This window comes from Paenibacillus sp. sgz302115 (genome assembly GCF_056120445.1).
In genome coordinates this window covers 1-115,343 of sequence record NZ_JBVYOK010000012.1, presented here as the reverse complement: position 1 = coordinate 115,343, position 115,343 = coordinate 1, and the positions used below count along the sequence as shown (strand labels likewise).

The following is a 115,343-nucleotide window of genomic DNA, read 5'->3' as shown; positions in this document are numbered from 1 at the left end:
GGTCTGATTTCCAGCACAATGGATTTGAAAAAGGGCAAGCCCTTTCTCTCACTGGGTCTTGCACTGATCATGTTCCTGTTTGTCGGCAATATGCTCGGACTTCCGTTCGGTATTGTCACAGATTATCATGATGCTCAGCATGCCAAGATCTTCGGCAAGGAAATCGTTTCTGTAACACAGGAGTTGGACAAACTCCATGCCGCTGCTGAAGCTGGGACTTCTTCCGGTTCTCACGAAGAGATTGAGGTAGGCGTAGCCTGGTGGAAATCGCCAACTGCCGATCCTGCTGTAGCAATGGGTCTTGCGCTGATGATTTTCTTGATGTCGCACATTCTGGGTATTACCCGCAATACCAAAAATTACTTCAAACACTATTTCCAGCCTTACCCGTTTTTCCTTCCCATCAATCTAATTGAGCAGGTATCCAAGCTGCTGACACACGGCATGCGTCTTTTCGGTAATATCTTTGCCGGCGAGGTTCTGATATCGGTTATCCTCAAGCTGGGGGCACTCGGCATAGGCGGGTGGATTGCTTCCATACTGGGTCTGATTGTATGGCAAGGCTTCAGTTTGTTTATCGGAACAATCCAGGCTTTCATCTTCGTAATGCTGACCATGGTATACTTCTCGCAAATGCTGGAAACCCATGACGAGCATTAAGCGTAACAACTGTAAGAATTTAAGATTCATGCCAAGGCGGGAGCAAAACTTCAAGTCTGGCTCATTAATACACACTAAAACATATCTTTGAGGAGGATTTACACAATGGGAGTTATGGCTTATTTGGCAGCTGCAATTGCAGTAGGTTTGGGAGCGCTGGGTGCCGGTATCGGTAACGGTCTGATCGTCAGCAAAACAGTAGAAGGTATCGCCCGTCAACCGGAAGCGAAATCCACACTGCAAACTACAATGTTTATCGGGGTCGCACTGGTAGAAGCCCTTCCGATCATCGGTGTAGTACTTGCGTTCATGTTCTACATTGGAGCTTAAGAATTACACATGTTTGGCGGGGAAGGCCACAGCCCTCCGCGCCTTCTTTTTAGGAACGACCCAAGACATGAACGTGCATCGGAAAGGAGTGTCTAGAATTGTCTTTTCAATGGGAATCTCTCGTACTGGCTATCATTGCCTTCGGGATTTTATACTTCTTGCTGAATAAGTACGCTTTCGGGCCGTTGTTCTCCGTTATGGAGAAACGCCGTGAGCTTGTGCTGCAGCAAATGGATGAAGCGGCGAAGACCAGAGAGCAGGCTGTTTCGTATGTTGAAGAACAGAAGCAAGCTCTGCAGCAGGCGCGCCAGGAGGCACAGCAAATTATCCAGCAATCGCAGGCAACCAGCAGCAATCAGGTTGACCGTATTCTGGAACAGGCCAAGGCTGAAGCTGCACGTCTTAAGGATGAGGCTGTCCGCGATATCGATAACGAAAAGAACAAAGCTGTGGAAGCATTGCGCAGCGAGCTCGGAACTGCATCGGTTCGTATTGCATCCAAGCTGCTTGAAAAAGAAGTTAAAGCCGATGGCGAACAGGAACAGCTTGTTGATCAGTACCTCAAAGAGGTAGGAGGCCGATCATGAGCCGCGATACGGTAGTTGCCAAACGCTACGCCAACGCCTTGTATAGTGCAGCGGTGGATAAGGGCATTACGCTTGAAGTGGAAGAACAGCTAAAGACAGTAGTCGAAGTGCTTCATAATGACCAAGAGGTGAAACGGTTTATTCTTGCACCGCGGATCTCGCAGTCCGACAAGCTGAAGGTGCTGCGTACGGCGCTTCAAGATAAGGTCTCTCCAACGGTGATGAACACGGTAGAGCTGCTGGTTGAGCGGGGCAGAACCGATATTTTTGCTGATCTGCTGGAAACGTACATCAAAATAGAAGGAGACGCCCTCGGCATCGGCGATGCAACGGTGTATTCTACTTATCCGCTGAGTCAAGAAGAGCAGGATACAGTAGCTGCAGAGTTCAGCCAGCTTACCAATCGCAAGATTCGTGTTACGAATCTGATTGATAAGAGCCTGTTAGGCGGACTGAAGGTCGTGATCGGCGATACGCTGTATGATGGCAGTCTGTCCGGCAAACTTACGCGTCTTGAGAAATCTTTTAACGATAAGCTAAGAAGATAGGGGTGAGGATATTGGGCATCAGACCTGAAGAGATCAGCACTTTGATCAAAAGTCAAATTGAGCAATATAAAGCCGATATCGAAGTTGCCGAAATTGGCACCGTCATTCAAGTCGGCGACGGTATCGCCCGTGTCTACGGTCTGGAAAACGCGATGGCGGGAGAGCTTCTGGAGTTCTCCAACGGAGTAGTAGGCATGGCGCTCAATCTGGAAGAAAGCAACGTGGGTGTTGTTATTCTGGGTGAGTACAAGGAAATTCGCGAAGGCGATCAAGTAAAACGTACAGGACAAATTATGCAGGTTCCGGTTGGTGAAGCTATGCTGGGCCGTGTAGTGAATGCACTGGGACAGCCGCTAGACGGCAAAGGTCCAATTGCAACCACTGAATTCCGTCCTGTAGAACATAATGCTCCAGGTGTTATCGACCGTAAATCGGTTCATGAACCGATGCAGACCGGTCTTAAAGCTATTGATGCAATGGTGCCAATCGGCCGCGGTCAACGCGAGCTGATCATCGGTGACCGTCAGACCGGTAAGACTGCAATCGCAATTGATGCGATTATCAACCAAAAAGGCAATGGCATGAAATGTATCTATGTTGCCATCGGCCAGAAGCAATCCACAGTAGCACAGGTTGTGGAAACCCTCCGCCGCCACGGTGCGCTGGAATATACAATCGTTGTAACCGCTTCGGCTTCCGAGCCGTCTCCGCTGCTGTATATCGCTCCATACGCAGGCTGCGCAATGGGCGAATACTTCATGTACAAAGGCGAGCATGTTCTTGTCATCTATGATGACCTTTCGAAGCAAGCGTCCGCTTACCGCGAATTGTCCTTGCTGCTCCGCCGTCCACCGGGCCGCGAAGCGTTCCCTGGTGACGTATTCTATCTGCACTCCCGCCTTTTGGAACGTGCAGCTAAGCTTAGCGATGAGCTTGGCGGCGGTTCATTGACCGCATTACCATTTATCGAAACACAGGCCTCCGACGTGTCGGCTTACATTCCTACGAACGTAATCTCGATTACGGACGGCCAGATCTTCCTTGAATCCGACCTGTTCTATTCCGGTCAACGTCCGGCTATCAACGTCGGTATCTCTGTATCCCGTGTCGGTGGTTCCGCGCAGATCAAAGCGATGAAGAAGGTTGCAGGCTCACTCCGTCTGGATCTGGCCCAATACCGCGAACTTCAGGCGTTCTCCCAGTTCGGTTCCGATCTCGATAAATCTACGCAGGCCCGTCTGAACCGTGGTGCGCGTATGATGGAAATTCTGAAACAGGGCGTGAACCAGCCTTTGTCGGTTGAGCATCAGGTTATCAGCTTGTATGCCGCTGTCAAAGGTCACCTGGATGATATTCCTGTTAAAGATGTTAGACGCTTTGAGAAGGAATTCCTGGCGTTTGTGGACAGCAACGCTGCCGGCATCCTCAAATCCATCACGGATACGAAGGATTTGACTGCAGATAATGAAACTGCCCTCAAAGAAGCTATCGAGAAGTTCAAAAAAGGCTTTGCTACCAGCTAAGCTAGGGTAGAACTTAACTATTGCTGCTAACCGGGCTTTGGCTTTGCCAAAGCTCTAGTATATGCTTACGAAGTTAGCTTTGGCTCGGCCAAAGCTCTAAGGTGGTGAAATCATGGCAAGAAGCATGCGTGATATTAAACGTCAAATCAAGAGCGTTCAGAACACCAGACAGATCACCAAGGCTATGGAGATGGTTGCCGCCTCCAAGCTGCGCAAAGCACAGGAGAAGGCGGAAGCTGCGCGTCCTTACTCGGCGAAGCTGAAAGAGGTCGTAGCGAACATTGCTGCCGGTACACAAGGCTTGACCCACCCTATGCTGGTCAGCCGGCCTGTCAAAAAGACCGCTTATCTAATCGTCACCTCGGACAGAGGGCTTGCAGGGGGATATAACGCCAATATTCTTCGTAAATTGACGTTATTGCTGTCAGAGCGCCACAAGTCCAAGGATGAGTATGCTTTGTTTGTAATCGGCCGGAAGGGCCGTGACTTTTTGCGCCGCCGTGAATATCCGATTGTAGAAGAAGTTACCGAGCTGTCCGATACGCCTAAGTTCTCCGACATCAAGTCGATTGCTTACTCGGCAGTGCAGCAGTTTGAGAATGGTGTGTACGACGAGCTTTATATCTGCTACAACCGTTTCGTCAATGCCATCAGCCAGGTGCCGACCATTGACCGTCTGCTGCCTATGGACACAGTAGGAAGTAAAGAGCACGCAGGAGCAACTGCGAGCTACGAGTATGAGCCTTCACCGGAAGGTGTGCTGGGTGTACTGCTTCCGAAATATGCGGAAACTTTGATTTACAGCGCAATTCTGGACGGCAAGGCCAGTGAGCTGGGTGCGAAAATGACAGCGATGGGCAGTGCAACAAAGAACGCGTCGAAAATGATCGGGGAACTTACACTTACGTACAACCGTGCCCGTCAGGCGGCAATTACGCAGGAAATTACCGAGATCGTGGCCGGAGCGAACGCGCAATCTTAAAGTGTAAGTAATGCAACAGCTTTCGAGGAGGGAAATATTAAGATGAACAAAGGACGCGTTGTAAGCATTATGGGTCCGGTTGTTGATATTGAATTTGAACGCGGCCAGCTGCCCGAGATTTTCAACGCTATCAAGATTGTAACCAGCCAGGCAAACGGCCGCACCATTGATTTGACCCTTGAAGTTTCCAATCATCTGGGTGACAATCTGGTACGCTGTATCGCCATGTCTTCCACAGATGGTCTGGTTCGCGGATTGGATGCAATTGACCAAGGCGGACCGATTTCGGTTCCGGTTGGAGCTGCTACACTTGGCCGTGTATTTAACGTGCTGGGCAATCCGATTGATAACGGTGCGGAAGTTGTTGCTGACAAAAATCCGATTCACCGTCTTGCTCCGACTTTTGATGAATTGTCGACACAAGCGGAAATTCTGGAAACAGGGATCAAGGTTATCGACCTGCTCGCTCCATACGCCAAGGGCGGTAAAATCGGCCTCTTCGGCGGTGCCGGCGTAGGTAAGACGGTAACAATCCAGGAACTGATCAACAACATCGCACAGGAGCACGGCGGGATTTCCGTGTTCGCAGGTGTTGGTGAACGGACCCGTGAAGGTAATGACCTGTATCATGAAATGACCGATTCCGGCGTTATCAAGAAGACAGCAATGGTATTCGGACAAATGAATGAGCCGCCGGGCGCACGTCTTCGTGTAGCTCTGACCGGTCTGACCATGGCGGAGTATTTCCGTGATGTGGAAGGCCGCGATACGCTGCTCTTTATTGATAATATATTCCGCTTTACCCAAGCGGGTTCCGAAGTATCCGCGCTTCTCGGCCGCATGCCTTCTGCGGTAGGTTACCAGCCAACGCTGGCAACAGAAATGGGCCAATTGCAAGAGCGTATCACATCCACCAAAAAAGGTTCTGTTACCTCCATTCAGGCCATCTACGTGCCTGCGGATGACTACACTGACCCTGCTCCGGCAACGGCGTTTGCCCACTTGGATGCTACAACCAACCTGGAACGTAAGATCTCCGAGAAAGGTATCTTCCCGGCCGTAGACCCGCTTGCTTCCAGTTCGCGTATCCTGGCTCCGGAAATCGTCGGAGAAGAGCACTACAACGTTGCTCAGGGTGTTAAGCAGCTATTGCAGCGCTATACCGAGCTTCAGGACATCATTGCCATCCTGGGTATGGATGAGCTGAGTGAAGAGGATAAGGTCATTGTGGCCCGTGCCCGTAAGGTTGAACGTTTCCTGTCGCAGCCTTTCCACGTAGCTGAGCAATTCACCGGTTTCAAAGGCAAATACGTGCCAATCAAAGAAACCGTACGCAGCTTCAAAGAAATTCTGGATGGCAAGCATGATGATCTTCCAGAAGCAGCGTTCCTGTTTGTTGGAACAATTGAAGAAGCGGTGGAAAAAGCGAAATCAATGTAATCTCGGATAATGCTTTCGATGCAAGCTTTACTCTGTAAAGCTTTGAGGAGGAATGGAAGTGAATACCTTTCTGTTGGAAATTGTCACGCCGGAGCATCTTGTCTTCTCCAAGCAGGTTAACAGCCTGACTGTACGGGGAGCTGATGGTGACCTGGGTATTTTGCCGGGACACATTCCGCTTGTGACTCCACTTCAGGTTGCTCCGATGTTCGTCAAAGCGGATGGTGCTACAATTACTATCGCTGTTCATGGCGGGTTCGTGGAAGTGCATAAAGACAAGGTAACCGTTCTGGCTGAAAGTGCCGAGCTGCCTACGGATATTGATCTTGAACGCGCCGAAGCAGCGAAGGAACGGGCACAGCGCCGCCTTCAGTCCCGCAGCAAGCAGGATGATATTGATCACCGCCGTGCGGAGCTGGCGCTTCAGCGCGCCGTTACACGGATCAAAGTGTCCACTGGAAAAGGACAACAGTAATATCAATACGGTCAAGCCCATGGCTTGGCCGTTTCTGCTTGAAATATAAGAATTTATATGTTTCACGCTATATACTATCCTTCTATTTCTCGCTGAAACGGATACCGTCCTGTTTAAGGACGGCGTAGCCGTTTCCACTTGTTTGAACTTAAAAGTGGCTATTTTGTAAGTTTCAGATGTTCCATAGCATGAAATGTTTAAAAGTTTGTAAAAGTACTGGATTCTTTTCCCCTGCACAAGTATGATATAAGAGTCGATTTCCGAGTAAGCAATACACGGGGGGCTAACATGAATCAAAGGTTATCCGATGAGTTGTCCAGCACAATCGGCAGCAGCAGTTTAGTTTCGATGGTTGTTTCTTTGCTTTGTGTTGTATTATCTTGGTGGGCACTTCAGAACCTTAAGCTCGATTTGGTCATAAGATATCCCAAGAGCCCTCAAGGAAGGCTGCTGCATTTATTGCTGGCTATTGTCCTGGGCCATTTTGTGGCCGGATTTCTGCTGGATTACCTGGGCTGGAGTGTGCAAATCCGCAACATGTTTTAAAAATGGCCGGATGGTTATAAGTATTGCCGGCTACTTGACGTAGAAAGCTGTCGAATAATAAGGTTTTATAATGTTAACACTTATTAACACATGCATCTTAACTTCGAAAATTAATATCAGAAATAATGGACGCGGAGGGAAACCGTAATGAGCAAATTTATCGTCCGCGGTGGCAACAGATTGACCGGGAGCGTGAAAGTTAGCGGCGCAAAAAATTCCGTACTACCGATCATAGCCGCCTCTCTATTGGCAGAAGAAGGGGTAAGCGTCATTGTGGACGCACCTCCGTTAGACGATGTAATGACAATCAGCAAAGTGCTGGAATCTCTGGGTGCGGGCGTTACATACCAGAACGATATTATCGAGGTAGATGCCAGAAACATCACCTCCTGTGAAGCGCCTTATGAATGGGTGCGGAAAATGCGGGCTTCTTTTTTAGTGATGGGTCCTCTTTTGTCCCGGTTGGGCCGTACGCGTATTTCTTTACCGGGCGGCTGTGCCATCGGCACAAGACCGATTGATCAGCATTTGAAGGGTTTTGAAGCGCTTGGTGCCGAGATCAGTCTTGGCCAGGGCTATATTGAAGCGAAATCAAACGGACGGCTGCGTGGAGCTAAGGTGTATCTGGATGTAGCCAGCGTAGGTGCGACCGAAAATATAATGATGGCGGCGGCACTCGCCGAAGGCGTGACTTTGATTGAGAATGCGGCTAAAGAGCCGGAGATTGTTGATTTGGCCAATTACCTGAACGGTATGGGCGCAGTCGTGCGCGGTGCGGGAACCGGAGTTATTCGCATCGAAGGCGTTGAACGTCTGCATGGGGTAAGACACAATGTCATTCCTGACCGGATCGAAGCGGGCACATATATGGCGGCTGCAGCGATCACTGGCGGCGATGTCTATGTGGAAGGCGCAATCGCCGATCACCTCGGACCTGTTATTGCGAAGATGGAGGAAATGGGCGTTACGATCATTCCTGATGAGAACGGTGTCCGTGTAATCAGCGACAAGCCGCTGAAGGCTGTAGATTTGAAGACTCTGCCGTATCCCGGCTTCCCTACCGACATGCAATCGCAAATGATGGCTCTATTGCTTCGTTCCGAAGGCACTAGTGTAGTAACGGAGACGGTGTTCGAGAACCGGTTCATGCATGTGGATGAATTCCATAATATGAACGCCGAGATTAAGATTGAAGGCCGTTCCGCTATTGTGACCGGTAATGCTCAGCTAGTCGGCGCCAAAGTGTGCGCTACAGACCTGCGTGCGGGCGCTGCGCTTATTTTGGCAGGCCTTGTTGCCGAAGGCACTACGGAAGTTAGCGGAACCCATCATATTGACCGTGGTTACGTGCATTTGGCCGAGAAGCTGTCAGGACTTGGTGCGGACATATGGCGGATTTCCATGGAAGACTCGGAATCTGCTGCTCCGGCTGCGAAGGAAGAAACCCTCAAACCGGAAGCTGCCAGAATTGAATCCCATAAAAGCGAAGAGATTAAGTCTCGCTTTCAGATTCAGCCAACCTGGGTATAATCGCAAATTATCTGAAGAGACCGGACCGCGTATTGCGGCTCGGTCTCTTTTTCAATAACTCTCTTTCTCTCAGAATAGCGTTCTAGCAGTTGCCGGAAATTCATATCTATAAGAATCACCGATGACAACTGGAAGGAGCTTAAGAGATGAAAGAGTTTCGCTATCTGCTGCGGCGTATCATGAACCCGCGACGCCGCGCTGTGCGCGCGCGGCGCGTTTCGCCCCGGCTAAGGCGGCTTGCACCCGCCGCCTGGCTCGCAGCGCCCCTCCTGGCGGGGCTGCTGCTGCCGCTGCTGGTTGTCCCGCTGCGCGGGGGACAACCGGCGCCCCCGGCCGTGCCGCAGGCCACGGCCTCCCCGGCGCCGCCGGGAACGGCTGCGGAGGACGCCCCGCAGCCGAAGGTCTCCGTCTATTTGTCGCATAGCGGACAAATAGAGACGCTGCCGCTCGAGGACTACGTCAGCGGCGTGGTGGCGGCCGAGATGCCGGCTGACTTTGAGCTCGAAGCGCTCAAAGCCCAGGCCGTTGCGGCCCGCACCTTTATTGTCCGCCGCCTGCTGGCGGGCGACAGAAGCGGCGTGCCCGTTCCGGGCGCGGATGTGACGGATACGGTAAGCCACCAGGCTTACATATCCAAGGCCACGCTGGAACGGGACTGGAAGCGCGGCGGCAAGCACGCCGGGCTGGACAAACTCCGCCGCGCGGTCCTGGAGACGCGCGGTGTCATCATGACCTATCGGGGCCAGCCGATCACGGCTTCCTTTTTCGCCTCAAGCGGAGGGTATACAGAGAATTCGGAAGACTACTGGAATGCGGCTGTGCCTTATCTGCGCAGCGTTGCCAGCCCGTGGGATAAGGAGATTACGCCTAATCTGGCGGTGACATATACATTCACGACCTCGGAACTGATGAAGAAGCTGGGGCTTGCAGACACAGCCCTCCCCGTTTCGAGAGATCTGGCAGCCTCTTCCTTAGTGAAGCCGGTCTCTTCCTCTTCAGGCCTGCCTGGCGAGGTGTTGTCTCTCACAGCCGGACACCGGGTCAAGGAAATCTCCATCGGAGGCACCGTCTTTACGGGACGGGAGGTACGCGAGAAGCTGGGGCTTCGCTCCAGCCAGTTCACCTGGAAGCGGCAGGGCGGCAAAGTTCTGATTACCACCTACGGCAACGGGCATGGGGTTGGCATGAGCCAGTGGGGAGCCAACGGCATGGCCAAGGAGGGAAGGACCGCTACACAAATTCTCAAACACTATTACAGCGGCATCTCTTTTAACCAAGTCTCAACTCTTCTGAAAAAATAACTTGCAAGATACGTATAAAAGCGAAGCGCCCGGTAACACTGGTTACTGAGGTGATAAGCATATGAATGAACAAGACAAAAACAAAACAACCCATGATGAATCTCTCAAAAATAAGCAGGGAGATTCAGGCGCAAAGCCTTCTTCATGGAACAGAATGTTATCCAAACGCTGGGTATTCCCGGCAGTCTACACGGCGGCAGCGGCAATTATACTAACCTTGGTGTGGGTCTATCAGGACGCCGGCCAGAAGCCGCTGAAGCAAGACACCGCCGCCGTCGTATCACAGGACTCCGCAGGCTCCGGCAATGAAGCCGGTACAGCCAAGGATGACCCTGCGGCACTCGAAGTGGTGGCTTCGGCAGAAAGCATGGCCTGGCCTGTAGCAAATCCAGGTGAAGTAGAAGTGGTTAAGCCGTTCTATGATGAGAAAGGGACCGAAGAGAATCATGTGGCAGCTATGGTGCAGTATAATGACACCTTCGTGCCGAATGCCGGTATCGACATCGCCCGTGAGGATAATCAGTCGTTTGACGTCAAGGCTGCGCTCAGCGGCAAAGTTACCAGAGTTGAGGATGTTGCAGTGTTCGGCAAGGTTGTAGAGGTCACAAGCCCTGGCAATCTGAAGACTGTGTACCAAAGTCTCGGCGACACCAAAGTCAAGCAAAATGATGAAGTGAAGCAAGGCGACTTGCTGGCAACCGCCGGCCGCAGTGAAATTGAGAAAAATCTTGGCAATCATGTGCACTTTGAAGTGTACGAGGATGGCAAGGTAGTCAATCCTTCGGATTTGCTGCCGAAGCGTTAAGATTAACTTTTATTGGGAGGCTGTACAGCCTCCTTTTTTTGTTCAAATATAAGAGAGCATCAGTTTCCTCCTTTTCCCACAGAAGGCTTGTTCACGGTTGTCCACTAAATAAAATGAGCCTTTCGAAGCTTGTCACGTCCTGAAAGCGCGAATATATAGGCCCGCCCCTCATATAATGTACCAAACTATCCACAGTTGGGAGGCGGGAGCGTGCACGATTACATCAAGGAACGTACGATCAAAATCGGACGCTGCATCGTGGAAACCAGGCACACGGTCCGGACCATAGCCAAAGAATTTGGCGTTTCAAAGAGCACGGTGCATAAGGATTTAACCGAGCGTTTGCCGGAGATCAACCCTGATCTGGCTGATCAGGTGAAGCACATTCTTGAATATCACAAGTCAATCCGTCATCTTCGGGGGGGAGAAGCTACAAAAATTAAATATAAGAAAACGACGGGAAAAAAGCGTGAGGTGGCCGTAGCGTCAAAGCCATGAGATTTTCGGAAATTTAAGGAATAATTCAGGTTTATTACATTGTATAATTCCCCTAAAGTATGGTATTTTTAAATTTGGGACTAACTAACTATTTTTCTCATCCAAGAAGAATTTTCTTATATTTTAAAATAACACTTTGGGGGCTCTTTCATTATGCTTAGCAAGGATATCGGAATTGATCTTGGCACGGCCAATGTGCTCATTCATGTCAAGGGAAGGGGAGTCGTTCTGGATGAACCTTCCGTGGTCACGCTTGAAAGTGATACGAAGAAGGTCCTTGCGGTAGGTGAGCAGGCGCGCCGCATGGTTGGACGCACGCCGGGAAATATTACTACAATCCGTCCTCTCCGGGATGGAGTTATAGCTGATTTTGCAATTACGGAAACGATGCTGAAGTATTTTATTGACAGTGTTGGCGGACGTACCTGGTACGCAAGGCCCCGCATTCTGATCTGTGCCCCCACGAATATAACTTCCGTTGAACAGAAATCAATCCGGGAAGCGGCTGAACGCAGCGGGGCTAAGGAAGTCTTTATGGAAGAAGAACCCAAAGCCGCAGCAATCGGCGCGGGTATGGACATTTATCAGCCGAGTGGAAATATGGTCGTCGATATTGGCGGCGGAACGACGGATGTAGCCGTGCTCTCCATGGGCGACGTCGTTACCGCCTCCTCGATCAAAGTCGCAGGGGACAAGTTCGACGAGGCCATTTTAAGATATATTAAACAGAAATATAAGCTGTTAATCGGTGAACGTACAGCAGAGGACATTAAAGTTACGATCGGCTCCGTCCGTCCAGGCGGCATGAAAGCCGAAATGGATATTCGCGGGCGTGATATGGTTAGCGGACTTCCCCAGACGCTGAGCATTTCTTCTGCCGAAGTGAAGGAAGCGCTGTGGGACCCGGTTTCCTCCATCGTTGCTGCCGCCAAATCGGTGCTGGAGCGCACACCGCCGGAGCTGTCGGCGGACATTATTGACCGCGGGGTTGTTTTGACCGGCGGTGGGGCACTACTGAACGGGCTGGACGAGCTGCTCTCCGAACAACTGCATGTTCCGGTCTGGGTCGCAGAGGACCCGATGCACTGTGTCGTCAAGGGAACGGGAATAATGCTGGATCATTTGGACAAAGTCGTTAAGAAAAAGTTCTAGGCTGCCGATAATATAAGATAATAGCAGAATCAGGAAGGGGAATTGCCCTCATGCTTAGAGGATTATATACGGCGGCTGCCGGAATGGTTACACAGCAGCGCAGACATGATACGGCGACACAGAACATTGCAAATTTGAAAACAACGGGGTACAAGCAGGTTGACAGCGTCAGCCATGCATTTCCCGATGTGCTCATCTCCGCCATGAGCAATGGCACCATCAAGCCTGTTGGCCACCTGAATACAGGGGTATTTGCCGAACAGTCCATCTCTCAGTATTTGCAAGGAGATATTATCGAAAGCGGCAAGACCACTGATTTCGCACTCTCAACAGACCTGCAGGTCGCAGATCCGGCAACTGGCCGGAATATTGTTTTTGACGGCTCTGGCAAATATGTAACTCCTGAAGGCGAAGTTATTTACCGTCCTCAGGCCTTCTTTACGGTTCAGGATAACGACGGGAACAATTTATACACTCGGAACGGCAGCTTCACTGTGAGCCCGAATGGAGAGGTGCTTAGTGCAGGCGGCTTCAAGGTTCTGGACAGCAACGGCAGACCTCTGGTCTTGACAGGATCGCAGGACAACCTTAAAGTGGACGAACAGGGCAATCTGATTGATCCGCAGACCGGTCGCCCCTCAGGGACAAAGATTGGTGTCAGCGTGATTACAAAACCGCAGGAGCTGATACGTGACGGGAACGGCGTCTTCCATGCCGATGATGTCCAGGCTGCGGGTATCCGCTACTCTAACGCAACGGATAACCTGCAGGTGCGCCAGCGTTTTCTGGAAAGCTCCAACGTTGATGTCACGCAGGTAACTGTGGATTTGAATGCAGCATACCGGGCGTATGAAGCGAATCAAAAAGTGATTCAGTTCTATGACAGTACTTTGCAGAAGACTGTTAATGAAGTCGGAAGAGTATAGGACAGGAGGAGTAACCCGTGAATAACTCAGCAATCGGTGCAGCCGTCTCAATGTCCAGCCTCCAGCAGCGTTTGGATATTATCGCTGATAATATCGCCAATATGGATACAAGCGGCTATAAGAGAAAGGAAGGCTCCTTCGAGGATGCGCTAACCCGTGTTCAGCAGCAGTCCAAGGAATATGATCAGCCTGGCCGGAGCATGCCGCTCGGTTTTAATATGGGCTTTGGTGTTCGTGTGTCCAAGGTTACCAACGATTGGGAGCAAGGCACGCTTAAGGAAACAGGCAACCCAACGGATCTGGCCATTCAGGGCAATGGATTGTTTGGGGTTCAGGTGAACGGAGCTACTGCCTATACACGGCAAGGGGACTTTCACTTTGTTCCAGATACTAACATCCCTAACACTATGATGCTGGTGGACTACTCAGGCAATCCTGTGCTGAATACGCAGGGCAATCCCGTGACGGTACCGAATAATGTAAGTGCCGCGATTGATGAACGGGGCCGGGTACTGACCAAGACGAGTGAGAATGCGCCGGTCCGGGTAGCAGGCACCCTAATGATTGTAGAGCCAACCAGCAAGAGTACTTTGCAGGCTGTAGATGGTAATTTTTATGTGCTTCCTGAGGGAGTCACGGCTCAGCAGGCCTTTGTGCAAAGAGCGGCGGGTACGGCTTCGAATATAGGTGTGCGTTCCGGATACCTGGAGCGGTCCAACGTGGATTTAGGCAGTGAAATAACGGAAATGCTGCAGCTTCAGCGCAACTACCAGCTCGTCGCCCGGGCGCTTTCCTCCAGTGATCAGATGCTTGGCCTGGCTAATAACTTGCGCGGGTAGGTGAAGGAATGGTTCGTCAGAACAGCAACAAACCGGAAGAAGAACAGCAGCAGCCTGTAAGGCGCCGCGGAATCGCCAAATGGACCATTGTTCAGTGGTTTCTGATTCCTTTGCTGCTTGTTGCTGCGCTATCAAGCGGCCTCGTGGTCGGTTATGTAGTATTGGGCAAAAAAGAATTCAGTGATGTGCTTGAGTGGAGTACCTGGAAGCATGTCTACGATTTGGTGTTTTCACCATAATATGCAGTAAGTTCATTAACTCCCTTGTTGTACAGGGGAGTTTTCTTTTTTATACTGGAAAATGTATAATGATGGAGGCCCCTGAGAGCAAAAAGGGCCCTCTCCGCCATATTGCCGTGTGCGGTGGAGAAAGCCCCTTATCTCAACCTCCACTGCTGCAGGTGGTGAAGGATAATTATAGTTTTTGCCGAAGCTGTCCATATTTATGCAGGGCAGCAGAGAATAACGCAGAAATGCAGCACCGGCAGATTGTACAAGACGCGGTTACATCCGAAAGGAGCTTTGCCACAAATGCTAAATATCAATGAAATTCAAGAAATAATCCCCCATCGGCATCCATTTCTGCTGGTGGACAAAATTACCGAAATAGAAATGGGCAAACGGGCTGTTGGCATCAAGAATGTAACGGTGAATGAACCTTTTTTTGCCGGTCATTTTCCAGGTTTTCCGGTGATGCCCGGCGTACTGATCACCGAAGCGCTGGCTCAGGTTGGAGCTGTGGCTATTCTTGGTGTGGAAGCCAACAGAGGAAAGATTGGGTTCCTGGCTGGACTGGACGGATTCCGTTTCCGGGGTCAGGTTGTTCCGGGGGATACGCTTGTGCTTGAAGTGGAGATTACCCGGCTTAAGGGCAGCATTGGAAAAGGCCAAGCTACCGCCAAGGTAGACGGTAAGGTTGTAGCCTCCGGTGAAATTATGTTCGCGCTCAGCTAGCACCTGTTATACAATCATATATCATACATGGAGAAGGAGAGATTTTGATATGACTCAATTAAGCCCAAAAGCCGCAGAAACGCTGTCACGCTGGCTGCAGGACCCTTCCGTTGACGAGAACACAAAGGCGGAGCTGAAACTTCTTGCAAATGAGCCGCAGGAGCTGGAAGAACGGTTCTACAGAGATTTGGAGTTCGGTACAGGTGGTCTGCGCGGGATTATCGGTGCGGGCAGCAACCGGATCAACCGGTATACGGTAGGCAGAGCGACTCAAGGGTTCGCCAATTACATTCTTGAGCAGCATAAGGGAGAAGGCAGACCTTCTGTTGTAATCGCCCATGACTCCCGCCGGTTTTCACCGGAATTCACGCTTGAGGCTGCATTGGTATTAGCCGGAAACGGTATTGAGGCTCATTTGTTCCACTCCTTGCGTTCTACTCCGCAGTTGTCCTTTACGGTCCGTCACCTGAAGGCTACGGGCGGCGTGGTTATTACCGCAAGCCATAATCCTCCTGAGTATAACGGCTACAAAGTATATAATTCCGAGGGAGGACAACTGGTTCCGCATGAAGCGGAGAAGGTGATCTCCCACATCTTGGAGGTTGATTCCTTCAATGGCGTGAAGCGTATTTCCCGTGAAGAAGCAGAGTCTCAGGGACTGCTGCATTGGCTGGGCGATAAAGAGGATGAAGCTTTTACAGATACTGTGGCTGCTGTCAGTGTCGGACGTGAGGAGATCGCTTCTACCCTTGGCCGTGATTTCAAAATTGTCTATACACCGCTGCACGGGACAGGAAATTTGCCGGTCCGCAGTGTGCTTAAGAAAATCGGGTTCACTCATGTTCATGTAGTGCCGCAGCAGGAGCTGCCGGATTCTGAATTCTCCACCGTGAAATCGCCGAATCCCGAAGAGCGTGAGGCTTTTACCATCGCAATGAAGCTTGGGGAGGAGCTGGGTGCTGATCTGCTGATTGGTACAGACCCTGACGCAGACCGCATGGGCGCTGTTGTGCGCGATAATGAGGGCAAGTTCGTTGTGCTGTCCGGCAATCAATCCGGCGCGCTAATGATTCATTACTACCTGAGCCGTCTGCAGGAACAGGGCAAGCTGCCAAGCAACGGAGCTGTCGTCAAAACCATTGTGACAAGCGAAATGGGGGCGGCTGTAGCAGAGCATTATGGCGCCACTGTATTTAATACATTGACTGGCTTCAAATATATCGGGGAGAAAATGACTCAATTCCAGCAGTCCGGTGAATATACGTATCTGTTCGGCTATGAAGAGAGCTACGGTTACCTTGCCGGTAATTATGCCCGTGACAAGGATGCCGTGCTTGCTTCCATGTTGATTGCCGAAGCGGGAGCTTACTACAAAGCACAGGGCAAAACGCTGTATGATGTGCTTCAGGAGCTGTACGAGCAATTCGGCTATTTCCTGGAAAGCCTGGAATCACGTACTCTGAAGGGGAAAGATGGCGTGGCGCAAATTCAGGGAATCATGAGCGATTGGCGCAGCAACCCTCCGCAGGAGATTGCCGGAGCTGCTGTGAGCGAGATTCTGGATTATTCGCTTGGACTAAACGGTCTGCCTAAGGAGAATGTGCTGAAATATTTGCTGTCTGACGGATCATGGTTCTGCCTCCGCCCATCGGGTACAGAGCCAAAAATCAAGGTGTATTTTGCGGTGCGCGGAGAATCCCTCCAGAATGCCAAAGATAAGGTTACAGCGCTCACACAGCAGGTTATGGCGCGTGTTGACGGGAAATAATACAAGTTATTAAGCTTCAAGAAGAAACGGATACAGTCTCTTATTAGGGCGTGCATCCGTTTCTTCTTGAGTCAGCAAGCTGAAGTAATAGAGGAGGTACTTTTGGGTGCAGCAGAAATGGCAACGTTGGAATATAGCTTCGCGGAAGTGGTTATGGATTATTGTGGTGATCGGTGTTATTGCCGCATTGCCGGTCGTCTATGATCGTCTGCAAACGGAGAAATCTTCCAAAACGATTGAATTTGTTTTTGACTACCGTGACCTGGTGGATGCAGCAAGCTACCGGGCGAATCCGCAGGATTACATCTCCCAGCAGCTTGACCGGTTAAAGGCTGCCGGTGTGCAGAGCATGGCGATTTATGAGAACACACTGGATGATTATCGCAAAGCCCGCCGGTTGATGATGTGGGGAGCGACTGATATCGCCAACCTGACGGATTCTGTGATTCCAGAGAACGAGAATTATACGTATATTCTTTTTACCAGTCCGAAAAATAACGAGGTGCTTGCACCGATAATCCGAGATGCCTTCAGCAGCCTGGGAATTGCAACGGAAGACTGGAGCTTCCGCGGGCAGCAGGGGCTTATTGTAAAAACTCCGCTGGAGGATGCCACGCTGAAGCCGCTGCAGCCGGACCCGTTCACGCTGGATATGCTGCATGGTAAAGGCTTTAGCATCGTACCCCGTCTTGTGGACTCATTGCCATATAATGAGGCTGCGGTTACCAAGCTACTCGACCGCTATGAAGAGCTGGGAGTCAAACGCATTCTTTTTGAAGGCGAGTCCGTTAAAGGATTTAATGATGACGCCGATCAAGGCAGCATCACCGCATTTGCCAAGCTTCTAAAAGATCGCGGGATTGGCATTGCTACGATTGAGAATATTAAAGTACAGCAAAAAGGCTTCAATAAATTGGCTTATAAGTTGGATTATAATGTAGCCCGGCTATACTCGCTTAGCGAAGGCGACTCCGGCTTACCTCCGGAAACGATAGCCGACCGTTTTGCGCTTGCTACCAAGGACCGCAATATCCGCATGATTTATCTCAATACAATTCCGTCGCGGGACACCACCAAGGCGCAGATTACCGATACTCTGGATAACCTTGTAACCAGTCTGAGCGAGCCTGGCGGAGCAGTCGACAAGATTAAGGATAACGGGTTCACCTTAGGACAAGCCACCGCCTTTGATGTAGTGGATTCTTCTTATCAGCGGTACTTCAAGCTGGTTGCCGTTATTGGCGCTGTCGCTATGGTAGCCTTGCTTGTTTCTTATTTCATTCCGCTGCTTACTTTGCCGGCCTGGGTGCTTGGTCTTGTCGGCAGCGCGGGGCTGATGCTGGTTAAGCCAGCGCTATTCGAGCAGGCCTTGGCGCTTGCTGTGGCCATTAGTGCGCCTACTGTTGCTACTGTGCTGGCAGTCCGGAAAATTAATGAAATGGGGCCGCCGGTGCGTGGCAACTCGCTGACCTACACAGTTATGGGGCCACGCCGCCGTCTGGTGCACAGCCTTGTGTTGTATATCAAGACAGCGGTAATCTCGCTCAGCGCTGTACCTTTTGTGATTGCGCTGCTGAACAACATCACCTACAGCCTGGTGCTTAATCAGTTCCGGGGGGTTAGTCTGCTTCACTTGGCGCCGATTGCGCTAATCGCCGTATATGTGCTGCTGTACCGTGGAGAGTTTGTCTTTAACAAAACTGGTAAGCTCCTGCGGACACCAATTACATTGGCTTGGGTTATCGTAGCGGGTGTTGTGGGTGTTGTGGGGATGTACTATTTGAGCCGCACCGGCAATAGCGGCAGTGTGAGCGCTCCGGAAAAAATTCTCCGCACCTTTCTTGAAGATACAGTGGGAGTCCGGCCGCGCAACAAAGAGTTCCTGCTGGCTCATCCGCTGTTTATCCTTGGTGCCTTTATGGCCTATAAATATCGGAATGCCGCGTTTATCATGATCATCGCCGTTATCGGCCAGCTTTCAATGGTGGATACCTTCGCCCACATTCACTCTCCAATTCTGATCTCGCTGATTCGAGGATTGCTGGGACTAGGCCTTGGTCTCATCATCGGGCTGATTGCGGTAGGGGTATGGCAGCTTATAGAGGGGTGTTGGAGACGATGGTCGCCGCTTCTCAAAAAATAATCATCTCGGGTTACTACGGTTTCCGCAATAGCGGAGACGAGGCGGTGCTTCAGTCCATTCTGAACGCACTGCAGAAGCATTCGCAGGCTGCGGGTATAATGATTGAACCCGTTGTATTATCCATAGATCCAGAGTGGACAACTGCAACTTACGGTGTAAAGTCCGTTCATCGAATGAAGCTCGGCGAGGTGCGAAATGCAATCAAGGGCAGCGCCGGTCTGATCAGCGGTGGAGGAAGCCTGCTTCAGGATGTGACTAGCAGTAAAAGCATCCCATATTACCTGGGCATCATCAAGCTTGCCCAATGGCTGGGTAAGCCAACTTTTATCTATGCCCAGGGTATAGGCCCGGTTAACCGCAAGCTGTTCCACCCATTGATCAAGTCCGTGTTTCGCAAATGCGCTTATGTATCTGTGCGGGACGAGCAGTCCCGCCAGCTGCTGCAAACTATGGGATTAAGCGGAAACCAGATTGAAGTTGTTCCCGATCCGGTTATGGGCTTGAATCTGCCGGAAGACAGCGGGGCTTCCAGCCGGACAACTGACCTGGAAATCCAGGCTCAGCAAACTGTCGGAATATCAGTGCGTTTCTGGGAACAGTCCCGCAAGGAACTGGATGCTTTGGCTGAAGGCTTGCTGAAGGCCTGTGCACAGTCGCCGCTTCATCTGCGGTTTCTGCCTTTTCACCATCCTTCAGATAATGAAGCCTCCCGCTATATGATGCTGAAGCTGGAGAAGGAAATATCCGGGCTAGGCGGGACACTCAGTATTTGTGAGGATGCTCTTCATCCGCAGCAGATGCTCCGAGAGGTGGGACAATGTGATGTATTGATTGGGATGCGCCTGCATAGCCTGATCTATGCCGCAGGAAGACGAGTTCCCCTCATCGGCATTTCTTATGACCCGAAGATTGACCATTTTCTGGAGAGGGTTGGCTGCCAGCCTATCGGTACAACTGCTGCCCTGGACAGCAATAGAGTTGCCACCGAAGTGGTTCAGCTTTTGGAGTCAGGTGAGGAATGGAAGCGTAAGCGGGAGCCGCAGATTGCTTCTTTGGCTGAGCAGGCTGAGGCTCCGGCCCGCCAGATTATTGAATATTTCCACCGTAAAGGGTGATTGATAAGTGAAAGCAGATAGTAGGGTACCCACTGTGCCAATCTTTGGCATCCGGGTTTCAAAAGTAGATATGAAGGCCACTGTCTCCTATTTGACGGAAGCGGTAAAAAACCGTGAGCCGCATCAGGTGATTACAGCTAACCCGATTATGGTTATGACCGCTCTGGATAACCCCGCTTATATGGAAATTATGAAGTCGGCGGAGCTGGTGGTGCCGGACGGAACAGGGGTTGTATGGGCAGCAGAGTATTGCCACGATCCTGTGGCTGAACGTGTAGCAGGCTTTGATCTTTTACATGAATTGCTGCATCAAGGCGAAAGCTATAACTGGAAGGTATATCTGCTGGGTTCTACACCTGAAGTGGTCCGTGAGACGGCTACCCGGCTGCAATCCCAATATCCAGGTATCACTATTGCGGGGTATCATGACGGATTTTTTGGACCGGAAGCGGATGAAGAAATCTTGAATAAGATTATCCAGGCTCAACCTGATCTGCTCTTTGTCGCCAGAGGAGCTGATAGCCAGGAGCCTTGGATTGCCAAATATAAATCCCGGCTGAACATCCCGGTTATGATGGGCGTTGGCGGAAGCTTTGATGTAATATCGGGCAAGAGCCGCCGGGCTCCAAAAGCCTTCCAAAAACTCCGTGCAGAGTGGTTATACCGTCTTCTCAAGGAACCAACCCGGTACAAAAGAATGCTTGCGCTGCCGAAATTCGCAGTAAAAGTGCTGCGTGAGAAAGATAAAGTGACAAAAGTTTAGCGAAATACGGATATTTACCGTGAAAATCCCTTCAGCAGCCTAAAAACGGAATTGGAATTTGTTTTTACTTCAGCGTATAATTCAATGCGGTAGAGAAATGGAGGTCGACTGATCAAATGCTTATCATATACATCGCCGGATTTATAGTGTGCATGGGACTTGCACTGCTTTTGACACCAGTGGTGAAGAAATTCGCTATCAAGATTGGTGCAACGGATGTGCCGAATGCCCGTAAAGTGCATACTAAAATTATGCCCCGCCTTGGCGGATTAGGTATTTTTCTGGCGTTTGTGCTCGGCCTGCTTGCCGTATTGCCGATCATTCCTTACGAGTTTACTACGCGAGAGGCTAATTTTATCAAAGCGCTGCTGTCAGGTGGCGGACTGATCGTTCTTATCGGCGGGCTGGATGACCGGTTCGAGCTTTCGGCAAAGGTGAAATTGCTGGGCCAGATTGCTGCGGCCTGTATCGTTGTTTTCGGTTTTGGAATTACTGTTGATTTCGTTAACATTCCATTTCATAATACGTATTCCTCTTTGGAGAGCTGGATTGCCATTCCGCTCACAATCTTTTGGATTGTCGGTGTTACGAATGCCGTTAACCTGATTGACGGGTTGGACGGGCTTGCTGCGGGTGTGTCCGGTATAGCGATTGCTACAATTGCAGTAATGGCATTTTTGATGGGCAACACTATGGTTGCACTTCTTTGTCTGCTGCTGCTGGGCAGTATTGTAGGCTTTTTGTTCTTTAACTTTCATCCTGCCAAAATATTTATGGGCGACACTGGCTCGCTATTTTTGGGCTTTTGCTTAGCGCTGCTTGCCCTGCTTGGCTTCAAACAAATTGCAGTTGTATCGTTTATAACACCACTTTTAATTATTGGAGTTCCGTTATCGGATACCTTTTTTGCCATCATTCGGCGGAAGCTGCAGAAGAAACCGATTTTTGCCCCGGATAAAGGCCATCTGCATCACTGTCTGCGCGAGCTTGGCTTTAGCCACCGCCAAACGGTGCTGATTATTTACGGTATTGCCGCTTTCTTTGGAGTGTTGGCTGTTATTCAGACATCTGCGTCTCTGAACGAAGCGAACTGGGTTACCTTTGTGGTAATTTGCGTGATGCTCTTCTTCCTGCAGATTGGGGCGGAGATCACTGGAGTCATCAGCAAGACCAAACGTCCTGTGCTGGACTTCCTCCTAAGAATGCGAATGAAGCTGAGTCCGGAGCGCGGTTCCAAATCGTAACAGGCTATAATAGGCATCGTGCTATTATCTTCCTTCTCTGACAAAACTCATCCTTTTCAGGATGAGTTTTTTGCTTTTTTTCTAAAAAATTCTGTGGTAATGACCGATAAAGAAAAAAGTGAAGAATAACGAGAATATATACTCAAAGGAGAGATATACACATGTTACGCTTTAAGAGACCATTCGTATGGCTGCTGCTGGCGGCTCTGATCGTTTCTATGTTTCCAGGCAACTATACGCCCATAGCGGCAGCAGCGACCACGACTTACTTCAGTCCGGATGATCTCACGCTACGGAATACAGCGGCACTGCAAATGGAAGTCGACGGTTCTATCACAAGAGACACTGTATACAAGACAAGTGCTCCCAATTTTTCCATTACGGGTACATATGCACAGGTAACAGCCTCTACTATGAAGGTTACTGTGCAGCAGATGACCCAGAGTGGGGGGAAATGGGTTACCGATGAAACACATACAACAACTGGTGCAGTAACCACCGACACAACAAACCCGGATAACCGGTTTATCGCAAGTGGACTAACATTGTTTACAGGTTTTAATAAAATCACCTTCTCAGGGATGCAAGGCTCCTTGCAGCGCTCTGAATCATTTTATGTTCTTTATGATAAGGTTCCCTTTATTTCGTCTCTTCAGGTGCTTGGAGGCGGCCCTACTGCCATCAATTTGAATGAAGGTACTAAGGTTGTTGTGCCGAACCAGCAGATTACACTTCAGGGTAAAGTAACGAATGCTACGAAGGTAGGCGTATCCCTGAACGGGGGCTCTTCTATGCAGACCTCTCTGCTTGAGGATGGAACCTTCTTCACCCCGGCGCTAACGTTGAAGTCTGGAGAGAATACACTGGACATCGTAGTGCAGAATGCGGCTGACTCAATTTCAATCAAACGCTCGGTATATTATTTTGATACCAATAAGCCATTTACTGATTTGAGAATCCTACACGGCAAAACAGCAAGCGCTAAAGACATGGCTTATAATATACTTGATAACGTTCCTACACTGACAGCACCAGACACCACTGCCAATATTATTGGGCAAGTGCTTTTGCCTTATAATGCGAGTACCAAGTCCTTTGAAGATGATCATGAAGTGAAGATTAATGACACAGTGGTTCCGGTCAATGTGCTCGACTCTTATACAATCGAAGCTGATGGTGGAGTGAATTTAGGTTCTGGTACATCACCACAAAAAGAAATTATTATACCGGCCCCAGATGGTGTAACCCCTCAGTACCGTCTGGTTACCTTTCAGGCCACTGCTCCGTTTACACTTACTGCAGGAACATCCACTGTAACTGTGGGAATCAAGTACGGGACCTATAATACGTCGGTAAAAGAATCCTATAAATATTTACCGAACGAGACCGCTATTACGGATATGTACTATTTGTCTGGATATAACGGCGAGGCTGTTGCCAGTACCGCACTTTCTAAACTGGCTTTAAACGGTGCACAGGTTGAGAAGCCTAATTTTTACATTCTGGTCAAGTCAAGCGCTAAACCGACCAAAGATTTGGTGGCTTCTTACTTGCCTTTAGGTGCTGCACTTACATTGGAAAAACAGACTAGTGTTACGGGACTGGCAGATAATGAGGTCATTTATAAGGTTGTTGGGTTCTCCAATGGACAACAGAAGGTGAAATTTCAATATCCAGGATCGCAATCCTTCTATAATGCAGACATTGCTTATGTCTCCAAGAACTACATTTATGTAGCCAACTTGAACGATGGCCAGACATATACATTTAGCTCGGCGAATGCAGCCAATATTTTGCCGATATCAGGTGAGTACATTGGTTTCGAAAATATTAGTAATGCGCAGTTTTTTGTCAACGGAATTTCGAATGATAAGCTGACTACGCCGATTACGAAATTTAAGCCGACGGATGATCCGAAATTCTCCTTTGATTTGCCAATAAAAGCAGATGGGCCATTGGTTTACGGAGAGAACAAGATTGTTTTTGTCGGGACCTCTATGGATAATGTAGGGAATAAGAGGGAAGTACGTAAAGAGCTGAAGATCTATATCGTAGACACCAATGTTTCTAATCTTTCACAATTTCACCCTAAATTATCCAAAGGGAGAGCCTCGTTAACCCATACTGATATCAAGGAGTACACCGAGAAGGAACTGAATGATATCTTGGGATTGACTTCGGAATTTACCTATAAGGACGAAAAGTTTATTACTAGTCAAACCAGCTATGATATCGTCCTAAGAGGTGGAGCGGCAACCAAGCTGAACCTATATCAGGGCTCGGAGCTGTTTCTTTCCTTAGATAATGCGGTTCTGGGAAGTACGTCGGCTAAGAAAGGGCCGGTACCATTTGATTTTAAAGGAAAAACATACTACTATGATTTCGTTGGCAGCAGCACAGATTTCATTCTGCGGATTATGGATATTCCGGCTGAAACAGCAGGCAGCATCGTCTATAACCTGGAGTTGATCAATGAAACCGGTGCGCGCACTAATCAACGTATGGAAGTGGAACGGCAAGTTTCCGCATACCGCATCCTGTCTCCGGTAGCAACGGTTGGAACACAGATTGTCGTCAACAAAAACTTTGTCCGCTTTGATATTGAGGCCGAAGGTGCAACTAAAGTCATGATTGATAAGTTTGAAGCTGTAAAGCGCACAGATTTACCGAACAGATTCACTCTGGATTATGTGGGATTGAAGCCGGATAAGGCTACAGCAATCAAAATTCAGATCGTGCGTGCCGGTTCAACTTTAAATGATACAATTAACGTGTATTACGCAAGTGCAGTACAAATAGACACGCAGTTCATGGCTGAGAAGGTGGCAGCTAAATATAGCGTATTCAACAAGGCACTGGAGCTGACGTTCCCGAAAGGAACCTTAATGAAAGGCTACACCACTTCAGGGGCGGCTAAATACTATCCGGATACCAAGCTGCTGTTCGGTATTGCAGACCCGGTAGATGGTGTCGTTGAACGCAAAAATGACTACGGAAATACGATTAACGTAGATGCCGATGCCCGCACACCAGGAGGCCTTAGCACATTGCTGATCCCTTCTGATCTGGTATTGCGGTTCAACTCAACAGTGGAAACTAATAATTTTTCCCGGGTATCTGATATTTATTGGCTCAGCGGCGGACTTGGAGAAAAAGGTATTAAAGGCGATGCTCTTTATAAGCCGGCTACCAATGGTATTGCGCCATACTCGATAGAAGGCAACTTTACACAAATCGAGGCTGAACGCAAAATCGTTCCTTCTCAGCGGGGAAAACTCACACTAACGTTTAATCCGAACATTGTAGATGAGGTAGGTACTTCAATTACAGTGTTCCGTTATACAGACTCGGGACAGTGGGAGAACATCGGCGGTGAGGTTGATACGAAGAAACATACGATTACAGTGCCATTCGATCAATTTGGTTACTACACGGTTATGAAGCTGCGCCGCGGGTATTCAGACATCACCAACCATCCTTGGGCAAGAAATATTCTTAATGGACTCTACTCCAAAGGAATTATGGAGAATCTGCGCTTTGACCAATTTGGAGCGGATGATACAACAACACGTGGTGAATTCGCTACTCTGCTGGTCAAAGGGCTGAACATTCCGTTGAACTATAATAACAGCCAGCAAACCTTCTTTGATATTGTACCGGAGGCAGTTTCAACCACATGGGATTTCAAACATATTGAGACAGCCGCGAGAGCAGGGATCATTACGGGCTTAAGTGACGGATTCTTCGGCCCGGACCAGCCACTGACAAGAGAACAGGGTGCGGTAATGATTGCAAGAGCGCTGAAGCTAAAAATGTCTTTGAACGATGCCAAGCTGCTAACCAGTCTTAGCAAGTCGTTTGTCGATTCAGGCAGCATGGACTTCTATTCGAGACCGGCCATCGAGGCAGTATCCAAAGCGAAGATCATGGAAGGCAGCGCAGTAACAATTTCTGGCCAAACCAAGCCTGTATATAATTTCAATCCAAAGGGCAAGCTGACTAGAGCGGAAGCGGGGAAAATTGCCGTGGCTCTATTACAGAAGAGCACGAGTATCTTCCCGAAAAACTTCAACTAATGCTGCAATAGTACAGCAGGTCCGCGAAAACTGTTCGCGGACCTGTTCTTTTGTAATAAAATTACATACCGCTGACATTAACTTTGTATTCTGCATCGTTTTAAGTTACAATAACTTAGAAAATATTATTTTCTGAAAGGTGAAAGCCATCGATGAAGCCGATTTTATCAAAAGCACAGCTGGATTACATGAAAGCCAAAAATTCGTTTGAGAATAGAGCAAAGGTTATGGAGAAGGAGATTGCCGCAAAACGGGCGCTGCAGGAAATTACACAGGAGCTTATGGAAGAACTTGTACAGGCTACAGGGTTCCATGACGCATACAATGATCTTGTAATTGCCGAGAATGCTTTGATTGAGTGGTCCCATGCCACAATCAAGCACGAGAAGAGCTACCGTGAGAATCGCGGGGCAATAGATGCCATGTATGAGAATGTAAATTCCAGTCCTGAGAAACGTCAGGAATTGATCCAACTTTCGATGAAGATCCGTTAGTCCATAGCTATAGAAAAAAGCGCCGGAGACGGTGCTTTTTTGTTTGTACGCCCAGCATGGGCGTTATCTCTAGGGTGAAAGTCCCGAGCGGGGGCTGGCAAGCGCCTACCGTTAGCCAAGAGCAGGGTGTCCGCCGTGAGGCGGAATCTGAAGGAAGCTGGAGGCAAAAGCACGGCCTGAGGTATACGAACCCAATTTTAGGTGGTTACAGCCGGATAAGTCACCAAATCAAGACGAAATCCTAAGCTGCCAAAGGCTGCAGCCGTAAACTTGGGCAGGCGTGGGCAGAAAGATGACGTTCTTATCTGGGGAGGCCAGCTGGATACGCAAGAAAAAAACTTGTAACCGTAGCCGAGAGGCTGCGCTGAACCAGCAGGAGTCAGCAGAGGCCATAGTACGTGCGTGGCAGCATGATCATCAGGTGGGTTAAAGTCCCGCTGAGCACCGGACTAGGGGGCTCATATCCAAACTCGTGGGGAACGCCTCGGGGGCTGGTATTTTTTTTACTGGAGGGCAGGGCGTCTGCCGCGAGGCAGAGTCTGAAGGGTTGGAAGTACCAGGCTGTAGTGAAACGGGGCTACCCGAACTCGCGAACCGGTCGGCCTAAGATGGGGCAAGGTCGAGTCTGCACTATGGAGACGAAGGCGTTCTAGTCCACCCATCGTACCAAGGTGTGTGCGGGCGGCATGGTACGGAAGATGACGTTGTGACCCACGGAGACCTCGTCGTGTCTGAATCGAGTGCACCTGCAGGACGAGTGGATAAACAAAGTCGAAGCGGTCGCGCCGCACCTGCCGCTCCAAAAGAATGCGTGGCAGTTTCAGTAATGGATGCTATAAGGAAACCCTGAAGTGAATACCGGACGCATGGCGAGAAGTCGGAGAGCTGCATACTACTTACGATCGGACGAACAACAGAAACGTCCGGATTAGTCACTATGGTGTGACTGGCTTCTGTTTACCCAAAAGGCGAACTAGAAGGGGAAGGCGGCTCGCTTTATGGAGATCGGAACTGGCATGAGTTTCGTGAGTAAGCGGCAAGGGAGGAATATTCCCTAAGTGAAAGACCCAAAACTTGCAGGCGGAGGATACGAAGCACATGAAAGCAGAAGGCACAGGACGAAAGGTTCATTCATTAATCGACAAAGTGTATCACCGAACAAACCTGGAAATCGCATGGGAAACAGTGAGGGCAAACGAAGGCAGTGGCGGAACTGACAAGGTCACCATCCCGGCCTTCCAAGCCGTAGCCGAGGTGGAGCTAGAGAGGCTGCACGAAGAACTGAAATAAGGGACATACCGACCGGTGCAGGCCAGACGGATTCACATTCCAAAGAAAGGGTAGCCTCATGAGAAGCGTCCGCTCGGAATCCCGGCGATAAGTGACAGAGTCTGTCAGCAAGCGCTGAAAAACAGGTTGGAACCTATCTTCGAATCCTTGTTCAGTGAATGCAGTTTCGGATACCGTCCGGGTAGCTCAACTCACCAAGCTATGCGGAAGATTTACCGCGAGATGATGGACGGGTGTGAATGGATTGTGGACGCAGACCTGCGGGATTTCTTTGGGACGGTTCATCACGAACCGCTGGTCGACAGGATTGTGGAGCAAGTAAGTGATGGTAGAATTCTCAAATTGGTCAGACAAATGCTCGAAGCTGGTACATGGAAGGTGGGAAGAAATACGGGACACCGAGCGGTACGCCGCAAGGTGGCGTAGTGAGTCCACTGTTTAGTAACATTTATCTGAATCGACCATAAAATGAAGGACAGAGGGTACCGACTGACGCGCTTCGCTGACCGTCTTTGAACTCATCGACTCCATAAACCCCGTTATACGAGGGTGGGGCAATTATTTCCGGAAAGCCCACGTGAGAAAGCTTTTCAACCGACTCCAACGCTGGATCATAAGGCGGATATGGAGTCATCGGTTCAAACGCTGGCGCAACGCGGGGTGGAAAAGACTGCCGGAATTCATTCTCTACTCCGAGTACAGATTGGTAAATCTCTTGACATTAATCCCGGATTTGAACCTACGAACTGCACCCAAAGGGTGACATGAAGGAAAGCGGATTGCGGGAAAACTGCACGATCCGTTTGATCGAGCGGACGGAGAAAGGCGCAAGCCGACCTCCTTCGACTCTACAAGTAAGCTGTTGCAACAGCTTACGGAAGGGCTGAACCGAAAGGAGAGAGGAAACCGATGCGTTCGTATGAAGAGCAACGACAGCCGAATATCTCTCAAGAGAGTTGCCAGCAAAGAGAAGCGGTGAAGCAGTCAGGGTATGCTGGAGCGAATACTCGAAGGGGATAACCTTCGGCTCGCTTGCAAACGAGTGGTTCAAAACGGAGGAGCACCCAGTGTGGACAATGTAACGGTAGCGAATCTACAAGCTTACTTGAAAGCACATTGGGAGACGGTGAAAGCCGAGCTTCTGACGGGAACCTATAGACCTGCGCCAGTCAAACGGGTGGAAATCCCCAAACTCGGAGGCGGTGTACCGCTGTTAGGGATCCCGACCGTAATGGACCGTTTTCTCCAGCAAGCACTTCTACAAGTCATGAACCCGATTTTTGACGCGCAATTTCCTGGTATAGCTACGGCTTTCGCACGGGGAAGAGTGGTAATGACGCAATCAAGCAAGCGCAAAGATATATCCAAAACGGCCTAAGGTGGGTCGCGGATTTGGATATGGAAAAATTCTTTGGTGCGCCTAGGTAAGCTGGGTGCTTTCAGTGGGTGCAATTCCCACTCGGGCAAAGGGAATGAGCCACCCTACCCGAAATCGAGTCTTGAGCACGTAAAGGTAACGATACGGGTTAAGCGTAGACAGAGCGACGTCCAGGCCGTAACGCAAGTGAAGCGATAGAGCCTCGTGAGATGTCCGGGGGCCGACAAGGTCGAAAACTTGGAAGGCTATAGTAGATTTCCGTAAAAGGCGAGGGAATCGGAGACCCCGGCGGGGTCTGAGAGCACGGCATGGCGGAAATGGAAGCATCACGGAACTAGGGAGATCCATCGCGGTCTTCGCGAAAAAAAAAAATGCGGAGTACGCCGACTGAAAGGACCATCCATAGGAGAGTGGATGCCGCGGTGGAAGTCGGACCTGTTGGTAGTACTCGGAGCGCGGGAAAGCCGCGTACAGGGGGAAGCGGCAGGACAGAGTAAGCTCTTAACAGCGAAACATACCCCACACACAGAGGTGGACATCGTATGTCAACACAACTGGCTAAGATAGCAGAGAAAGCTCGGCAAGATAAGAAAATCCGCTTTACGTCACTGGCGCATCTCATGACATCTGAGTTTCTGCAAGAGACCTGGGGGATGATGAACCGCAGAGGGGCGAGCGGAGTCGATGGGGAAACAACGAAGGAATTTGAAGCGAATCTTGAAGAACGGACAGAAGACCTGTGGCAGCGGCTCAGACAAAATCGTTATCAAGCTCCGCCCGTAAGGCGAATGGACATTCCAAAAGGGAATGGGAAAACGAGGCCACTCGGTATTCCGACAGTAGAAGACCGACTGGTACAGCGGGCAGTAACGAGAATTGTAGAGTCCGTCTTTGAACAGGATTTTCTGGGACTGTCCTACGGATTCCGCCCGGGAAGAAACCCGCATATGGCGCTTAAAGCGCTCAGAACTTGCATCGTAACGAAGAAAGTCAGACATGTATTTGAAGCGGATATTCGTGGGTACTTCAATCATATCAACCACAAATGGCTGATGAAGATGGTTAAGCAACGTATAGCCGATCCGGCCATTTTACGTCTCATCGGAAAATGGTTGCGGGCAGGAGTCATGCAACACGGCGTGGTCACACGAAATGAGGAAGGCACGCCACAAGGAGGACCGATTAGTCCTCTGCTTGCGAACATCTATCTGCACTATGTTCTAGACCTCTGGTTCAAGAAAAGGTTCAAAAAGTGCGTACAAGGAGAAGCCTATCTCATCCGTTTTGCGGATGATTACGTCGCGTGTTTCGAATACGAGCGAGACGCTGAAAATTTCCAAACGCTGTTAAACGAAAGGATGAAGAAATTCAGCCTGGAGTTAGCAGAAGAAAAGACGCGTCTCATGATCTTTGGACGATTTGCAAAGGAAAGAAAAGCGGAATTCAGGGAAAAACCAGACACCTTCGACTTCCTGGGTTTCAAACATGTCTGTGGAGTGGGACGCAAAGGTGAATTCGCGCTCATACGGATTCCAAGCGTAAAGAGTATCCGAAAATTCTCAGAGCGAGTTGGAACCTGGCTAAAAGCACACCGACACTGGAAAAGACGAGACCAACAAAAGCAACTGACCCGAATGTTACAAGGTTTCTACCAGTATTTCGCACTGTACCACTGTGACTATAAGCTGCATAGTTTGAAACGGCAAGTGGAACGACAGTGGATACGGGTGCTACGAAGAAGGAGCCAGAGACATCGGTTGTACTGGTCTTACTTGAGGAACAGGGACTGGTTTAGATTGCCGGAACCGAAGTTACTCCATCCAACAATCTGACGAGAAAAAAAAAAAAATCTGTGAACGACTCTGGGGAGCCCGATGCGGGAAATCCGCACGTCGGGTTCTGATTGGGGCTGACGGCACAAGGAAAAAAAAATCCGAGGCCGTCTTCTACCAACCACCAGGTGAATCATGATATGCTGATGGCAAGAGTGGCGCGGAAAGTGACAGACAAAAGAGTGCTGACACTGATTCGTGTCTATCTGTACGCCAGGGTCATGGTGGACGGAAAGTTGGTGCGCAGCTGGGAGGGAACGCCACAAGGTGGTCCGCTCAGTCCGCTTTTAGCGAATATTCTACTGGATGATTTGGATAAGGAATTAATGGGGCGAGGCTTGTGATTTATACGTTATGCGGACGATTGTAACATCTTTGTGGCGAGTAAGCGAGCAGGTGAACGAGTCATGGAATCGATAAGCCGATTTGTAGAAGGAAAGCTGAAACTGAAAGTGAACCGGGAGAAAAGCGCGGTAGCCAGACCTTGGAACCGTAAGTTCTTAGGGTTCAGTTTCCTGAGCCAGAAACAGGCAACGATTCGCTTAGCGCGAAGACAATCTCACGATTCAAAGAGAGAATTTGTGAATTGACGAATCGAATGTGGTCGATTTCCATGGAGGAGAGAATTAACCGCTTAAACCGCTATATGATGGGTTGGCTAGGTTACTTTCGACTAGCTCCGGCAAAGACGCACCTCCAGAACCTGGACCAATTGATTCGTAGAAGACTCCGAATGTGCCTATGGAAGCAATGGAAACGGGTCCGTACACGAATTCGGGAACTACGAGCGCTCGGCGTTCCCGAATGGGCCTGTTTCATGATGGGAAACTCACGCAGAGGTGTATGGGAAATGTCCCAGAACATAAATAATGCCCTTTCTACTTCCTACTGTGAAACGAAAGGGCTGAAAAGTTTGCTTTCACGTTATCTGGAGCTTGGTTAACCTTTTGGAACCGCCGTATGCGGACCCGCATTTCAGACTGTCTAACAACAGATTTCTAAGCCCTTTTAAAAGCATAAATTTATGCAATTTCACTCTCATTAGCGTTGTGCATTTAGAAATCGAAGAAGCTCGGTCTCTGAAGAGACGTATGAGCTCCTTCACTCCCTTTATCTGATCAACCTCTTGAGATTATAAGCAAGACAAATCAGAATAGTTTCAGTGCCTACTGATGCCAACCCTCGTCTTAAAAAGTTATGTACAGCCTAGGTGACGTTTTATCGTCCAAAAATGGTGCTGGGCGATTGCCGCTCTCTGCTTATATGTATTGCTTTGACTACGGGTATTTTCGGCAATCTGCTCAATCGCTTCTTCCTCTCTTAGTCTGGTTACTGACCACTCACCTTTGGCTGACGTGCAGAGATCCTTTTGTCCGCAAATATCGAAGGTTTCATAGGTGTAACGCTTGTACTCTTTTCCATCTTGTTTTCCATTCCATTTGAATGGTAATTCATAACCAGATATATCTATCGTTTATGGCATCATACTCAAAATTCTCTTTATCAAATCCGCTAGCTACTTTGTTCTCCTTTCCCTTCTGTGGTTTTATTAAGAGTTCGGTGTTTTCGTTGACAACATCGATGATTTTAAGACAGTTATAGTAACCTGTATCGGCCAGAATTGTAATTTTTTGATCACAGAAAACTTGCTTTGTCTTCTTTGCCTTGTTGGATATAGAGCTTGAGAAGCTCTTGTCGGCGGTAAGGTTTTTGCCCTGCTTTGGATCCCGAATACACTTGGAACCCCAGTCCTTCCAGGATCAAGCTATCTACGTAGGCATCGATAACTCGAACAGGATTTTCTTCTTCTACAAATTCGTCCAATGTATATGGCAGTAAATGAATTTGATGTCTATCTTCACCTTCAATATAAGGCATATGCGTTCATCTCCTCAGGTAAGAGAGTTCAACATTGGACATCTATTTTCATGCCTTAAATGGATATTGTTTAAAAATTGTTAGACAGTCTGATGTACGGTGGTGTGAGAGGACGGGGGCTTACCGCCTCCGCCTACTCGATTGCCCTAAGAGGTGGTTTATTAGTTTGAGAAAGCGAACGATTTTTATTTTCTAACAAATATTGCCTAATGACGTTTGTAAAGTCTCTATGCTATACTGTTTTCCGTAGCTGCCCAACATTAACAATAGTTAGTAGAACATACATATGTATCTTCTAATGGAACAAGCTCAGGTCAAAATTTGAAATTATTTTTTGAATAAAGCGCAACTTTCTCAAAACTTTTGCGTTTAAGGTGTAGAATCAATTACACAAGGTACATGTTGAACAGCTTTCGTAGCTAAAGAACATTGCCGAATGGAAAAATTAGCTTTACGTGACTTGAGGCACATTGTATAATACTTAGGTAGAATTAGGAATCTACTATTGTCATGCCATGAATTTGTTTACAAGTTTCTGTGATACCCGTCACAGACATTATTTATACTTAATATGCTCAACTCGGGAAAGGGGGTGCATCGGCTAATGAGTGACATGAGCTACCCAACTAAAGAAAATTCTCAGTTCATGAACGTCCAAGGAGGAGAAAAAAAGGTTATGAAGAAAATTTTATCCGTAGCATTATCTACAGCAATGGCATTCTCGATGTTTGCCTCTGTAGCGTTTGGTGAAACTGCAACAACTCCACAAGCAAAATTTGATGCTTTGGCAGCTAAAGGTATCCTTAACGGATATCCAGACGGTCAAGCTCACCTTGAAAAAGATCTGACTCGCGCTGAGTTCGCTAAGATCGTTACTAAATTGTTTGGTCTTACTGAAGTAACTGGCAAATTGTCTTACAAAGACAAAGGTTACACAGCTAAGATGTGGGCAGTTCCTTACATCGAAGCTGCTACTGCAGCTAACTTGATGCAAGGTAAAGATACTGTTAAAGGTATCTTCGACTACAACGGTAAAGTAACGGTTGAAGAAGTAGCGGCTGTATTGTTCCGCGCTCTGAAACTTGAAACTCCAGCTACAACTGATAACTCCGCATCCAACTGGGCTAAGGGCTATGCTCAAGCAGTTGTCAATGCAGGTCTTTTTGCTAAAGGTACTAACTTCAAAGCTAACGCTACTCGCTCTTTGGTAGTAGAAGCTGCTTATGCAGTTGACCAAAAAACTGCGGTTCCTACGCTGACAGTTACTTCTGCTGAAGCAGTAAGTCCAACAAGCGTAGTTGTAACTTTCTCTGACAAAACAACTCAAACGGTAACCTTGACCACTGCACTGGTGGAAGGTGTTGAAACAACAATCAATTTCAAACACCTAGAAAAAGACTACACAGCAAAAGTAACACTTGCTGCTCCTAAGGTTGTTTCTGTAACTGTTCCAAATGCTAAGCAATTGGTAGTAACATTCAACCGTGCTGTTGATACTTCGACTTTAGCTTCCAATGATAAGCTTAAAACTGGCGTTATCAGAGTAATTCCTTTGAATAATCAAAGTGCTATTACAACAGACGGAGCTGAAGTTAGCGTAAATGCTGCTGGAACAGAAGCTACAGTTACCTTCCCTGGCCTTGAGTTCCTTAAGGGACAATACACTGTAGTTGTAAGTAACAGCGTTAAGACTACTGCTGGAACAGCTCTTGCTTCCTATAGTACACTGCTGACTGCTGCTGATACTGTAGCTCCTACAGTTGCAACTGTTAATGCTGCTGCTAAAGCAACAACTAACAAAGTGTATGTTAAATTCAGCGAGCCAGTTAAACCAGCTGGAATTATTGCTAGCGTGAACGGCGTATCTGCTACAGTAACTCGTGAAACTTACGATACTTTCAGCTTGACAGCAGGTACATTGAATGCAGGTTCTTCTTATGAAGTATCCTTGCTGAATGTTACTGACTTTGCTGGTAACCTGGCAAATCCTAACCCAATCAAGACAACTGTGGCAGTAACTTCTGATACTGCTGCTCCAACAATTACTTCTGTTACACTAGTAGGTGATACTGGAATCACTGTTAAGTTCAACAAAAAAGTAAGCTACGAATCCCTGATTGGTAACGTGCGTTTGTTGAGCGCCTATGGCGATGCTCAAGGTACACTGGTTGTAACTTCGACGGCTGATAGCGATACTATCAAGTTCAAAGTTCCTGCAGGATTTAAACTGCCTGATTCCGGTACTTTCAGCGGATCTCTGGTCTTTGGTGCAACGGTTCGCGACACCTTGGGTAATACTTTAGGTACTCCAGTAACGCAATCGATCACAATTGTAAAAGATGCTACAGCCCCTACAGTTGCTAGTGCAACATTCAGCAGCGACAAAGGCTTGGTTGTAACATTCTCTGAGGATGTTGAATGGGTAGGTGGAACACCTACTTTGATTAAGGATTCTACTGGTCAAGCATTGACTGCTGCAAACTACAGCGGCCCAGTAGTTGACGGCGCTAAGCTTACTTTCCCTAATGTGAAAGATCTTGATGGATCTTACACTCTGCGTCTTCCTGCCGGTTTGGTAACAGACCTTGCTCTTGCTAAGAACAAATTGGTTGCAACAACTGTTGCAGTTACAGCGGCAGCTAGTACAACAACTGATACTGAAAGACCTGTAGTTACAAGCATCACTTACCTTGAGCCTACTGGTGCTGCTCCTGAGATCATCTTCACAGTAACAGCTACTGATAATGTTGGCTTGAGTGTTGCTTCCCTGCGTGATGTGAACAGCTATACTCTGGGTAGCAAAGCACTTCCAAGTGGTTCTTATGTTCAAGTAATCAGCGCCACTGGAACTGTAACTTCCCCTACTAATGCAGTAGTTGAAGTACATGTTCCAAAAACTGCAATAAGCAAAACTGAAGCGATCGAATTTATTGCTTTCGGTATTACTGACACTGCAGGAAACGGATCATTTGCTAATTCCATCAAACCAGTACTTGCAGACCGCGTTCAACCAACGCTTGATGCAGCAGCTGTGTCTTCTGGAGATAGTTCACTTCTGCAATTGACATTCTCTGAGCCGATCGATCCTGCTACTCTTAATGCTGGTGACTTCACAATCATTGTGAACAACAACTCGGCTACGCCGGCAACAATTTCCGGCGGCTTCATTGCTGGTGTTGGTAACGATGCAGGTAAATTCTATGTTAGACTTGCAGGTTACTCTGACCTCAACGCTAACAACGTAAACAGTATCTCTGTTAAAGTTAACGCAAATGCAACTACTAAAGATAAAGCGGGTAACTTGATCGTTGGCGATAAGACAGTATACGCTAAGTAATCTCCGATTACCGAAGCACAGAATAGCCTCTTCGGAGGCTATTCTTTTTTTTAGGATTTTTTTACTCTGTGAAGGAGGAAGCTGATGAAAACGGTATTGAAAGTTTCCATAGTAACTGGGCTGCTTGCTGGGGGAGTATGGATTGGCTCTTTGTTAAATGTCACTGCCGAAGGAGCCAGTGTTGGATCGCAGCCTGGAACGGCGGATGATCCGGTGGTTACCAAGAGCTATGTAGATCAACAAATACAGAAAGCCATTCAAGGCGGCAGTATTGCTACTCAAGCGCCTACTGCTACGGCTACTCCGGCAGCAACGGCTGCACCAACGGCAACGCCAGCTCAAAATGCGGGTAACGAGGCTAAGATTGTTGACGTAAAACCTGGGCAAATTTTGATTGCCGGAGCAGGTGCAGAATTTATCGTTCGAGCCGGTAAGGCCGTTATTTATTCGAATGATGCCAATGGCGTAGCAGATTTAACGGATGGTGCTGATCTTGCTAACGGCGTTGCTGCTCCTTCCAATCATTTGTTGTCTTTTCCACGTGAAGGTCGGGGTATAGCTGTTCAAGATGGACAAACATTAGGTCTGGTTGTAATGGTCCGTGGCACATATACCTTAAAATAAGCAAGATTCAGGTTAATAATTATGGTATTACAGAATTTTTGTTTTCCTATAAAATAGGATGCCCTTTTATTTGGTGCAGTATACTTCGGCACTCATTCCCACAGTTGACAAAGATTGAAGCGATTGAGACTGATGGATTCCGCGTACAATACTTCCTGTAATCTTAAAAAATCTTCAGGAGGTGTTATCATGGCACGTACTAACCGTACAGTGGTACCGGAAAGCCGGGCAATGCTGAAACAAATGCAGTATGAAATTGCTTCTGAATTTGGTTTATATGGCGCTTCTTATGGCGGCGGGGCAGATACAGAATTTGCTTCCGAACTTGGAACAATAGGTGGTGGGATGGGTGGCAGATTATATCTGGGACACCTCACCTCCCGCGATAATGGATCTGTAGGCGGGGAAATAACCAAGAGGCTTGTGAAGCAGGCCGAGCAGTCTCTTTTCCAATAATATCGAAGCGTGAAGGGACTGGCTTCAATTGACAGCATCCGGCAAATAAGTTAATATGACTTTTGAGGAAAGCCATCAACCTTTTCCGATTGGGAAAGGTTCATTTTTTGAACTTATCCGATTTTATTTCTATGGCCTGTTATCTATTAAGGAGAGCCCCCTTATACAGTGTCAGACTAACAATATGGGAGGTTGTTGTAGTGTCTATTAAAGGACGTCATTTGTTTACTTCCGAGTCCGTAACGGAGGGGCATCCGGATAAAATCTGCGATCAGATTTCTGATGCGGTACTGGATGCTTTTTTGGCTAATGATCCTAATGCCCGTGTGGCCTGCGAAGTAGCTGTTGCAACTGGCCTAGTACTGGTGATCGGAGAAATTAGCACCAAGTCTGAATATGTAGATATCCCGGCGATTGTGCGCAATACGATCAAGGAAATTGGCTATACACGTGCGAAATTTGGTTTTGATTATAATACATGTGCAGTCTTAAGCTCGCTTAATGAGCAGTCGGCTGACATCGCTCAGGGGGTAAATGCCGCCTTGGAGAACCGTGATCCTGCACAGGTTGCTGAAGAAACCGCCAATATTGGTGCCGGTGACCAAGGTTTGATGTTCGGTTTTGCTACCAATGAAACTCCTGAACTAATGCCGCTGCCGATTGCTTTGTCTCACCGTATTGCTAGACGTTTGTCCGAGGTTCGCAAAAATGGAACGTTGGAATATTTGCGTCCTGATGGCAAGACACAGGTTACGATTGAGTACGATGGTGAGAAGCCGGTACGTGTAGATACAATCGTTGTATCGACCCAGCATGCCGAAGAAATCTCGCTTGAGCAAATCCAGGCTGACATCAAGGAAAATGTGATTCTGCCAGTGGTTCCTGCCGAGCTGCTTGATGAGAATACCAAATATTTCATTAACCCGACGGGACGTTTTGTAATTGGCGGTCCGCAAGGCGACGCTGGTCTGACTGGACGTAAAATTATTGTCGATACGTACGGCGGATATGCCCGTCATGGAGGCGGTGCCTTCTCAGGCAAAGATCCGACCAAAGTCGATCGCTCCGCAGCTTATGCCGCTCGTTATGTAGCTAAGAATCTGGTAGCTGCAGGTCTTGCCGACAAATGTGAAATTCAACTGGCTTATGCAATTGGTGTAGCTAATCCTGTCTCGATTAATGTGGATACATACGGAACAGGCAAAATCAGTGAAGAGAAATTGGCCAAGCTGATCAGCCGCAATTTTGATCTTCGTCCGGCTGGCATCATCTCCATGCTGGATCTGCGTAAACCTATTTATAGACAGACCGCAGCATATGGTCATTTTGGACGGACTGATGTCGATCTTCCATGGGAACGTGTAGACAAAGCTGAGTTGCTGAGAGCGCAAGCAGACCTATAAGTATGCCTTTGCTTTCTATTTTCAGCGTAATGCTCGACTAAAATATTGTATGAATGCCTGCAGGACGGCTCTTCGATAGTTGAAGGCTGCTTCTGCGGGCTTTTTGGTGTGTCTAAAAATGGACTAAAGAGTGCCTGGCTGTATCTCAATATAGAAGTCTTCTAAACTTTGGAAGCTCTTTTGCCGAAATATAAGAATATATGTAAAGACGAAGTTATGGCTTGAGAGGAGTCTATCACTGCATGAAAAGAAAAATTTCCATATTGGCGGCACTCATTCTGGCAGGAGATTTGGTCTTGGGGTCTGTGTCTTCATCAGTCGGAATCGGAACACCGGCAGTTTTTGCTGCGAGTGAATTTGGCATAACCGCAACTTCACCAGCTGCGGGAGAGACAAATATTAATGTTGCTTCCTCAATCAAACTAAGCTTTGACCGTGTGGTGAACCCACAGAGTGGAGATATCACTATTACCCCGGTGGGTTCAAGTACACCATTTGCTACAATCTCCGTTGGCAGCGCCGGACTGTTTGGCAGCGCCAAGGACTATGAAATCAAGTGGGGAGCAGGTAAGCAACTAGAGCCCAATAAGAGTTACACGGTATCCATTCCTAGGGGAGTGTTCAAGGATGGTGCAGGGGCGGAATCTGCGGCTACTTCCTGGACCTTTATCACGGCGCCGATAGCTAACCCGTCGCTTATTTCAAGTGAGTACTCACCGGCGAATAACTCACGGGTTGATGCGGCAGCGCTGACGCAGCTCAGTTTTAAGCTGAACAAGAGGCTAGTGAGGGGCGGCGGCTCTGTCAAGCTTATCTCTTCAGCTAATAATTCACTGATCCAGGAGTTTAAGATCAAAGACGGCGAACCCTGGGTGGATGTGCAGACTGACGAGGTTTCCACCACAGTAAGACTAACACTGGCGAATAAGCTTGCAGTTGGCAGCACCTATTATGTATTAGTCGATAATTATGCGCTAAAAGATGATGAGAATAAAACCTTCTCCGGAATATCCAGTGGCAGCGTGTGGAGCTTTTCGACCAAGGCTGCCGGAGTAAATATGACAGTCCTGCCAGCTGGAGGGGCTACTGGAGTGTCGCCTACGGGGGATGTTCAGCTTGTCTTTGACCGTCCGATGATGCCTGCTTCCGGCGTCATTACGTTAACACCATTGTTTTCTCCAGGTAATACTAAATATTTCAACGTCAACTCTTCGGTTGTTACAGGCGGGGGAACCAGTACTATAACACTGGATACAGCATCAACTGCGAATCCGCTGCCAGAAAATACTTTTTATACGGTATCCGTACCACAAGGGGCTTTTCATGATCAGGACGGGAATTTATTTCCCGCGTCAGGGACGTATACTTGGAGCTTTACGACGGCTAAGCTAACGAGTTTTGGCGTTCAGGCGCTCAGTCCGGCGGACCGCAGTGAAGGTGTAAGTCTCAATCCGGCCATTAAAATCACATTCAACCGCGATGTCGTTTTAAATAGTACGGTTGCCAATCCGGTAGTCCTCTATAAAGGGGATGGAACCAAGCTGACTGCACCTTTATCGGCAGGTGCTACGGCAAGTGAATATATTATTACACCTGCTGCGGCATTAGAAAATAACACGACCTATTATGTGGACATCGCAAACGGAGCCTTTGTAGACGCCAAGAATAACCAGGAAGTTTTTGGTGGGATTAGCGGCAAGAACAATTGGAGCTTCCGGACGGCTGTATTGGATAAGACGGCCCCTGTGTTGTCTGCAGCGCAGATGGATAATAACCGTACCATTCGCTTGAAATATGATGAAGCCTTAAGTGCAGGTGCCGCTCTGCTCCCTTCCAGCTTCACGGTGACGGTTAATGATGAGAAACGTGCGATAGACAGTATCTACGTTCAGGGAGACAGTGTTTATATTACGCTTAGTACAGGTGTGGCGGTTGGACAGATTGTAAAAATCAGCTATACGGGCGGTTTGCGGAACATACAGGATTTGAGCGGGAACAATGCGGCTGCCTTCTCACTGCGTCAAGTTACAAATGGTGTTCAATCCGTACTGTCTATGCCCAAAGACGGAGTGATTTCTTCCAAAACAGTAGTTTTGAATTTTAATGATGCTCTAAAGGCGGTCTCGCCTAATGCATACAGCCAGTTTAATGTGTATGCGGACGGCTACTCGCTTGGGGTTAACTCTATTAGCTCCAGCGGTGGCGCTGTAACCCTTGGTTTGAACAACGAAGCAACAAGTGCACAAACGATTCGCGTAGCCTATTCCGCAGGCTCTTATCCGCTGCAGGATGTGAATGGCTTGAATATAGGGAATTTCAGTGATTTTTATATCCGCAACGCCGCGGATACAACTCCACCCCTGTTTCAAAGTGCTACCGGTTCAGGCAAAAATATAGTGCTGACCTATAATGAGGGCTTGTCTTCAACGAATCTGCCGATGAACAGCCAGTTTTCCGTGCTGGTGGGCAGTACGCCAAATTACGTAACGTCTGTTGCGGTAAGCGGCAATCAGGTGACGCTGACGCTTCAAAGCAATCTGGTGGCTAATCAGGCGACTACCATCTCATACGTACCGGGAACAGCCGGGATCAGCGATCTTAACGGCAACCGTGCCGCCTACATCAACCTGCAGCCATTGGGCATTTCAGCGAGCAGCAGCGGCACATCCGTACCGGATATCAGTTCTGCAACAGTAACAGGGGACGAGCTCACCGTAACCTTCAGCAAAACGATGCAGGCGTCCAATACATTGTATGCCAATCAGTTTGGAGTCAGAGCGGATAGCAGCAGTATTGGAGTACAGTCTTACTATCTCTCCGGCAATACCCTTAAATTAACACTATCCAGTGTGATAAAAGCAGGTCAAACCGTCGATTTGTCCTATATGTCCGGCTCAGGTGTGATTAAGGATCAGAGCGGCAATACGTTTTCTTCTTTTAGCGGGCTTTCCGTGCAGAATCTGACAGGAATAAGCTCATCAACAGCGGCAGGCCGTCCGGCTTACCTGGGCACACTGGCAGCCAGTGAGTTCGGAAAAGAGTATGCCCTTCTCAAAAGCGACTCGGCGACACCGGCAGATGACCGTTCGATTTACAGCCAGTCGGTAAAAAGATACAGCCTGACCGCCGACCGTCTGACCGCCAGTTATGATTACTTAATCAAGCTCGGGACTCCTTCTTTGGCGTTTGAAGTACCTTCAACGGAACCAGCAGCCTATGTGACGCTGCCGCTCAAGCCGCTGCTGGATGCAGTGAATCGTGATAAGAAAGCTGAAATCCTGATACGCTATGGGGATAACTTATACAAGCTTGCTCTGAATGATGTGAATATGACCAGTCTTGCCGCCACCTTGATTGCGGACAGTCAAAATATCTCGCTTGTCCTGCGGCTCGATAAGGTGCCAGCCGGTACTTTCACACCGTTTGAACAGAAGCTTCAGACTCAGGGACTTCGGACGATAACCGGACTTGTGGATGTACGTCTGTCCGCTGCGGTAAGCAATAATTACACCAATGCCAAGGCACTGAGTGTACCGGCTGAGTACACCGTGCGTACAACTTCTACTCTGAACAGTGATCAGACTTCAGCCGCCAGACTGGATCTTGCTTATTATGATGCGGCTTATCTTCCTACCAAGCTCAGCTCGTCAGGAAGCTATACTGTAATCCGTGCTAATATGATCGGCAACCAGGTTGTAGGAACGTTCCTCTCCACGCGGAGCTTTACTGACATGAGCAGTCACTGGAGTAAATCCATTGTGTCTCAGTTGGCTGCCAAAAATATCATCGACAGCAGCTATGGCAGTACCTTCAACCCTGAGCAGAAAATTACCCGCTCCGAATTTGCTGTTATGCTTAGCCGTGGTCTGGGTCTGCTGGGAAATCGTGAGACAGCGCAGAGCTTCAGGGATGTGCAGACCTCCACACAAATTGGCGATTATATTGGTGCAGCGGCCAAAGCGGGGATTATTACCGGAAATACAGATGCAACATTCCGCCCCAATGATAATATTACCCGTGAGCAGCTGGCGATTATGATTATCCGGGCTATGGAGTATAGCGGTAATCCGGTAACCTTGAATGGCACCCCATCGTCAACATTAGCTGCCTTCAAGGACCGTGCCAGAATTCAAAGCCAAGCCGCTGAATTCGTAGCCAAAGCGGTGCAGCAAAAAATTATCCTCGGTATGACCACCACTAAATTCGAGCCGCAGGGCAATGCTACACGAGCTCAAGCTGCGGTGATGCTGCAGCGGATGCTTACGACTGCAGGGTATCTGTAGATTATTAAAATAGTAATGTATCTGGAGGTCCCGCTATTGCGGGGCCTTTTTTTTGTGATTAAGAGTTGGCAAATTTCCCGCAGAAACGGCTGAGCTATCCTTCTAAAGACGGCGCAGCCGTTTCTGCTTGCGTTCACCAGGCTATTCCAGCAGGGGGCTATTTTGGCTTAAATCTAGCAATATTCGCAACTTTTCCTCTGAAAATCAGTCTATTAAAGGTATAGCGGGAAACTAGAAACGTGTTCCCAGACTTTGATAGATTCTTGTATTTAAAAAAAGAGATGGGAGAGTTACGCTGAAATGAATGAAGTTTTCATGGAGAAGAAACGCGGAGAGCAATCGCGGGGATTACAGAAGCTGCATGCAAAAAAATGGATTGCTGCCTCACTGGCAGGAGTGCTGTGGATTATGCCGGTCATCGGCAGTGAAGGAATCCCGCAATTTGGCTCCGGACCGGCACCTGTGGCTCACGCAGCGGGCTCTTTTGCTGTAACCAAGCTGGGTGAAGAGGTAGTTACTTCAGGTGCCATTATGATGAAATATAAATTTACAACGTCCCGTTCCGGCAAAACAGCCACAGGGCTGGCAGATGTGATTCGGGTAGATCTAAACAATCCTTATGTCTCCATTGATGTAATGACCGGTAAAGGCGGGAAATTAACGACCCGGCAAAGCACAGGCGGGATGGCAAAAGAGACGGGAGCCGTTGCTGCCGTGAACGGTGACTATTTCAATACAGGAGGCGAGGGGGCGCCTATCGGCGGCCAGGTATCTGGTGGCGTCGTTGTTTCATCACCTTCGCAGCTCGACGGAATGTACGCTTTTGCCGTGACCAAAGACCGGAAGCCGGTAATTGACGAGTATTCCTTCGAAGGTCTGGTAACCGCAGAGGACGGATCACAGTTTCCGTTATCCGGTATCAACAAAGGAGCGTACAGTCCAGAGGGCGGCAGTTCCATTTATAGCCACGCCAATGCCGCATACATATATACGGATGCCTGGACCGCACTGGATCGTCCGAAGAACAGCTCCACTACCCCTACAGAGGTGTTGGTGGAGAATGACGTAATTACCCAAATTTCTGCGGATAAGGCGTTGCCTATAGCCGTACCAAAAGGAGCTTATATTTTACGGACACACGGGCTTGGGGCTGCGTTCGTGAAGAATCATCTGGTTGTTGGGCAGAAGCTGAGCAGTGTCTACACCCTGCGCTCCAAAACTACACAGCAGGAGCTTGATCCGGCATCCTTGCAGATGATGATCGGGGGACACACCATTCTGGTGAACGACGGTAAGGCGGCAACGTTCTCCCGTTCCACCTCCAGTATCGGCGGATACCGCGCACGAACGGCTCTGGGCTACTCGCAGGATGGCCGGTATGTGTATGTGATCGCAGTCGAAGATAATGGGAACAGTGCGGGGATGTCGCTGACTGAGCTGCAATCCTTCATGACGAACATCGGTGTCTGGAAAGGGATGAATCTGGACGGAGGCGGTTCTACAACTATGGTGGACCGGCCGCTTGCCGAAACCTCGACTACACTGACCTTCAATACCGAATACGGCACGGAGCAGCGCAGCATCGTCAACGGACTAGGGGTCTATACCTCGGCTCCGCAAGGGGAAGTGAAAGGAATTAAGATTAGCGGCAGCTCTGTACTTCTGATCGGGCAAAAGGCAAGCTATTCATTAAAAGGCTATGATACGTACTATAATCCAATTGATGTTGCAGCCTTAAGTCCAGTATGGTCGTCAAGCGGCGGCAGTGTGACGGTAAACGGTGGAGAAGCCACCGGAGTTAAGCCGGGAACTGTGAATTTGACAGCCACTAGCGGCGCTGCCAGCGCTTCCACCAAGATTACCGTCCTTGGCGGAGATGATATCTCCAGCCTCACTGTCGGCACGGCGACGGCACCGCTTGCGGCCGGTGCCTCCGTGTCCGTCCCAGTGACCGCTGTAGCCAGCAGCGGAGCAACGCTCACTGTTCCGGCATCAGCGCTAAAGTGGGAATTTATTGGCTTTAAGGGCAGTGTGCAGGATGGCAAGCTGACGGTTAATTCGGTAGATTCAGGCGTTACTACAGGATATGCTATCGCCCGTTATGACGGCTTCAGCACTGCGGTTGTGTTGTCCACGGCGGCAGCTACGGCTTGGGAGGATTTTGAGAATGTGAGTTACCCGATTGCGTTCACATCCAATGTGAGCAGTGTCGTGGGAACCGCAGCAGTCCAAGCGGGCAGCGCTGAGCGGGCAGGCTCCAAGGTACTGTCCCTCAGCTATGATATGACCGCAGGCAGCGGTAAAATGTACGCTTATGCCCAATTCAACGGGACAAGCGGCAAAAGCATTCCGGCTGCGGCAACCTCCATGTCGCTGGACGTTATGGGTGATATGAGCTTAAACTGGCTGCGTGCTGAAGTCGTAGACGGAAGCGGAAATACATCCTATATCGATCTGGCCAAGGTGATTGACTGGAATGGCTGGAAGAGCCTCAATATTGATCTGTCAGGCTCCGGCATTAAATTCCCGGCAACCCTAAAGCGGCTATACGTGGTGAATGTGGAGGAAGGGCAGGATGAGCGGGCGAAGACAGGAACAGTTGCTTTTGACAATTTGTCGTTCGTAATGCCGTCGCTGTCCAGCGAAGCTGGTCTTCCGAAGGGCACAGCCGCAATGAGTATCGGCTCCAAGTCGATGACTGTGAACGGCACCAAGAAAGCGATAGATGTCTCTCCAATTGTCAAAGATGGAAGCACATATGTGCCGATCAAATATGTGCTGGATGCTTTTGGCGGCAGTGCGGCATGGGACCCGAACACGAAGAAAATTATGGTGCTGCGCGGAGCCAAGGTCCTCGATCTGACTGTGAACAAGAAGGAGTTTGTGCTGAACGGAAAACGCCAGGGTGCAGAAGTAGCGCCTGTGATCCTGCAGGGCAGGACTTTAGTACCTCTTCGACTGGTATCGGAGCAGCTTGGATTATCCGTAAAATGGGAACAGAAAACGAAGACCGTAACTATCGAATCGTGATATGGTAATATTAAAGGAAAGCCTTTAATACGATCCGATAGAAATGGGGCAAGCATCCGTGGAATTTCAAGCCGATGCGATAGATCGCGTCATTAAGAATACCATCGACGTGATGGAGAGCAGCAAGTATCAGATATTTGAAATATTGCAGGTTGCACGGGATGAGCTTGTTGCGCTTAACAAAGAACTGCAGCGGGTCATGGATGAAACGGATGAAACATTGCAAAAGGTAGACAAGCTTGAGCTGCAGTATCACCGATCTCGTATCCGGCTGACAGAGGTCAGCCGGGATTTTGTCCGCTATTCCGAGAAGGATATCCGGGTCGCTTATGAGAAAGCAACGGAGCTACAGCTTGAACTCATGATGACGAGGGAAAGGGAGGTCTATCTTCGGAGCAGGCGGGACGAGCTGCAATTGCGGGTCCGCAGCGTGGAAAATTCAGTAGAGCGTGCAGAGTCGATTGGCTCCCAGATGAGTGTTGTCTTGGAGTACTTATCCGGGGAACTAGGTCAAGTGACGAGAATTGTCGAATCTGCGAAGAATCGGCAGATGATCGGCCTCAAGATTATCCTGGCTCAGGAAGAGGAACGGAAAAGAATTGCCCGGGAAATTCATGACGGTCCCGCTCAAATGCTGGCGAATCTAGTCCTTAGGACGGAAATTGTAGAAAGAATGCTGGTGAAGCAGGAATTTGGGTTGGTACAGGACGAAGTAATAGACTTGAAAGGTCAGGTTCGGTACAGCCTGGAAGAAATGCGCAAGGTGATTTTTAATCTGCGTCCGATGGCGCTCGACGATTTAGGCCTGATTCCGACACTGAGGAAATACGTGCATGATTATGAGGAGAAGACGAAGATCCGTACCTCTTTTGAAACAAGAGGGAAAGAGCACCGGCTGACCTCAGCCATGGAGGCAGCGGTATACCGTCTGGTGCAGGAAGCTTTGTCCAATGCGGCGAAGCATGCGTTCCCTAGCTACGTGTTGGTAGAAATTACTTATCAGGCACAGTTGATCAAGATCGTCGTGAAGGACAACGGATTAGGCTTTAATGTGAAGAAGGTAAGCGAGCAGGGCAATCGGGAAAGCTTTGGGCTGGTAGGCATGCGGGAACGCGTGGAGCTGCTCGAAGGAAGAATGGAAATATTGTCAGCCGAGAATCAGGGCACAACAATCATCATTCACATTCCGACGAATGTAGAGAAGGGAAAGGAGTAATGTGATGGAAAACCAGAACCCTGGCAAGTCGCCCATAAAAGTTCTTTTGGCCGATGATCATCAGTTGTTTCGTGAGGGGCTTAAGCGGATTTTGAATATGGAGGAGGATATTGAGGTCATTGGCGAATGCGGTGACGGTATTCAGGTGCTTGAGTTTTGCAATGAAAACAAACCGGATATCGTGCTGATGGACATCAATATGCCGGTTGAGAATGGTGTCGAAGCCACGCAAAAGCTGCGGGAAATGTTCCCGGATGTCAAAGTGATTATTTTGTCGATTCATGATGATGAGAGTTATGTATTCGAAACGCTGCGTAAGGGTGCCAATGGCTACTTACTGAAGGACATGGAGGCTGAATCACTTATTAATGCTATCCGTTCCGTCTGTGAAGGCCATGCGTTCATTCATCCAAAGGTAACAGGCAAGCTGATTAACCAGTTGCGGCGCATGACTTATCTCAATGAGACGGGCGCTATTGCTGAAACTGCGGTTAAAGAAGCGGGTGTCAAATTTGTTGCAGGTGACAACAATCCGCTGACCCGCCGTGAAGCAGAGGTTCTCCGGCTGATGGCTGAAGGTAAGAGCAACAAGATGATTGGTGAATACCTGTTCATCAGTGAAAAGACCGTCAAGAACCATGTTAGCAGCATCCTGCAAAAAATGGAGGTTGACGACCGTACGCAGGCCGTAATTAATTCGATCAAATATGGCTGGGTAACATTATAAACACAGGGCTAACGTTTTAAAACATTACATATAATGCTTGCAGCCGCACTGCTGCAGTCAAAGTATTGTTTCAGTTTTCGGTTATAGGGAGACACGGTATTAGTGGAAAAGTGCAGCGAGGCTGCATAAAGCGGGGATGGTTGGCCGTAAGGCGGTCTTGGGCAGTCACCGACCTTTGATCACCGGCATATAGTGTCGGTATAAGAGGAGGTGTATCTCTATGGTAGCCCAGTTAATCTGGATTGCGGCCATCTATGCATTTGCGGTGCTGCTGGTTCATATTCTGCATAACCGGGAGCAGTCCCCGCAGCACATTCGGTCCGGGAAGCGGCTTCATTATATTCTCATTACCCGAAATCATGAATATGTGGTGGAATGGTATATCAGAGCGCTGACTTTTTATGCTTTGCTGAAAGGGAAGCTGCTGCAAGTAACCTTAATGGACGATGATTCGAGTGATGGAACATTGGCCGTAGCCTCCAGGCTGGCCCGCAGCGGTTCCGCATTGGAGTTCGCTCCGGTTATGCGCACCTTGCAGGCGGGTATTGAACCAAAGCTTGGAATTGTGGTGGATTTGCGCGAGCCCGGGCAACCGGTTCCGCTGCCTTTTTTGCAGATGCGGGGAGCAGGGGATGCGAAGCAAAGCGAGGCGAACAATCATAAAAAACGCAAGTGATGCAAGAAGCGGGTGAAGCACACTCTCCAGAATTCGGGGAGTGTGCTTTTTTGCGTTGTTGGGAAAGCATGGATTGGGAGAAACCGGGGAGGTTTGGATATTTACCGAGTGAATAATTACATAATCTTTTGGGGGCGGAATGGATGAAAGCTGCTGTGTATGCTGTGAGTTGTGATGGAAACTGGAAAATATGGATTACGCTCGATATAAGTGTAGACAGCCTATGGTGGAGAGGTGCTGGACGAGAACACGATGGCTGGAACAGCAAGGTAGCAGACAAGCTGGTGCTGTTGTCTCCATCTCTCCCTCTTGGCTGGGCGGTAAAGCTGCGTGAGAGCTGCCGGTCAATTCATGCGATGCAAGAGTGGAAGGAAGAGGACTGGGCGCAATATGTCGCAGATGTGTTGAGTATTGAGCTTCGGGAGGAGCGGGAGAGGGGAGGTCTGTGGGATGAGGGTTGGATCCATGAAGGAATTTCTATCTGCGAGCCATTAAGGGATGGCATCTTGCAATTCGGGCAGAGCTGGAGGGAGGTAGGGCTCGAATGGAACAATGAAGAGAGAACTGTCAACTTGGTTAGAGGACACTCAGAACTGTGGAATGGCTTGAAGGAGAGAGGGGTTACTGAGCAAGCCGTTTCTATGGGAGGGAAGAGTGATCAGAGTGATCACAGTAGGGCTATAGTTCAGGCTGGTCACACAGAGGAAGAGATAGGGCGATTAGCACTTGGAGCAGCAACTGAGCAGTTGGTAAAGGCGCTCGCAGGACGCTCGCTGCTCCAGCCTGAAGCGGAAGCCCTCCTGGCGGAGGCGCTTCCGGAACAGCACGGGCAATGGCGGGCCGCGGCGCAGCTCGCGCATTTGCAGGGGCGGCTGAGGTTTGAGGCTGCCGTCGCTGCTCCTGCGCCGCGCAGCGCAGGAGCCGGCTGGGCGGCGCGCCTCTTGCAGGCTGCGGCGCTTCGCCTGCCCCGGCGCGGCGCTGCTGCCGCCCGCCGCGCGCAATTGCGCTGCCTGCGCTGCGGCAGCGCCGCCACCGGCCGCACGGCATGCGCCGCGTGCGGCCTTGCGGGCTGCGCCTATTGCGAGGCCTGCCTCGCACTCGGGCGCAGCCGGGCTTGCGCGCTGCTGCTGCGCAGCGCGGCGATGCCGGCCGTGCAGTGCACGGCCGGCACTTCCCCCACCGTGGCGGCACGCCGGTGGGGGCTAAGTGCGGCGCAGGCGGGGGCCGCCGGCGCTGCACTGGGGTTCCTGGCGGAGCCGCGGCAGCGCTCCGCCGCCAAGAGCCCAGAGCGGTTCCTGCTCTGGGCGGTTACGGGAGCGGGAAAGACGGAGATCACTTTCCCGCTCCTTGAGGCAGTGCTCGCTGCCGGAGGCCGAGCGCTTGTAGCGACGCCGCGCCGCGACGTCGTGCTGGAGCTGGCGCCGCGGCTCGCACGGGCCTTCCCGGCGGAGACACTCGCCGTGCTGTACGGCGGCAGCGCAGACCGCTGGACCAATGGCCGGATCACCCTGGCCACCACCCATCAGCTGCTGCGCTTTCACCAGAGCTTCGATCTGGTTATACTCGATGAGGTAGATGCCTTTCCCTTCCATAACGATCCAATGCTGGCTTATGCCGCAGAGCATGCCTGTAAACCGGGCGGCTCGTTCATCTATCTGTCTGCAACACCTCCCAAAGAGCTGCAGCATCTGGCCCGTTCCGGCAAGCTTCCGCATGCTAGGGTTCCAGTACGCTTTCATGGTCATCCGCTGCCGGTACCCCGGCATTTAGAGCAGGCTCCGGTACAGCTATGCCTGAAGCGCGGATTCCTTCCCAAAGCGCTGCTGCAAGCACTTCGCGGGTCATTCACACGCGAGGCACAAATCTTTTTGTTCGTATCGCGAATTGCCCACATCGAGGGGGTGCTGACCCTGCTCCGTCGAAGCTTCCCGGGCGCTGCTATTGAGGGCACCTCCTCCCAGGACCCGGCGAGAACGGAGAAAGTTGCGGCTTTTCGCAGTCGTGCAATTTCTCTTCTCGTAACTACCACCATTCTCGAACGGGGAGTTACGGTTCCACGCAGTGATGTTTTTATCCTGGATGCGGACAGCAGCCTGTTTGACGAAGCAGCTTTGGTCCAGATGGCAGGAAGGGCCGGACGCTCCCAAGACGACCCGGCGGGAACAGTGTTATTTGTATCGCCGCAGTGGACAAGATCCCAACGGGGAGCAATCTCGCAGATCCGCACCATGAATGCCATTGCCCGCAGACAAGGTTATTTGAACACAAATAAGCCTCACCGGAGAAAATGAAAAATCTCAATTCGGCAAGGAGGGTTGCCCATGTTTGCCCTAAATACTTGGCTGCAAAAAGCTCAGACCCTGCTTTATCCTTCCTCTACTCCATGTCTTATTTGCCGAAAAATCAGCCAATTTTCATCCGAACTGCCTGGAGTTTGTATGAACTGCGAAGCCAGCATCCCGTGGATTCGCAGTCCGCGCTGCTCCAAATGCGGCAGACACGTTGGCTGCCCTGACTGCAGCCGCAGCAGTGAATCTGTGCCAATCGTCTGTAACCGCAGTGCAGTAGCTTATACAAGCGTGATGCGCGAAACTTTAGGCCAGTATAAATACCGTGGAAACGAACGGCTTGCTCCCCTGCTTGGCTTGATGCTGGACAGAGCATATGACATGCTCCAAGCAGAACGCAGTCAGGCAAGCCGTAAAGTGCCTTCTGCTCAAGGACGCGCCTTCTTGTCTATCTTTTCAGGTAAACGTTCCGCTGGCTTGTGGCAAGCCGACCTGCTGGTCCCGGTACCCGTGAGTGACTCCCGGCTTGCGGAGCGCGGCTTCAATCAGGCGGAGCGGCTTGCAGAGGTTCTGTCGAGGCGCAGAGGGATTCCTCAGCTTCCGCTGCTGATCCGTACCCACCACACAGGTAAACAGAGCTTCAAAAGCCGGGCCGAACGGCTAAGCGATATGAAGCATGCTTTTGCCGCCAACCCGGACCCAGCAGTAGTATCGTTATTTGCTGAATGGCTTGAGTCTGTCAGGCCGCAGAGTCGGGAATGCCCGCTGCAAATTATCATTGTTGACGACATTTACACGACAGGAAGTACAATCCGTGCCTGCGCAGAGTCGCTTAAACTGTTGGCCGGCAGCTTTGGTCACTTAGCGGAAATATATAGCCTGACCTGGGCCCGTTCGTAAAGGGTATGTTAAACCACCGTTAATACTTTTTTTGTTATGAAAATATAATCAAAGGGATTCTATAACCGATACTAATCATAGACAGAAGTTCTTACAATCATGTAATCTAGGAGCATAAGATGTTTATATGCTGCACACACTGTATGGAAGGGAGCCGCTGCTGAAAATGAATCTTGATAATTGTCCAAGATGCGGCCGGTTATATGTCAAAAATATTATGGACCTGTGCCAGCCCTGCATTAAGGAATTGGAACATCAATACGAAATATGCGTAAACTATTTGCGTGAGAACAGAGGCACCAATATTCAGGAGTTGTCCGATGCGACGGGAATTTCGATTAAGGAAATCACCCGTTTTATTCGCGAAGGCCGGATCTCTATAGCAAATGCGCCTAATATGATGTACCCCTGCGAAGTATGTGGAACCTTGATCCGAGAAGGGCCTATGTGTGAAAGCTGCCGCAGCCGGCTGCGGAAGGATTTTTCAAATGCGGTCAAGGAAGTTGCAGCGGCTGACACTCCTAAAAAGCCGGGAGAAGGCGCATATCGGGCCGTCGATAAGCTCCGCGAATAATTAAATCAGCAAAAAAACGTTTGCAGCTATAAAAAATGTTTCAAAACTGGCCGATAAACTTAGTAAAGATTATCGGCTTTTTTATATTAGAAGGAAGGTGAAGTAATGAAAATTAACGAGACCGGACGGATTAATCCCATTAATCCATATCAACGCAATGCGGAATCGCAAAGACAGGAACAATTGAAGAAGAGTACACGCAAGGATGAGGTTTCAATTTCGGATGAAGCCATTAAGCTTTTGCAGGCCCAGCAGAGCGGCAAGATTGATGCTGAACGTTCCAGCAAGATTGAGAGCTTGAAACAGCAGGTTTCCGCAGGTACCTACCAAGTTGACGCAGCCAAACTCGCAGACACACTCGCCCCTTACTTTAAGCAATCCTCCGAGAATTAGGTGAAGACACCCATGCCATTGACAACATTGATAGAATTGCTTGAGCGGCTGGACGAAGTGCATATTCAAATGCTGGATCTGGCCGCTTTCAAGAAGATGACCATTATAGACAACAAAGTGGATGGTCTTATCGACATCATGAACCGGGAATCCAAGCTTATGAAGCAGATCGGTCAGCTTGAGGAGAAACGTGCCGAAGCTGCTTATGCTTTTCTGCAGGGGGTCGGAATCCGCTCCAACTTAAATCTGAACCTCACAGAGCTGTCCCGCCTTGTATTTGACCCTGAAGACAAGTCGCGGCTGGTGCACATTCAGCAGAAGCTTTCAGGCACACTGCATCGCTTGAAAGAGGCCAATGAGCTGAACCAGAAGCTGATTGAGCAGTCGCTTACCTTTATAGATTATTCCCTGGATTTGCTCGTCGGAAGGCCGAACCAGGATATTACCTATCATCATCCGTCCGACAAGGGAAGCAGCGCCGCCCGGCCGGGCCTTTTTGACGCCCGCGGATAGACCTATCTTTCTCGCAGGCCGGTTTGCCGGAGCAATCACAAGGGAGGAACAATTAGCATGACATCCACATTTCATTCGATAGAGACGGCAAGACGAAGCCTGTTTACCCAGACCTCTGCGCTCAACACAACCGGACATAATATCGCCAACGCCAATACAGAAGGCTACACCCGCCAGCGTGTCAACATGAAGGCTGCTTCACCTATTGAGGCATACGGTCTTACTAACTCTGCCGTTCCAGGCCAACTGGGTACTGGGGTGGAGTTTACATCCATAGAGCGCATCCGTGAAATGTTTCTGGATGATCAGTACCGCGGTGAGAATTCCGCCAGCGGCAACTGGAAAATCCAGTCCGATACCCTTGATAAGCTGGAAGCTATTGTAAATGAACCCTCCAATACAGGGATTCGAACAGTGCTTGATAATTTTTGGAAGTCCTGGTCGGACCTGAGTAAGAATCCGGAAGATCCTACGGCCCGCAAGATTGTAGTGCAGACTGCGCAATCCCTTACGGATGCCATGAATTATATGAGCACACAATTAAATAATCTGGACAGAGACCTTAATACCAACATCGACGTTAAGGGGAAAGAGATCCAGAGTTATCTAAGTTCAATTGCCGATCTTAACCAGTCCATTGCCAAGATCGAAGGCATGGGTGATCATGCCAACGATTTACGGGATCAACGTGACCTGATGACGGATAAGCTGTCTAAGATTGCTAACATCACCGTCGTAGAAACAGATGCTGGATATAACATTTCACTCGGAGCGCAGCAGCTTGTTCAGGGGGCAGCAGTTACTGCAACGGTAGACAGTGCATTTCTCAACACCGCCTATACCTCTGGGGACTTGAAGGCTGGAGAAGCTTATGGCATGATTTTCTCCAGTAAAACTTATGTGGCAGATTATAAGAAACAGTTGGATAGCATGGCCAATACCATGGCTAATGGTGAAGTGCAGGTTACGATTCCTGCAGGCTCTACTCTTCCTGCAGGTACTACAGTTCTTAAGGATTCTGAGATTATCAATTCAGATGGAACGAAGACCACACTTCTTGCGGGCACAGCAGTTCCTATACCGCTAACAGGTGATCTGAAGACCACAGTAAAGGGACTTAACGGTTTACACAAGCTAGGATTTGCAATGGATGGCAGCACAGGTCGTGATTTCTTTACTCCTTCTGTTATTGGCGAGCCAATCACTGCAGGTAATCTCCGGCTTAATCCGGAAATCACAGCTGATCCTACTCTATTTGCTACCTCTCTCCGGGCAACTACAGATAGCGCCGGGAAAGTCACTGTAATAAAAGGAAATAATACTATGGCTCTACTGTTTAGCAATATGAAGGACAACAATACCTTCACAACTGCGGACGGAATCAAGTCTGGCACTGTCGGATCTTATCTCAGTTCGATGGTTGGCCAATTGGGGATTCAATCACAGGAAGCTACCCGTCAGACGAGCAATGCGGATTATCTGGTCGAGCAAGTGAACTCCCGCCGCCAGTCAGTGAGCGGCGTATCCCTCGATGAAGAAATGTCGAATATGTTAGTATTCCAGCATGCATATAGCGCAGCTGCACGGTTTATGACGACGTATGATGAAATGCTCGATAAATTGATTAACTCTACCGGCACAGTCGGCAGATAAAGGAGGAATAGCTTATGTTGAGGGTAACCTCCAATATGATGAACTCACAGCTGCTTCTTAACCTGAACCGTAATGCGCGTACCATGAATAACACGCAACTACAGCTATCCAGCGGACGCAAAATTAATAAGCCCTCCGACGATCCGGTAGGGATTACATATTCGTTGCGCTATCGTGCCGAGCTTTCATCCAACGAGCAGTATCAGAAGAATGTAGATAGTTCAATTTCCTGGCTAGACTATAACGATACTATTTTGGGTCAGGCTGGAGATGTTGTTCAACGCCTTCGCGAATTGACGGTACAAGCTTCGAACGGAACTAACCCACAGTCAGCACTTGACAGCATCAACCAAGAAGTGATGCAATTGAAGGAACAGCTTGTGGATATCTCCAATAGTAAGCTTAACGGTAAATATATTTTTAACGGCGAGAAATATGATACCAAGCCTTATGATTTTCTTAAAGGGGCAGATGGTACCTATGATGTAACTCAACCTATTGTCACAGATCCAGGTCAGATAAATTACATTGTGGGCGAAGGAGTACAAATGCCTATCAATATTACTGGGAACGATGTATTTGGGTATACAGGGGATGCAGATAATCTATTTACTGTTATCAACAATATTTCGGCAGCGTTGAAATCCGGGGATTATAAAGGGGTTTCCAACCAGCTTGATAATATTGATACACGAGTTGAGAAGATGTTGACAGCTCGCTCCGAAATAGGTGCAAAGACAAACCGTGTGGAGTTGATGCAAGATCGCCTGGGCGACCTGAACACGAATCTGACGGATCTGCAGTCCAAGACAGAGGATGCTGATTACGAGGGACTGATTATGCAGTCTAAGATTCAAGAGAACATCTATAATGCTTCTCTGTCTGTAGGCGCCAAGATTATTTCTACGACCCTCGTCGACTTCATCAGATAACTGAGGGGGTACTCGCCGATGCAGCCTATACTGCAGATTCGACAGACGCCGGCACTGATCGGCATTGATGCTGATCCAGGCTCATACTCCATTAGGCAACCCAAAGCGGAAGTGAATGTAACTACCACTCCTGGTGAGCTAACAGTTCAATCAACTCCTCCGGAGTTAAGGATTGATCAATCTGCAGCTAGGGCCGCTTATAACGGTGGAGGCATGCTGGAAATGAATAAACGAATTTATTCTGGAATTCAGCAGTTGTATCTCCAGGGCATTGCAAGGAAGGTTGAGCAGGGAAATCGGATGGCTGAGTTTTTCAAACCAGGTAATACAATTGCTGAGGTCTATGGAACAGATACCCAGCCTAACTCATTTCCTGAGATTCGTGGCCCGGCTTCATATGACAATGTGGAGATTCATTTTGAAACTAAAGCTCCTCAGATCAATTTCCGTCCTGCTTCAGTTGATGTAGAAGTCGTGAGACATCGCCCGGAGATCGAGTACACCCGTGGTAAGCTGAATATATATATGCAGCAATATGCTTCGGTGCAGTTTATTCCACCGGAAGTGAATGTTCAAATGTAGCTTCTAAGCTATAGATGTGCCAGAGAGCGCTTCTATAGCTTTTCTGCTATCATGTATGCGAGTGAGAGGGTCATTTAAGAAGATAGTTTTGCTCGGCAAAACTTTGAGGAGTGAACAACTTGATTATAGAAACGCTGTCCTGGGGGAGAATTGAAGTAACGGAGGAACAGTTATACCATTTTGCGAAAGGAATTCCTGGCTTTGACGAAGAAACTGACTTCGCTCTAATTACTATGGAGGGGTCTCCTTTTTGGGTATTGCAATCTGTGAAGCAGGAGGGATTATCTTTTTTGTTAGGTGATCCGTTCATTTTTTACCCCACTTATGAATTTGAGTTGCCTGATGATGAAGCGGAAGAGTTAGGGATAGAGTCGGACGTGGCCATTCGCTGTATTATAACTTTAAAAGAACAGGTGGACCAGTCTACAATTAACCTTCTCGCACCTATCGTATTGAATCCTGCTAAGCGTTTCGGCAAACAAGTTATACTACATAAATCTCCTTATCATACGAAGCATACTTTGCTGCAAGAGCAGCAGGCTATTGACGGAAAGGTTGGTGGTTGATATGCTCGTGCTTTCCCGTAAAAAAGGAGAGTCTATTATCATTCAGGATCAGATTGAACTAACCATTTTGAGTGTAGATGGAGATACAGTGAAGGTAGGGATTTCAGCCCCCAAGCATGTCGATATCTTTCGTAAGGAAGTATATCTCTCCATACAGGAAGCCAATCGCGAGTCTGCAGCACCGCTGCAATCTGATTTGAATGCGTTGATTCATCGTTTGCGTGGGTCTAGCAGCCAAGATTAATTATGTTTCTATGTGGATAAGAACCTAACACCTGAAAAGGCTTGGGTTCTTTTTATTTTTTCAAAAAATTAGAATAATAAATTAAAAAAACTCCTAAAATGCTCTAAATTGTTGGGGACATACCGTCGATATATATATCAGACGCTGATCCGGCAGGGCGGCCGACCTTAAAGGTTCGGCGTTTACCACATGGATGTGGAACTAACTTAATTTCAGGGAGGAAATATCAAATGATTATTAACCACAATGTCGCGGCGTTGAACACATATCGCCAACTGGGTAGCAACACTGCAGCAACTAACAAGAACATCGAGAAATTGTCTTCCGGTCTTCGCATCAACCGTGCCGGTGACGATGCTGCCGGTCTGGCAATCTCCGAAAAAATGCGTGGTCAGATCCGTGGTTTGGACATGGCTTCCAAGAACGGACAAGATGGTATCTCTTTGATTCAAACTGCTGAAGGTGCAATGAACGAAACCCACAGCATCCTGCAACGTATGCGTGAGCTGGCTGTTCAATCATCCAATGATACGAACACTGACGCTGACCGTAAAGAACTTCAAAAAGAAGTTTCCCAGTTGACTGACGAAATCAACCGTATCTCCAACACCACTGAATTCAATACCAAGAAATTGTTGGATGGTTCGGTTGGTAACAATGCAAATATTAAAGGCGCTAATGCACTTGTTTTGAAACCAGTTAGTGTTGTTGATTCCGGCTTGGCAACTGATACGTACAAGATTACCACAGCTAACCCTGCAACAGTTAAAGCTGATGTTAAAACTAACACAACTGGATTAGCTGCAGGAGACTTTGATTTGACTTCAGGTAATGTTGGTGGACTGGAGCTTGGCGACTACACACTGGAATCTAAATATACTGGTACTGCAGATACTTTCGATTTCTCGTTGAAAAATAAAGATGGTGTTGAGGTAGCTAAGGCTTCTGCAGGTCTTACAACTGGTAATGTTGTTCTGAGCGGAACGGCTCCAGACGGAACGGCTACTAAATTTACTATTAAGGGTGTAGCGGCTGGTACGGTTGCTGAAGGTAAAATGTCCTTGAACTTGAATGCTACCTATGGTGCTGCATCTGACTTTAAAATTACAAATACTGCAGGTTCAACAACTTATTCTAACAAACTTAATACAAAAATCACAGATAGCGACTTCCAAGCAGGCGGTCTTCAATTCAAAATGACAGTGGATACTGCTCTGGCTGCTGCTGGTTCTACTGATATTGTAGTTACTAATAATGCATTGACCATGCATATTGGTGCTAACCAAAACCAATCGATGAAAGTTGATATCAACAAAATCGATGCAAAGAGCCTGGGTATCGATTCCATCGACATCACAACTCAAACAGGTGCAGAAGCAGCAATTACTTCTGTTAACGATGCATTGACAAAAGTATCTTCCGAACGCGCAAAACTTGGTGCATTCCAAAACCGTTTGGAACACACAATCAACAACCTGAACACTTCGTCCGAGAACCTGACAGCCGCTGAATCCCGTATCCGTGATACAGACATGGCTAAGGAAATGATGCAACAAACTAAGAACAACATCCTTGCTCAAGCTGCACAAGCAATGTTGGCTCAAGCTAACCAACAGCCACAAGGTGTTCTTCAATTGCTTCGTTAATCTTAACGAGCTTCAAGGAGATCCTAGATTATCTAGGGTCTCTTTTTTTGTTTAAATCTAATTCCCTTTTATTTCTTTATTTATTTGAGTATCCTAAAACTTCTGCCCCCGTAAGCCGATATATATAGTAAATCGTTTTTCGGAGGGCTCAATTATGAATGTACAGTTTTCTTTGTCAGCAAGTGGAGGACAGGCTTTGAACAACAATGCTGGGACATCTTTGGCAAAAGACTCGGTACCCGAAATAAAGCCACCTGTTAGCACCCAAGAGTTAAGCAAGATGGAAAAACAAGGTGCAAGCGTCACTATTGGCGAAGAACAACTCGTACGGAATATTGAGAAGGCAGTAAAAGCCCTTCAGGGACCAACTACTACTCTTGATATAAGTATTCACGAGAAAACTCATGCCATAATGGTAAAAGTCATGAATAAGGATACAGGAGAATTGATTCGGGAAATTCCTCCGGAGAAAACCTTGGATCTTGTAGCTAAGATGATGGAACTCGCCGGACTTATAATAGATGAACGGGTATAGAATGAGGAGGAGAACAATATGATGAGAATTAATGGCATGGCATCCGGTATGGATGTAGACTCCATGGTCAAACAGTTAATGACAGCCAAGCGTGAACCTTTGAATAAATTGAATCAGCAGAAACAAATTATGGAATGGACAAGAGATAGCTACCGGGAAATGAACAGCAAGCTTGTTGATTTCCGTAATAATAAGCTGGATACCTATAAGAGGTCTTCGGCGATGAATGCAATGAAGGCCACTGTAAGTGGTAATACGACTGCACTGTCTGCAGAGGGAACCGCAACTGCTAACCAAATACCGATGAACATAACTGTGAATCAATTGGCATCTAATGAAAAGGTTACTTCTACATCTGTATTGACGGATATCACTTCGAAAAGTACGTTGAAGCAAGTTGCGGCTGCAACTGGATTTACTGCTCAAGCAGATCCGGGCAATCCAAGCAAGTTTACTTACAAAATGATCGTGAATGGTCAGACCTTTTCTTTTGATGAGAGCAAGACGATAAATGAGGTCATCAGTACTATCAATTCAAATAACAAAACTAATGTTACAGCTACTTTTGATCAGGTCAAAGGTCAAATGATTCTGACCTCCAATCAGTTTGATAAGCATATATCCGTATCACCCCCGGGTGCTGCCGAGAACGGGCTGATGAATGTATTTAATGTTGGTGGCGGAGCACCTACTACTGTAGCCGCACAAAAAGCTAAAATTAATGTGGATGGCATAGACAAAGAATTTGATAGTAACAAATTTACGTTAAACGGAATTTCCATTACCCTGCTTGGAAAGACTGAAGATGGGAAAGCTTCAAAAATCACAACCTCCATTGATTCCACCAAGGCATTGGAAACGATCACCTCCTTTATTAAGGACTACAATGAATTATTGAATACGTTGAACACAAAGACAAATGAAGAAAAATATCGCTCGTTTGCTCCGCTGACAGATGATCAGAAGAAGGCAATGACCGATGATGATATCAAAAACTGGCAAGCTAAAGCCAAGAGCGGTATATTGAAAAATGATAGTATGCTTACTTCAGCCATTAACAAAATGAGATCAGCTATCCAATCCGGGTTGAATGGCATCGGTGGGGTAAATCTTGCCTCCATCGGTATTGAAACAGGTAAGTACTACGAAGACGGTAAGCTTTATATTAAAGATGTGGACAAGCTTAAAAATGCAATAGATAACAATCCTCAGGGCGTAATGAATCTATTCCAATATTCATCAACAGATACCTCACAACCGAGTGGGATTTTTGTTCAGATTTCTGATGGCCTCAATGATGTATTGGGTCTCATTGCAGACAAAGCGGGAACTCTTAAAACCTCTACTGATTTGAATGCAACCTTCAAAGAAGAAAGCGTTATGGGCAAAGAATTAAAAGATTTAAATAAGCGTATCAGTACCCTGACTACCCGTCTAACTAACATGGAGACTAACTATTATAAGCAGTTTACCGCTATGGAAACGGCTATGAATAAATACAATTCCCAATCTGCAAGCTTGTCCAATTTTATGGCAAAATAACCGATAGAGGTGACTATACATGATGACTTCTCCTTATGAGAAATATCGTCAATCTTCTGTTCAGACATCTACTCCTGCCCAATTAGTGATCATGTTGTACGATGGGGCTATCCGATTCGTAAGAACGGCAATGGATGGGTTGAACAAAAATGATTACGAGAAATCTAACCTTAACTTCGGCAAGGCCCAAACGATTATTAGTGAACTGATGAGTACATTGAACCAGTCCTATGAAATATCCAAGAATCTCTTTTCCCTATATGAATATACGAACTTTTTATTGGTAGAAGCTAATATTCGTAAAAATGTTGAGAAGGCCCAAGAGGCCCTTGGCTACCTGACTGATCTTCGCGAAACCTGGCTGCAGGCCTCCAAGCTTGCTGCGGGTCAGACTGAGATTGCTAATGGATGAACTTATTCACAGTCTGGATCAGCTCACCCTGGAGATGATGCGTAAACTCAAGGAAGCGACTTATGAGGAGCTTGAAATCTTTGTCGAGGAGCGGCAGAAACTTGTCGATGCCATTGCAGAAAAAGTCGCTTTTAGTCCATCGACACCTGCACAAAAGCGGGAAATTAATCGAATCCTGGAGAATGACAATGCGCTGCTTGACCGGATGAATGAGCTGCGTCTGGAGGCCCAGGGCTGGCTGCAGAAGCGAAATCAAGCTAAAGTACAGCGCAGCGCCTACGAGGCTCGGTATGCCCCGGACAGCATCCTCATGGACCGCCGAAAATAATAATTTCCAGATGTTTCATCTCACGAGCAGCCGGGTATTAATTACCGTCTGCTCCTTTTTTTGTTTCGGATATGACTGGCTGTGTTTTTTAGGATAAATTATGGATGGTAAAAAATTGAAAGTAAACATTTACTATTCCAATTGACAATAGAGAAGCAGCGGTGGTATAGTCGAGTTGTGAGCAGGACTCACGTTCATCTGATGACGAAGGGAATGTTTAGTCAATGGAAGGTAAAGTAAAATGGTTTAACGCAGAAAAAGGTTATGGTTTCATCGAAACTGCCGATGGTGGCGACGTATTCGTACACTTCTCCGCGATTCAAACTGACGGTTTCAAGACTTTGGATGAAGGCCAATCCGTAGAGTTCGATATCGTTGAAGGCGCACGCGGACCACAAGCAGCTAACGTCATCAAATTATAATCATCCGGCGCAGCCGACCTACATATATGGTAGATGGTTAGCAATTGAGACAACGCTAGCGCGGACTTTGGGAACTTCCCAGAGTCCTTTTTTTGTTGTGTGAGCATTAGCGAAGGTCCGGTTAGAGGAGGTAAGCTGCTCTTGCCGAGCTATTATGTATACTTTGTGGACAGGGGTAACACCTTTTGTTAGCTAAATGTAAAGGCTGTCATGATTTGTTTTTTACTTAGCCCTGACAATTTGGTATAATGAAACTGTAAACAAAGGAGGAGTGCCCATGCAATTCAGCATTCGAGGTCAACAAATTGAAGTGACCGACGCTTTGAGAGATTATGTTGATAAGAAGCTCAGCAGACTTGAGAAGTATTTCGATGCACCCCCTACCTCAGAAGGATATGTAACGCTTGGCGTTGTTCGCGGCCTTCATACGGTGGAAGTTACAATCCCGCTGGCTGGTGTGACGCTTCGTGCAGAAGACCGCAGTGATGATATGTATGCATCCATTGATGCTGTAGTGGACAAGCTGGAACGCCAGATCCGTAAACACAAGACCAAACTGAATCGTAAGTTCCGCCAGGAAGGAAGCCTGAAGACGCTCTTTGTGGAAGGAGTGCCTAGCAGCGTTGCTGTGGAGGAACAGGATTACGATGATTTGGAGGTTGTGCGGAACAAGCGCTTCACCTTGAAGCCTATGGATGTGGAAGAAGCGATCCTGCAAATGAACATGGTTGGACACAACTTCTTCGTGTTCTCCAACATTGACACTTCTGAAGTTAGCGTTGTTTACAAACGCAATGACGGCAAATATGGTCTGATCGAACAAGACTAGGTCTGGTAAACCAGGCTAGGCCCAGGAATGTGAGGACAATTTGCTTCAGTGTGACGTAGAAAATTAACCGAGCCCCTATTCGCTTGATGCGAATAGGGCTCTTGTGCGTATATAAATGTGCAAATAATGTGTATATCTTTTGCAAAAGGCAATTTGTAAAATAAGGTTGCTGGTGCTTGTGTTGCGGCTTCTCTTACAAACTGTTACAATTTATGAAGCAGCGGAATCGAAATCATATATGGCCCTTTCAATAAATAGTGAGGATGGGCTCGATTCCACCATCTGTGTTGCATGAAAGGGGTTAACCATGCTAGGACTTGTAAAAAAAATATTCGGAGATACCAACGAACGGGACGTCAAACGTCTCATGAAGACGGTCGAAGTAATTAATGGTTTGGAGCCGGATTTCGTGTCGCTTTCGGACGAAGAGCTGAAGGCAAAGACCGTAGAGTTCCGTGCCCGCATTGAGAAAGGCGAGACCTTGGAAGAGATTCTTCCCGAGGCATTTGCAACCGTACGCGAAGCTTCCAAACGGACGCTGGGCATGCGGCATTTTGACGTTCAATTGGTTGGAGGCATGGCGCTGCATGAAGGCCGGATCGCCGAGATGAAGACAGGTGAAGGGAAGACGCTGGTAGGTACTCTGCCGGTCTACCTGAACGCACTCCTTGGCAAAGGCGTGCATGTCGTAACGGTCAATGACTACCTGGCTCAGCGCGACAGTGCACAAATGGGACAAATCTATAATTTTCTGGGCATGACGGTTGGGGTGAACCTGAACGGCATGGACCATGCTGATAAACAAGAAGCTTATGGCTGCGATATTACGTATGGCACGAACAACGAATTTGGTTTTGACTATCTGCGCGACAACATGGTGCTCTACAAGGAGCAGATGGTTCAGCGTCCGCTCTATTTCTGCATTATTGATGAAGTGGACTCCATTCTGATTGATGAAGCGCGGACTCCTCTTATTATTTCCGGGCAAGCTGAGAAATCGACAGAGATGTATTATGCGGCAGACCGTTTCGTGAAGAAACTGACTGCTGAAGAGGACTACACGGTTGATATTAAAGTGAAATCCGTTGCTCTGACCGAAAAGGGTGTGGCTACGGCTGAACGCGCATTTGGAATTGAGAACCTGTATGATCACAGTCATGTAACCCTGAACCATCATATCGTACAAGCGCTCAAGGCTAATGTAATTATGCGCCGTGACGTAGACTACGTAGTGAATGAGGACGAGGTTGTGATTGTCGATGAATTCACAGGCCGTCTGATGGCAGGACGCCGTTACAGTGACGGCTTGCACCAGGCTATTGAAGCCAAGGAAGAAATTCAGGTGCAGAATGAAAGTATGACGCTTGCTACAATCACCTTCCAGAACTATTTCCGTATGTACCGTAAGCTGGGTGGTATGACCGGTACAGCGAAGACGGAAGAAGAAGAATTCAAGAAAATCTATGGCTTGGAAGTACTGCAGGTGCCAACCAATAAGCCGAACCAGCGTTTGGATATGCCAGACGTTGTGTATAAAAGCGAGAATGGCAAATTTAACGCGGTTGTAGCGGAAATTGTGGAGCGCCACAAGAAGAACCAGCCAGTTCTGGTAGGTACCGTATCTATTGAGAATTCTGAACGTGTATCTGAAATGCTGAAACGCAAAGGTGTCAAACACCAAGTGCTAAATGCCAAGCACCATGCGGCTGAAGCAGAAATTATCTCCCATGCCGGTCAACCGGGCACAGTAACCATTGCGACGAATATGGCTGGCCGTGGTACGGATATTGTGCTTGGTGAAGGTGTGACAGATCTTGGCGGTCTGCATATCATTGGTACAGAACGTCATGAATCGCGCCGGATTGATAACCAGTTGCGCGGACGCGCGGGACGTCAAGGCGACCCGGGTTCCACTCAGTTCTATCTGTCGCTCGGCGATGAGCTGATGAAGCGTTTTGGTGCGGACAACGTGCTGAACATGATGGACCGCCTTGGTTTTGAAGAGGATCAGCCTATTGAGAGCCGGATGATTACCCGTGCGGTTGAATCGGCCCAAAAACGCGTCGAAGGCAACAACTTCGATATCCGTAAGGTTGTATTGCAATATGATGACGTGATGAATCAGCAGCGTGAGATTATCTACAAACAGCGCCGCGAGATTCTGGAGTCTGACAATATCAAAGACATTGTAGTTGAAATGATCAAGCCGGTCATTGACCGAATCGTTCATGCTCACTGCAGTGATGATATTCCCGAAAACTGGGAGCTGCAAGAGGTTGCTGATTATGTGAACAGCAAGCTTTTGGAGGAAGGCCAGTTGACCCGCGATGATCTGTGGGGCAAGGAAGTTGAGGAGATTATCGAATTCATCTTTGACCGTGTGCTGGAGAAATATGCAGCCCGTGAAGAACGTCTTGGCTCTGAACTGGTGCGGGAATTCGAAAAGGTTATCGTACTTCGCTCCGTAGACAGCAAATGGATGGATCATATTGATGCGATGGATCAGCTTCGCCAAGGGATTCACCTGCGCGCTTATGGCGGTACCGATCCGCTTCGCGAATATCAATTTGAAGGCTTTGAAATGTTCAATGAAATGACCGCCACCATTCAGGAAGAAGTCGCGACCTACATTATGAAGGCTCACATCGAGACCAATCAGGAGCGGCAATCCGTAGTGGAAGAAGATAAAATCTCCACAAACGGTGAGCCTGCCGAGAAACGTCCGGTACACGTCGAAGCGACCGTTGGCCGCAACGACCCTTGCCCTTGCGGCAGCGGTAAAAAGTACAAGAACTGCCACGGCCAGAACGCGTAAGGACGGCGGGGGTTTGATTTTAGGCTTCGGCCTTATATTTTCAGTATAGCTGTTTACAGCACTGTACTTCATGTCTTGTTCAAACAATTCAAGGGTTATAATGACAATAAAAAGCGGCTGGGCCCGGGGGACTCCCCGTTTGCGGCCCGGCCGCTTTTTTGGATGTTAAGATTTGGGTGAATGTTTATGTAGAGAAGGTTTGGAACTTTGAATTAAAAATATGGTGGAAGTAGCGGAGGGGAAGTTTGGAACTGGAGGAGCGAACGCGTCCGCCTTTGTTCACAGATTTCAACCGCGAGCAGCGGTCTCAAATCAGGAAATCTGTGAACAACAGCGGCCGGAAGTCCAAACATTCCCCGCAGCTACGGCCTCACCATATGAAGCATTTGAAGTTCCGGGATTCTCGGAATGCATTGATTCACCCTCATTATGTCCAAACCGCCGGCCCGGCCGCAATAATTTTATTTTGAAAGGTGAAGTGACCAAAATGATCGACGCTAATGTGAAGCAGGACCTGCGTGAAATAGGCAAGAAACTAACAGACCTTAGGGGGTCTCTTTGACTTAGATCTTAAGCAAGAGATGATCGCCAACTTTGAGGAGAAGATGTCCGCGCCTGGATTCTGGGATGACCCGGAGAAGGCTCAAGGTATAATTGGCGAGATGAATGCGGTGAAGTCCTCAGTGGATCAGTACGAGAAGCTTCAGGGGGAGTATGATGATGCGGCGATGATGGCGGAGCTGGCGGAAGAAGAAGGCGATGCTGAGCTTGCGGCAGAGGTTGCCGGAACAATCCGCAGCGTGGCGGTCAAGGTCGATGAATTCCAGCTCCAACTGCTGCTTAACCAGCCGTATGACAAGCTCAATGCGATTCTGGAGCTGCATCCCGGTGCAGGCGGAACAGAATCCCAGGACTGGGGCCAAATGCTGCTGCGCATGTATACCCGCTGGGCTGAGAAGCGTGGCTTCAAGGTTGAGGTGCTGGATTATTTGCCGGGTGACGAAGCGGGAATTAAAAGTGTTACTTTGCTGATCAAGGGGTTCAATGTATACGGCTACCTGAAAGCCGAAAAAGGGGTACACCGGCTGGTGCGTATTTCCCCGTTCGACGCTTCGGGCAGACGGCATACCTCCTTCGTATCCTGCGATGTTATGCCAGAGATTGCCGATGACGTTGAGGTCGATATCCGCACGGAGGACCTGAAGATTGACACGTACCGGGCGAGCGGCGCGGGCGGACAGCATATCAATACGACAGACTCCGCGATACGGATCACGCACATTCCAACCGGGGTGGTGGTGACCTGCCAGAACGAGCGCTCCCAGATCAAGAACCGGGAACAGGCGATGAAGATGCTGCGATCCAAGCTGTATGAGCGCAAGCTGCAGGAGCAGCAGCAGCAGTTGGACGAAATTCGCGGCGAGCAATCGGATATTGCTTGGGGTAGCCAGATCCGCTCCTATGTATTCCATCCCTATAGTATGGTAAAGGATCACCGTACTTCCGTGGAAACAGGGAATGTGGGTGCTGTTATGGACGGCGATCTGGACGCTTTTATCGACGGATATTTGCGCAGCCAGATTAAGACAGAAGCTGAATAAGGGTATACTGATAATTCCTACGCGTCTTCGGAGGTGTAGGGATTTTTTTGAGTATAGATGAAAGTATATTATGTAGATGAAGTATATAAATAAGGAGAATCACATGCAAAAAATCAACTCACGCAACAAACCGCCACTTATTCCACTAAACGGACCGGTACGGCATACGGTGGATATTGTGCTGATTCTCGTCGGTTCGCTGATTACGGGGCTGGCGTTCAATCTGTTTTTCCTGCCCAACCGGATTGCATCTGGAGGGGTATCTGGCTTGTCCGTACTCGCGGAAGCTTGGCTGGGGGCTGAACCGGCGTTCACGCAATGGGCGCTGAATATTCCGCTGTTCATCCTTGGAGTTATATTCCTCGGTAAACAGTATGGACTTCGCTCGCTGCTGGGGAGCTTTGTGCTGCCGCTGTTTATCTTTTTGACGAAGGACGGGCCGGTGCCGACTACGAATCCTCTGCTTGCCTCCATTTATGGCGGGATTGGTGTAGGGCTGGGACTTGGGCTGGTGTTCCGTGGGCGGGGATCGACAGGCGGCCTGACGATTGCGGCGCAGATTATCCAGAAATTCACCGGCTTCAGCTTCTCGCTCTCTGTCGTGCTGCTTGACGGTACGGTAATTACGCTGGCTGCTTTTGTGCTGGGGATGGAACAGGCCATGTATGCGCTGATAGGTCTGTTCGTGACGGGCCGGGTGATCAATGCGCTGGAGGTGGGTTTCAGCATAACCAAGGTGGCGTATATCATCTCCGACCAGACGGATGACATCACACAGGCGATTCTGACTGATCTGGATCGCGGGCTGACCAAGCTGAACGCGCAAGGCGGATACACTGGCGACAATCGCACAGTACTTATGGTGGTTGTGGGCCAGAATGAGATTACCCGGCTAAAAGCGATCGTTCGTTCCGTAGATCCGGGGGCGTTCGTTATTATAACCGAGGCACATGAAGTGCTGGGTGAAGGATTCAAAAGAGAGGTGCAGTCTCCTTAGGGGGCTGCGCTTTTTTTGTACAATAAACTTAACGTTACATGTTGTATTTATATTAATTCGGTCGTATAATAATACATATTTCCAAGGACGGTATTCATAATATCCATGATAAGCAGGAAGTGGGGATGACAGTGACAGGCAAGCTGAGAGCAGCAATTGTTGGATCAACGGGTTATGGGGGCGTGGAGCTGATCAGGCTTCTGCAGAGCCACCCTGATATAGAGATTACTTCAGTGATTTCTTCTTCAAGCGCAGGCGCGCCTATTGAGGAAGGGTTTCCGCATTTAACAGGCATTGTGCAGCGCAATCTGGATGGAGTGGACGCGGCGGAGATTGCCGGCAGGGCGGATGTGGTTTTTACGGCAACGCCGTCCGGGGTAAGCGCCAAGCTGGTGCCGCAACTGCTGGAGGCAGGGCTGAAGGTTGTTGATCTGTCCGGTGACTTCAGGCTGAAAGACCGTGCGGAGTATGAGCAGTGGTATAAGCATCCGGCTGCTCCTGAGACGTATCTGCAGCAGGCTGTATACGGGTTATGCGAGGTGTTCGGAGAACGTGCGGCTGGCGTGGATTTCATCTCTAATCCGGGCTGTTATTCGACGGCTAGCCTTCTAGGCTTGATTCCGGCACTGCAGGCTGGCTGGATCAAGCATGGCAGTATCATCATTGACGCGAAATCAGGGGTATCCGGGGCAGGCCGGGGAACGAGTCTGATGGTCCATTTTTCCGAGATTAATGAGAATTTCAAAGCCTACAAGGTTAACAAGCATCAGCACATCCCGGAAATTGAACAGACGCTTACGGAGATTGCGGGAGAGAAGGTCACAGTTACATTCACCACACATCTGGTGCCGATGACCCGGGGAATTATGAGCACGATGTATGCCGGGATGAACGGTAAATACAGTGAGCAGGATTTTGTGGAATTATATCGTAAGTATTATGCAGGACGGCCTTATGTGCGGGTTCGTGATGCGGGTGTGCTTCCGGCGACCAAAGAGGTCAGCGGCTCCAATTATTGCGATATCGGCTTTGCCGCAGATGCCCGTACAGGTCGGGTAACCATTGTATCCGTTATTGATAATGTTGTTAAGGGTGCGGCAGGTCAAGCGATTCAGAACCTGAATTTGATGATGGGATGGGAGGAAACCCGTGGCCTTGGCTACACGCCTGTGTATCCGTAAGGTTCAGCGGTCAACAATACAATGACTCAGAAGCAAGTTTTTACCGTCGTAGAAGGCGGAAGTGTTACTGCCCCTAAAGGGTTCAAGGCTGGAGGGCTGCACTGCGGCCTCAAAAAAACCGAACGAAACGACCTGGCAGCCATCCTCTGCGAGGTACCGGCAACGGCGGCGGCGGTGTATACAACGAATGTATTCCAGGCTGCGCCGCTGAAGGTGACGCGGGAGAGTCTGGTGAACGGTACGCTGCAGGCGGTTATCGTGAACAGCGGGAACGCCAATGCTTGCACGGGTGAGCAGGGTGAAGCGGATGCCTATGAGATGCGCGCCGCCGCTGCCCGTCATTTGGGCGTAAATGAGCAGGACGTTGCGGTTGCTTCCACGGGCGTGATTGGTGAGCTGCTGAAGATGGACCGAGTGCGCGGCGGTATTGCCGGATTGCCGGAGAAGCTGGATGGGGGAGCCGTGGGGGCGGAGGAGTTCAGCCAGGCGATCCTCACAACAGATCTGGTCAAAAAAGAATGCTGCGTTAAAGTAACGGTCGGCGGAGTGGAAGTCACGATTGCCGGAGCGGCCAAAGGGTCAGGGATGATTCATCCCAATATGGCGACGATGCTGGGCTTCATGACTACGGACGCTGTGATTGACGGAGAGGATCTGCTCAGTCTGCTGCGTGCTGCGACCAATACGACTTTTAATATGATCACTGTAGATGGAGATACAAGCACCAATGATATGCTGGTCACGATGGCAAGCGGGCTTGCGGGGAATGAGAAGCTGACGCGGCTGCATGCGGACTGGGAAGCTTTTGCTGAGGCATTTACACATGTCTGCAAAAGTCTGGCGATGGCGATTGCCCGGGACGGCGAAGGAGCGACCAAGCTGATTGAAGTACAGATAAGCGGTGCGGTGAACGACGAGGCGGCAGGGGCGATTGCCAAGACGGTGGTCGGCTCCAGTCTCGTGAAATCGGCGATTTTCGGCGCGGATGCCAACTGGGGTAGAGTGATAGCTGCTGTAGGGCGCGCCGGAGTGCCAGTTTCGCCGGAGCAGGTGGATATTTCGCTTGGTGGGATTGAGGTGCTGCGAAAGTCGCGGCCGGTGGCTTTTGATGAAGAGAAGGCTCTGCATTATTTGCAAAAAAGCGATACCGTCCTGATTACGGTAACTCTGGCTGATGGTGACGGCAAGGCAACAGCCTGGGGCTGTGACCTGACTTATGATTATGTGCGCATTAATGCCGCCTACCGCACCTGATTTGCGGCTTGTATAAAGCCAGGGGAGGATACTGATACTATGACTTTGAAAAAAATAGATAATCGCAGGTCGGGCGGCTTGTTCGTAATGAAATGCGGCGGCAGCACGCTCGCTGCGCTTCCTGATTCGTTCTTTGAGGACTTGCGGGAGCTGCAGCTAAGCGGCGTTCAGCCCGTTATTGTTCATGGCGGCGGACCGGCGATCTCCGGCAATCTGGAGCGGCTGGGCATCGAGAGCAGCTTCGTGAACGGCCTGCGGGTGACGACCGAAGAAGTGCTGGATGTCGTGGAGATGACACTGGCGGGAAGCATTAACAAAGCGATTGTCCGAAGAATTCAGGGCAGCGGCGGGCAGGCGCTCGGCTTATCCGGTGTGGATGGACGGCTGATTACCGCCCGGCTGGTCGCGAACAGCGACGAGGTGGGGCTGGTTGGCGAAGTGACTGAAGTCAATGCAGAGGTTGTAAAAGGTGTGCTGGCGATGGGCTATATCCCCGTAATTGCGCCGATTGGCGTAGATGCCGGAGGCCAGCGTTACAATATTAACGCGGATACGGCGGCGGGAGCGGTGGCTTCTTTTATTGAATCGCCTTCAATGATTGTTGTGACAGATGTGCCTGGTATAATGCGAACGATAGATGGCCGCAAAACGGTGCTTCCGTCAGTGACGGTAGCGCAGATTGAGGAATTAATCGAGAGCGGTGAGATCTACGGCGGGATGATTCCCAAAGTGCGCGCCGCAATGGACTGCATCCAGGGCAGCGTGTCGGAAGTGGTCATTGTTGACGGCAAGGAGCCGCAGGTGCTCAGCCGGGTGCTGCAAGGTGAAGAACTGGGAACACGGATTATTCGTTCATTATAAAATAACAAGCGCTGACGGGAATACCGGAAGCAGCATGGTGGGAGAGTGACTAAGAATGAGTGAGCTTACGCAAGCGGAAAAAGATTCTTTGACAGGGGCGCCGCAGGATCGTTCAGTAGAGACGAAGGTTCAGGAGGCTGCTCCTGCCAAGCTGAGTGCGGTATTCCCGTCCTACGCGAGATACGATATAAGTCTCGTTAAGGGCAAGGGCAGCTGGGTATGGGATGATCAGGGCAACAAGTATCTTGATTTCATGTGCGGACTCGCCGTAACGAGTCTGGGACACGCTCCCGAGAAGGTTGGCGCGAAGCTGAAGGAACAGATTGATACCCTGTGGCATGTCTCGAACCTGTTCCACATTCCGGGGCAGGACCGGGTGGCGGCGCTGCTTACAGCTAACAGTTGTGCGGATCAGGTGTTTTTCTGCAACAGCGGGGCCGAAGCGAATGAAGCGGCAATCAAGCTCGCACGCCGTTACCACCAGAAGGTGAAGGGAACAGGACGTTATGAAGTGATCACGTTCGAGCAGTCCTTTCATGGACGGACAATCGCGACATTGACAGCTACCGGGCAGCAAAAGGTAAAAGAAGGCTTCTTGCCGCTCCCGTCAGGCTTCAAGACCGTGCCGCTGCATGATCTTCCGGCGCTGAAGGCCGCAATTTCCGAGAATACCGCAGCAATTATGCTTGAAATGGTTCTGGCTGAGGGCGGCGTGCTGGAGGTGCAGCAGGAGTTCCTCGACGCGGTTGTAGCGCTGTGCAAGGAGCATGGCTTACTGCTGATTGTGGATGAGGTGCAGACCGGCATGGGGCGCACAGGCAAGCTGTTCGCGCACCAGCACTACGGCATCGAGCCGGACATCTTTACTTTGGCCAAAGGCGTGGCCAGCGGTTTTCCTGCCGGTGTGATGCTGGGCAAAGGCTATCTGCGGGAAGCGTTCAGCCCGGGCGCGCATGCAAGCACTTTTGGCGGAACGCCGCTGGCAGCAGCAGTAATGGAAGCAACGATTGAAACGATGCTGGAAGATAATCTGGCGCAGCGTGCCGCCGACATGGGCGAGTATCTCAAGGGGCTGCTGGGCGACAAGCTGGCGGACACGCCTTTTGTGAAGGAGATCCGCGGCAAAGGCCTGCTCATTGGTATCGAATGTGCGGCGCCGGTAGCAGACATTGTGCTGGCCGGACAACAGCGGGGGCTGCTGTTCGTACAGGCTGGACCGAATGTGATTCGGCTGCTGCCTAACTTTTATGTAAGTAAAGAGGAGATCCACCAGGCGGTGGACATCCTTTCGGAACTCATTCATACTTATGCTAACAATGGAAAGTGGGAGGCAGGTTCATGAGCCAGGGAATACAGCAGGATACGCAAAAACTCGCACAACAGCTTAAAGGCCGTGATTTGCTGGAGCTGAACGACTACAGTCCGGAGGAAATCATCTATTTGATTGATTTGGCTATTGAGCTGAAGCGCAAGCAGAAGAGCGGTGAGGTCTACCAGCCGCTGAAGGGCAAGACCATTGGACTGATTTTTGAGAAATCCTCGACCCGCACGCGCGTATCGTTCGAAGTGGGCATGTATCAGCTTGGGGGCCATGCGCTTTTCCTGAGCAAAAATGACATCCAGCTCGGACGCGGCGAAACGGTTGGCGATACGGCGCAGGTGATGTCGCGTTATCTGGATGGCATTATGATCCGCACCTTCGGCCATGATAAAGTAGAGGACCTGGCCCGTTACGCCTCAGTTCCCGTGATCAACGGGCTGAGCGATCTGGCGCATCCGTGCCAGGTGCTGGCTGACTACCAGACGGTATACGAGCACAAGGGCAAGCTGAAGGGCCTGAAGCTGGCCTATATCGGTGACGGCAACAACATGGCGCATTCCCTGCTGATCGGCGGAGCCAAGTTGGGTGTAAATGTCTCGATTGCCGGACCTGAGGGCTATGAGCCGGATGCGGCTGTAGTAGCTGAGGCGCGCGAGATCGCCAAGGAGACCGGAGCGGTTATCGTGATCACCCGCAGCCCGCAGGAAGCCGTACAGGATGCCGATGTGATCTACACGGATGTCTGGGCGAGCATGGGCTTCGAGGCCGAGCAGAAGGCGCGTGAGGCTGCTTTTAAGGACTATCAGGTCAACGAAGAACTGGTTAAAGGCGCTAAGAGCGACTACCTGTTCCTGCACTGCCTGCCGGCTCACCGTGAGGAAGAGGTCAGCACAGGCGTGATCGACGGCCCGAACTCGGTCATTTTCGACCAGGCCGAGAACCGCCTGCATGCGCAGAAAGCGCTGATGGCCGCGTTGATGGGCTAAGCTGCATTCGACGTTCGAAATTAAGGATTTAGAGTAAATCAGGATCGAGCCATCGAGCCTGTATGGGTCTAATATTAATATTATATAAAACACTATATAAGATGAACTGGGCCAAATATTTGGGTGTCGGAATCTGTTGCTTAGCAACGGAGTGAAAGTTTGGAACTGTAGGAGCGATAGCGTCCGCCTTTGTCTCCGGATGTTATCCGCAAAGCGGTATAATCAAAAACATCTGGAGACAACAGCGGCCGAAAGTCCAAACATTTCACGCAGTTGCGTCCGGGCAACGGATTTCTACACGCCGGTCTAGGCTCATCTTATACCCTCCACACGAAAGGAAGTCACACCCCCATGCCAAAAGAAAAAATTGTGCTCGCCTATTCCGGCGGGCTGGATACATCGGTCATTTTGAAATGGCTGAAAGAAACCTATGACGCGGAGATTATTGCTTTTACAGCCGATATCGGCCAGAAGGAAGAGCTGGAAGGCTTGGAGGAAAAAGCGCTCGCCACCGGCGCGTCGAAGGTCTACATTGATGATCTGCGCGACGAATTCGCGAGTGATTTCATCTACCCGATGTTCCAATCGGGCGCTTTGTATGAGGGGCAGTACCTGCTCGGCACGAGCATTGCCCGTCCGCTTATCGCAAAGCGCATGGTGGATATCGCCATCGCTGAAGGCGCTACGGCCATCGCCCACGGTGCAACCGGTAAGGGCAACGATCAGGTGCGCTTCGAGCTGAACGCGGCGGCCTTGTCGCCAAGCATCAAAGTGATTGCGCCTTGGCGGCTCGAAGAGTTCCGCAACCAGTTCCCTGGCCGTGCGGAAATGATCGCCTACGCCGAAGCGAACGGAATTCCGGTCCAGGCCTCGGCAGCCAAGCCGTATTCCATGGACCGCAACCTGCTGCACATCAGCTATGAGAGCGGCGTGCTGGAAGATCCTTGGTTCGATCCAAGCGCACCGGAGAACAAAAGCATGTTCCTCCTCAGCAACGCGCCGGAGGATGCCCCGGATCAGCCGGAATACCTGGAGCTGGAATTCCTGAAGGGTGACTGTGTCGCGCTGAACGGAGAGCCGTTATCTCCACTGCAGGTTATGGAGAAGCTGAACGAGCTGGGCGGCAAGCATGGCATTGGACGCGTCGATATGGTGGAGAACCGTTTTGTCGGCATGAAGAGCCGCGGCGTATATGAAACTCCGGGCGGAACGATTTTATTCACAGCCCACCGCAAAATGGAGTCCATCACAATGGACCGTGAAGTAATGAACCTGCGTGATAGCCTGATCACCCGTTACAGCACATTGGTATACAATGGCTTCTGGTTCGCGCCTGAACGCCTTGCACTACAGGCGCTGGTGAAGGAAAGCCAGAAGAACGTTACAGGAACCGTGCGCGTCAAGTTGTATAAGGGCAACATCATCGGAGCCGGTGTGAAGTCTCCGGTCAGCTTGTACAACCCGGATATTGCAACAATGGAAGCAGACCCTACACAAGCTTATGACCAAGGAGATGCAACAGGCTTTATCCGTCTGAACGCTCTGCGTCTGAAGGTTTCGGCGGGTGTAGCAGAATCCAAGTAGTACTTTCTTATATTTGAACAAATAACCAGCCCACTTAAGGCCGTTCCTCCCTACAGGACAGGAGCGGCCCTTCTAACGTCGGGCAGAGGAGGATATAACAGGTGAGCAAGCTGTGGGGCGGACGTTTTACCAAAGGAACGAACAAGCTGGTAGAGGAGTATACAGCCTCTATCGGATTCGATAAAGCCTTAGCCGAAGAGGATGTGCAGGGCAGTCTGGCCCATGTCACCATGCTGGGCAAATGCGGCATCCTGCCGCAAGAGGATGTAGAGACAATCAAGGACGGACTGAACAAGGTGCTGGACAAGGTGCGTGCGGGTGAAATTGTATTTTCCGTGGCGGACGAAGATATTCACATGAATATCGAAAAGAACCTGATCGAGGAAATTGGTCCTGTTGGCGGCAAGCTGCACACCGGACGCAGCCGCAACGACCAGGTGGCTACGGATATGCACCTCTATCTGCGGAACCGCGTGGTGGAGCTGGTGGCTCTGCTCCATGAGCTGCAGGAAGCGCTGATTGGACAAGCGAAAGACAATGTGGAGACGATTGTTCCGGGTTACACGCATTTGCAGCGTGCCCAGCCGATTCTGTTCGCCCACCATCTGCTGGCCTATGTGTCCATGTTCCGCCGCGATGCGGAGCGCCTCACAGACAGCTACAAGCGGATCAACGTGCTGCCGCTGGGTGCAGGGGCGCTGGCAGGTACCACCTTTCCAATTGACCGCCATTTTGTAGCGGAGCAGCTTGGGTTTGGCAGCGTGTATGAGAACAGTCTGGACGCCGTCAGCGACCGTGATTTCATCGTGGAGTTCCTGTCGAACGCTGCGTTGGTCATGACCCATCTGTCCCGGCTCAGCGAAGAGCTGGTGCTGTGGAGCAGCACCGAGTTCAGTTTCGTGGAGCTGGACGATGCCTTCTGTACAGGCAGCAGCATTATGCCGCAGAAGAAGAACCCGGATGTGCCGGAGCTGGTACGCGGCAAGACGGGCCGCGTCTACGGCAACCTGATCGGCCTGCTGACTGTGCTGAAGTCGCTGCCACTGGCTTACAACAAGGATATGCAGGAAGACAAGGAAGGCATGTTCGACACCGTAGCCACCTTGACCGGAGCGCTGCAGCTATTCGCGCCGATGATCTCCACGATGAAGGTGAACAAGGGCCGGATGCGCGAAGCCGTCAATACGGACTTCTCCAACGCAACCGATATTGCCGACTTCCTGGTAGGCAAAGGTCTGCCGTTCCGCCAGGCGCATGAGGTGATCGGCAAAACGGTATTGTACTGCATCAATGAAGGTAAATTCCTGCTCGATCTGACGCTGGAGGAGTTCAAGGAGTTCTCTCCGCTGTTCGATGAGCAGATCTATGCCGTCCTGCAGCCCGAGGCTGTGGTGAATGCCCGCAATGTCTACGGCGGCACGGCTACAGTGCAGGTGAAGGCAGCAATTGAGCGTGCTGAAGCCGCACTGCAGGTGACCAGTGAGTGGGTAGCACAGCACGTGACTACGATAGATTAAGAGGCCGTCAGGACAAACTGGCCGGTGAAATCAACAAAGACTGTCTTTCCGCTGCATTTGGTGATGCGGTGGAGGACAGTCTTTTTTCTAGCAAATAATTGACCTTACCCTCACTTACCCAGCGGCAGCCAAGCCAGCACATCCTGGATTTTGGTATCCCAGTAGCCCCATTCGTGTTCGCCCGGCCCCTCTTCATAGGTTAAGGACAGGGAAGTCTTGGCGCAGGCCTTGCGGAAGGTCTGGTTATCCGCATACAGAAAATCCTCCGTGCCACAGCATTGATAGAGAAGCGGTTTGGGACCACTAGAGCGGTCCACCTCACTCAGCAGCCAGAGCAGGTCATCTGGAGTGTTTTCGATATCCTTTTTGCCAAAAATCCGTTCGTACTCTGGGGTCTTCTTGGTGGGGTCCTCCCAGTTCATGAAATGATGCGCCATGTCGAGCGCCCCGGAAAGACTCGCCGCAGCAGCAAATGTGTCGGGCTTGCGCAGTCCCAGCTTAATCGCCCCGTAGCCGCCCATCGACAGACCGGCCACAAAGGTATCCTCACGCTCCGGTGACAGCGGGAAGAAGGAACGGGCCAGCGCCGGCAGCTCTTCGCTGATGAAGGTCCAGTACCGGCCTCCTTCCGCCATATCTGTGTAGAAGCTGCGGTGCACCTGCGGCATCACTACAGCAATTCCCATCTGGGCCACATAACGTTCAATCGAGGTACGGCGCAGCCAGATCGAATCATCGTCAGACAGGCCGTGCAGCAAAAAAAGTGTCGGGTGAAGCTTCCCGCGTGTTACATTGGTCATGCCAATTTGCGTTGTTGTCTGCTGGGGCAAAATAACTGTCATCGAGGTGCTCAGGCCCAGCACTTCCGAATAAAATTTACATTCTATTAAAGCCACTTTCCATATCCCCTTTCCATTTCAGCCCAAATGATAGCATAGTCCAAAATGGATATGAATTGTAGGAATCTCTAGAATTATTATGTATAAGAACCGGGGAGAAGCAGCAGGTTGGACCGCGCCAAAGCGCTCGATTTAGAGGGTTCGGTACAAAAGAGGAATGAATTCAGAGGAATAAGGCGGCGGATAGCCGAATATATACACAAAGCTTGCAAACGGGGAGCAGCTCTAATGCTGCCCGCCAATCAAATCCGAGGTATAGACTACGCCGGCGAATGTGCCGTTAGACGTAACAATGATGCAGTCCTGCTTCAGGGTATCGGGGCGGTTCATCGCTTCGGTTAAAACGAGGGACGGCGGGGCGGTAATATCGGCGATTAGCGGTTTGCGGTTCATGAGCTTGGTTACGGATTCCCGGTAGAAGAGGTCCATGCCTGTACGTCCGGTAACCTTGAGGAAAAAGCGTTCGCACATCAGCAGCCCAACCGGCTCATTGTGTGTATTGCAGACAACGATGCATTTGGCTTCCGGGTGCTGGAACATCACGCGCAAGGTTTCGCGGCAGGTAGAGGAGGCAGGAACAGACGGAGCCGTGCGGAGAATGGCGGATAATTCATTGGCGGCAATAATGCTCATTGCAGTTCATCCTTTCTGTGTTTGTTTTACTTTACAGTAACGCTCAATCATAAACTGCAATGGGGACGAAGGTAATCGCAATGTAAAGAAAAGATTACCCTCGTACGCCATCCTCCACCAGCGGGTTCCTAGGGGACTCCGGCGGTGTGGTCTTGCCCATGCCGCCCCGGTTGATGGCGATGACCCGTTTCTGGGCGTAGTAGGTATCGCGGGAGAGCAGCTTCTTCTCAGTAGCTTTACCGTCAACCAGGCGGGTGATGTAGGTCTCGACTACATAGCCTGTTTTGCCGTTCTGCAGTACGCGTGTGCCGCCGCGCGGAAGCGAGGGGTCGCTCACGTATTTGTCGGCAGGCTGCAGCACCTCTACAGTCCGGGACTGAATGAGAAAGGTTACGTTCTTCGGGAATGTGCCGAACAGCTTCACGGTTAAGTAGCGGCCCTGTACCGCCGCTTTGATAATCAGGTATTTGCCGGTGTTATTGCGGAAGCGGAAATTGATGTTGCCTTCGGAAAAGGTGGCATCCTGGCCTTTCGGGAGATAGTTGACCGGCAGGGAGTGATTGCGCCGCTCCACGATTTCGAGGCCTGAGTGCAGCGCAGCGTTGTAGAGGGTGCTCGACACCTGGCAGATGCCGCCGCCTGTGCCGGGCTGGAGTTTGCCGTTGACGATCACCGGTGCTTCACGGAAGCCTGTGTCTGCCTGTGCCTTCTGGATGGCTTTGCCGTAATCGAAGACGGCGCCGGGAGGCAGAATGGTGCCGTCAACGGCTTGGGCGGCGGACTCGATGTTGAAGGTGCGGCCGGGGCCGCTTGCGCCGAGCGAGGTGCTGAACTCTGAGATTTTTCGCTCAATGCCTTGATCCTTCAGCGCCTTCAAGGTGACATCCGGCTGTTGAACGCTAAGAGGCACTTCAAAGAGGATTTGCTTGCCCTCAAGGTTGTCCGCACTACGCAAGGTGGATGGCGCGGCCGCCCGCAGGGTAAGCTCCAGCGCACGCCAGTCCACCTCGAAGGAGGTTGTCTCGGGTGTGTACACCACGCGGTCATCTGCGGTGATCCGCCGGACGGCATCTACGGGAACGCCGAAGGTTTCTTTTTCCCAGGCCGGACTCAGGCTTTTCTGCAATTGTGTGATATCCAGGTTAATCCCAAGCTCGAAGCTGCGGGGAAAGCTCAGGCGGGCCTGCACCCGGTCAAGCAATCCACCCGCAGTCAGTGTGTCTAGTGTACGCAGGAAATCCGCTGCATCATAGGTCATTCCGGCCTGCTTCAGCGTGAAGGTCAGCTCAGTGTTTCCTTCCGCCTTCAGCACCAAGGGAACCGATTCCAGCGCCTTAAGCCGTGACTTCAATCCGGTGCGGACCTCGGCAAAATCCATTCCGCCAATGTCCCAGCCTGCAATAGCAGTTTTTTTGGGCAGGGTGTGCTGATTTCCATATAAATGCAATCCTCCGGTTACCAGTGAGCCGGCCAATATAAGACCGATCACCATGATGAGGGCGGCATGGATTTTTCTCATGAATAATCTCCTTCTGCAGGGCAGATTTGCGCTGATCGAGCGCGGGCCAGGGCGGACAAGCTTAAGGAAAGCTATTTGCAGCCGATATAATAGATAGTAGATGGAAGCCGGAGCGGCCGGACTTCTTAAACAGGTATTTATGGGTGCTTTTTTATGTATATGTGTGTTGTCCGAAAAACTTTCGGGTACTCAAGCAGTTACGGATTTGTTACAATAGATACGCCTGCGGTATTGATGCAGTTAATGGAAACTACTGTGGTTTGCTGCCAGAAAGCAGCACAGCGGAATATGTCAGAATCGGGAAGTGATGAAGTGATCGAAATGCAGGATGTGTGGAAGACCTATCCTAATGGAACCCATGCGCTTCAAGGCGTATCCGTCAAAATCGACCGCAATGAGTTCGTGTATGTCGTCGGACCGTCCGGCGCCGGTAAATCAACGTTCATGAAATTAATCTATAGAGAAGAGTCGCCGACCAAAGGGCAAATATCTGTAGGCGGGTTCAACATAGGTAAGCTGAAGCCGCGCAAGATTCCTTATGTCCGCCGCAATATCGGCGTGGTGTTCCAGGATTTCCGCCTGCTGCCGAAGTTGACCGCCTATGAGAATGTCGCTTTTGCGATGGAGGTTATTGAGGCGCCGAAGAAGGTTATCAAGAAACGTGTTCCTGAAGTGCTCGAACTGGTCGGCCTGCGCAGTAAAGCGAACCGTGAGCCTTCGCAGCTATCAGGCGGGGAGCAGCAGCGGATTGCAATCGCACGGGCGATTGTCAACAACCCTTCCGTCATTATTGCGGACGAGCCTACAGGCAACCTGGACCCGGAGACCTCATGGGGAATTATGCAACTGCTGGATGAAATCAATTTTCGCGGGACTACGATTGTAATGGCTACCCATAACAAGGATATCGTCAACAAAATGCGCAAGCGGGTACTCGCGATTGAGAACGGAAACATTGTCAGAGACCAACTGAGAGGGGAATATGGTTATGAGTTTTAAAACCTTCTTGCGGCATGTGCGGGAAGGCTTCAAAAACGTATTCCGCAACGGCTGGATGTCGGTGGCTTCCATCACGTCCATTGTCGTCTCCCTTTTCGTGCTTGGTGTTTTTATATTGCTTGTGCTCAATGTCAATGCGGTCGCCGACAAGGCGGACAGCCAGGTGCAGATCAATGTGCATTTGGCGCTGAATACCGATCAGAAAATGCGTGAAACGCTGCAAAATGAAATCGGCAGTATGCCGGAAGTCAGCAAGGTAGAGTTCATCTCCAAAGAGCAGGGGCTGAAGGAATTCCGCGAGGATATGGGACCGGATGCCGCCGGGCTGCTGGAAGGCTTTGATAATGATAACAATCCACTGCCGGACAAGCTGCTTGTGGAAGTGATCCAGCCGACAACTGTTCCTTTTGTGGCGGAGAAGATCGAAGCCCTGAACAAAACACATGAAGAGAAGCCAATCTACAAAGTGAATTACGGCAAAGGCTCGGTGGAGACGCTCTTCAAGGTGACGAAGGCTATACGCAACATCGGGTTTATTTTTGTAGCAGGGCTGGCGGTTATGTCCATGTTCCTGATCTCCAATACGATACGGGTTACAATTCTCGCCCGCCGCAGGGAGATTGGTATTATGAAGCTGGTCGGGGCGACGAATTACTTTATCCGCTGGCCTTTCTTTGTTGAAGGGGCGCTCATTGGCCTGATCGGCTCGCTGATCACCTCGGGCTTACTCTACGCTGGCTACAGCAGCCTGACATCTTCTGTACAGGGAGACCCGATGCTGGGGCTGCAGCTCATTCCTTTTGGCAGTATTTGGCTTCTGTTCTGCGGACTGCTGGTCAGCCTTGGTGTGCTGATTGGTATATGGGGAAGCAGCGTGTCGATCCGCAAGTTTTTGAAAGTATAGTTCATCATCCGCGGGAGGATGACGATCATAACAGGATAAAGGACGGGGAGTGCGAGTTGAAGAAGATTACCGCCGGATTGTCCGCTGTATTGCTGGCTGTGACACTATTCCAGCCCTCTGACGGATATGCCAAAAAGACTTCGGTCGCTGAAATCGACAAGCAGCTAAAGCAGCTGCAGCAAGAGGTGCAGGCTGCCAAGGCGGCGCAGGAGAAGGCTGCTTCACGCAATCAACAGGCCCAGCATTACAAGAACAAAACAAACCTGAATCTCCAGTATGTACTGGATCAGATTGGTCAAGTGAAGGGTAAGATGACAACGATTTCCGGGAAAATCGACAGCACGGAGGAATCGCTGAAGGTTACGGCAAATGAGCTGGATGAGGCGGAAGCGCGTGTGGCCGCCCGGGAGAAGCTGCTTGAATCCAGAGTTCGACTGATGTACACCGACGGTGCAGTCTCCTATCTGGATGTGCTGCTCTCCTCGAAAAGCTTTTCTGATTTCCTGGATCGGGCGGACTCGCTTAAGATGATCGTGGATCAGGATCAGGACCTGCTGGCGCAGCATAAGCTGGACAAGCAGACGGTCATTTCCAAGAAGCAAGAGCTGGAAGGGCAGTACGCCCAGGCTAAGCAGCTGTACACGGATCTGGAATCCCAGCGCAGCGTGCTGAAGGAGAAGGAGGCGGAGAAGCAGGAGCTTATCGCCTACTATGATAAGGAAATCCAAGAGTCGGACGGCGTGACGGAAGAGCAGAATGCCAAGCTGGTGCAATTGGCCAGCGAGCGCTCGGCGCTTGAGGAACAGAAGGATAAGATCAAAGCCGAGGAAGCCGCACGCAAAGCGGCGGCAGCCAAAGCGGAAGCGGCTCGCAGAGCTGCAGCCGCGGCAGCCGCTGCAGCGGCCAGAGCCAAAGTAGCCAGCAGCAGCACCGGCTCGGGTTCCGGCTCAGGCTCAGACAGCAGCCCTGCTGCTGCGGAGGAATATGCCGGTGGAAACGGGCCGTTCCTGCTTCCAGTTGGTTCGGCACGGATTTCTTCGCCTTATGGACTGCGTACGCATCCTGTAACCGGTGAGGTAGGCAAGATGCATACGGGTACGGACTTTGCCGTTCCGCAGGGAACAGACATTCATGCTGCCGACTCCGGTACGGTAATTGTGGCAGAGTGGTGGAGCGGGTACGGCTACTGCGTAATCATCGACCACGGCGGCGGTGTATGGACGCTCTACGGCCATATTCGCGAAGGCGGCATCAAGGTTAAGGTGGGTGACCGCGTGGAACGCGGCCAGGTTATCGCCGAATCCGGGGCCACCGGCCGGGTAACCGGTCCGCATCTGCACTTCGAAGTGCGGATTGACGGCAAACCGGTTGATCCGATGCCTTATCTTTGATTTTAAGGACAATATAGGATGAACTTGAAAATTGGTAAAAGGGAAGAAGTAATGGAGGGGAAGTTTGGAACTGTAGGAGCGATAGCGTCCGCCTTTGTTCACAGATTTCAACCGCGAGTTGCGGTTTCAAATCAAGAAATCTGTGAATAACAGCGGCCGGAAGTCCAAACATTCCCCGTAGTTACGACCGAATCCCGAAACATAGAAACTCAAGTTGATTCTATATCATAAATATTATTGCAGTTTGCGGCATATACTGGAAGAGATGCCGTTCTTTGCAGAACGGAATACTGGACTTGATGAGATAGACAAGAAGGGACGGTGGGAACATCATGTTGAAGAAAAGCACAGCGGCGTTTATGATGATCGCCGCCTTGCTGTGCGGCAGCCTGCTGACTCTGGGTGTGACCGGCTATGTGAATGTATTCGGACAAGCTGCGGGTGAAGGTGTAGCGGCGGCACCCGTGCCGGCCAGCGGTCTGCAGGAGAAGGAATCGCAGAAGCTCGGAACCGCACTGAGTCTGATTGAGGGCAATTACTACGAAAAGGTAGACCGGGAGAAGCTGATCGATGGTGCTGTCAACGGGATGATGGAGGCACTGGGCGACCCTTATTCAAATTATATGGGTAAAGAAACGGCGCAGAAGTTCGAGGAGAGCATCGAAGGCTCGTTCTCGGGAATTGGGGCAGAGGTGTCTTCGGATAACGGCAAGGTGGTTATCGTCTCCCCGATCAAGGGCTCGCCGGCTGAGAAAGCCGGGCTGCAGGCTAAGGATGTCATTCTGTCTGTGAACGGAGAAACACTTGAAGGGATGGAGCTGAATGCTGCAGTAGCCAAAATTCGCGGTCCTAAGGGAAGCAAGGCTACGCTGAAGATCCAGCGTGCCGGTGCTACGGAGCCGCTGGAGTTCGTACTCACCCGCGATGATGTGAAGCTGGAGACGGTCTACGCCAAGCTTGGGAAGGATGGCGTAGGTATAATCGAAGTGACCCAGTTCTCCATGAATACCGCTGAACGGTTCAAGGAAGAGCTTGGCAAGCTGGAGAAGCAGGGGATGAAGGGACTTGTCATTGATGTCCGCAACGACCCGGGCGGCGTGCTGCCGGTTGTTATCGAGATGGCACAGCAATTCGTTCCAGCTGGCAAAGCCATTGTTCAAGTTGAGGATAAGAATAAGAAGCGTGAGGTAAGCACCTCCAAAGGCTCAAGCAAAGATTATCCGGTCGTTGTGCTGATGAACAAAGGTAGTGCAAGCGCCTCGGAGATTCTGGCCGGAGCCTTGCAGCAATCCGCAGGAGCCAAGCTGATCGGCGGCAATTCCTTCGGTAAAGGCACGGTGCAGACCAGCTTCGACAAGCAGCTCGGAGACGGCAGCCTGCTGAAGATTACGATTGCCAAATGGCTGACGCCTAACGGCTCCTGGATTCACGGCAAGGGCATCAAGCCGGACATCGCCGTGGCCCAGCCGGATTACTTCTCGGTAGCACCGATTAACAAAAGCGTAACCCTGCAATACAACATGAACAGCACGGATGTCAAGAACGCGCAGATCATGCTGGCCGGTCTTGGCTACAAGCCGGGACGCAAGGATGGATATTTCGATACCGCGACGAAGGATGCGGTCAAGAAATTTCAAAGCACGTCCAAGCTGCAGGCAACCGGCATCATCAACGCCAAGACAGCCGAGGCGCTGGAGCTGGCGCTGGTCAAGGCCATTAAGGACCCGGCTAACGACAATCAGCTCAATAAGGGAATTGCCGAGGTGCAGAAGGAAATCAAGGCGGCGGCGTCGAAAAAGTAAGGAGGCTGATTTCAGCCTTCTTTTTTTTAAAAGCTAAGAATTGGAGTGTGACGAATGGTTTGAATGGGATGCCAGAACTGCTTGCAAGCTTGGGCACAGCGGCCATACATCTGCTGATTCAGCCTTATTACTATATTGCTATTCTCTTTATTGCCTTCTATTACCGCAGACAGGTAGCGCTGGAGCGGAAGCTGATCCATGTGAAGCTGCATAGCTGGGGCCGGGAAACCTGGCGCACGGTATGGAGCGGCCTGGTGATGGGGCTGGTCGTTTCCCTTGCCGCTGTTCTGCTGGGAATCTCCTTGTCAGGGACGGCGGTGGCCTGTATTTGGGTGGTCAGTCTGGTGCTTATGCTCTTTCGTGTGCGCTATTTGTGTTTTGCCTATTCCATAGGCCTTTTGGGAATTATGCAGTTTGTACTGTCTTTCTTTCCGGATACGCTGCAGACCGGAACCGTGGGAACGGTTGCCGGCGCGCTCAGGGAGATGGATATCCCTGCGCTGCTGGTGCTGGCAGCGCTGCTGCATCTCGCCGAGGCGCTGCTGGCGCGTTGGCAGGGCGCAGGGCTGGCGTCGCCGCTCTTCCTCAAAGGCAAGCGCGGCAAGGTTGTTGGCGGCTATCAGCTGCAAGCCTTCTGGCCGCTGCCGCTGTTCCTGCTGATTCCCTCAGGAGCGGGAATCGGCGATCTGCCCTGGCACCCGTTGCTGGGCGGCGGGCTTGGCCTGGTCTCCCTGCCGGTCATCATCGGCTTCAGCGAGATGACCCAGGGCATGCTGCCCGGGCGCAAGAGTGCCCGCACAGCAGGACGGCTGCTGCTGTACAGCATCGTCCTGCTGGGCTTAAGCCTGCTTGCCGCCTGGTGGAGCCCGCTGACCGTGCTCGCGGCGCTCGCAGCTATTCTGCTTCACGAAGCTCTGGGCTGGTACAGCGCTCTGGAGGAGCGCAGTTTAAGCCCCATCTTCGTGCATCCCGCTGCCGGCCGCAAAGTTCTGGCCGTGCTGCCGGACAGCCCCGCGCAGGAGCTGGGCATCCTGCCGGGCGAGATTCTGCTGAAGGTCAACGGGGTTCTGTTGACCGACGCCGCGCAGCTTCATGAGGCGCTGCGCATGAATCCCGCGTTCTGCAAGCTGGAGGTGCAGAACCGCGAAGGCGAGAGCAAATATCTCCAGCGCGCGATCTACGATGGCGACCACCATCAGCTCGGCATCATTCTGGTGCCGGAGCCGGACGGAACAGTAACGGCAGAGGCGAAGCCGTCCAGCATCTTCAGCATTATCGGCATGAAGACAGGGACTGTCCGCCGCAGCCATTCCGATGGCGGCCTGGGACGGGCGGCCAAGGCTGCAGAATCCAAGGCTGCAGAATCCAAACAGGAATCGGCAGGCGCCCAAGACTTGTAGGCTATCAGTTGCACTGAGGGCTTAGTGGAATTTGTACAACTATTTCCGCTGAAATTCGTGCCTCAGCAGCTTTTAGTGGGATTATGCACACTTATTTTAAGCAATTCCATCCTATAGCGGCTTCTTAGGTCCGATTAGGTTTCCTTTTTCCAACTATTGTTTTTACAGGAGCCATGCGGCTTGAATTAGTGGGAGCAATTCCACTTGTTCTCAAGAAAGATAAGCTCCTGAACGCAACAAACCAAAGGCCTGTGTCCCCCTGAAGTTCAGGGCGCACAGGCCTTTTTTCGTCTCAATCCCCGCCGCCCCGCTGGCTCTTCAGATAAAAGATGGCAATTTGCGTCCGGTCGCGCAGTCCGAGCTTGCTGAGGATATCGGTGATGTAGTTTTTGACCGTGCCTTCGCTTAAGAACAGCGCGGCGGCGATTTCTTTATTGGTATAGCCTTCTGCGATGGAGGATACCACGGCCTGCTCGGCTTTGGTCAGTCCATACGCTTCCAGTGTCTGCGCCGGGGTGTCCTTCGGACGCGCAGCCGGCTGCAGCAGCCCTGCCAGCTTGCGGGCGATGTCGGGATGGATCAGCATATTGCCTTCATGTACGGTTTTGATGCCCTGGATAATCCGGTCCGGCGGAATATTCTTCAGCAGGTATCCGCTGGCCCCGTTCCGCAGCGCTTCAATAATGTATTCGTCATCATCGAAGGTGGTCAGCATCAGCACGGAAATTCGGGGGAAGGCTGCTTTGATGTTACGTGTTCCCTCCACCCCGCCGCAGTTCGGCATGCGGATATCCATCAGCACGACATCGGCATGCGGGAGCTGCTTTAGCAGGGCCAAGGCTTCATTGCCATCCCCTGCCGCGCCGGCAACCTCGATCTCCGGGTCGAGAGCGACCAATACCTTCAGACTTTCGCGGATAAAAGGATCGTCGTCAACGATCACTACTTTGATCATAAAGGGTCTGTCTCCTTTAGCACAAATTTATTGATGCACTACACAAGCTGTATAAATTGACCTATAGATTTTCAGACTGGGGTCTGGTCGTAACTGCGGGGAATGTTTGGACTTCCGGCCGCTGCCCGTTTGCAAACAGCCTATGCTAACGCTGCCAGCCTTCCTACGGAAAGCTCTCAGGTGGACGTTATTGCTCTGTAAGTATCCAAGCTTCCCATCCCTTTACTTCTGTCCTATTTATTCTTTTTTCAAGTTCAACTTAAACAGTCTATTCCCCCTGTCTATAAATAGGCAGCCGGGTAATCATCGTGAACTCCGGTTCAAGCCGCAGCGCAAGCGTTCCCCCGATCAGACTCGTCCGCTCGTCCATTCCCTTAAGGCCCATGCCGCCCGTACCCTGCACCTTGGACAGAGGGTCGGCTTCGGGACGCGATCCGTTGTTACCGACCTCCATAACGACCTCATGCTCGCTATACGACAGTGTAATCCACACCGCAGTTGCTTTGCCATGACGAAGGGCATTGGTAATAGCCTCCCGGGCGTTTTTGTAGAGGACAACCTGAATACTGGGATACAGCGGATATGGCTGGCCTTGCACATTGTAGGAGGTTTCGATGCCGGTATCGCGGCCCAGCTCCTCCAGCAGCCGGTCCAGTGCATAGGCGCCATCAAGCTGTGAAGCATAGCTAATCCGTCTGACTGCGGCGCGCATATCGTCCATACTGGCCGAGAGCTGGTCGCGGATCTGGCTCATCATGCCCATCCCCGTTTCCAGAGAATGCGGTAGGGTGTGGATGGCCGCCTCTGTCATCATTTTAACCCGGATCAGCCGGTGACCGATATCATCATGCAATTGGCGGGCGATCCTTACCCGTTCCTCCGACTGCGCGGTACTCTCGACTTGGGAGGCGAACTGCTGTAGGCGGCTGCGGGCTTCCTCCAGCTCAAAATGCTTTTTGCGCAGCTCGTCATAGAGGAAAAGGGTGTCGTCACGTCCGCGCCCTGATCTATAGAGCAGCTCATTCAGGTAGGCGGATAGCAGGAAGGTAAGATTTATGTATACCCATACAAGCGGCCCGGAGCCGCTAAGGGCAATATTCAAAGCGGCCACATGAGCACAGAAGAACAGGAGTGATACGAACCTCTGCTCCAGTCTGGAATAATAGAGCAGTGCGGAAATTGCCGGAAAAATCATCAAATTGCCGTATTGGTAACACAGCCAGGCTGTGTAGAGTAACTCAATTCCGGCAGCAAGTGCCGGCAGGAGCCCAGGCAGCCGCTCGCCCAGCGTCACGATCAGCAGCAGGAGCAGAAAATGCAGAGTGAACAGCTCATAGTCGGCATAGTTATAGACATATATTGCAATCAGTGCAGGGATGATAATGAGCGCGTAGCGCAGGTTCTTTATTTCTCTGGTCAAGTGGGGTCATCCTTTTTAGGGTTGGTATATTCATCTTAGCATAAGAAGCCTCCTGTTCAGGAGATGACTTAAGTCACCTCCAGTTCATGACCTTTCGTACCTATGCCGGCCGCCGTGATGCGCTACAATTACACCATAAAGCTTGAGGAACAGGAGAGATGAGGCATGACGCTTGCGGTATTAACGGATGTAGTGAAAAGGTATGATCAAAAATTAACGGTAGATCATGTGAATTTCAGTATACAGGAGGGTGAAATCTTCGGTCTTCTCGGTCCGAATGGAGCGGGGAAGAGCACTACGATCAGTATGATCTGCGGGTTGCTGAAGGTCGATGGCGGAGATATCGTGATTGACGGACTGTCGGTAAAGGATAAACCGCTTGAGGTGAAAAAGAAAATCGGACTCGTCCCCCAGGATCTGGCCTTATACGAAAATATGACAGCGGCGGAAAATGTAAGCTTCTTCGGCAAGCTGTACGGTCTGCGCGGCAAGCTGTTGAAGGAACGGGTTGAGGAGGCGCTGGCCTTCACCGGACTTAGTGACCGGGCCAAGGACAAACCATCCACATTCTCCGGCGGAATGAAAAGACGGCTGAACATCGCCTGTGCAATAATGCATCATCCCAAGCTGATCATTATGGATGAACCGACCGTCGGGATTGATCCCCAGTCGCGCAATCATATTCTGGAATCGGTCAAGGCGCTGAACAAGCTGGGCTCAGCAGTTATCTATACAAGCCATTATATGGAGGAAGTAGCTGCCATTTGCGACCGGGTAGCGATTATGGATAAAGGACATATCATTGCCTGCGGAACCGAGCATGAGCTGCGGGAACGGGTGTCCCATGAAGAAAGGATTGTCGTGAAGGCCGCTAAGATCACCCCTGCTTTGATTGCTGAGCTGAACCATCATCCGCGGATCAGCCGGGTTGAGCTTAACGAAGATACAGTAGAGCTGTACCTGCCTTCTTCGCAAAGTGAGCTGCAGGATATCTTATTTATTTTTGCCAAGCATGAAGGGGTTATTGCTTCTCTGAAAATTGAAGAGCCGGATCTGGAGACTTTGTTCCTCAGCCTGACCGGACGGACCTTGCGGGATTAGAGGAGGGAGAAGGCGGAAATGAACACTTGGACGATTATGATATACGAGCTGCGGAGATTATTTCGCTCACGCTCGATGCTGATAAATATGTTTCTGCTTCCAATAGTGCTGATCTTTCTCCTGGGGAGCTCGCTGTCCGGGGTGGTCGGTGTCAAGGCTGCCTCCAAGTTAGAGCCTGTACGGGTGGCGGTAGTCAATCCTTCGGGCGAAGGAAAAGGGCCATCGGCCATGATTGCGGCCTTTCTGGAGTCGCCGGAGGTTCAGAATGTGATTGTTCCGCAAGAAGCGGACAGCCGCGAGGCAGCGGAAAAAGGGCTGCGCACCGGAAAATACGGCTATGCGGTAATTGTGCCTGTCGGCTTCGACAGCGAGGTGCAGAGCGGAGGGCAAGCGCGGCTGGAATTAATACTCGGGAAGAGCCACAATGATAATCTGATCGCCGGGACGGTTTTTGACAATTTTCTCAGCAAGATGAATTATAAACAGGCTACGGTGGCAACTCTTGGACCGCGGGCGCTTGAGGTGGTAGCTACAGCAGCTACGGCTTCGGGAGACCGGGAAACGGTCAAGCTGGGCAATCTTAGTAATGGAGGGAGAACCTATAGCGCCTCCCAATTCTACGCGGCATCCATGCTGCTGATGTTTCTGCTGTACAGCGGAATAACGGTTACGACTTCTCTTTTCAGTGAAAAGGATAACCATACCCTCTTTCGGATCAATTCGATGCCGGTCAAGGGCTCAGAGCTATTCATCGGCAAAATGCTGGGCGTAGGCATCGTATCCATTGTTCAATGCCTGGCGATCATTCTGCTTACCGACTGGCTGTTCGGTGTATACTGGGGCAATCGCCCTGGCCTCCTGCTGCTGTTCTGTCTGCTGATGATTATAGCTTCAATGACGCTGTCGATTGTTGTCTGTATGTTCAGTAAAACTGCGGCAAGCGCAAGCAGCATCATTAGTGTAATCACGGTATGCATGACTTTCCTGAGCGGCGGAATGGCTCCGCTGCCCGATTCCTGGGTGAATACCATCGGTGCGTTTACAATTAATCATTGGGTGCTGCAGTCGATGATCCGCATGATGCTGCATTCCGGGCCGTCGCAGCTTTTGCCGAATCTCTGGATCATAGCCATCATCTGTCTAGTGCTGTTCAGCGCAGCGATTTTCTCATACCGGAAGGTGGGTTACCATGGATAAAATACTGACGATTGCCTGGAATATGATCAAACGGACGATCGGTTCCCGCAAAGGATTTATTACGTATATTTTACTGCCGAGCATTGTGGTCGCTGCCATTATTTCCTTGACCGGAGGCATGGAGGATAATCAGCCAACTATTTTGTATGCCAATATAGACAAAGGCGCAGCCGGGGCGCATCTGATTACCGAACTGAAGAACTCCGGGGATTACAAGCTTGTTCAGCGCAGTGATGAGGCGTCGCTTAAGGAAGGGGTTACGCTGCAGGATGGTACGGCGGGAATATGGATTCCGGCAGCGTATACGTCACAGCTTGCGGCCGGGCAGCAGCCGAGTCTCAGCATGTATGAGCTTAAAACCTCGGAAAATTCGGTTATGCTCAAAATGAAAGTGAACGCGATAGCGGATGAAATGCTCGAAACCGCCCAAGCGGTAAAAGCAGCCGGCAGCGGGACGGGAGGTGCCGAAGCTCAGCTTGGCGCGATCCTGAAGCAGGCGGAACAGCATAATGTGGGAAGCACACGTACGGATTATGATTTGTATCCCCGGCAAACGCTTGGAGTCATCACCGGCATGACGTTAATGTTCCTCATGGGATTGGTTACCAGCACGGTATCCCTGATTATGGATGACCGCAAAGGGCGGACGATGATGCGGATGTTCAGCGCTCCGGTCCGTTCCTACGAAATTGCACTTGGTAATTTCCTTGGCAGCTTTATGGTAGGGGTCATTCAGATTATCGTTGTGCTGACGCTCGGGAAGTGGGTGCTGCGTTATGACTATGAGGTCCCTGCATATCTCTATTTCCTTGTGCTCGCCGCATTTATGCTCGTGTCCATGGGAATTGCCAGCACGGTAGCGGGACTGGTCCGTAATCCGAGAAATGCAGGCATGCTCAACGCACTCATCCTTACCCCAACCTGTATGCTCGGCGGCTGCTTCTGGCCAATCTCCATTATGCCCGATTATATGCAAAAGGCGGCCAACTTCGTGCCGCAGAAATGGGCGATCCAGGCGGTGGACATCGCGGCCGCCGGCGGCGGCTGGGATGAGCTGTGGCTCCCCTTTGCGATCCTGCTGATCATGGCAGCAGTGCTGCTGGCGATTGGCTCTGCCATTCTCCGTCCGAATGAGACCGGGATCAGCGCGTAGATTGCAACTGTGGTGCAATAGGTATAGGATCAGCCCTGCCGTATCCGGCTTCGAGCCGGTGAGGCGGGCTGATCTATTTTAGGGTTCGCGTCAGCAATAAGAAAATTAAGGGATTATGCTTGCAAAATTGCCTTCGGGAATCTATTATATACATAAAATGTAAGCGGTAACATTTGCGATTGGTGCTTGTGAAGCGGGTATTAGCTCTATAAAACTTGCAGGAGGATGAGAAGATGAGCAGCAATAAATTGGCTTGGACCTGGCGGGTCAAGGAGGAATGTCTGGAGGAGTATGTGCAGATGCATCTTAACCCGTGGCCGGAAATCCTTGAAGAGCATTCCAAAGCCGGAATTACGAATTACTCGATTTTTCAGAACGGCAATCAATTTTTCTATTGCTTTGAATGCAGCGACCCGGACGCGGCTTTTGCATACATTGCCCAGAGTGATGCCTGCAACAGATGGAATGCGATTACGTCGAAGATGGTCGAAGGCTCCTTTGACTTCAATGAGGCAGCGCCGGTGGTGCCGCTTCGCGAGGTGTTTTATCTGGAGTAGCATCCGGCTTCTGCTAAGTTGCCTGGCATAAAGCTTAAACATCCATAAATAGCGCCTGAACGCTCTGCCTGCTGAATAAGGTAGGGCTTTTTTGTGTTGTCCACAGCAGGGGCAGTGTTCCGACAAGCCAATGTTCTCTATCCTGAGCAGGGGAGGCTCCCCGCCTTAAGACCGAGAGCATAACCATTCCCCGGGCGGTTTTGGTGATAGCCGTCAGGCCCTACACTTAAGCGGAGACAGCAATACATAAGAATCAGGCATACAGAAACCAAACATACCGAAGTGGAAGGGGAAAAGAGAAATGACATGGTTAACAAAATGGTCGTTTGGCAATAAGGGGGCGCTGGGGCTTCTGGTTGTGATGGCGCTTGTGGTGGGGATACTCAGCTACACCTCATTGCCTATGGAGTTCATGCCGGAGGCCGATCAGCCTCAGGTTACGGTTACGGTGCTCGGACCGGGGCAGGATGCGCATTCGATGGAAACGAATGTGACGAAGCCAATTGAGGCAGCTACTTCAGCTATAAAAGGAAAAACGGAGCAAATGTCCACTTCCGGAGACAGCTATGCCAAAGTGGATATCTATTTTGACGGCAAGACCAATATGAAGGATGCGGCACAGGAGGTCGAAAAGGCAGTCCGCACGCTGAAATTCCCTGAGGGCGTCATGGACCCTTTCATCGTCCAGCTGAACACCTCGATGATTCCCATCTCCCAGCTTACGATAGCCTTCGATGACGGGATCACGAAGGACAATCTGAAGCTTGCTGAGGACACGATCATTCCCGAGCTGCAAAAAATTGATGGCGTAGCGAATGTGGCTCTGTACGGCAAATCGGCTCCGCAGGTTAAGGTGAAGCTTGATCCGCAGGCGATGGCTGCAAAAGGCGTAACTACAGCGCAGATCATGGGGCTGCTTCAGGGACGGAACGTATCCGCCTCGATTGGTGAGATGACCATTGGCGGGAAGACGGGAAATGTGAATGTCGTTTCCTCGATAGACAGCCTTGATACCCTGAAGAAGCTGTCGGTAATGCCCGGTGTAACACTTAAGGATATAGCTTCTGTCCAAGCGGAGACAGATCAGGAGAGTGTCAGCCGCTCGAACGGCAAGGACGTATTGTTCGCAGTTATTACCAAGGAGGCCAATGCCAATGCGGTCGATGTGGGCGACAAGGTGCAAGCTGCTGCGGAGAGCCTTACCAAAACGGTTAAAAACGCTGAGGTCGCTGTCATATTCAGCACTTCGGATATGGTCGTTACTTCGGTCAACAGTATGATGCGTGAAGTGCTGCTCGGCGCTTTGTTTGCAACGATTGTTATTCTGATCTTCCTGCGCAATGTACGTGCTACCCTGATCACTGCGGTATCCATTCCGCTGTCGCTGGCGGTTACTTTGTACTTGCTGAACATTTCCGGCATTACTCTGAACATTGTAACACTGGGTGGTGTAGCCGTTGCCGTCGGGCGGCTGGTGGATGACAGCATTGTCGTTATTGAGAACATTCACCGCCGGATGCAGAAGGAGCCGTTCTCCCGTGACATGCTTATCAGCGCAACCCGCGAGGTGGCAAGAGCAATTACTACCTCTACTATAGCTACAGTTGCCGTGTTCCTGCCTATGGGTCTGCTCGATGGCGCGCTGCAAGCCTTCCTGCTGCCGTTTGCGCTGACCGTCACCTATTCCCTGCTGACCTCGCTGGTAGTAGCGCTGACCGTAGTTCCGCTGTTAAGCTCATGGCTGCTGCGCAGCTCCTCCCTGAAGGAGCATGAACCGTCCAAGCGTTTCAGCCGCTTCCTGGGCTGGAATCTGCGTCATAAGTGGGTTTCCCTGACTTTGGGTCTGGTGCTGCTGGTCGGTTCTGTTGCCGCCTATATTACCATGCCCAAAGGAGCGCTGGACGCTTCGGATGCCAGCATGGTGACTGTTCAATTGGTCTATCCGAATGACGTCCCGGTTAAGGAAGTGCTGGAGAAGGGCAAGCAGCTCGAAGAAGAGATGATGAAGCAGCCGCAGGCGAAGACGGTAATCATGATGACCGGCAATAGTGCGGATTCGGCGCAGTGGGGCAATGTGACTTCACTGACTCAAGTGGATTATACAGTAATGATGAAAGAGAATGCCGACGCGCAGGCGTTCCTGGACCATATCCGTAGCCAGCAGGATGTCTATGCAGGAGCAACACTGACTGCGAGTGAATCGAGCATGATGGGTGGAAGCTCGACCAGTGAGTACGTCGATATCGTTGGAGAGGACCTGAATTCGATCAATTCAGTCGCCAAGGCGGTAACTGCTAAAGTGAAGGCAGTTGACGGCGTACAAAAAGTCACCAGCAATATGGAGGATACCAAGCCGGTATTCGCCTTTAAGGTGAACCCTGAAACAGCCAATGCGCAGGAAATCAGCATGCAACTGTCAGCTATGCTGAATAAGCTCCCTCTGGGCCAGATGGAGCTGGACGGTTCCACGGCGGCAGTGGTGCTGGAGCCGGTGCTGCAGCCGAAATCGCAGCAGGATTTGCAAGGAATAACAATTATGACTGCCGGAGGTCCGCAGCCGCTCTCGAAGCTCGCTGCCCTTGAAGTCAAAGATCAGCCGGCCATGCTCTATCATAAAGACGGCAAACCGTATGTACGTATTTCCGCTGAGGTTGATCCGAAGAAAGTATCGGAAATTGGGGCAGATATTAAAAAACAGACAGACAGCATTACGCTTCCTGAAGGGGTAACGTTATTCGCAGGCGGAGCTTCGGCGGATCAGGCCGGGGACTTTAGCGACCTTGGCATGACGGCACTGGTCTCCATTGGTCTGGTATACCTGATTATGGTCCTGACCTTCAAGACACTGCGCGCGCCGCTGGCGATTATGTTCTCCCTGCCGCTTGCGGCAATCGGAGCGGTTGTCGCACTGATCATTTCAGGTGTGACCCCTGACTTCACCGCTTTGTTCGGCGCACTGATGCTGATCGGTATTGTTGTCACTAATGCCATCGTGCTGATCGACCGCATCAAGCAGAACGAAGAGCATATGACCGTGCGCGAAGCCATCATCGAAGCAGCCGGAACACGGATGCGTCCAATTCTAATGACAGCCATTGCCACCGTATGCGCCATGCTTCCGCTGCTGTTCGGCCATTCCGAGCAGGGCAGCATCGTCTCGCAGAGTCTGGCCATTGTAGTTATCGGAGGCTTGATTGCGGCCACGCTGCTGACGCTGGTGGTTGTACCGGCGATCTACGAGCTGCTGTACTTCCGTAAATCTGCCAAGGAACGTAAGCAAGCGCAGGCTGCCGCTGCGGCATAAGCTGGCCGCAAAGCCGGACAGGGGTAAAGTAAAGAGCAAACAGAAAGAGCAGTGCGAATTTTCGCACTGCTCTTTCTCTAAGTACGCCTAGCATATTCGCCAGGTTTTTTTCCAGAATCCATCCGCCCCCTCAAGAGGAAAGCAGGAACAAGAGCCACAACGACTCCGATCATCCCAACCCATGTAATCGAGGATAAGGCTACCTTTTCGACGAAAATCCCACCAATACCAGCACCTGCTGCCATGGATAATTGCATCATCGACTGGTTGAGGCTCAGCATTATTCCAGAGTAATTTGGCTCGATGCGAACAAGGTTCATCTGCTGGGTCGGTCCTGTGGACCATGCTGCAAATGACCACAAGATCAGCAACACGGCGATAGGCACCCATGAATGGGTCAGAGTCACCGTGATCGCAAGCAAGATGAGTGCAACGATATGAAGAAATAATCCTCCTGTTAATGTTCGAAATACCCCATACTTGTCAGTGCTGAAACCTCCGAATTTGGACCCAATGAGGCTGGCTACTCCAAATGCCAGCAATACACTGCTTAACAAACCCTCTTTAATACCTGCAACCTGAAGAAGATATGGAGAAATGTAAGTATAAGCAATGGAGTATCCGCCTAACCAAAAGAAGGTGATCGCCAGACCGAGTGAGACTTTTCCGTTTTTCAGAAATGTGAGCTGCCTGGATAAAGGAACAGGTGCATCCCCTTTAACCTTAGGTACGGCAAAAGACAATACCAGTATGGCCAATACCCCTGCCAGAGCCAACAATCCAAATATGGATTTCCATCCGAATGCTGCTGCAGCGATTCGCCCAAGCGGAACACCGATAATCAGGGAAGCAGTAAAGCCCATCACAACGGTGGCAATCGCGCTTGTCTGTTTGCCCGGCACTGCAATCTTAGCTGCAATATCAAGGGCGGTAACAACGACCATACCAGCACCTAAAGCCATAATGACGCGAGCCAGCAAGAATAATTTGAACCCAGGCAAAGCAAAAGATAGGGCATTACCTAGCACAAAAATTGCCAGCGCCCAAACAAGCAATTTCTGTCTCTCCACTTTTGCCGTTAGAGTCATAAGGATAGGTGTTGCGATCGCATATACTAAAGAGAAAATTGTGACAAGCTGTCCTGCCGAAGTAACGGAGATTCCCATGCTATCCGAAATTCGATCAAGAATGCCCGAAATCACATATTCGGATGTACCTACCAGAAAACTGACTAATGCTAAAATATATATCTTCCATGTACTGGACAATGAATTCACAACTCCTTGAACGATATAACTACATATTTGAATATGTCGAAATGTTAGGCCAAAAAAAAACGAGCATTATCGGCGTATGCCATATAAATTAAAGCTCGTTTTTGAAAAAAGATGAAAATTCACTGATCATTTCTTCGTTTCTCTTGTAATACGTATACTTACCTATACGCTCCGTTTGAATCAAGCCGGCGCGTTGAAGTATAGATAAATACTGTGAAGCAGTAGACTGGGTCATTTCTAATTTACTTGTTACTTGACTCACACAAACCCCGATTTCTCTCATATCAATCCCTTCATGGGGCGCAAAATGTTTTTCCGGCTCTTTCAGCCATTGTAAGATCTGGAATCTGGACTCATTTGACAGTGCTTTGAATATTTCTATCGGATCCATGTACTCATTATATCGATAATTTGCGATAAGTCAAATTGTAAAGTGTTAACGAATAAAACAAAAGCCCGGTTTATAACCGGGCTCCTTTACGATCGCTGCGATCCGATATGGTCTTGGATATCAGATAAAGCTTGTTTTATCACCAGTTCATCGTGGCTTTCCATCATACGTTGTTTCCCGGCTCTCATGATTGATCCAATGTCGCGCTGAGACAAATCAGAGGGCTGAACCACTAAACCTTCAAGAGGTTCGCTACTGCTTGTCCTTGTGCCGAGGGACAGCCTTACACCAAAGTTATTGTTCCAGCCTTTACGCATTGTGATCATCTCCTTGGATATAGTTTAATATTGTTTTCCTGAAGGGTCCAATAATATCCAGGACAATGTTATCACCCCATGCATAGTGTCTCTGCTCGTGTTATTTATTAATTCCCCGTGCTTTCATACTTCGAAAGCCCGTAGCGGAAGATGCCGTAGGCTGCAGCCGCAATGAGTACCGCAGCTAAAGGGGCCAGCATCCACCAGCCGGACCACTCGCTTTTGCCGAAAATATAGGTTGCCGGATAGAAGCTGATGAATGCATACGGCAGAACGGTGGAGATCAGCACCCGCACTGCCTGCGGGAACAGGGTGATCGGATATTTTGCCAGGTCAGCCAAATTATGAAACATCAGCGGGAAGGCGTTCCCGGCATTGCGAATCCAGAAAGCCGCTGAGTTCCCGGCCAGATTGATTGACACACGGATTATGACCGCAGTAACGAACAGCAGCAGAAGGATGGCGATTTTGCCCAGCGTCCAGTGAATAGGACTGTGCACAAGCGATTGCCACACAATGACTCCGCCGATTAGCAGATTGCCGAGGCCGTTGATTCCGATTCCCGTACAGAACACCTGCAGCACAACCGGCACCGGCCGCAGCAGATAACGGTCCAGCTCGCCCATATTGACCAGTCTTCCAAGCCGCCAGGTTCCTTCGAAGAAAAGCGACCCGATACCTTCCGTGAGGAAGATCATCGCATACATGAAGGTGACCTCCCAGAACTGCCAGCCGTTAATATCGGGAATCCGGTCATAGATCACCCAGAGGAACACAAATCCCAGCACCTGCGTCAGAGCGGCAGAACACATTAAGATGTAAAAGTCCTTGTTGTATTCCAGAATTGCTTTCATCTGCTGGACGTAGAATCTTTTGTATAAATAGAACATCCGTGACAAGCTCATTGTATCGTCTCCTTCCGCCTAGCCGCCATGAATCGTTACCTGACGGACCGCCCACTTCCACATGCCTTTACCAGCCAGCCAGAGCGCCGCTCCCCAGAAATATTGAATACCGATCAGCTTCAGGCTCTCCATCGTTCCTGCCTGCTCCAGAAAAATCATCGTCGGTGTGTGGATAATGCTCTGAAACGGCAGCAGCAAAGCCACCCGCTCAAGCCAATCCGGGAAAAAGGCCAAAGGAACCAAAGCACCGGATAGCAGGTTGGTTACGGCAATCCGGGTCCAGACAATGCCCATCGAGCCGGTAGACCAGAAGCACAGCAGAGCTGCCAGATACACAATACCGAATTTCACCACGATGGCCCCGAGCAGACTGAGGGCGAACAGCACGTAGACCAGCAGTGAATGGGGAAGGGTTACACCGGAAACGAAGAATGAGAAGCTTACGAGCAGAATCAGGCTCATTCCTCCTTCCAGCAGGCTTGTGCCCAGCGTTTCAGAGAAACGGGCAGTTTGAAAATCAATCGGCTTCAGCAAATCAACAGCGACGCTGCCGTCAAGGATTTTACCGGATATCGCCGTTTCGGAATACCAGGACAGCACAGAGTTGGCGAGGAAGGTAACCAGCAGATAGGTTTTCATCTCATCCCAGGTATATCCGCCGACCACATCCCGGCCATTGTAAATCCCCGTCCACAAAAAGTAGATCGCCAGCAAATTGATCGTATTCGACAGAAAAGTGACAGCATATGAAATCCGGTAGGAGAGAACATTTTGCAAAGAACGGTTGGCAATACTGCGGTATTTCTTAAGCTTCATTGCAGGCATGGCTGCCTTTGCACCTCCTCATTTCCCGTCTTGGTTCAGGTCCAGGTTTCCGTCATATACGGCTTTGATGACCTGTTCGATATTGGCGTCTTCCATGCGGAAGTCTATGACTTCCCCGTGCTTCATCACCTGGCTGACGACCTCGCTGGCCGTATATTCATACCGGTCGAAGGAGATGGAGAATTCCTGGTCATTCTGCAGCTCCAGCTTCATCCCGGGAGTCTGCGACAGCTCCGAGATCAGCTCCGGCATCGGCGCTCCGGCCTGGAAGAAGATCACACGGTCTCTGGCAAAACGGGATTTAACCTCGCTGAGACTTCCGTCGTAGATGATCGAGCCGTGGTCGATAATAATCAGCCGCTTGCACAGGTCCTCAATGTCGCCGAGATCATGGGTGGTCAGCATAACGGTGGTCATCTGCTCCTGATTGATTTTTTTGATGAATTCGCGGATTTTTTGCTTCACGGAGACGTCGAGTCCAATCGTAGGCTCATCCAGATAGAGGATCGGCGGATTATGTAATAGGGCAGCAGCCAGGTCCGCACGCATGCGTTGACCCAGGGAGAGCTTGCGCGCAGACAGGTGAATGAATTCATTCATGCCGAGCAGCTCAGTGAATTGCTCCAGATTAGCCTTGTAGACAGGCTCGGGGATTTGATAAATATCCTTCAGCAGCGAAAAGGATTCGACAATCGGGATATCCCACCAGAGCTGCGTGCGCTGCCCGAAGACCGCTCCAATCTGGGCGGCGTTTTCCATTCTTTTCTTATATGGATTGATACCGTTTACAGAAATACTGCCCGCAGACGGCATGAGGATGCCGGTCAGCATTTTGATCGTGGTGGATTTGCCTGCACCGTTTGGACCTACGTAGGCTACCGTCTCCCCGGCTTCCACACTCAGATTCAGCGGCTTCACCGCAACCTTCTCAATAGCTTTCGGGATGAACAGATGCTTGACTGCTCCCGCCAGACCCGGCTCCTTCACCGCCTGCATGAAAGACTTTGACAGCCCGCGGGCTTCAATAATACTCAAGAATAGACCTCCTTTATGGCTGGTATTCAAAGACGTATAAACAAATATAGCACTAGGCTGATGTCGAAAACTATCGCTTTAGGTCGAACTGAATATAGAGTTTTATTGAACTATGAGGGATTTTGACGAAATCAGCTACGCGCAGGCTGAATTTTGGACCAGGGGATAGCCGCCATTATACAATCTAATATTTTTCAACTAGCATTCGTAAAATAATCCCCTGTAAATTAATCTATAAATATCCTAAGATAGATTTACTACTTATGTTTTTAGAATTGATACTAGTGAATTAATTCACAATATTTTTTGAATGAACTAACGAAACGAATTCAGGAGGCGAATGTGTTGACAACCTTCAGTTCCAGGACAAAAATGTGGTGTTCGCCGGGTGATCTTCCAGCAGCTCAAGCTGCATCTTTTCGCCAAATGATTTCTTCGGATACACGCAAGCCGTTGTGGTCTTCAAAGACCTCCTGTGTACAAGAGAACAAAGCGGTCTATAGTGAAGCTATGGTTATGTCCACGCGTGAAGAAATAGTGGCGATCAGTAAGTTTATTCCGATTCCCTATGTTGTGTTTCTGGCGGATGAGGAAGGGTGGATTCTGGATCTGATCTGTTCCTCCCGGAAGCTTCAGGAGACGATGGATCAGGCCGGGCTGGGCAGGGGAATCAATCTGTCGAAACGGTATTCGGGGCTAAATGCGGTCTCGCTGGCGATGGAGATGAACCGTATAGGAGTAGTGCGCGGAGAGGAGCATAGCGATGCCGCTTTCCGGAGCTGGAATTGTGTATGCGCCCCCCTCGTTCTGGATGGAGGCACACAGGGTTATGTGGATATTTCTTTCCATGTAGATCAGCACATTGATTTTGCGATTCCGTTCGTGCAGCAGTTGGCCGAGAATGTGGCATACAAACGAATGGTCAAAAACGAAGGCCTGCAGAAGTTCAGACGGGATGCGGTGCTTGATGAATACAAGCTGACGGCGCGGGAGAAGGAAGTGGCTTCGCTGTGGCTGTCGGGCAAAAGCGCGCTGCATATCTCGAGTGCGCTCGGCATCAGTGAGGGCTCGGTGCGCAATGTGGTAAAGAGTATTTATATTAAAATGAATGTCAATGACCGCTCACAATTTGCCAAGAAGCTGATGTAAGCATTAAAAAACGGCTAATCCGCGAAGTCAGAGTGACTTACGGGTTAGCCGCTTCGAACAGTAAGCTTAACCGCAGGAGCAGTTCAGCACCGGCTTGCGGGCAGCCTGGGTCTCATCGAGACGGCTGATCTCCGTAGTATGCGGCGCATTGATAACGATCTCCGGCGTTTCCTGTGCTTCCTTCACAATTTGAATCATCGTTTCGATGAAGCCGTCGAGCGTTTCCTTGCTTTCGGTTTCGGTCGGCTCGATCATCATACACTCCTCTACCGTGAGCGGGAAGTAGACGGTTGGCGGGTGGTAGCCGAAGTCGAGCAGCCGTTTGGCTACGTCCAGCGTACGCACACCGTACTGCTTAAGGTTTTTGCCGGACATAACGAATTCATGCTTGCAGACCCCCGGATACGGGATTTCAAAATACGGCGCCAGCCGGTGCATCATATAGTTGGCGTTCAGCACAGCGTTCTCGGACACCTCGCGCAGACCTTCCGGTCCATAGGTGCGGATATACGCATAGGCACGGACGAGGATACCGAAGTTGCCGTAAAAGGCTTTGACCCGGCCGATGGATTCCGGTCCGCCATAGCTCAGCGAGAAGCTGCTGTCCTCGTTCTGTACCACTGTTGGCTGTGGCAGGAACGGAATCAGCTTCGCCTTTACGCCTACCGGTCCGGCTCCCGGACCGCCGCCGCCGTGCGGGGTGCTCATCGTTTTGTGCAGATTCAAATGCACGACGTCAAAGCCCATGTCGCCAGGGCGGGTAATGCCCATAATCGCGTTGGAGTTCGCCCCGTCATAATAGAGCAGGCCGCCTGCCTCATGTACGATCTCGGCGATCTCGACGATTTGTGTCTCGAATAAGCCGAGCGTGCTCGGGTTCGTCAGCATGAGTGCGGCGGTGTCGCTGCCGACAGCCGCCTTCAGGGCTTCAAGATCTACCATCCCTTTATCGTTCGAGGGGATGGTTACCGTCTCCAGTCCGGCTGCGGAGGCGCTGGCCGGGTTCGTGCCGTGCGAGGAATCGGGCACGATTACCTTGGAGCGGGCTTCGCCGCGGCTCTCATGATAGGCGCGGATCATCATCAGACCGGTCCATTCGCCGTGGGCGCCGGCAGCAGGCTGCAGGGATACGGCATCCATGCCGGTTAGGGCGGCCAGGTCCTTTTGCAGCGTATGCATCAGTTCGAGTGCTCCCTGAATGCTCTCTTCCGGCTGGTACGGGTGAATCTTCGCCAGGCCGGGGAAGCGGGCAACATCCTCGTTAATCTTCGGATTGTATTTCATCGTACAGGAGCCGAGCGGATAAAAGCCATTGTCTACGCCGAAGTTGCGGCGGGACAGCGCGGTATAGTGGCGGATCACATCCACTTCCGATACCTCCGGCAAGACTACCGGCTCGCTGCGCAGCAGCCCGGCAGGAATCAGTGAATCCATGCTCTCATCCTGAGGAACATCGCACTGCGGCAGGGAATAGGCCGAGCGGCCGGGGCGGCTAAGCTCAAAGATCAGACTTTGTTCCGGTTTCATATACAGCCCTCCAGTACGCTAGCGAATTGGTCGATTTCCGTTTTGCTTCTTTTCTCCGTTACGGCAACCAGCATATGTCCGGCCAGCTCGGGATAATCCCGGCTCAGATCATAACCTCCAAGGTAGCCTTCCTTGAGCAGCCTGGAGTTGATCTCGCTGACATTGCTGCCTTCCGGCAGCTTCAGGACAAATTCATTGAAGAACGGTGCGGTGAAGGCAGGGGCTGCACCGGTTAATTCCCCGAGCCTGCCTGCGGCATAATGGCTCTTACGTATATTCAGTTCGCCAACCTCGCGCATGCCTTCTTTGCCCATGACGGACAGATAGACAGAAGCGCACAGCGCAAGCAGCGCCTGGTTGGAGCAAATGTTCGAAGTGGCCTTCTCGCGGCGGATATGCTGTTCACGGGCTTGCAATGTCAGCACGAAGCCGCGTTTGCCGCTGCGGTCAACGGTCTGGCCGACGATCCGGCCGGGCATACGGCGCATCAGGTGCTCGGCTACGGCGAAGAAGCCGCAGGTTGGACCGCCAAGCGAAGCTGGAATGCCCAGCGGCTGCGCGTCACCGACTACGATGTCGGCGCCGAGCTTGCCCGGTGTTTCGAGAATGCCAAGTGCCAGCGGATTTGCGCTGACCACGAACAAGCCCTTAACGGCATGGATCAGCGGTTCAATCGCCCCGAGGTCTTCAATCGCGCCGAAGAAGTTCGGTGACTGCACCAGGACGGCGGCAGTATCGCCATCAATCGCGGCGGCGAGCTTGGCCTGATCCGTTACACCGTCTTTGTAGTCAACTTCTACAACATCAAGGCCCCAGGCTCCCGCAGAGGTGCGCAGCACCTGCCGTGCTTCCGGGTGAACGGTGCGGGAGACGACGAGTTTTTTGCGTTTGGTCGCACCGGCAGCCAGAACTGCAGCTTCCGAGAAGGCGGTGGCGCCATCGTACATGCTGGCATTTGCCACCTTCATGCCGGTTAATTCGCAGATATAGGACTGGAACTCGAAGATCGCCTGCAGCTCGCCCTGGCTGATCTCCGGCTGGTAAGGCGTATAGGCGGTATAAAATTCAGAGCGGGAAATAACATGATTAATAACAACGGGGATATGGTGGTCATACAGCCCTGCGCCAAGGAAGCTGGTGTGGGTGTCGGAGCTGGCATTCTTATCGGACAGCTCTTTCATATGGCGCAGCAGTGCATATTCATCAAGCGCCTCTGACATCGGCAGCGTGCCTTCATAGCGGACGCTCTTCGGGATATCGGCGAACAGCTCCTCCACGGACTGAATCCCGACAGTCTCCATCATCTCCTTGCGGTCCTGTTCGGTCATCGGCAGATAACGGTGCTTCATTGCGGCTTCACTCCTTGGCTCTTTTTATAAAATGGCGCTTTGACCACGGCCGCTTTAAGCTGCTTGCCGCGAATCTCCACGTACACTTCCGTTCCAATTTCTGTGTAGGCGGCATCCAGCAGGGCCAGGCCCAGATTACGTTTCAGCGTTGGCGACTGTGTGCCTGTGGTGACTTCACCGATCTTCGCTCCGTCCGCGTAGACCGGATAATGTGAGCGCGGGATACCACGGTCGAGCATTTCCAGGCCGACGAGGCGGCGGGGCAGCCCGGCTTCCTTCTGCTTCAGCAGCGCGTCCTTGCCGATAAAATCGGCTTTGTCCAGCTTCACAAAGAACTGGACGCCGGCTTCCAGCGGCGTAATGTCCGCCGACAGCTCCTGGCCGTACAGCGGCAGCTTCGCTTCGAAACGAAGCGTGTCACGTGCGCCAAGCCCTGCGGGAGTCAGGCCGTGCGGAGCGCCTGCCGCCAGCAGGCCGTTCCACAGCACAGCGGCCGTTTCCACCGGGGCGTACAGCTCAAAACCATCCTCGCCGGTATAGCCGGTGCGGGAGAGCAGAACCTCCACTCCGCACACTTCGGCGCGCTCGATGAAGTGGAAGGGCTTAAGCTCAGCCAGGGGAGCTGAGGTCACTTCAGCAAGGATCGTTTCGGCGAGAGGTCCCTGCAGCGCGAGCAGCAGCGTCTCATCCGAGACATTGCTTAGGGTGACACCGCTGAATTCAGCGGTGAGATGCTCCTGCAGCCACTGGAAATCCTTGTCGATATTGGAGGCATTCACGACGAGCATGTAACGTTCCTCCCCAAGACGATATACCAGCAAATCATCGACAACCCCGCCGCTCGGGTAGAGCATCAGCGTGTACTGCGCAGCGCCATCCGTAAGACGGCTGACATCGTTCGTGGTCATCTGCTGCAGGAAAGCTTCCGAGCCGCTGCCGCTGACCATGAATTCACCCATATGCGACACATCGAACAGTCCGGCCTGCTGGCGGACCGCCTCATGCTCCTTCACGATTCCCGTGAACTGCACCGGCAGCTCCCAGCCGCCGAAATCAATGCATCTGGATTCCGCGTAGGCGGAGTAGAGGTCGTAAAAAGGCGTTCTTTTCAAAGCATCCATGTGCTCACTCCTTTGTCTGATTACACGCAAAAAAAAGGACAGACGGAAGACAAAATATGCGCACCCGCATAAATAGCCTTCTGCTCTGTCCTTTGTACCTGAGAGTTACCCTGCTGCACTTGTGCGCAGGTTTCCCCGTTGGTGATCCGTGACACTGCCAGACAGGTCCGGATAGCTCTCCAGAGATGCGTCCGGCAAAGGTCCTTTTGCCTGAGAGATTCACCCTCCCGGGCTTACTCCTTCGGCGCTGTCCTCCTGTGAGACAGTCTCTCCCTATGCCATCATTCGCAAACCGTATTGTGTTCTACTGACTCCATTAAACCGGGTATACAACTCTGCTGTCAACAAAAAAACGTCAAAAAGATGACAAAATTTATTTTCCTGTCAGTTATATTGACATTGAGCAGCGCGATAACTTAGTCTATAACTAAATTTACAACTCCAAATTTGGAAAAGAGGCGGCTTGGAATGAGTGAAGTGCTAGACAACCTGTTGTACAGCGAAGAGCATGAATGGGCGCAGCAGGGTGAAGGGCGCGTAGTGCGTGTTGGGATTACGGATCATGCCCAGCATCTGCTCGGCGATATCGTATTTGTGGAGTTTCCTGAGGTTGGCGCAGCAATTTCGGCAGGCGACAGCGTAGGCAGCATTGAATCTGTCAAGACGGTGTCCGAGCTATATTCCCCGGTGTCGGGGACTGTGACCAAGATCAACGACGCGCTGGAAGGAAGCCCGGAGCTGATCAATGACCAGCCGTACAGCGGCGGATGGATTTTTGAGCTGGAAATCACCGGCGAGTTCGCAGATGCGGCATCCGGTCTGCTGAATGCGGCGGCTTACCGTGAGCTGGTTGGAGAATAAAGATCCGGTAGACTGTACCGTTTTTCGGCTTATAAAAAAGACAGATCTCTCATATCACATCGGATGTTACTAATGTGTGAGGTCTGTCTTTTTGTGCATTTTTTTGACTATATTCAGGAAGGGGATTCCAATATCTTGGAATAAAATCGTGGGACCACATGCCATAAAAACGGCAAAAAAGTGAGGACAATCATAGCGAATATCGCCATAGGGATTGTATCCAGGGCATCGATCAATACCCGAGCTAAGACAGGCAATCGAGCCTCCTGCCGGCATAAGATTCACGCCTTTCCATAGCAGATCGGCACTGCTGCAGGAGGCTGTACAATCCCTCGGCTAAGCTATTCTCCCTCTTGAAGCTGCCGCAGCACCGTAATCTCAACGCGGCGGTTCTTTTGCCGTCCCTCTGCGGTAGCATTGCTGGCAGTAGGGCGTGTGTCCGCATAGCCGGCATATTGAAAAGTGCCCGGATTCAGCCCCTCGCTGTCGAGAAAGAAGCGCAGCACGGAGAGGGCGCGGGCGCCGGACAGCTCCCAGTTATCATTATACCGCGAGCCTGCCGATACGGGTGTATTGTCCGTATGACCTTCGATGCTGATGGTGGCGCCAATGTTGCGGAAGAGACCGGACAATTGCCGCAGCGCGGGAAGCGCGGGCGACTTCAGCTCGGCTCTGCCGACATCGAACAGAAAACGGTTGCTGAGCGTAATCAATATACCCTGCGGCTTATCCGCAACAAAAATCTGGTCGCCCAGGTTATTGTCTTTGACATATTGGGTGATGACGCCCATAAGGTCGGCCAGCTTCGCTTCCTGCTCGCGGAAGGCCAGCTCACGCTCTGACGGCGCCCGGTCATCTCCCGGTGCTGAAGGGGGTGTGCTGGCTGAAGGGCTGGCAGCGGGATTTTCCTGCCCTTGAGCAGGCCCATTATTGGTATTGCCGCTGGTTGCATTTTTCTGGCCATTCCCCGAACCTCCGGGCTTCGTCCCTTGTTCTCCATCCAGAACGCCATCGCCGCCATCCAGTACAGGGTTGCCGCTCTTGAAGGTATCCGATAACGAACTGGTAACAATACTGAATTTTTGGGCATCCAGACTGCTCATGGCATACAATACCACAAAAAAGATCAGCAATAGTGTAATGAGGTCCGCATAGGTGATCATCCAGCGGTCGCGGCTTTCCGGCCCGCCCGTATGCCGGCGCCTCCGGTTTCTCTGCTTCATAGCGGGCCTCTTGCACTTTCAGTGCTGCGCCCTGCGTCAGAATCATCAATAAAGGGGCTGAGCTTCCTGCGCACAAGCTGCGGATGATCCCCGTTCTGCAGGGCAAGAATGCCGACCAGCAGCATTTCCATAGTTGCCAGCTCGCTTTGGCAGCGGGATTTGATTTTGGAGGCAATGGGTAAAAATATTAGATTGGCGCTGGCCACACCGTACAATGTCGCTGTAAAAGCAACTGCAATGGAAGCTCCCAGGTTGGAGGGATCGGTAAGACTGCTGAGCACGCGGATCAGTCCCATCACTGTGCCGATGATACCCATAGTAGGAGCATAGCCGCCTGCCGCTTCAAAAATTTTGGCATAGCCTTCGTACTTCAGCTCCTTGGCATCCATTTCCAGCTCCAAAATCTGCCGCACCTGCACAGGGTCTGTTCCATCGACAATCAGCATCAGCCCCTCTCGGGTATAGGGATCGGGATGCTCCTCCGCTCTTTTTTCCAGCGCCAGCAAGCCGCCGCGCCGCATAATGGCCGCCATGGAGATGAGCTCCTCGGCTTTTTCTTCTGGGTTGTCGGATTTTTTGCCAAAAGCCACGCGCAGCGCAGCCGGTACCCGGCGCAGCTTGGAGGCTGGAAAGCTGATGAGCACAGCGGCGAACGTGCCTCCGAACACAATCAGCGCGGCATTCAGCTGCAGCAGTCCGGTAATGCTGCCGCCTTCCCAAAAGAAGCCTCCGATCAGTGCCGCGAGTCCGGCCAGCAGGCCGATAATTGAAGTGATATCCATGAGTTCAGGCTCCTTAAGTTTCTATATATTATGGTTTGCAACAATCTAGGCAACACTGTATAATAAACGGGAACAAGTATTCTTATCTTCCATTTTTTTGAGCAAGGTATGGAGAGAGAATAAACAGGGCCACAATTATATGTATTCATATATTTTAGACGATAGAGGGGAGACGGGCAAATGAGTGATATTGTCGTCAGCACGAAGACTTTTGAACTGGAGTCCGAGTATTCACCCCAGGGCGATCAGCCTCATGCCATAGAAGAGTTAGTGAACGGCATCCGGCAGGGCAAGAAGCACCAGACGCTGCTGGGAGCAACGGGTACAGGCAAGACCTTTACCATCGCGCAGATGATTTCCAAGCTGAACCGGCCCACGCTGGTTATTGCGCACAACAAGACGCTGGCTGCACAGCTTGCAAGTGAATTCAAAGAGTTTTTTCCAAGCAATTCGGTAGATTACTTCGTCAGTTACTACGATTATTACCAGCCAGAGGCGTACATTCCCTCCTCCGATACCTACATCGAGAAAGACTCCAGCATTAATGAAGAGATTGATAAGCTTCGCCACTCTGCAACCAGCTCCTTATTCGAACGGCGTGACGTGATCATTGTAGCCAGCGTGTCCTGCATTTACGGCCTCGGCTCGCCGCAGGAATATGGAAGTCTGCTGCTGTCGCTGCGCGTGGGAATGGAGAAGCCGCGGAATCAGATTTTGAGCCGGCTTGTGGATATCCAGTATCAGCGTAATGACATTAACTTTGTGCGCGGCACATTTCGGGTGCGCGGTGATGTGGTAGAGATTTTCCCGGCTTCACAAGGTGAGCATGCAATTCGTGTGGAGCTCTTCGGCGATGAGGTCGAGCGGATTACCGAGATTGATGTGCTGACCGGCGAGCTGATCGGGGAACGCGATCATGTGGCGATTTTTCCGGCATCGCACTTTGTGACCAAGGAAGAAACGATGCGCGTGGCTCTGGTCAATATTGAGCGTGAGCTGGAAGAACGGCTGACTGTACTGCGGGACGCAGGCAAGCTGCTGGAAGCCCAGCGGCTGGAGCAGCGGACCCGCTACGATATTGAGATGATGAAGGAAGTTGGCTTCTGCTCCGGGATTGAGAACTATTCAGGTCCGCTCACCTTCCGTGAGCCTGGAGCAACCCCCTATACACTGATGGATTATTTCCCGGATGACATGCTGATTGTAATTGACGAATCCCATGTGACGCTGCCGCAGATCCGGGCGATGTACAACGGTGACCGGGCGCGCAAGACGGTGCTTGTGGAGCATGGCTTCCGTCTGCCGTCTGCGCTGGATAACCGGCCGCTGCAGTTCGAAGAATTCGAAGACAAGGTGAAACAGATCGTATACGTATCCGCAACACCGGGGCCTTACGAGATGGAACATTGCGACACTGTGGTTGAACAGATTATCCGTCCTACCGGTCTTTTGGACCCGATTATCGAGGTGCGCCCGACTGAAGGGCAGATTGACGATCTGATCAGTGAAATCCGTGAACGGGTGGAGCGCGACGAGCGTGTGCTGGTTACAACCCTAACGAAGAAAATGTCCGAGGACCTGACCGATTACTTCAAGGAAATCGGTATTAAAGTACGTTACATGCACTCCGACATCAAGACGCTGGAGCGGATGGCGATCCTGCGTGACCTCCGGCTGGGGACATTTCATGTTCTCGTCGGGATTAACCTGTTAAGAGAAGGTCTGGATTTGCCTGAGGTATCGCTGGTTGCGATTCTCGATGCCGACAAGGAAGGTTTCCTCCGCTCAGAGCGTTCGCTGATTCAGACCATCGGCCGCGCCGCCCGTAACTCCGGCGGCCGCGTTATTATGTATGGCGATCATATCACGGAATCCATGGAGAAGGCGATGAGCGAAACCCAGCGCCGCCGGGAAATCCAGATTGCCTACAATGAGCAGCATGGCATTACGCCAACAACAATCAACAAGAAAGTGCGCGATATTATCGAGGCCACGAAGGTAGCCGAGTCCAAGGCCGATTATCTTACCGGCGCGGGCGGCAAGGTGAGCAAGAAGGACCGCAACAGCCTGATGCAGCGTCTGGAGGCCGAGATGAAGGACGCCGCCAAGAACCTGCAATTCGAGCGCGCCGCCGAGCTGCGCGACGCACTCTTGGAGCTGCGGGCCGAGTAACCTTCTTTTGCGAGTCCCTTTTTTTTTGAAGAATATACAGAGCGGCGTTGCTCAGCCGTTCTTTTTAAATAAGCATCTTGCGCATCCCGAAGGAACAGCCCGTAGTGCGCGGTTGGCGCATCCCGAAGGGACAGCCCGCAGTGTGGCGGTTAGCGCATCCCGAAGGGACAGCCCACAGTGCGCGGTTGGCGCATCCCGAAGGGACAGCCCGCAGTGTGCAGTTGGCGTATCCCGAAGGGACAGCCCGCAGTGCGCAGTTGGCGTATCCCGAAGGGACAGCCCGCAGTGTGGCGGTTAGCGCATCCCGAAGGGACAGCGGTTTTCCGCCATAACGCCGCATTACAGCGGTCCCGTTAGGGACAAGCGCTCCTAGCACCACATTTACTAGGTCCATCTCCCCTCACTCCTTCGGCAGCAGCCTTGCAGGTGTCCAGAGGGTGCAACCCTTGGGGCCCTCCCTTGGCTAAGGGAGGGTTTGGGAGGGATCGAAAATATTTTGAAATAGGTTTGTATAAAGGAGAGGTACCGTTGGCGAACGAAAATATTGTAATCAAAGGCGCGAGAGCGCACAATCTCAAGAACATCGACGTGACGATTCCGCGTGACCGCTTCGTCGTGCTGACGGGACTTAGCGGCTCCGGCAAATCGTCGCTGGCGTTCGATACAATCTACGCTGAAGGTCAGCGGCGTTATGTTGAATCCCTGTCGGCTTATGCACGCCAGTTCCTCGGACAGATGGAGAAGCCGGACGTTGATTCCATCGACGGGTTATCCCCGGCGATCTCCATCGACCAGAAGACCACGAGCCGCAATCCGCGTTCCACCGTAGGAACGGTAACGGAAATTTATGATTATCTGCGCCTGCTGTTCGCCCGTGTAGGGCATCCGCATTGCCCGGATCATGGCATAGAGATTACTTCACAGACTGTTGAGCAGATGGTGGACCGGATTATGCAGTATCCCGAGAAGACCCGGCTGCAGATTCTAGCTCCGGTAATTTCCGGCCGCAAGGGTGAACACAAAGGTCTGTTCAGCGATATTTCCAAGCAGGGCTTTGTGCGTGTGCGCGTTGACGGTGAATTACGCGAGGTTACTGAGGATATCGAGCTGGAGAAGAACAAGAAGCATACGATTGAGGTCGTGGTAGATCGTATCGTCATTAAGGATGATGTAGAGACCCGGCTGACGGATTCCCTTGAGACTGCGCTGAAGCTGTCCGGAGGGAAGATTCTGGTCGATGTGATGGGGCAGGAGGAGCTGCTGTTCAGCTCAAGCTTTGCCTGCCCGGTATGCGGGTTCAGCATTGAAGAGCTGGCGCCGCGCATGTTCTCCTTCAACAGCCCCTTCGGCGCTTGTCCGGAATGCGATGGTCTGGGCATGAATATGGTTGTTGATCCAGACCTGCTGATTCCCGACCAGGAGAAGTCGATTGAGGAAGGGGCTTTTCTGGCCTGGACGGGAAGCACGTCGAATTACTACCCGCAATTTCTGAAATCGGTATGCGAGCATTTCAATATCCCCCAGAATGTTCCCGTAAGCAGCCTGTCCCCCGAGCATATGAACAAGCTGCTGCATGGGACGGGCAGTGAGAAGATCCGTTTCAAGTATGAGAATGATTTCGGCCAGCGGAAGGATGCACTGGTTGCTTTTGAAGGGATTATTCCCAATCTGGAGCGGCGCTACCGTGAGACAGCCTCCGATGGCATCCGTGAATTTATTGAGGGCTTCATGAGCGCCAAGCCTTGCCATGCATGTAAAGGCAAAAGATTGAAGAAGGAGATTCTCGCGGTAACGATCAACGACCGGAATGTTGCGGATATTACTGACCTGTCGATTGGGGATTGCATGAACTTCTTCGAGAACCTCGCCCTGAGTGAGAAGGAAACGGCCATTGCCCATCTGATCCTCAAGGAAATCAGCAGCCGTCTGGGCTTCCTGGTTAACGTGGGCTTGAATTATTTGACCCTTAGCCGTGCGGCAGGCTCGCTCTCCGGCGGTGAAGCGCAGCGCATCAGGCTGGCAACCCAGATTGGTTCCAGTCTGATGGGCGTGCTGTACATTCTGGATGAGCCTAGTATCGGCCTGCATCAACGGGATAATGACCGCTTGATCTCAACGCTTGGGCATATGCGCGATTTGGGTAATACACTGATCGTGGTCGAGCATGACGAGGATACAATGATGGCCGCTGACTATATCATTGATATCGGACCGGGAGCCGGCATTCACGGCGGTAAGGTGATGGCGCAGGGCACGCCGCAGGAAATTATGAATGACCCGAATTCCTTGACCGGGGAGTACCTGAGCGGACGCAAGTTCATCCCGGTTACCGGCAATCGGAGGTCTACGGATGAACGCTGGATTGAAATCCGCGGGGCCAAAGAGAACAACCTGAAGAACGTGAATGTCAAAATCCCGCTCGGAGTCTTTACGGCCGTCACGGGTGTATCCGGTTCAGGCAAATCATCACTGGTCAATGAGATTCTCTACAAAAGTCTGGCCCGCCAGTTAAATAGGGCCGTCAAGGTACGTCCGGGTGAGCATAAGGAAATTCGCGGACTAGAGAATCTGGATAAGGTCATCGAAATTGACCAGTCGCCAATCGGACGCACACCACGTTCCAATCCGGCTACGTATACCGGCGTATTCGATGATATCCGTGATCTTTTCGCCAAGACCAATGAAGCGAAGGTGCGCGGCTTCCAGAAGGGCCGCTTCAGCTTCAATGTCAAGGGCGGCCGCTGTGAGGCCTGCCGTGGTGACGGCATTATCAAGATCGAGATGCACTTCCTGCCGGATGTCTATGTTCCCTGCGAAGTCTGCAAAGGCAAACGCTACAACCGGGAAACGCTGGAAGTGAAATATAAAGGCAAAAGCATCGCCGATGTGCTGGAGATGACTGTAGAGGATGCTACCGAATTCTTCAAAAATATCCCGAGAATTCACCGCAAAATGCAGACCCTGCTGGATGTCGGCCTGGGCTATATTAACATCGGCCAGCCGGGAACAACGCTGTCGGGCGGGGAGGCCCAGCGCGTGAAGCTGGCTTCCGAGCTGTACCGCCGCAGCACCGGCAAGACGCTGTACATTCTGGATGAGCCGACAACGGGTCTGCATGTGGATGATATCGGGCGTCTGCTGGAGGTGCTGCACCGCCTGGTGGACTCCGGCGAATCCGTGCTCGTAATTGAGCATAACCTCGATGTGATCAAGACCGCCGACTATATCATTGATATGGGACCTGAGGGCGGCAGCGGCGGAGGTACGGTTCTCGCTACCGGGACACCGGAGAAGCTGATTAAGGTGGAAGAATCCTACACCGGCAAATATCTCAAGCCGATCCTGCTCCGCGATACGGAGCGGACGAAGGCTCTGCAGCTGCAGACTACGGAAACGGTCTAATGACGAATATTTTGCCGGCTCAGATGATGTGAATTTGAGCTTGAATAGTAGCGGTTGCAATCCGAATATTGCAATTGAAACAATGAATAGAGAGGCTCAGGCTTCCCCGCGCCTGAGCAAGAAACAAGGCGATTCTATTGCACTTTCTGCAATGGAATCGCCTTGTTTTAGCTGGAAAATACGATCTGCTGTAGTTCGTACAACAGAATTCAGATATTCTCCCGTTTAGAGGGCGTTTTACTCCTCTTGATTGTATGAACTGCAACAGAATGGTGGTGCGTCCCTTTTTTCGAGGAATTCTGCTGTACAAAGTGCAATCAAACCAAAGGAAGGGTGCCCCATCACTTGCTTAACCCAACCCAACCCAACCCAACCCAACCCAACCCAACCCAACCCAACCCAACCCAACCCAACCCAACCCAACCCAACCCAACCCAACCCAACCCAACCCAACCCAACCCAACCCAAC

General features: G+C 50.6%; 98 protein-coding genes, 1 pseudogene and 1 riboswitch (1 of these 100 running past the window's edge). Of the genes and pseudogenes, 81 read left to right on the top strand and 18 right to left on the bottom strand.

The annotated features are described in order from the left end of the window. From atpB to AC0LWN_RS20980, 31 genes and pseudogenes are all read left to right on the top strand, one after another. A protein-coding gene (gene atpB / locus AC0LWN_RS21130) for a F0F1 ATP synthase subunit A (protein ID WP_474668760.1) crosses the window boundary here: on the top strand, positions 1-660 show its 3' portion. The gene continues 180 nt to the left of window position 1, outside the view; only the last 660 of its 840 coding nucleotides appear in the window; the start codon falls outside the window, past its left edge; it ends in the stop codon at positions 658-660. Positions 661-765: 105 nt separating this feature from the next. Further along, the gene (atpE, locus tag AC0LWN_RS21125; RefSeq protein WP_019914999.1) at positions 766-990 is read left to right on the top strand and encodes a F0F1 ATP synthase subunit C; all 225 of its coding nucleotides are present in this window, start codon (positions 766-768) and stop codon (positions 988-990) included. A 98-nt stretch (positions 991-1,088) separates the two neighbouring features. Then, a complete protein-coding gene (gene atpF, locus AC0LWN_RS21120) occupies positions 1,089-1,577 on the top strand; it encodes a F0F1 ATP synthase subunit B (RefSeq protein WP_458965994.1) in 489 nt (162 codons plus the stop codon). Beyond that, positions 1,574-2,125: a F0F1 ATP synthase subunit delta gene (locus AC0LWN_RS21115; RefSeq protein WP_474668758.1), complete on the top strand. Its 552-nt coding sequence runs from the start codon at positions 1,574-1,576 to the stop codon at positions 2,123-2,125. The genes atpF and AC0LWN_RS21115 overlap by 4 nt, the downstream gene beginning before the upstream one ends. A gap of 11 nt (positions 2,126-2,136) precedes the next feature. Next, positions 2,137-3,648: a F0F1 ATP synthase subunit alpha gene (atpA, locus tag AC0LWN_RS21110; RefSeq protein WP_458965996.1), complete on the top strand. Its 1,512-nt coding sequence runs from the start codon at positions 2,137-2,139 to the stop codon at positions 3,646-3,648. Positions 3,649-3,760: 112 nt separating this feature from the next. Further along, a complete protein-coding gene (gene atpG, locus AC0LWN_RS21105; RefSeq protein ID WP_474668756.1) occupies positions 3,761-4,630 on the top strand; it encodes an ATP synthase F1 subunit gamma in 870 nt (289 codons plus the stop codon). 42 nt (positions 4,631-4,672) lie between these two features. Continuing rightward, on the top strand, positions 4,673-6,070 hold the full coding sequence (gene atpD / locus AC0LWN_RS21100) for a F0F1 ATP synthase subunit beta (RefSeq protein ID WP_474668754.1): 1,398 nt from the start codon (positions 4,673-4,675) through the stop codon (positions 6,068-6,070). A 58-nt stretch (positions 6,071-6,128) separates the two neighbouring features. Beyond that, the gene (locus tag AC0LWN_RS21095; RefSeq protein WP_458965999.1) at positions 6,129-6,545 is read left to right on the top strand and encodes a F0F1 ATP synthase subunit epsilon; all 417 of its coding nucleotides are present in this window, start codon (positions 6,129-6,131) and stop codon (positions 6,543-6,545) included. A 288-nt stretch (positions 6,546-6,833) separates the two neighbouring features. Continuing rightward, positions 6,834-7,091 (top strand): DUF1146 family protein, encoded by a 258-nt coding sequence (locus tag AC0LWN_RS21090; protein WP_019915025.1) that lies wholly within the window; start codon positions 6,834-6,836, stop codon positions 7,089-7,091. Between the two features lie 147 nt (positions 7,092-7,238). Further along, complete coding sequence (gene murA / locus AC0LWN_RS21085; protein WP_458966000.1) at positions 7,239-8,621, top strand: UDP-N-acetylglucosamine 1-carboxyvinyltransferase; 1,383 nt, start codon at positions 7,239-7,241, stop codon at positions 8,619-8,621. Between the two features lie 146 nt (positions 8,622-8,767). Further along, positions 8,768-9,922, top strand: a complete 1,155-nt coding sequence (spoIID, locus tag AC0LWN_RS21080; protein WP_474668752.1) for a stage II sporulation protein D — start codon at positions 8,768-8,770, stop codon at positions 9,920-9,922. 61 nt (positions 9,923-9,983) lie between these two features. Continuing rightward, complete coding sequence (locus AC0LWN_RS21075; protein ID WP_474668750.1) at positions 9,984-10,727, top strand: peptidoglycan DD-metalloendopeptidase family protein; 744 nt, start codon at positions 9,984-9,986, stop codon at positions 10,725-10,727. A 210-nt stretch (positions 10,728-10,937) separates the two neighbouring features. Next, positions 10,938-11,225: a sporulation transcriptional regulator SpoIIID gene (gene spoIIID / locus AC0LWN_RS21070; RefSeq protein WP_019915029.1), complete on the top strand. Its 288-nt coding sequence runs from the start codon at positions 10,938-10,940 to the stop codon at positions 11,223-11,225. A 153-nt stretch (positions 11,226-11,378) separates the two neighbouring features. Further along, positions 11,379-12,377, top strand: coding sequence for a rod shape-determining protein (mreB, locus tag AC0LWN_RS21065; protein WP_019915030.1), 999 nt, complete (start codon positions 11,379-11,381; stop codon positions 12,375-12,377). A gap of 50 nt (positions 12,378-12,427) precedes the next feature. After that, positions 12,428-13,303 carry a flagellar hook-basal body protein gene (locus tag AC0LWN_RS21060; RefSeq protein WP_474668748.1) on the top strand — a complete coding sequence of 292 codons (876 nt, stop codon included), beginning with the start codon at positions 12,428-12,430 and terminating at the stop codon, positions 13,301-13,303. Between the two features lie 17 nt (positions 13,304-13,320). Next, entirely contained in the window at positions 13,321-14,142 is an 822-nt protein-coding gene (locus tag AC0LWN_RS21055; RefSeq protein WP_474668746.1) for a flagellar hook-basal body protein, read from the top strand. An 8-nt stretch (positions 14,143-14,150) separates the two neighbouring features. Beyond that, the gene (locus AC0LWN_RS21050; protein ID WP_458966005.1) at positions 14,151-14,381 is read left to right on the top strand and encodes a DNA-directed RNA polymerase subunit beta; all 231 of its coding nucleotides are present in this window, start codon (positions 14,151-14,153) and stop codon (positions 14,379-14,381) included. Between the two features lie 291 nt (positions 14,382-14,672). Beyond that, positions 14,673-15,095, top strand: coding sequence for a 3-hydroxyacyl-ACP dehydratase FabZ (fabZ, locus tag AC0LWN_RS21045; protein ID WP_458966006.1), 423 nt, complete (start codon positions 14,673-14,675; stop codon positions 15,093-15,095). Between the two features lie 49 nt (positions 15,096-15,144). After that, positions 15,145-16,863: a phospho-sugar mutase gene (locus AC0LWN_RS21040; RefSeq protein WP_474668744.1), complete on the top strand. Its 1,719-nt coding sequence runs from the start codon at positions 15,145-15,147 to the stop codon at positions 16,861-16,863. 106 nt (positions 16,864-16,969) lie between these two features. After that, positions 16,970-19,006, top strand: coding sequence for a DUF5693 family protein (locus tag AC0LWN_RS21035; RefSeq protein WP_474668742.1), 2,037 nt, complete (start codon positions 16,970-16,972; stop codon positions 19,004-19,006). Next, a complete protein-coding gene (gene csaB / locus AC0LWN_RS21030; protein WP_474668909.1) occupies positions 18,982-20,121 on the top strand; it encodes a polysaccharide pyruvyl transferase CsaB in 1,140 nt (379 codons plus the stop codon). The genes AC0LWN_RS21035 and csaB overlap by 25 nt, the downstream gene beginning before the upstream one ends. Positions 20,122-20,128: 7 nt before the next feature. Continuing rightward, positions 20,129-20,884 carry a WecB/TagA/CpsF family glycosyltransferase gene (locus AC0LWN_RS21025; protein ID WP_474668740.1) on the top strand — a complete coding sequence of 252 codons (756 nt, stop codon included), beginning with the start codon at positions 20,129-20,131 and terminating at the stop codon, positions 20,882-20,884. A 116-nt stretch (positions 20,885-21,000) separates the two neighbouring features. Then, on the top strand, positions 21,001-22,128 hold the full coding sequence (locus tag AC0LWN_RS21020) for a glycosyltransferase family 4 protein (protein WP_474668738.1): 1,128 nt from the start codon (positions 21,001-21,003) through the stop codon (positions 22,126-22,128). Positions 22,129-22,289: 161 nt separating this feature from the next. After that, a complete protein-coding gene (locus AC0LWN_RS21015) occupies positions 22,290-26,204 on the top strand; it encodes an S-layer homology domain-containing protein (protein ID WP_474668736.1) in 3,915 nt (1,304 codons plus the stop codon). 152 nt (positions 26,205-26,356) lie between these two features. Then, a complete protein-coding gene (locus AC0LWN_RS21010; protein WP_458966013.1) occupies positions 26,357-26,698 on the top strand; it encodes a hypothetical protein in 342 nt (113 codons plus the stop codon). A gap of 1,098 nt (positions 26,699-27,796) precedes the next feature. Then, a complete protein-coding gene (locus tag AC0LWN_RS21005) occupies positions 27,797-27,988 on the top strand; it encodes a hypothetical protein (protein ID WP_474668734.1) in 192 nt (63 codons plus the stop codon). Positions 27,989-28,066: 78 nt separating this feature from the next. After that, positions 28,067-28,414 (top strand): reverse transcriptase domain-containing protein, encoded by a 348-nt coding sequence (locus AC0LWN_RS21000; protein ID WP_474668907.1) that lies wholly within the window; start codon positions 28,067-28,069, stop codon positions 28,412-28,414. A gap of 76 nt (positions 28,415-28,490) precedes the next feature. Then, the gene (locus AC0LWN_RS20995) at positions 28,491-28,751 is read left to right on the top strand and encodes a group II intron maturase-specific domain-containing protein (protein ID WP_474668905.1); all 261 of its coding nucleotides are present in this window, start codon (positions 28,491-28,493) and stop codon (positions 28,749-28,751) included. Positions 28,752-29,057: 306 nt separating this feature from the next. Next, positions 29,058-29,366 carry a hypothetical protein gene (locus tag AC0LWN_RS20990; protein WP_474668732.1) on the top strand — a complete coding sequence of 103 codons (309 nt, stop codon included), beginning with the start codon at positions 29,058-29,060 and terminating at the stop codon, positions 29,364-29,366. Positions 29,367-29,908: 542 nt separating this feature from the next. Next, complete coding sequence (ltrA, locus tag AC0LWN_RS20985) at positions 29,909-31,198, top strand: group II intron reverse transcriptase/maturase (RefSeq protein WP_474668730.1); 1,290 nt, start codon at positions 29,909-29,911, stop codon at positions 31,196-31,198. Positions 31,199-31,323: 125 nt separating this feature from the next. Next, positions 31,324-32,141, top strand: a pseudogene (locus AC0LWN_RS20980) (reverse transcriptase domain-containing protein); the annotation flags it as partial. 692 nt (positions 32,142-32,833) lie between these two features. On the opposite strand, the gene AC0LWN_RS20975 reads toward AC0LWN_RS20980, so the two are convergent. Further along, positions 32,834-33,076: a hypothetical protein gene (locus AC0LWN_RS20975; protein WP_474668728.1), complete on the bottom strand. Its 243-nt coding sequence runs from the start codon at positions 33,074-33,076 to the stop codon at positions 32,834-32,836. Between the two features lie 604 nt (positions 33,077-33,680). Here AC0LWN_RS20975 and AC0LWN_RS20970 point away from each other — a divergent pair. The 36 genes from AC0LWN_RS20970 (at position 33,681) to argH (ending at position 77,304) form a co-directional block, all read left to right on the top strand. After that, complete coding sequence (locus AC0LWN_RS20970; protein ID WP_474668726.1) at positions 33,681-36,413, top strand: hypothetical protein; 2,733 nt, start codon at positions 33,681-33,683, stop codon at positions 36,411-36,413. Positions 36,414-36,497: 84 nt separating this feature from the next. After that, positions 36,498-37,037, top strand: a complete 540-nt coding sequence (locus tag AC0LWN_RS20965; RefSeq protein WP_474668724.1) for a hypothetical protein — start codon at positions 36,498-36,500, stop codon at positions 37,035-37,037. Between the two features lie 189 nt (positions 37,038-37,226). Next, a complete protein-coding gene (locus AC0LWN_RS20960; protein WP_458966016.1) occupies positions 37,227-37,493 on the top strand; it encodes an alpha/beta-type small acid-soluble spore protein in 267 nt (88 codons plus the stop codon). A 200-nt stretch (positions 37,494-37,693) separates the two neighbouring features. Continuing rightward, complete coding sequence (metK, locus tag AC0LWN_RS20955) at positions 37,694-38,896, top strand: methionine adenosyltransferase (protein WP_458966017.1); 1,203 nt, start codon at positions 37,694-37,696, stop codon at positions 38,894-38,896. 242 nt (positions 38,897-39,138) lie between these two features. Beyond that, a complete protein-coding gene (locus tag AC0LWN_RS20950) occupies positions 39,139-43,179 on the top strand; it encodes an Ig-like domain-containing protein (RefSeq protein WP_474668721.1) in 4,041 nt (1,346 codons plus the stop codon). A gap of 300 nt (positions 43,180-43,479) precedes the next feature. Continuing rightward, positions 43,480-46,209: a stalk domain-containing protein gene (locus tag AC0LWN_RS20945; protein ID WP_474668719.1), complete on the top strand. Its 2,730-nt coding sequence runs from the start codon at positions 43,480-43,482 to the stop codon at positions 46,207-46,209. Positions 46,210-46,267: 58 nt separating this feature from the next. Continuing rightward, positions 46,268-47,425 carry a sensor histidine kinase gene (locus tag AC0LWN_RS20940; RefSeq protein WP_474668717.1) on the top strand — a complete coding sequence of 386 codons (1,158 nt, stop codon included), beginning with the start codon at positions 46,268-46,270 and terminating at the stop codon, positions 47,423-47,425. Positions 47,426-47,429: 4 nt separating this feature from the next. Beyond that, positions 47,430-48,152 carry a response regulator transcription factor gene (locus tag AC0LWN_RS20935; protein ID WP_458966021.1) on the top strand — a complete coding sequence of 241 codons (723 nt, stop codon included), beginning with the start codon at positions 47,430-47,432 and terminating at the stop codon, positions 48,150-48,152. A gap of 220 nt (positions 48,153-48,372) precedes the next feature. Then, entirely contained in the window at positions 48,373-48,828 is a 456-nt protein-coding gene (locus AC0LWN_RS20930; protein ID WP_474668714.1) for a hypothetical protein, read from the top strand. A 143-nt stretch (positions 48,829-48,971) separates the two neighbouring features. Beyond that, positions 48,972-51,119 carry an ATP-dependent helicase ComFA gene (locus AC0LWN_RS20925; protein ID WP_474668712.1) on the top strand — a complete coding sequence of 716 codons (2,148 nt, stop codon included), beginning with the start codon at positions 48,972-48,974 and terminating at the stop codon, positions 51,117-51,119. A gap of 147 nt (positions 51,120-51,266) precedes the next feature. Beyond that, positions 51,267-52,016, top strand: coding sequence for a ComF family protein (locus tag AC0LWN_RS20920; RefSeq protein ID WP_474668710.1), 750 nt, complete (start codon positions 51,267-51,269; stop codon positions 52,014-52,016). A 166-nt stretch (positions 52,017-52,182) separates the two neighbouring features. Then, positions 52,183-52,590 (top strand): TIGR03826 family flagellar region protein, encoded by a 408-nt coding sequence (locus AC0LWN_RS20915; protein ID WP_474668903.1) that lies wholly within the window; start codon positions 52,183-52,185, stop codon positions 52,588-52,590. Positions 52,591-52,695: 105 nt separating this feature from the next. Beyond that, a complete protein-coding gene (gene flgM, locus AC0LWN_RS20910; RefSeq protein ID WP_474668708.1) occupies positions 52,696-52,983 on the top strand; it encodes a flagellar biosynthesis anti-sigma factor FlgM in 288 nt (95 codons plus the stop codon). Positions 52,984-52,995: 12 nt separating this feature from the next. Continuing rightward, on the top strand, positions 52,996-53,496 hold the full coding sequence (locus AC0LWN_RS20905) for a flagellar protein FlgN (protein ID WP_474668706.1): 501 nt from the start codon (positions 52,996-52,998) through the stop codon (positions 53,494-53,496). A gap of 57 nt (positions 53,497-53,553) precedes the next feature. Continuing rightward, positions 53,554-55,149, top strand: coding sequence for a flagellar hook-associated protein FlgK (flgK, locus tag AC0LWN_RS20900; protein ID WP_474668704.1), 1,596 nt, complete (start codon positions 53,554-53,556; stop codon positions 55,147-55,149). A gap of 14 nt (positions 55,150-55,163) precedes the next feature. Continuing rightward, positions 55,164-56,081 (top strand): flagellar hook-associated protein FlgL, encoded by a 918-nt coding sequence (gene flgL / locus AC0LWN_RS20895; protein WP_474668702.1) that lies wholly within the window; start codon positions 55,164-55,166, stop codon positions 56,079-56,081. An 18-nt stretch (positions 56,082-56,099) separates the two neighbouring features. Continuing rightward, the gene (locus tag AC0LWN_RS20890) at positions 56,100-56,663 is read left to right on the top strand and encodes a DUF6470 family protein (RefSeq protein ID WP_474668700.1); all 564 of its coding nucleotides are present in this window, start codon (positions 56,100-56,102) and stop codon (positions 56,661-56,663) included. 119 nt (positions 56,664-56,782) lie between these two features. Continuing rightward, positions 56,783-57,229, top strand: coding sequence for a flagellar assembly protein FliW (gene fliW, locus AC0LWN_RS20885; protein ID WP_474668698.1), 447 nt, complete (start codon positions 56,783-56,785; stop codon positions 57,227-57,229). 1 nt (position 57,230) lies between these two features. Then, on the top strand, positions 57,231-57,473 hold the full coding sequence (csrA, locus tag AC0LWN_RS20880) for a carbon storage regulator CsrA (RefSeq protein WP_474668901.1): 243 nt from the start codon (positions 57,231-57,233) through the stop codon (positions 57,471-57,473). Between the two features lie 230 nt (positions 57,474-57,703). Further along, on the top strand, positions 57,704-59,119 hold the full coding sequence (locus tag AC0LWN_RS20875) for a flagellin N-terminal helical domain-containing protein (RefSeq protein WP_474668696.1): 1,416 nt from the start codon (positions 57,704-57,706) through the stop codon (positions 59,117-59,119). A gap of 154 nt (positions 59,120-59,273) precedes the next feature. Beyond that, the gene (locus tag AC0LWN_RS20870; RefSeq protein WP_474668694.1) at positions 59,274-59,654 is read left to right on the top strand and encodes a flagellar protein FlaG; all 381 of its coding nucleotides are present in this window, start codon (positions 59,274-59,276) and stop codon (positions 59,652-59,654) included. Positions 59,655-59,672: 18 nt separating this feature from the next. Then, positions 59,673-61,196 carry a flagellar filament capping protein FliD gene (gene fliD, locus AC0LWN_RS20865; RefSeq protein ID WP_474668692.1) on the top strand — a complete coding sequence of 508 codons (1,524 nt, stop codon included), beginning with the start codon at positions 59,673-59,675 and terminating at the stop codon, positions 61,194-61,196. Between the two features lie 19 nt (positions 61,197-61,215). Further along, positions 61,216-61,608: a flagellar export chaperone FliS gene (fliS, locus tag AC0LWN_RS20860; protein WP_474668690.1), complete on the top strand. Its 393-nt coding sequence runs from the start codon at positions 61,216-61,218 to the stop codon at positions 61,606-61,608. Further along, positions 61,601-61,936, top strand: coding sequence for a flagellar protein FliT (locus AC0LWN_RS20855; protein ID WP_474668688.1), 336 nt, complete (start codon positions 61,601-61,603; stop codon positions 61,934-61,936). The genes fliS and AC0LWN_RS20855 overlap by 8 nt, the downstream gene beginning before the upstream one ends. Positions 61,937-62,160: 224 nt before the next feature. After that, positions 62,161-62,358 carry a cold shock domain-containing protein gene (locus AC0LWN_RS20850; protein ID WP_019915069.1) on the top strand — a complete coding sequence of 66 codons (198 nt, stop codon included), beginning with the start codon at positions 62,161-62,163 and terminating at the stop codon, positions 62,356-62,358. Positions 62,359-62,635: 277 nt separating this feature from the next. Next, on the top strand, positions 62,636-63,187 hold the full coding sequence (gene hpf / locus AC0LWN_RS20845; RefSeq protein WP_458966037.1) for a ribosome hibernation-promoting factor, HPF/YfiA family: 552 nt from the start codon (positions 62,636-62,638) through the stop codon (positions 63,185-63,187). 307 nt (positions 63,188-63,494) lie between these two features. Beyond that, positions 63,495-66,002, top strand: a complete 2,508-nt coding sequence (gene secA, locus AC0LWN_RS20840; RefSeq protein ID WP_474668686.1) for a preprotein translocase subunit SecA — start codon at positions 63,495-63,497, stop codon at positions 66,000-66,002. A 487-nt stretch (positions 66,003-66,489) separates the two neighbouring features. After that, positions 66,490-67,603, top strand: a protein-coding gene (prfB, locus tag AC0LWN_RS20835) for a peptide chain release factor 2 (RefSeq protein ID WP_474668684.1) whose coding sequence is annotated in 2 segments (ribosomal slippage) — positions 66,490-66,561 and positions 66,563-67,603 — 1,113 coding nt in all. Because the reading frame shifts where the segments join, the coding sequence is not laid out codon by codon here. Positions 67,604-67,706: 103 nt separating this feature from the next. After that, a complete protein-coding gene (locus AC0LWN_RS20830) occupies positions 67,707-68,600 on the top strand; it encodes a YitT family protein (RefSeq protein WP_458966040.1) in 894 nt (297 codons plus the stop codon). 125 nt (positions 68,601-68,725) lie between these two features. Further along, positions 68,726-69,781, top strand: a complete 1,056-nt coding sequence (argC, locus tag AC0LWN_RS20825) for an N-acetyl-gamma-glutamyl-phosphate reductase (protein ID WP_474668681.1) — start codon at positions 68,726-68,728, stop codon at positions 69,779-69,781. A 21-nt stretch (positions 69,782-69,802) separates the two neighbouring features. Beyond that, on the top strand, positions 69,803-71,035 hold the full coding sequence (argJ, locus tag AC0LWN_RS20820; RefSeq protein ID WP_474668679.1) for a bifunctional glutamate N-acetyltransferase/amino-acid acetyltransferase ArgJ: 1,233 nt from the start codon (positions 69,803-69,805) through the stop codon (positions 71,033-71,035). A gap of 39 nt (positions 71,036-71,074) precedes the next feature. Then, the gene (argB, locus tag AC0LWN_RS20815; protein WP_474668677.1) at positions 71,075-71,896 is read left to right on the top strand and encodes an acetylglutamate kinase; all 822 of its coding nucleotides are present in this window, start codon (positions 71,075-71,077) and stop codon (positions 71,894-71,896) included. Between the two features lie 55 nt (positions 71,897-71,951). Continuing rightward, positions 71,952-73,238 carry an aspartate aminotransferase family protein gene (locus tag AC0LWN_RS20810; RefSeq protein ID WP_474668675.1) on the top strand — a complete coding sequence of 429 codons (1,287 nt, stop codon included), beginning with the start codon at positions 71,952-71,954 and terminating at the stop codon, positions 73,236-73,238. Beyond that, on the top strand, positions 73,235-74,203 hold the full coding sequence (gene argF, locus AC0LWN_RS20805; RefSeq protein WP_474668673.1) for an ornithine carbamoyltransferase: 969 nt from the start codon (positions 73,235-73,237) through the stop codon (positions 74,201-74,203). Before AC0LWN_RS20810 ends, argF begins: the two co-directional genes overlap by 4 nt. 351 nt (positions 74,204-74,554) lie before the next feature. Beyond that, complete coding sequence (locus AC0LWN_RS20800; RefSeq protein ID WP_474668671.1) at positions 74,555-75,787, top strand: argininosuccinate synthase; 1,233 nt, start codon at positions 74,555-74,557, stop codon at positions 75,785-75,787. A 101-nt stretch (positions 75,788-75,888) separates the two neighbouring features. Continuing rightward, positions 75,889-77,304 carry an argininosuccinate lyase gene (argH, locus tag AC0LWN_RS20795; protein ID WP_474668669.1) on the top strand — a complete coding sequence of 472 codons (1,416 nt, stop codon included), beginning with the start codon at positions 75,889-75,891 and terminating at the stop codon, positions 77,302-77,304. Positions 77,305-77,414: 110 nt separating this feature from the next. Here argH and AC0LWN_RS20790 read toward each other — a convergent pair whose 3' ends face one another. The 3 genes from AC0LWN_RS20790 to AC0LWN_RS20780 form a co-directional block, all read right to left on the bottom strand. Beyond that, a complete protein-coding gene (locus tag AC0LWN_RS20790; RefSeq protein WP_474668667.1) occupies positions 77,415-78,200 on the bottom strand; it encodes an alpha/beta hydrolase in 786 nt (261 codons plus the stop codon). Positions 78,201-78,428: 228 nt separating this feature from the next. After that, a complete protein-coding gene (locus AC0LWN_RS20785; protein ID WP_474668665.1) occupies positions 78,429-78,836 on the bottom strand; it encodes a CBS domain-containing protein in 408 nt (135 codons plus the stop codon). A gap of 94 nt (positions 78,837-78,930) precedes the next feature. Continuing rightward, a complete protein-coding gene (locus AC0LWN_RS20780; RefSeq protein ID WP_474668663.1) occupies positions 78,931-80,355 on the bottom strand; it encodes a VanW family protein in 1,425 nt (474 codons plus the stop codon). A gap of 312 nt (positions 80,356-80,667) precedes the next feature. On the opposite strand from AC0LWN_RS20780, the gene ftsE reads away from it, so the two are divergent. The 5 genes from ftsE (at position 80,668) to AC0LWN_RS20755 (ending at position 86,851) form a co-directional block, all read left to right on the top strand. Continuing rightward, the gene (gene ftsE / locus AC0LWN_RS20775) at positions 80,668-81,354 is read left to right on the top strand and encodes a cell division ATP-binding protein FtsE (RefSeq protein ID WP_474668899.1); all 687 of its coding nucleotides are present in this window, start codon (positions 80,668-80,670) and stop codon (positions 81,352-81,354) included. Beyond that, positions 81,344-82,258, top strand: coding sequence for a permease-like cell division protein FtsX (ftsX, locus tag AC0LWN_RS20770; RefSeq protein ID WP_474668661.1), 915 nt, complete (start codon positions 81,344-81,346; stop codon positions 82,256-82,258). The genes ftsE and ftsX overlap by 11 nt, the downstream gene beginning before the upstream one ends. Positions 82,259-82,314: 56 nt before the next feature. After that, a complete protein-coding gene (locus tag AC0LWN_RS20765) occupies positions 82,315-83,649 on the top strand; it encodes a murein hydrolase activator EnvC family protein (protein WP_474668659.1) in 1,335 nt (444 codons plus the stop codon). 332 nt (positions 83,650-83,981) lie between these two features. Further along, positions 83,982-85,451, top strand: a complete 1,470-nt coding sequence (locus AC0LWN_RS20760) for a S41 family peptidase (RefSeq protein WP_474668657.1) — start codon at positions 83,982-83,984, stop codon at positions 85,449-85,451. A gap of 59 nt (positions 85,452-85,510) precedes the next feature. Then, positions 85,511-86,851 carry a PDZ domain-containing protein gene (locus AC0LWN_RS20755; RefSeq protein WP_474668655.1) on the top strand — a complete coding sequence of 447 codons (1,341 nt, stop codon included), beginning with the start codon at positions 85,511-85,513 and terminating at the stop codon, positions 86,849-86,851. 292 nt (positions 86,852-87,143) lie between these two features. Here AC0LWN_RS20755 and AC0LWN_RS20750 read toward each other — a convergent pair whose 3' ends face one another. Together AC0LWN_RS20750 and AC0LWN_RS20745 are read right to left on the bottom strand one after the other, a co-directional pair. Next, positions 87,144-87,806, bottom strand: a complete 663-nt coding sequence (locus AC0LWN_RS20750; protein ID WP_474668653.1) for a response regulator — start codon at positions 87,804-87,806, stop codon at positions 87,144-87,146. Positions 87,807-88,074: 268 nt separating this feature from the next. Next, on the bottom strand, positions 88,075-89,226 hold the full coding sequence (locus AC0LWN_RS20745) for a sensor histidine kinase (RefSeq protein ID WP_474668651.1): 1,152 nt from the start codon (positions 89,224-89,226) through the stop codon (positions 88,075-88,077). Positions 89,227-89,391: 165 nt separating this feature from the next. Here AC0LWN_RS20745 and AC0LWN_RS20740 point away from each other — a divergent pair, with 165 nt between their 5' ends. The 5 genes from AC0LWN_RS20740 to AC0LWN_RS20720 all read left to right on the top strand — a co-directional run bounded on the left by AC0LWN_RS20740 (position 89,392) and on the right by AC0LWN_RS20720 (position 96,538). Continuing rightward, complete coding sequence (locus AC0LWN_RS20740; RefSeq protein ID WP_474668649.1) at positions 89,392-90,327, top strand: ABC transporter ATP-binding protein; 936 nt, start codon at positions 89,392-89,394, stop codon at positions 90,325-90,327. Between the two features lie 18 nt (positions 90,328-90,345). Continuing rightward, positions 90,346-91,524 (top strand): ABC transporter permease, encoded by a 1,179-nt coding sequence (locus AC0LWN_RS20735; RefSeq protein ID WP_474668647.1) that lies wholly within the window; start codon positions 90,346-90,348, stop codon positions 91,522-91,524. Beyond that, positions 91,517-92,677 carry an ABC transporter permease gene (locus AC0LWN_RS20730; RefSeq protein WP_474668645.1) on the top strand — a complete coding sequence of 387 codons (1,161 nt, stop codon included), beginning with the start codon at positions 91,517-91,519 and terminating at the stop codon, positions 92,675-92,677. The genes AC0LWN_RS20735 and AC0LWN_RS20730 overlap by 8 nt, the downstream gene beginning before the upstream one ends. A gap of 233 nt (positions 92,678-92,910) precedes the next feature. Beyond that, positions 92,911-93,234 carry an L-rhamnose mutarotase gene (locus AC0LWN_RS20725; protein ID WP_474668643.1) on the top strand — a complete coding sequence of 108 codons (324 nt, stop codon included), beginning with the start codon at positions 92,911-92,913 and terminating at the stop codon, positions 93,232-93,234. Positions 93,235-93,535: 301 nt separating this feature from the next. Next, the gene (locus AC0LWN_RS20720; RefSeq protein ID WP_474668641.1) at positions 93,536-96,538 is read left to right on the top strand and encodes an efflux RND transporter permease subunit; all 3,003 of its coding nucleotides are present in this window, start codon (positions 93,536-93,538) and stop codon (positions 96,536-96,538) included. 77 nt (positions 96,539-96,615) lie between these two features. On the opposite strand, the gene AC0LWN_RS20715 is transcribed toward AC0LWN_RS20720, so the two are convergent. The 6 genes from AC0LWN_RS20715 to AC0LWN_RS20690 form a co-directional block, all read right to left on the bottom strand. Continuing rightward, positions 96,616-97,806, bottom strand: coding sequence for an MFS transporter (locus tag AC0LWN_RS20715; RefSeq protein WP_474668639.1), 1,191 nt, complete (start codon positions 97,804-97,806; stop codon positions 96,616-96,618). A gap of 97 nt (positions 97,807-97,903) precedes the next feature. Further along, the gene (locus tag AC0LWN_RS20710) at positions 97,904-98,206 is read right to left on the bottom strand and encodes an ArsR/SmtB family transcription factor (RefSeq protein WP_474668637.1); all 303 of its coding nucleotides are present in this window, start codon (positions 98,204-98,206) and stop codon (positions 97,904-97,906) included. An 86-nt stretch (positions 98,207-98,292) separates the two neighbouring features. Then, positions 98,293-98,523 carry a hypothetical protein gene (locus tag AC0LWN_RS20705; protein WP_474668635.1) on the bottom strand — a complete coding sequence of 77 codons (231 nt, stop codon included), beginning with the start codon at positions 98,521-98,523 and terminating at the stop codon, positions 98,293-98,295. A 107-nt stretch (positions 98,524-98,630) separates the two neighbouring features. Then, positions 98,631-99,428: an ABC transporter permease gene (locus AC0LWN_RS20700; RefSeq protein ID WP_474668633.1), complete on the bottom strand. Its 798-nt coding sequence runs from the start codon at positions 99,426-99,428 to the stop codon at positions 98,631-98,633. An 18-nt stretch (positions 99,429-99,446) separates the two neighbouring features. Beyond that, positions 99,447-100,253: an ABC transporter permease gene (locus AC0LWN_RS20695; RefSeq protein WP_474668631.1), complete on the bottom strand. Its 807-nt coding sequence runs from the start codon at positions 100,251-100,253 to the stop codon at positions 99,447-99,449. Between the two features lie 18 nt (positions 100,254-100,271). Then, complete coding sequence (locus AC0LWN_RS20690; RefSeq protein ID WP_474668629.1) at positions 100,272-101,288, bottom strand: ABC transporter ATP-binding protein; 1,017 nt, start codon at positions 101,286-101,288, stop codon at positions 100,272-100,274. Between the two features lie 345 nt (positions 101,289-101,633). Between AC0LWN_RS20690 and AC0LWN_RS20685 the strand changes: the two genes are divergently transcribed. Then, positions 101,634-102,437, top strand: coding sequence for a helix-turn-helix transcriptional regulator (locus tag AC0LWN_RS20685; protein WP_474668627.1), 804 nt, complete (start codon positions 101,634-101,636; stop codon positions 102,435-102,437). A 66-nt stretch (positions 102,438-102,503) separates the two neighbouring features. Here the strand turns inward: AC0LWN_RS20685 and gcvPB are convergent, their stop codons facing one another. Genes gcvPB through gcvT form a run of 3 tightly spaced genes read right to left on the bottom strand, consistent with a single transcriptional unit; the run spans position 102,504 to position 106,434 of the window. After that, positions 102,504-103,964, bottom strand: coding sequence for an aminomethyl-transferring glycine dehydrogenase subunit GcvPB (gene gcvPB / locus AC0LWN_RS20680; protein ID WP_474668625.1), 1,461 nt, complete (start codon positions 103,962-103,964; stop codon positions 102,504-102,506). Continuing rightward, positions 103,961-105,313 (bottom strand): aminomethyl-transferring glycine dehydrogenase subunit GcvPA, encoded by a 1,353-nt coding sequence (gcvPA, locus tag AC0LWN_RS20675; RefSeq protein WP_474668623.1) that lies wholly within the window; start codon positions 105,311-105,313, stop codon positions 103,961-103,963. The genes gcvPB and gcvPA overlap by 4 nt, the downstream gene beginning before the upstream one ends. After that, complete coding sequence (gcvT, locus tag AC0LWN_RS20670; RefSeq protein ID WP_474668622.1) at positions 105,310-106,434, bottom strand: glycine cleavage system aminomethyltransferase GcvT; 1,125 nt, start codon at positions 106,432-106,434, stop codon at positions 105,310-105,312. The genes gcvPA and gcvT overlap by 4 nt, the downstream gene beginning before the upstream one ends. Positions 106,435-106,622: 188 nt before the next feature. Beyond that, a riboswitch (glycine riboswitch) is annotated at positions 106,623-106,719 on the bottom strand. Between the two features lie 183 nt (positions 106,720-106,902). Between gcvT and gcvH the strand changes: the two genes are divergently transcribed. Then, the gene (gene gcvH, locus AC0LWN_RS20665; protein ID WP_474668620.1) at positions 106,903-107,295 is read left to right on the top strand and encodes a glycine cleavage system protein GcvH; all 393 of its coding nucleotides are present in this window, start codon (positions 106,903-106,905) and stop codon (positions 107,293-107,295) included. A 341-nt stretch (positions 107,296-107,636) separates the two neighbouring features. On the opposite strand, the gene AC0LWN_RS20660 is transcribed toward gcvH, so the two are convergent. Both AC0LWN_RS20660 and AC0LWN_RS20655 read right to left on the bottom strand, forming a co-directional pair. Next, on the bottom strand, positions 107,637-108,518 hold the full coding sequence (locus AC0LWN_RS20660; protein WP_474668618.1) for a flagellar motor protein MotB: 882 nt from the start codon (positions 108,516-108,518) through the stop codon (positions 107,637-107,639). Then, positions 108,515-109,300 carry a flagellar motor protein gene (locus AC0LWN_RS20655; RefSeq protein WP_474668616.1) on the bottom strand — a complete coding sequence of 262 codons (786 nt, stop codon included), beginning with the start codon at positions 109,298-109,300 and terminating at the stop codon, positions 108,515-108,517. The genes AC0LWN_RS20660 and AC0LWN_RS20655 overlap by 4 nt, the downstream gene beginning before the upstream one ends. Positions 109,301-109,480: 180 nt before the next feature. Here AC0LWN_RS20655 and uvrB point away from each other — a divergent pair, with 180 nt between their 5' ends. After that, complete coding sequence (gene uvrB, locus AC0LWN_RS20650; protein WP_474668614.1) at positions 109,481-111,472, top strand: excinuclease ABC subunit UvrB; 1,992 nt, start codon at positions 109,481-109,483, stop codon at positions 111,470-111,472. A 64-nt stretch (positions 111,473-111,536) separates the two neighbouring features. On the opposite strand, the gene AC0LWN_RS20645 is transcribed toward uvrB, so the two are convergent. Next, positions 111,537-111,866, bottom strand: coding sequence for a hypothetical protein (locus AC0LWN_RS20645; RefSeq protein ID WP_474668612.1), 330 nt, complete (start codon positions 111,864-111,866; stop codon positions 111,537-111,539). A gap of 134 nt (positions 111,867-112,000) precedes the next feature. Between AC0LWN_RS20645 and uvrA the strand changes: the two genes are divergently transcribed. Next, the gene (gene uvrA, locus AC0LWN_RS20640; RefSeq protein WP_474668610.1) at positions 112,001-114,874 is read left to right on the top strand and encodes an excinuclease ABC subunit UvrA; all 2,874 of its coding nucleotides are present in this window, start codon (positions 112,001-112,003) and stop codon (positions 114,872-114,874) included. Positions 114,875-115,343 lie beyond the last annotated feature (469 nt).

Excerpts from the sequence above, each read along its gene's own strand:
- atpE (WP_019914999.1), top strand. The coding sequence starts at position 766 with ATGGGAGTTATGGCTTATTTGGCAGCTGCAATTGCAGTAGGTTTGGGA.
- AC0LWN_RS21115 (WP_474668758.1), top strand. The coding sequence starts at position 1,574 with ATGAGCCGCGATACGGTAGTTGCCAAACGCTACGCCAACGCCTTGTAT.
- atpG (WP_474668756.1), top strand. The coding sequence starts at position 3,761 with ATGGCAAGAAGCATGCGTGATATTAAACGTCAAATCAAGAGCGTTCAG.
- atpD (WP_474668754.1), top strand. The coding sequence starts at position 4,673 with ATGAACAAAGGACGCGTTGTAAGCATTATGGGTCCGGTTGTTGATATT.
- AC0LWN_RS21090 (WP_019915025.1), top strand. The coding sequence starts at position 6,834 with ATGAATCAAAGGTTATCCGATGAGTTGTCCAGCACAATCGGCAGCAGC.
- murA (WP_458966000.1), top strand. The coding sequence starts at position 7,239 with ATGAGCAAATTTATCGTCCGCGGTGGCAACAGATTGACCGGGAGCGTG.
- spoIID (WP_474668752.1), top strand. The coding sequence starts at position 8,768 with ATGAAAGAGTTTCGCTATCTGCTGCGGCGTATCATGAACCCGCGACGC.
- AC0LWN_RS21075 (WP_474668750.1), top strand. The coding sequence starts at position 9,984 with ATGAATGAACAAGACAAAAACAAAACAACCCATGATGAATCTCTCAAA.
- mreB (WP_019915030.1), top strand. The coding sequence starts at position 11,379 with ATGCTTAGCAAGGATATCGGAATTGATCTTGGCACGGCCAATGTGCTC.
- AC0LWN_RS21060 (WP_474668748.1), top strand. The coding sequence starts at position 12,428 with ATGCTTAGAGGATTATATACGGCGGCTGCCGGAATGGTTACACAGCAG.
- AC0LWN_RS21050 (WP_458966005.1), top strand. The coding sequence starts at position 14,151 with ATGGTTCGTCAGAACAGCAACAAACCGGAAGAAGAACAGCAGCAGCCT.
- fabZ (WP_458966006.1), top strand. The coding sequence starts at position 14,673 with ATGCTAAATATCAATGAAATTCAAGAAATAATCCCCCATCGGCATCCA.
- AC0LWN_RS21040 (WP_474668744.1), top strand. The coding sequence starts at position 15,145 with ATGACTCAATTAAGCCCAAAAGCCGCAGAAACGCTGTCACGCTGGCTG.
- csaB (WP_474668909.1), top strand. The coding sequence starts at position 18,982 with ATGGTCGCCGCTTCTCAAAAAATAATCATCTCGGGTTACTACGGTTTC.
- AC0LWN_RS21020 (WP_474668738.1), top strand. The coding sequence starts at position 21,001 with ATGCTTATCATATACATCGCCGGATTTATAGTGTGCATGGGACTTGCA.
- AC0LWN_RS21015 (WP_474668736.1), top strand. The coding sequence starts at position 22,290 with ATGTTACGCTTTAAGAGACCATTCGTATGGCTGCTGCTGGCGGCTCTG.
- AC0LWN_RS21010 (WP_458966013.1), top strand. The coding sequence starts at position 26,357 with ATGAAGCCGATTTTATCAAAAGCACAGCTGGATTACATGAAAGCCAAA.
- AC0LWN_RS21005 (WP_474668734.1), top strand. The coding sequence starts at position 27,797 with ATGAAAGCAGAAGGCACAGGACGAAAGGTTCATTCATTAATCGACAAA.
- ltrA (WP_474668730.1), top strand. The coding sequence starts at position 29,909 with ATGTCAACACAACTGGCTAAGATAGCAGAGAAAGCTCGGCAAGATAAG.
- AC0LWN_RS20975 (WP_474668728.1), bottom strand. The coding sequence starts at position 33,076 with ATGCCTTATATTGAAGGTGAAGATAGACATCAAATTCATTTACTGCCA.
- AC0LWN_RS20970 (WP_474668726.1), top strand. The coding sequence starts at position 33,681 with ATGAGTGACATGAGCTACCCAACTAAAGAAAATTCTCAGTTCATGAAC.
- AC0LWN_RS20965 (WP_474668724.1), top strand. The coding sequence starts at position 36,498 with ATGAAAACGGTATTGAAAGTTTCCATAGTAACTGGGCTGCTTGCTGGG.
- AC0LWN_RS20960 (WP_458966016.1), top strand. The coding sequence starts at position 37,227 with ATGGCACGTACTAACCGTACAGTGGTACCGGAAAGCCGGGCAATGCTG.
- AC0LWN_RS20950 (WP_474668721.1), top strand. The coding sequence starts at position 39,139 with ATGAAAAGAAAAATTTCCATATTGGCGGCACTCATTCTGGCAGGAGAT.
- AC0LWN_RS20945 (WP_474668719.1), top strand. The coding sequence starts at position 43,480 with ATGAATGAAGTTTTCATGGAGAAGAAACGCGGAGAGCAATCGCGGGGA.
- AC0LWN_RS20935 (WP_458966021.1), top strand. The coding sequence starts at position 47,430 with ATGGAAAACCAGAACCCTGGCAAGTCGCCCATAAAAGTTCTTTTGGCC.
- AC0LWN_RS20930 (WP_474668714.1), top strand. The coding sequence starts at position 48,373 with ATGGTAGCCCAGTTAATCTGGATTGCGGCCATCTATGCATTTGCGGTG.
- AC0LWN_RS20925 (WP_474668712.1), top strand. The coding sequence starts at position 48,972 with ATGAAAGCTGCTGTGTATGCTGTGAGTTGTGATGGAAACTGGAAAATA.
- AC0LWN_RS20920 (WP_474668710.1), top strand. The coding sequence starts at position 51,267 with ATGAACTGCGAAGCCAGCATCCCGTGGATTCGCAGTCCGCGCTGCTCC.
- AC0LWN_RS20915 (WP_474668903.1), top strand. The coding sequence starts at position 52,183 with ATGAATCTTGATAATTGTCCAAGATGCGGCCGGTTATATGTCAAAAAT.
- flgM (WP_474668708.1), top strand. The coding sequence starts at position 52,696 with ATGAAAATTAACGAGACCGGACGGATTAATCCCATTAATCCATATCAA.
- AC0LWN_RS20905 (WP_474668706.1), top strand. The coding sequence starts at position 52,996 with ATGCCATTGACAACATTGATAGAATTGCTTGAGCGGCTGGACGAAGTG.
- flgK (WP_474668704.1), top strand. The coding sequence starts at position 53,554 with ATGACATCCACATTTCATTCGATAGAGACGGCAAGACGAAGCCTGTTT.
- flgL (WP_474668702.1), top strand. The coding sequence starts at position 55,164 with ATGTTGAGGGTAACCTCCAATATGATGAACTCACAGCTGCTTCTTAAC.
- AC0LWN_RS20890 (WP_474668700.1), top strand. The coding sequence starts at position 56,100 with ATGCAGCCTATACTGCAGATTCGACAGACGCCGGCACTGATCGGCATT.
- csrA (WP_474668901.1), top strand. The coding sequence starts at position 57,231 with ATGCTCGTGCTTTCCCGTAAAAAAGGAGAGTCTATTATCATTCAGGAT.
- AC0LWN_RS20875 (WP_474668696.1), top strand. The coding sequence starts at position 57,704 with ATGATTATTAACCACAATGTCGCGGCGTTGAACACATATCGCCAACTG.
- AC0LWN_RS20870 (WP_474668694.1), top strand. The coding sequence starts at position 59,274 with ATGAATGTACAGTTTTCTTTGTCAGCAAGTGGAGGACAGGCTTTGAAC.
- fliD (WP_474668692.1), top strand. The coding sequence starts at position 59,673 with ATGATGAGAATTAATGGCATGGCATCCGGTATGGATGTAGACTCCATG.
- fliS (WP_474668690.1), top strand. The coding sequence starts at position 61,216 with ATGATGACTTCTCCTTATGAGAAATATCGTCAATCTTCTGTTCAGACA.
- AC0LWN_RS20855 (WP_474668688.1), top strand. The coding sequence starts at position 61,601 with ATGGATGAACTTATTCACAGTCTGGATCAGCTCACCCTGGAGATGATG.
- AC0LWN_RS20850 (WP_019915069.1), top strand. The coding sequence starts at position 62,161 with ATGGAAGGTAAAGTAAAATGGTTTAACGCAGAAAAAGGTTATGGTTTC.
- hpf (WP_458966037.1), top strand. The coding sequence starts at position 62,636 with ATGCAATTCAGCATTCGAGGTCAACAAATTGAAGTGACCGACGCTTTG.
- secA (WP_474668686.1), top strand. The coding sequence starts at position 63,495 with ATGCTAGGACTTGTAAAAAAAATATTCGGAGATACCAACGAACGGGAC.
- AC0LWN_RS20830 (WP_458966040.1), top strand. The coding sequence starts at position 67,707 with ATGCAAAAAATCAACTCACGCAACAAACCGCCACTTATTCCACTAAAC.
- argC (WP_474668681.1), top strand. The coding sequence starts at position 68,726 with ATGACAGTGACAGGCAAGCTGAGAGCAGCAATTGTTGGATCAACGGGT.
- argJ (WP_474668679.1), top strand. The coding sequence starts at position 69,803 with ATGACTCAGAAGCAAGTTTTTACCGTCGTAGAAGGCGGAAGTGTTACT.
- argB (WP_474668677.1), top strand. The coding sequence starts at position 71,075 with ATGACTTTGAAAAAAATAGATAATCGCAGGTCGGGCGGCTTGTTCGTA.
- AC0LWN_RS20810 (WP_474668675.1), top strand. The coding sequence starts at position 71,952 with ATGAGTGAGCTTACGCAAGCGGAAAAAGATTCTTTGACAGGGGCGCCG.
- argF (WP_474668673.1), top strand. The coding sequence starts at position 73,235 with ATGAGCCAGGGAATACAGCAGGATACGCAAAAACTCGCACAACAGCTT.
- AC0LWN_RS20800 (WP_474668671.1), top strand. The coding sequence starts at position 74,555 with ATGCCAAAAGAAAAAATTGTGCTCGCCTATTCCGGCGGGCTGGATACA.
- AC0LWN_RS20785 (WP_474668665.1), bottom strand. The coding sequence starts at position 78,836 with ATGAGCATTATTGCCGCCAATGAATTATCCGCCATTCTCCGCACGGCT.
- AC0LWN_RS20780 (WP_474668663.1), bottom strand. The coding sequence starts at position 80,355 with ATGAGAAAAATCCATGCCGCCCTCATCATGGTGATCGGTCTTATATTG.
- ftsX (WP_474668661.1), top strand. The coding sequence starts at position 81,344 with ATGAGTTTTAAAACCTTCTTGCGGCATGTGCGGGAAGGCTTCAAAAAC.
- AC0LWN_RS20760 (WP_474668657.1), top strand. The coding sequence starts at position 83,982 with ATGTTGAAGAAAAGCACAGCGGCGTTTATGATGATCGCCGCCTTGCTG.
- AC0LWN_RS20750 (WP_474668653.1), bottom strand. The coding sequence starts at position 87,806 with ATGATCAAAGTAGTGATCGTTGACGACGATCCTTTTATCCGCGAAAGT.
- AC0LWN_RS20740 (WP_474668649.1), top strand. The coding sequence starts at position 89,392 with ATGACGCTTGCGGTATTAACGGATGTAGTGAAAAGGTATGATCAAAAA.
- AC0LWN_RS20735 (WP_474668647.1), top strand. The coding sequence starts at position 90,346 with ATGAACACTTGGACGATTATGATATACGAGCTGCGGAGATTATTTCGC.
- AC0LWN_RS20730 (WP_474668645.1), top strand. The coding sequence starts at position 91,517 with ATGGATAAAATACTGACGATTGCCTGGAATATGATCAAACGGACGATC.
- AC0LWN_RS20725 (WP_474668643.1), top strand. The coding sequence starts at position 92,911 with ATGAGCAGCAATAAATTGGCTTGGACCTGGCGGGTCAAGGAGGAATGT.
- AC0LWN_RS20720 (WP_474668641.1), top strand. The coding sequence starts at position 93,536 with ATGACATGGTTAACAAAATGGTCGTTTGGCAATAAGGGGGCGCTGGGG.
- AC0LWN_RS20710 (WP_474668637.1), bottom strand. The coding sequence starts at position 98,206 with ATGGATCCGATAGAAATATTCAAAGCACTGTCAAATGAGTCCAGATTC.
- AC0LWN_RS20705 (WP_474668635.1), bottom strand. The coding sequence starts at position 98,523 with ATGCGTAAAGGCTGGAACAATAACTTTGGTGTAAGGCTGTCCCTCGGC.
- AC0LWN_RS20700 (WP_474668633.1), bottom strand. The coding sequence starts at position 99,428 with ATGAGCTTGTCACGGATGTTCTATTTATACAAAAGATTCTACGTCCAG.
- AC0LWN_RS20695 (WP_474668631.1), bottom strand. The coding sequence starts at position 100,253 with ATGCCTGCAATGAAGCTTAAGAAATACCGCAGTATTGCCAACCGTTCT.
- gcvPB (WP_474668625.1), bottom strand. The coding sequence starts at position 103,964 with ATGAAACCGGAACAAAGTCTGATCTTTGAGCTTAGCCGCCCCGGCCGC.
- gcvPA (WP_474668623.1), bottom strand. The coding sequence starts at position 105,313 with ATGAAGCACCGTTATCTGCCGATGACCGAACAGGACCGCAAGGAGATG.
- gcvT (WP_474668622.1), bottom strand. The coding sequence starts at position 106,434 with ATGGATGCTTTGAAAAGAACGCCTTTTTACGACCTCTACTCCGCCTAC.
- gcvH (WP_474668620.1), top strand. The coding sequence starts at position 106,903 with ATGAGTGAAGTGCTAGACAACCTGTTGTACAGCGAAGAGCATGAATGG.
- AC0LWN_RS20660 (WP_474668618.1), bottom strand. The coding sequence starts at position 108,518 with ATGAAGCAGAGAAACCGGAGGCGCCGGCATACGGGCGGGCCGGAAAGC.
- AC0LWN_RS20655 (WP_474668616.1), bottom strand. The coding sequence starts at position 109,300 with ATGGATATCACTTCAATTATCGGCCTGCTGGCCGGACTCGCGGCACTG.
- uvrB (WP_474668614.1), top strand. The coding sequence starts at position 109,481 with ATGAGTGATATTGTCGTCAGCACGAAGACTTTTGAACTGGAGTCCGAG.
- AC0LWN_RS20645 (WP_474668612.1), bottom strand. The coding sequence starts at position 111,866 with ATGGACCTAGTAAATGTGGTGCTAGGAGCGCTTGTCCCTAACGGGACC.